This window comes from Virgibacillus oceani (assembly GCF_014638995.1).
GTDB classification, from domain to species: Bacteria; Bacillota; Bacilli; order Bacillales; family Amphibacillaceae; genus Virgibacillus_E; species Virgibacillus_E oceani.
Map to the genome: position 1 here is coordinate 1 of NZ_BMFR01000007.1, position 115,343 is coordinate 115,343.

Here is a 115,343-nt window from a genome sequence, read left to right on the forward strand (position 1 = left end):
ACACTTTTCCAGCCCGGAGCGATTCCGGACGGCGACCCGAGAATATTACGTCGCAGTTTACGTCAACTACGTATTAAGACCTTATTGTTAAAAAGTAATGTTTTAACCTTCCTATCCTGTAATTTGTACTTCTTTTGTGCAAATGATTTTGTTATGTACCAGTCCCCTGTTTTATATAAATCGCAAAGGAAAGCATGCTAAACATCATCTGCAAGGGCAATAGTACTACTTTCATAGAACGTGCATTCGTATCAAACTTTTGATAAACTAGAAGTAAAGGTGGTGTTCAAATGCAAGATAAAGTTTCCTTCATTCATGCAGCAGATTTACACTTGGACAGCCCGTTCAAGGGATTGGCACGTATTCCAGAGCATATTTTTAAAGAAGTTCAGGAAAGTACATTTGCCGCATTGGAAAGATTGGTTGAAACGGCCATTCAAAAGCAGGTAGATTTTGTTCTCCTTGCCGGAGACCTGTTTGATAATGAAAGACAAAGTCTCAAGGCACAAATACGACTGCGAAAAGCCTTTGAGAAATTAAACGAATACAATATTGCAGTGTATTTGTCTTATGGAAATCACGACTATATAAAGGGAAATATCCATCCAATTGATTATCCAGAAAACGTATTTATTTTTCATGAAGAAACGATAAAACATTATACATATAAACGAGATGGCCGGAATCTTGCATCTATTTACGGATTTAGTTATGAGACTCGCGCCATCCTAACAAACAAAGCAAAAGAATTTAAGATAGCTGACGAAACGATACCATTTCATATTGCGATGCTTCATGGAAGTATCGCAAGCAATACGAAACATGACGTCTATGCACCGTTTAAATTAACTGATTTAACACAACAGCATTTCGATTATTGGGCACTTGGGCATATTCATCAACGGGAAATAGTATCGGAAAACCCTCCAGTAGTATATCCCGGAAACACCCAAGGAAGGCATCGTAAAGAATCTGGAGAAAAAGGCTGTTATCATGTCACATTGGAAGGGAATACAGCCAATTTAACGTTCATTCCGTTACAGGCAATTACGTTTCACTCATTGGCTGTAAATATATCAGCATGCGACTATCCACACCAGCTGGAAAGGCTTATTGAAAGGGCTGTACACGAACACCAGGAAATAAATTCTTCCCATCTCCTTTCAATAAAATTAACAACGGCGAACCAGGAGCATAAACGGTGGGTTACAGAAGGGATGCTGGACGATATCATCGATTTAATAAATGAATCAGCAGTTCGTCAAACAAAATGGTATTACATTTTTCAAATAAAAGCGGAACATAGACAATCCGTATCAGATAGGGAACTGTACAAGGGTGATCATTTTATTGGTGAACTGCTGCGCTATACTGAAGAGGTATCTATTCATCCATTTATTACCGATTTATATCACCATAAACAGGCTAGAAAATATATGAAAGCTACATCTAATGATGAAGAACAATCCATTAAAAATGAGGCTCAGCAATTACTGATTCATGAACTTCTGGAGATTGAGGGTGAATAGGGATGAAATTAATGCAAGCTACGATATATGGTTTTGGGAAATGGACTGATTATACCATTGATTTTTCAACGAATTCCTTCCTATGCATCTATGGTGAAAATGAATCTGGCAAATCGACACTTCAGCAATTTATTTTGTTTGTCCTATTCGGCCTTCCACCGAAAAAACGGTCATTCTTTAAACCAAAAACAAGTGGAAAAATGGGCGGCAGATTAACACTGTTTGATGAAAATGTTGGCGAATTTACAATTGAACGCACTGATGATAGCAGAAATGGGGCCGCGAAATGCTTTCTGCCAAATGGAAGTGAGTATGAAGAAGAATGGTTAAGAGAACGTCTGCATGGAATGACACATAAAACGTATTTATCGATTTTTTCATTTTCTGCAAACGATTTAAGCCCGTTACATGATATGAATGAAGATGAGCTTGGAGAAGTATTGCTTGGCATAGGGTTAACAGGCTCGAAAAATATATATTCTATTGAGAAACAAATTGATACAAAAATAGGGGAATTGTTCAAACCATACGGAAAAAAGCCAATCATTAACCAGCAACTGGACTCATTGGACGAGCTGTATCGAAAACTAACAGTTTATAAGGAAGAAGAGTCTTCCTATCGATCGAAGAAAGACTTGATGCATTCCTGCGCAAAAGATATTCAAACAGCAAGGGAGACCATACAAAAAGAAAACAAGACATTACTATCCATTGAAAGGCAGCAGCAAGCACTTCCGCTTATTCATGATTACCTGCATTGCACGAAGCAATTAGCTGGTTACCCTGCTGAATTGACGTTTCCTGAGGATGGATTGATTCGATTTCAAGCATTAAAAGAAAAAATGCTGCCAATGCAGAGTGAGTTATCGGTTATTGAAGATAATCTAAAAAGGTATCAAGAGAAACAAGCAAAACTTAAAGAGGAACTTTATGATGAAGACATCTATCAGCAGGCAGAGGAAATAGTACAATCCAAACAAAGCTGCATAGAGAATGAAAATAGGATGGAACAGCTAGGCGAAGAATTGAAAAAAGCAGAGATACACATAGACAATGAACTAAATAGCCTAAATCTGGGTTTATCTCCAGATGATTTAGCCACTGTTTCATTTCCATTCCATATAGAGAATACGTGGAATCAGCTTCATAGCGATTATGGTCAATTGCAGCTGGAAAAAGAGCAGCGTCAACAAGAAGAAAGCACTTTGTCCAATCAAAGGGATTACCTTATTCATCAGCAGCAAGAATTAAATGCAAGTATATTACCAAGGCAGCGCATTGCTGAATTAAATGAAACAATTTACGAATATAAACAGCAAGCATCCTTAAACAAGTTAAAAGAGGATTCCTTCAAACAGCATGAAAATTGGCAGAAAATGAAACTGCAAAAAAACAGAACAAGTACTAATATATTAATTGGAAGTATTATTGCAGCTGTTATTAGTGGAGGTTTAGCGTTTTTATTGGATTCGGCGATATTTTATAGTTTAATGGCTATTCTAGTAGTAGCGGGAGCTGTTCAGTGGGTCATTGGCAAGCAATCGATTAACAATATGGAACAAATGCTGTTAAGCCATCAGGAGACAGCTAAAATTCCAATAACAAAAGAGGCATTTACGGAAGCAGAAAATTTAATTGCAATTCATTCAAAGCAGATAAAAGAACGTGATTCCGTCGAGGATCAACTGAAGGATATAGATCGTAAGCTTCTGCAATTGGACGAACGGAATAATCTACTGGAACACAAGCAAAATCGATTAATGCAAATAATAAACGATCAATATGAAGAATATCCATTTTTAAGCAATGTGGACCTGCAATTTTGGCCCAAACTTTATCATACGTTAAAGCATTTGCTGCAAAAATACGATAATAAAATCGCAATACAGAAGCAACGGGACAAGCTTGACAAGGATCAGTCACAAATTAAAAATACGCTTTATATGTTTTTCCATGAACGAAATTGGGAATCGACTACCAAGACAATTGTAGAGCAATTTAGTCTATTAGAGGACTTCCTCCAGCATTTCAGTAAAACCTGTACATTAGACGATCAGTATGAGAAGTGGTGTGCAGGAGCAATGGAGCAATCTCTAATACTGAAACAAAAAATAAGCATCTACGAAAAAGAAACAAACTTATTATTTGATGGTGCTTTAGTAAAAACGGAGGAAGCCTTTTTTCAAAAAGCGAAGCAATCAGCTGAAAAGCGTAAACTTGATGAAAAAGCAAATGAACGATTGGGACAGATTTTAACTATCTTTAAAAAAGAAGAGTGGAATGAATTAGCTGGGCGAAATATCGATGCAAGACAGCTCGAATTGAAACATAAAGAACATGTTGCTTCCATAAAAGAATTGGAAAAGGAACTTGATGAAAAACGGCAAATGCTGGCAGATGCGAATGCTGATTTAGCTAAAATGGAATCAACCGAAATATATTCCGAAACGGTACATCGGTACAACATGGAACAAGAAAGCTTACATCATTTGGCAAGAGAGTGGGCAATATTAAAAACGGCAAAGGAACTGCTGATTGAAACAAAACGAAAATTTCGGGACAAATACCTTTCTAAAGTAATCGATAAAACATCGCACTATTTCGCTTTACTTACCAACTATGCGTATAAGCGTACCTTTGCGCCGGCAGATGGACAGGTATTTCAAGTCTTGGGACAGGATGATATTAAGTATTCGGTTAAAGAACTTTCTCAAGGTACAAAGGATCAGTTGTATATTGCCTTAAGACTGGCTATAAGTGAGGTAATGAGCAAAAATCACCATATGCCGTTTATTATTGACGACGCATTTGTCCATTTCGATGCTTCCAGAACAAAGCAGATTATGAAAATACTGACTGAAATTGCAGAGCACCAGCAGGTAATTCTCTTTACATGTAAAAAAGATATAGTTGAAACAGAAAATAAAGAAGGAATTGTTTTCTTAGAAAATACTGTTCGCATTAATTAGCGTTTAATGGTAAACTATTTGCAGATAAATGTTGAATATATGCAGGTGGAGGGACTTCCATTGCCAGAGGAAAATGTTACAAAAGACTGGGAAAAATATGAAGAAACAATCGAAAAGTTTATACAGGTAATCGCTAAAAATATGAATCTTTATGGAATTACATCGTCTGTTGGCCGCTTATATGGTGTCCTATATTTTTCAGATCAGCCAATGACATTAGACGATATGAGAGATGCGCTTGTCATGAGTAAAACGAGTATGTCGACTGGTGTTCGTGCATTATCAGATATGAAAATGGTCGAATCAACCTTTAAAAAGGGAATCCGGAAAGATTTGTATCAATCTGAGGAGGATTGGTACAAATCATTTACTTCATTATTTGGCAATCGTTGGCGTCAGCACACTGAGACAAATATTGAAGAAGCGGATGAAGCTATAGAGGAATTGGAAACCCTGCTTTCCTGCACAGAGGATGAGGAATTGAAGGATAAAATTGTAAGAGACATTGACCGGCTTCATTACGCTCAGAATTACTATAAATGGCTAATGAAATTTATTCGCGTAATGGAAACTGGTGAAATTTTTAATTATATTCCTAAAAATAAAGATTAACGAATAGCGGATAAAGATTGACGTGAAAGAAATGGCATCATAGCAATTAACATGTTGTATGACCAGTCCTTTTAGTCAGTCTTTTTTGTAAGATAAGCAAGAGTAAAATAAAGGGTTTATGAAATTAAAGCTGCGTCATGATTCGGCATAGAAACTAGCAATTTTACTCTGATAAGTTAACAATAGTCGTATCAAGCTATGTTATCTTTATCTTATTGCGAAGGGTTCGTTTCTAAGTGTTTATACAGGTGTTTGCTTTAGTTTTATAGGGGGGAGATCCATATGAGAAAAGGTATTGGATATGCTAATATAGGGGATTCATTTGATGATTTTATCTTAATAAAAGAAGCTGCAAGGGGAGTAGCTAGCAATGGAAAGGCATTTTTAACATTAATCTTGCGTGATGCGACGGGTGAAATTGAAGCTAAATTATGGGACATAAAAAAGGAAGATGAGGAAGTTTTTTTGCCTGAAAAAATTGTCAGGCTCACTGGCGAAATAAATCAATTCAGGGGAAAAGCCCAGCTTAAAATATTTACGATTAGACCTGCCCAGCCAACAGATGGTGTACATGTCGCTGATTTTGTTGAAAAAGCACCCGTTGAAAAAGATATATTAATAGAAAAGCTCACAGAGGCGATATTTGAAATGAAAAATCCAGCCATGCAGCGTATCGTTAGAGCTTTTATTAAAAAATATCAGGATGCACTTTTAACCTATCCAGCGGCATCAAAAAATCATCATGAATATGTTTCGGGATTGGCCCATCATGTTGTGAGTATGCTAGGTATAGCAAAAGAATTATATACTCTATATCCACAGATTAATAAAGATCTGCTTTATGCAGGAATTATCCTTCATGATCTCGGAAAACTTAAAGAATTATCTGGGGTTGTTACAACTTCATATACGATAGAAGGAAAATTACTAGGTCATATTCCAATAATGGTTGAAGAAATTGGAATCATGGCTAAAGAATTGCAAATTGAAGGGGAAGAGGTATTGATTTTACAGCACCTTGTGTTAAGTCATCACGGTAAAGCGGAGTGGGGAAGTCCGAAGCCCCCGTTAATTCGCGAGGCAGAACTGCTGCATCTTATTGATTTGATAGATGCTAAGATGAATATGTTAAACCGTGCATTGGATAAAGTGAAGCCAGGTGAATTTACGGAGCGGTTGTTTGCAATGGATAACCGGCAATTTTATAAACCGCTTTTTGAAGAAAAATAAGCTGAGGTTATTTTTTCAGACTTTTGGACATATACATGTGTTAGATGGATGGACAAGGGGGACTGAAATATGATTGTTGGAGTGCCTTGGTGGGTCTTTATGATGATTCTTTTTATATTTTTGAGCGGATACATGGCATACAGAGCAATTCGCGCTGAAAGGAAATTGGAACAGCAGTTTATTGAACGTGAAGGAAATATTTTCATGGAGCGTATTGAAGAGGAACGAAAACATAAAGAAACTAAAAAACAAGTATCAAATTAAACGAGGATGTCCTATAATGGGACACCCTCGTTTATTGCGATTACTTTTCTTCTTTAGAATCCTCTTTTTCAAATAGACCTTCAAAGTCGTCATCTTTTGGATCTATCTTAGCATCATCAAGAAGTGACTGAATTTTAGCCTGTGCCTTTTGCGGATCTATTTTTTGATTTAGGATTTGACGGCGAATATCTTCTTTCATATCTTCAAATTTGCCGATATCTTCTTCTTTGTCACGCTTGTCCGTTACTTTAATGATGTGGTAGCCAAATTCTGATTTTACCGGGTCACTGATTTTCCCTACTTCTAGATTATATGCAGCATCTTCAAAAGCAGGGTCCATTTTGCCAGCAGAGAAAAATCCTAATTTACCGCCTTCTTCAGCAGTTGCGGTATCAGTGGAATATTCTTTCGCTAATTTAGCAAAATCGCCACCTTCATCAAGTTTCTTTTTAACCTCTTTAGCTGTTTTTTCATCTTCAACTAAAATATGCTGTGCTTCAATTTCTTGCTTCATTCGATCATACCGTTGCTTAATCTCTTTGTCTGTAATTTCAATGTCCTCAGAGATTGCTGCTTCCTGCAAAAGACTAATTCGTACTAAATCACGATAGGCATCTTCATCTTTAATACCTTGCTGCTGCAATGCCATTTCGAATTGTTCACCTAATTGGTCTTTTGTCTTTTGAACTTCTTTGTCAACTTCTTTGTCAGTAACCTCATATTTATCATCTAATACTTCAGCTGTTACCATTTCTTGTATAACAGCATCTCCATAACGGTCTTTTAATTCTTGATAAAACTCATCTTTTGTTATATTTCCAGCATTTGTTTCCACTACTACTTCTGAATCGTCACCAGAGCTGCATGCTGATAAGCTCAATACTCCTGCTGTCAATGTTACAGCGATTGCTACTTTTTTCATTTATGAACACTCCTAACATGATAGTTGCCCAAACATTAAACTACCTGAATAATATAACATATTTTTGTACAAAAAAAATAGTCCGGACTCTAAATTTTCTATTTTATGGTGTCATTTACATGATTATCTTGTGTTAACTTACTACATTTAATACCTTAACATAAGAAGAAACAAGTAAAATAATTACCATTATATTTATCATTCTAAACGTTCGCGATTGTTTATGGTTATTCATTTCCATCTTTAAGCAAAATCGTTGTGTTAGTGAGTTAAAGATCAGCAGGATGAATAGAGCGTAAAAGAGAAATGGAATTAACATACGAAAACCTCCTTAACAAGCTTAACACAGTATTATCAAAAACTCTTATATAGATAATATCATATTTATAACTCTACCAAAGTATAGAGCCTGTGAACAGTATTTTTTTAAACAAAGACTTTTTTCCGTAAATATTGCTGCTTTTATTTTGCAGATTCCGTAAAGTGCGACGTAATGCGGTAGACTACCGTTCTGGAAATACACTAATGTGATATTTTATAACTTCATACTTTATGGGGATGAGGAAATAAAAAAAGCATATTCATTCCTACTAGCAGCCCGTATACACGGAAAGCGGAGTGTATACGGGCTGCGGGGTCAAAGAGCAACATAAAATGCAAAATTTACGTCGCATTATATGTAAATTTTGTAATAAACAATTTTTTATAAAAACAGCAAAAAAAAGAATCTGCGTGTTTGCAGATTCTTCTATTAAACTAGTTAATTTTGAGCTTTTACCAATATATCAAAACCGCCTTTACCATTTTCAATAAACGCTTTTTTCGGTGCCTTTACAATATGAATAACATATAAAAAGTCCATAAATGAAAATCCAATATGAATAGATGTAAATAATAGAATATAAACATAAAAGTCCTGAAACAAGTAGCTTGCAATCAATCCCGGCACTGTGATAAATAATGTCGGTGCTAAAGCAACCAAAAGTGATACTGGTTTAGATAAATAAGCATTTGGATAGTAAGTGAAGCTTGGCTTTATTTTATTTTTTAATCTATAGTTAAATTTAGATCGTTTTTTCAACATAATAAGTGGTAAAATATGCATAAACGTATGAATTACCGGCAGCAAAATAAGTGCTGCAGTAAAAGGAAATATTCCAAACTCGTTTACATTTGTTGAACCATGTATAATAGAAAAAGGCACGTAAAGGAAGACAAAGGTCATTAGGCCACTCAAAAATGAACTAATATAAATACGATTCATTCCAAATTCTTTGTTTATGTTTATAGATTTCCAGCAGTTCATAATTAATCCCCCTTACGTAAATTCCTTGATGTTTTTCTTATCAATCCTTCAAGAATAATAGTACGTTTCAGGGTAAAAAGCAATAGTTTTTTTATTTATTTTTTTATCTTTTTTTAGCCCCGTTATGGCGGGTATTCAGATTGTCGATATAATACATAGTATAGATAGTATAAAAGGGGGAGGGTCGGCACTTTGAGTATGTTAAATAATGACGATACATTATCCTTTCATTTACAATTAATTACAAGATTAATTGATATAGATCAGTATCCATTTATAAAATTAGTCATTGAAAAAAACATTACCCGAAAGGAATACGATGAACTTTTCCAGTTATTACAGAAGCTTGACTTGCAATATAAAATTCAAAAAGAGGAAGGGTTCCTGGATTTCACGTCATTATTAGTTCATTTTGCCGGAATGCTTAATGAAAAGCTGGTACCGGATATGACTATTTATGCATTAAAAAAAGAGGGATATTTCCCCTCGTTGATGAATATGTTTATTGAATTAATTAAACAGAATAATAATCATAAAGAAGACTGGTAGAACATTTTCTGTTAGTCTTCTTTCATATCCCGGAACGATTGCTCCACCTCGTGGTGAAAATCTATAATATTGTTTAAACGTTTTTTTAGGAGTGTCAGTTTCTCATTATCTTCGTATTCGTTCTGTTGTAATTTATTTTCAATTTCCTCTAATGAATCCAGCTGATGGTTTGTTGCATCGATCCATTTATTAATATAGGTGGGCATAAAAGATTTAAAAAGCTGCATGTTTGCCTGATATAAATCCTTCCTTACTCCTTTTTTCCACACACGTGTCACCAGATTAAATTCAACTAAACTCCGGACACTGGTACTCATCGATGTTTTACTTTTCCCCAATGCTTCACTCATTTCGTCTAATGTATAGGCTTTTTCATTTAGGTAAAGAAAGGCAAATAACCGAGCCTCTAATGGAGTTAAATCAAACATTTCAATCGTTTTCGCAAATTCAAGAATAATTTTGTTTGTAATAGTTTCATTCTGATGTTCGTTCATACAATCCCCCTAAGAGCCTTGCTATATAAAGGTTACATTAAAAATGAAAATAATAAAAATAGATAACTGCACAGGAATATGGAGCAAATTAAAGGAAATTAAAGCATACGCCCATTAAAATTCGTACAGAATAAACTGTACGAATAATATATACAAAATTGGTGGTATTTAATGTTTGAATTGTACATATAAAACGTTATATAGTAGTAAGAGTGAAAGCGATCGGATCTGATGAGAGACTATCGAACTATAAATCTAGTTTGATATCGAAAGCATGACATTAATCTAAGAAAAAAGTAGTAAGACAAATAGCATGCTTCATTAGAAATCGAATCAAGTTATTAAAGAGGTGAAAGTTATGCCCGTTATAGAGGTTAAAAATTTATCGAAGGTGTTTGGCAAAAACCCGAAGCAGGCCTTAAAACGCTTGGATGAAGGAATGTCCAAGGATGCCATCCTCAAAGAAACAGGGAATACAGTAGGGGTAAATCGTGCGTCTTTCTCTGTCGAGGAAGGCGAAATATTTGTAATTATGGGATTGTCCGGAAGTGGTAAATCAACGCTAGTTCGGCTGATTAACCGACTCATTGAACCGACGGAAGGTCATGTATTGATTGATGGGGAAGATCTTGCCGCAATGGATAAGAAATCTTTGCGCCAGGTTCGCAGGGAAAAATTAAGTATGGTTTTTCAGAAATTTGCATTGTTTCCACAGCGAACCATATTAGAGAATGCAGAATATGGATTGGAAATTCAAAACGTTGCCAAAGATGTCCGAAAGAAAAAGGCACAGGAAGCACTCGAAATGGTTGGACTAGGAGGCTATTTACACCAAAAGCCGGGCCAACTATCTGGAGGAATGCAGCAGCGGGTTGGTCTAGCTCGTGCATTGGCAAATGATCCAGAAGTACTATTAATGGACGAAGCTTTTTCCGCACTAGATCCATTAATACGGAAAGAGATGCAGGATGAGTTGATCGATTTACAAGCAGGTATGAAGAAAACAATTTTATTCATTACGCATGATCTTGATGAGGCGTTACGGATTGGCGACCGGATTGCATTAATGAAGGATGGTTCAATTGTGCAAATTGGTACACCTGAGGAAATCTTAGTTAATCCTGCCAATGATTATGTAGAAAAGTTTGTTGAGGACGTTGACCGTTCAAAAGTTCTATCTGCACAAAATATTATGAAACGTCCAGAAACCATTAATATTGAAAAACATGGACCGCGTGTTGCATTAGAGAGAATGAGAGAAGAAGGTCTATCCAGTATTTTTGTAGTGGATAGCAAACGTAACCTAAAAGGGTATGTGACAGCGGATGATGCATCTGAAGCAAGAAAAAAAGATATTCGCGACATCCATGAAATTTTGAAAAATGATATACCGCGAGTTGAAAAGGATACGGCAATGAATGAAATTTTTGATGTGATTTATGATTCACCTATTCCAGTAGCCGTTATCGAAAATGACAAGCTGGTGGGCATCATTGTTCGAGGTGCTGTTATTGCGGCGCTTGCTGGGGAAGGCGAGGTGAAACTAGATGCTTAATACCGTTTTGGATTTCGTTCCAGAGATTCCAATAGCAGAAAATACAAAGAAATTCACAGATTGGCTGACAGACACATTTGCATTCTTGTTTGATCCAATTAAAGAAAACCTAGAAAGCTTTATGGAGTTTACTGCTGACAATTTAATTTTGATACCACCTGTAATTGTTATTTTGTTAGTAGCTGTCCTCGCTTTCTTTATTTCTGGTAAAAAATTTGGATTAGCTGCCTTTTCAATTGTTGGACTTTGGCTAATATACAATCAAGGTTTTTGGGACCATTTAATGAACACATTTACATTGGTATTAATCTCAAGTTTATTGTCCGTCATCATTGGAGTTCCGGTTGGTATTTTAATGTCTAAAAGCAAAACAGCTGAAGCAATTATTACGCCAATTTTGGACTTTATGCAGACAATGCCAGCATTTGTTTATTTGATTCCGGCCGTTGCATTTTTCGGTATCGGAATGGTTCCAGGTGTGTTCGCATCGCTAATCTTCGCAACACCGCCAACCGTACGTTTTACCAACCTAGGTATTCGTCAGGTTTCCAAGGAATTAGTTGAAGCATCTGAAGCATTTGGCAGTACAGGTTCACAAAAATTGTTTAAGGTTGAATTGCCAATGGCTAAGGCAACCATTATGGCTGGTATAAACCAAACAGTTATGCTCGCACTGTCCATGGTAGTTATTGCTTCCATGATTGGGGCGCCAGGTCTTGGTACAGAGGTTCTGTCTGCACTTCAACGTGCACAGGTAGGTACCGGATTTGTTGCGGGTGTAGGAATTGTTATACTTGCGATTATTATAGATCGATTCACACAAACAGTGAACACGAAAAATAAATAAGTGTTTATGAAGCTGGTATCTTTTCACATGAAAAGTTTCCATATATAAAAAATTAGTAAAAAGGGGAGTTTTATAGTTATGTTTAAATTTAACTGGAAACGTCTCGGTATTGCTGCCGGACTTTCATTATCATTAGTTGCAGCAGGCTGCAGCTCTGATGAAGGATCATCAGGTGAGGGTTCTTCTGATAGTGATTCAGAAGCATCTAAAGAAATTGAATTATCATATGTAGAATGGGATACGGAGGTTGCATCAACAAATGTAATCGCCAAAGTTCTGGAGGACCAAGGATTTGATGTTGAAGTAACACCGCTTGATAATGCGGTAATGTGGGAATCTGTTGCAACTGGAGAAACAGATGGAATGGTTGCTGCATGGTTACCAGGTACACATGGAGATCTTTACGAACAATATAAAGATAAAGTAGTCGATTTAGGTACAAACCTTGAAGGAGCTAAAATTGGTTTAGTGGTTCCTAAATACATGGATGTAAATTCAATTGAAGATTTAGATTCACAAGCAGATCAAACAATTACAGGTATTGAGCCTGGTGCAGGGGTTGTTAAAGCCGCCGAATCTGCAGTTGAAGAGTACAGTAACTTAGATGGTTGGACAGTACAAACATCTTCAAGTGGTGCAATGGCAACAGCATTAGGCGAAGCTGTTGAAAATGAAGAGCCAATTATCGTTACAGGCTGGTCTCCACACTGGAAATTCCAAAAATATGATCTTAAATATTTAGAAGATCCAAAAGGTTCATTTGGTGAGGCAGAAGAAATTAAAACAATGGTACGTCAAGGTCTAGAAGAAGATATGCCAAAAGCTTATAAAATTTTAGATCAATTCCATTGGGAGCCTGCTGACATCGAAGCTGTAATGTTAGAAATCCAAAATGGTACAGATCCTGAAGAAGCTGCAGCTGCTTGGGTTGAAGAAAATTCAGACAAAGTATCAGAATGGACTAAAGGTGTAGAATAAGCAATAAATTTAAATTAATGAAGCTGATACAAATGTATCAGCTTCTGTTTTAAAAAGGAGTTTTACAACATGTTAATGAACAAACCATGGAAGCGTTTCTCACTACTTTTTGGAATTATGCTTATGATCTTTGCCGCTGGATGTGGATCGGATGATACGGATCAAAAGTCTGGTGATGAAACTTCAAACTACAGTGAAGCGGTTGACTATACGATTGCAGGTATTGAACCAGGTGCGGGAATTACGGTTACAACAGAAAAAGCAATAGAAGAATATGATAGTTTAAATGGATGGACACTTGAACAGTCTTCAACCGCTGCAATGGTCACACAATTATCAGAGGCTATCGAGAATGAAGAACCTATTGTTGTTACAGGATGGAATCCACACTGGATGTTTGCGAAATACCCCGATCTTAAATATCTCGAAGATCCAAAAGGTGTTTATGGTAAGACAGAAGTAATTAAGACATTGGCACGTAAAGGATTAAAGGAAGAAAAACCAAATGCATATAAAATACTTGATCAGTTCCACTGGGAAGTAGAAGATATGGAAGGAATTATGTACAAATCCCAAGAAAGTGGGAAAGATATTGCAGAAGTGGCAAAAAAATGGGTTGAAGAACATCCAGATGCTGTCGCAGAATGGACTAAAGGTGTTGATGACGTTGATGGTGTTGAAGTTGAACTTGTATCAACTCCATGGGACTCTGAACGTGCATCATCTAGTGTTGTCGCAGAGGTATTAAAATCAAAAGGATTTAATGTAAAGGTTACCCCGGTTGATGTTGCTGTTGTATTTAAAGCAATCGCAAATGGTGATGGTGATGCAACATTGGCTGCATGGATGCCCGTAACGCATAAAGAATTTTATGACAAATTTAAAGATCAGTTCGACGATTTAGGTGAAAATTTAAAAGGTGCTAAAATAGGATTGGCCGTACCGAAATATATGGACATTGATTCCATTGAAGATTTACAAGCAAAATAAAAGTAAAAAAAGATTCCTCTATATGGAGGAATCTTTTTTTACTTTCTCTTCAAGATCTTTCAGGCTTGATTCAATTTGCTCTAAGTATTTTTCAATATTTTTTTGATGTGGCTCTACTGAGTTTCTCCAATCTTGCACAGATGTTTTCATTTCCTGTGTCAAGTCTTTAATTAATGCTGCACCTTCTTTTGATGTTTCAGCAATTTGGTTTTTCAGGCGCATACCATCTCTTTTTAAATTTTCAAGCATATGCTTCCATTCAACACCTTGCTCTTTTGCCCGGATTCTTAATTCTTTGCCGGACGCTGGTGTACTCAATAATGTTGCAGTGGCACTAACAACTCCACCAACAACAAATCCTAATAATAATGATTTACCTTTAGTCATAATCATGTCACTCCTTTCACTTACTTACCTGTTATAATTATCTTTTCCTTATCAAACTTCTATGAAACATCATTTCGGATAATATATAACAGTGTATTTTCATTATAAGAGATTTTAGGGTTAAAGTGTACGAAAAACAGTTTTCTTAAAAAATCCTCTGACAATATTGTGCCAGAGGATTTATATTAAGTGAAGTGATTATGAAATTGGAAGTGGCTGTGTTCGTTTGAAAATACGCTGTACAATTGGATAGATGATTGCCATGAATAGTGTATTTAATGCAGCAGCAGGCAATACAACTGTTAAGAATAACGCCAGAAATGCGCCATCCATTAACCCAACAATGTACAATGCTGAACCTAAAAATATGGATCCACTAATAATTGTTCCAATTGCAGCTAATACGGGTGCACTGACTTTACCGGGTATTCTGTCCTTAACAAATAAAAACAGTCCAAAAAATAGTAATGCAGTAATTGGCTTATCAATCATGTTGGCAATTTGTCCTCCAGGGGCTTGTGTAGTTAATGCTGAAATGATTCCTGTAGCAATTGCTAAGACAACAACATATTTTGTTTTTGGAACTAGCATAATCCCCAAGAACATCATTGACAATAACATATCAGGTTTTACTCCGTATATTATTGGCGGGACCACAGTGTGCAGGACAGCACCTATTCCTACTAATAAAGACAAAACCACTAAAATCCTTGTATTCATTTGTATCTCTCCTCGTCTCGGCTAAGCTATTTTTCTGCGCATCCCAGCTGTACACTCATTGTCAGCTGCGGAAACTTATCGCTATTATACCAAAAAACAGGATAAATAAAAAGTACTAATTTCTACCCCGCATTAACGGGCAGTAATACCCCCACTTCATGGTTTGGGGGGAGGTAACTGCCCGTTAATGTCCAATTCTGTACAACTACCAATCAGTGGGGAAAAAAGAATCTCCAATGATTGAAGCTTCACTTTATAAACATTCTATTATTTAATTCCTTCATTAATTTCTTTGGCAATTTGCTGCAAATCCTCTGTTGAATAGTTGTCTTGGTGGGTTGTCCATCCTAAGTCATAGCCATCACCTTCACCATAACGAGGGATGATATGAATATGTAGGTGAAAAACTGATTGTTCGGCAGGTGCTTCGTTATTATTTAATAAATTCATTCCAATTGGCTGATATACTTCTTTAATGGCTTTTGCTATTTTCGGAACGCGTGCGAACAATTCTTTGGCAACATCTGATGGTGTTTCATAGATGTTTTTTGTATGTGTTTTCGGAATGACTAACGTATGTCCTTTCGTTACCTGGCTAAGGTCAAGGAATGCGTATACATGCTCATCCTCATAAACTTTTGCTGAAGGTAGTTCACCATTAATGATTTTACAAAAAATACAATCTTCATGCCCCATTGAAATCACTCCTTAGCTTATTTGTTCTTATTGTATATATGTTTAAAGAGAAAAGTAAAGCTAAAAACTACATAGACTTAGGTTATAGTTTCTGTAGACTGCGACATAAATGCTTGTGGTGATTTTGCATCATTTTGGACGCTCGTTGGTCCTGCAGCCCGTATACACTACGCTTTCCGTGGGAGGCTGAGGCCGTGCCCTAAGGTGCGCATCCGCCCGCAGCGATCCCGGACGGCGACCCGAGAATATTACGTTGCAGTTTACGTCAACTGTACAAACACAAACAGGACTAGCCCGTTGTGGACTAGCCTGCTTTAAGAAGAACGAGGAAGACGATAACTTCTAACGTTGGGGACTTTTAGTAATTCAACGTTAAATTGCAATCCTGCTACTTAACTGTTTGATTACAAAAACCTTTTTGTCAGCATCTCAGTATAAAACTGGGATGTGTCCTGGCAAAAGGGTTTTATCATTAGATTACCGTTCACTAACACCTCATTTTGTGTTTAATACACGAAATTTATATTAGAGTATCTTTCGCTAACACCTCATTTTGTGTTTTTTATACACGAAATTTCATTAGTTACTCGATCGCTAACACCTCATTTGTGTTTGACACGAAATTCTGTAGTGGTACATCCCCGCTCTTCAATAGTTATTGTGAACCGAAAGCCGACATTTATACATACATGATGGTAATAAAATATGAGTAATTGCATGGATAGCTACTTTATGATTCATACACTGTAAAAACGCATTACTTTCGGAATGACAGCCAAAAAATCGATTCCATTTTCGCCATATTTAACTGCCCACAATGCCGACATTTATTTGTGAAACATTCTCAAAAAAAATGTCAGTAAAAGTCTAACGGTATGCTTTGGCTTTGTCCTAGAATAATGGTAAAATTTTAATCTAAGGAATGTTTTAGGAGGAGACCTAAGTGAACCCTTTGTTACATATTGAAAATCTTCATGGTGGATATACACATAAGAATGTACTGCACGGTATTTCGTTTGATGTTTTTCCAAAGGAGATTGTTGGACTGATTGGTTTAAATGGAGCAGGGAAAAGTACAACAATTAAACATATTATCGGTTTAATGCAGGCGAAAAAAGGAACTGTTTCTGTAAACGGGAAAACTTTTGCAGAAAACAAACAGGTATATCGAAGTCAAATGGCATATATTCCAGAAATGCCAATATTGTACGATGAACTTACCCTATATGAACATCTTCGTTTAACGGCAATGGCCTATGATATACCCGAGGATGTTTTTGAGAAAAGATTGCAGCCGCTATTAAAGGAATTCCGCATGGAAAAAAAGCTGAAGTGGTTTCCGGTTCATTTTTCAAAAGGAATGCGTCAAAAGGTTATGATTATGTGCGCATTTTTGATCGAACCACCGTTATATATTGTCGATGAACCATTCGTTGGACTAGACCCATTAGGGATACAATCATACCTCCAATTAATGGATGAAATGAAGGAAAATGGATCCGGTGTATTAATGTCCACACATATTTTAGCAACTGCAGAGCGTTATTGTGACCGTTTTGTAATACTGCACGATGGCAAGATACGTGCAATTGGAACATTGCCTGAATTACAAACAGAATTCGACATGCCGGATGCGACTCTGGATGACCTGTATGTACAGCTGACAAAGGAAGAGAGCCATGTTTGATTCCAATGCCCTTTTTAAAAGGCGTTTTTCAGAGCATCTAAAAGAGACTAGCCGTTACTTGCGCTATATTTTTAACGGACATATTGCTTTTGCAATGCTGTTTTTTGTATCTGCCCTTGCCTATTATTATCAGGATTGGCTCACAAAGCTTCCAGAGGGTTTTCCAACAGATTGGGTTATGGGGATAGCACTCGGATTATTAGTCAGCTATAGCCCGGTACGTACATTGTTAAAGGAGCCTGATCTAGTTTTTTTAATAACTGCAGAGCATAAAATGGGTGCGTATTTTCGTAATGCATTGATTTATAGCTTTGTCATTCAGTTGTATTTAATACTGCTGCTGGTTGCGGCGTTTGGTCCACTGTACTTCGCCTCATATCCTGAGCGTGATGGCAATGTTTATTTAGTTACAGTTATAATCGTTCTTATTTTTAAGGTTTGGAATTTAATTGCAAATTGGTGGATGCTTAAGGTTAGAGAGCCAAGTGTAAGGAAAATTGATCAGTTTGCACGTATCCTATTAAACATAGCGACATTCTTTTTCATAATAAATGGTAACATGCTGCTGGCAGGAATCACGACAGCATTGTTTATTTTTGTGTTTTTGTACGATTTGAGTGTGTCAAGGAAGCAGGCAGGCATTGTCTGGGACTTGCTTGTGGAAAAGGAACGTAACAGAATGCAGGCATTTTATCGGATTGCGAATATGTTTACAGATGTGCCACATCTCAAAAATCGTGTTAAAAGGCGGCAATGGCTTGTTTCACTCATTAATCGGATACCGTTTCAACGGAAATTTACGTTTGACTATTTGTTCCGTATTACCTTTATTCGCAGTGGGGACTACTTTGGGATGTACGTCCGTCTCATCGTAATCGGTGGATTATTTATCTATTTCATTCCAAACAGCTGGATCAAAATTATGTTTGCGTTGTTGTTTTTGTATATGAGTATTTTTCAAATGATGACCTTGTACCAGCATCACCGAACCGTAATCTGGCTGGATTTGTATCCGGTAGAGCTGAAACGTCGACAGCAAGCTGTATTAAAATGGCTGTATCAATTAGGATTTATTCAGACGGTTATTTATGCTTGCATTTTCCTGTTGTTTGCTGATTTTACGGGTCTTGGTGTTACATTAGTAGGCGGGCTGTTATTTAATTATGTATTTATCAATGGCTACGTAAAACAGAAGATGGCATAAAAATGAGCCTGACAAAAGTGTTTAAACAAAATAAAATCCAAACATAGTTGGTGCACACATACCGCTTCGGAAATACACTACGCTTTCCGCGGGTGGCTGCTCTGAGCCTACTCCGAGCTATTGCTCTACGTAGTCTCACCTAGGCTTTTCATCCTGCAGGAGTCTCCGTGTATTTCCTTCGCTAGTATGGTGAATTTTTTCGGCTTTAGATTAAACAATTTAGTTAAGTTCCAGGCTCATTTGTTTAGTGCTGTTCTTGATAGTTAAAATAGGCTGAAATTAGCGTCTTTGCTGCGATTGGCAGGGCGCGTTCATCAATATTAAACTTTGGGTGGTGGTGGGGGAAAGGATTACTCTCCGTTTTTGCACCAGTAAAGAAGTAGGCGCCTGGTCGTTCCATCATATAATAGGCAAAGTCTTCCCCGCCCATAACTGGTAAGACTTCTTCTCTTTTTGTTATTTCCGGAATCTGTTTACTTGCTTCAAGAACTAATTCAGCCTCGTCAGCGTGATTAACGAGCGGGGGGTACCCTTTTTCATAATTCAGTGTGTAGCTTGCATCGTTTGCGACACAGACACCATCAATGATTTTATCAATTTCGGAAATGATTTGTTCCTGAATATCCGTGTTAAGATAACGGACCGTGCCAACCAATTTTGCTTTATCCGCAATAATATTAAATGCATTTCCAGCTTCAAAAATACCAACTGTGACAACACCGGTACCTAATGGGTCCAATCTGCGGGATACAATCTGCTGAAGCTGTGAAATGACTTGGGCGCCAATGACGATTGCATCATTTGTCTCATGTGGATAGCCGCCATGACCACCTTTGCCTTGAATTGTTACTTCAAAACGATCCGCACCAGCCATAAATGCACTTTTTGAAGTTTGCAAAACCCCAAGAGGTGTTGTTGCCCATAAGTGTGTTCCGAAAACAGCATCCACACCGTCTAACGCACCTGCTTCGATCATTGGCTTGGCCCCGCCTGGAGCATATTCCTCGGCATGCTGATGTAAAAAGACGATTGTGCCGGGCAGTTCTTGTTGAAATGACAGAACTGCTTTTGCTAGAGCTAATAATGCAGCGGTATGTCCGTCGTGGCCACATGCATGCATCACACCATCGACCGTTGATTTATACGGTATATCATTTTCTTCTTGAATCGGCAATGCATCGAAATCAGCTCGCAATGCGATAGTTTTGCCAGGTTTTCCGCCTTTTATTGTAGCTATGACACCATTTCCGCCAATATTTGCTTGATAGGGGATCCCTAGTTTTTCATAAAAGTCTCCAATATACTTAGCGGTTTCTGTTTCCTGAAAGGAGAGTTCTGGATGCTGGTGCAAGTACCTGCGTGTTTCCACCATTTCCGGATATAGATCATCAATTGCTTTATGTATTTTGTCTAACATCGGCAAATCCTCCTGTGTATAATTTTCTTATGATTATAACATTTTTAGCTAGTTAAGTCAGAAGGAAGGAGAATAAAATTGATAAAAACGCAAATCGGAAATATCAACCGCAAAGAAAAGAAAAGGACAACTAATATAAGCTGTCCTTTTAAAGGGGGGCAATATATATTAAGTTAATCTCGGGTCAGCGAGTAATCGTTCAACCTCTTCCTTATGGTGTGTTTCATCGGAAATTAAATCTTCTAATTTAACAACAAGCTCTGTATAGCCTAGTTCCTCAGCCTGTTTTTTTCGTTGTTCATAACGTTTAATCGTATCACTTTCTGCTTTTAATGTTGCTTCTAGTAAAGCTTTTACTTCGGTTGGCTGTTCAACATCAGCAGATTTTGTTGTCGGTGTGCCGCCAAGTGTTTTAATTTTTTCGGATAGGTACAAGGCATGTCCAAGTTCATCGTTAATTTCACTTTCGAAAAATGGTTTTAGTGCAGAACGATATAAACCCGACACAACTGACGCACTATACGTATACTGGATAGCGGCTCCGTATTCGTGTGCTAAATCTTCATTTAATCCATCTATCAATTGTTGTAATTCGTCACTCATCGATTATCCCAACCTTTTATATAGTTTTATCTACATCATTACGATACCCCATTAAACGTTTTTTAAAACCTGTTTTAAACCAGACGGAAGTCTCAGTCTTAAGGCGGAGGAAGAAACAATCTTCAGGTCGTTATTTTATGTTGCCCTTTTTATTAGTATAAAGGTAAGATATAACGAGAGGGGCATTATTTATGGAAGCAGCACAGTCTAATACGGTAAATGAAGCAAAGGTTCCTGTCTTTAAAAATCGCAATTTTCTCTTTTTAATTATTGCAGCACTATTTTCTTCACCAGGTTATTACGTTTATTTAATCGGGGCTGAATGGTTAATGCTATCAATTACTGAAAACCGCTTTTATTTCGGTATGCTGTTTCTCGCAGCATCTATTCCAAGATTGTTATTATTAACCGCAGGCGGATTAATTGCTGATCGTTTTAATCGAAGAACAATACTTTTTCTGTCTGATCTATCAAGAGCGCTTTTAATTATTGTTTTGCTCTTTTTCATTTTGACCGACTCAGTAACAGCCGTTCATTTAATCGTATTGGCTATGTTGTTTGGCATTTCGGATGCGTTTAGTTATCCAGCTATGAATTCCATGACACCAATGATCTTAGCGGAAGATCAACTGCAGCGTGGTAATTCACTTATCCAAATGACAGCACAAATCAGCCCGATTTTAGGCCCAGCAGTTGGTGGCAGTTTGATTGCATTTCTAGGGTTTGAAGGTGTTTTTACAGTAGCATTTATCATGCTGCTTTTATCTTCTTTAGCAGTTTTGTTCATACGGCTGCCAGACCAGCCTGTCGCAAATGAGAAAAAAACACCATGGGAGGACCTAAAGGAAGGATTCAGCTATGCCAGGAAAAATGAGCTGGTCATCGCGGTTGTCATCTTAGGATTCTTTTTAAATTTCTTTATATCAGGTCCTCTATCCATTGGATTGCCAATAATTATAAAAGACATATTTCAAGGCAGTGCTCTAAATTTAGCATCTGTAGAAATATCTATGGGAATAGGTGCACTTGCTGGAGCAATTGTACTGGCGTCAATCAGGTTAAAAAAGCAGGGACTTGTACTTTTGATAAGTTTAATACTGTTGGGAATCTTTTATGCATCAATTGGGATGTCAGCGAATTTATTGTTGGTGGTAATGCTTGTAGCAACAATGGGATTTCTAATTCAATTGGTCAATATTCCATTGATGACGATGCTTCAGCAAACTACTGAGAAAAGAATGCTGGGCAGAATGATGAGTTTTCTGATGACTGTTTCGACAGGACTTGTTCCTGTATCATATGTCGTTACCTCTTTATTATTAGCCATGGGGGTTGGCATCCAAGTAATCATAATGGTGGGCGGTATTATTGTTACATTGATTGCGGCTATTAATTTTAGGAACAAACATATTTTAAGCTTCAAGGAGCAGAAAGGGTGAGTGACATGATACGAAACCTTGTGGCACTATTATTTATCGTTGCCGGGGCAGTACTGGTTCTGGCGAATTTTGACATTATCTACTTTGACGCTTCCGATGCATGGAATTTGCTGCTGCCATTAATTTTTATTGTATTTGGATTAAAGTGGTTTGCGGATGATATTAGAAAACGACGGGGAAGCTGGGTAGGCGGATCGTTTTTAGTCGTTTTTGGTGTATTATTACTACTTGGATATTTTGGCATCATCCATTTCAGCTTTTCCGATGTATTTAAATTATGGCCACTATTAATTATTTATATTGGTTTTAGCATTATTGGTAAATCTGGGCGCGGGTTCAACATTGTTTTCATGTCAGATGGTAAAAAAAGCAAGGAATTTACAAGCAAGAAAAAGAGAAATCGTTTTTCAATAGGTGATTATGAATATAAAAACCCCAATTGGAAAGTAGAGCCTATGGATTTATTTAATGCTGCGGGAAATTATTATATCGATTTCACAAAGGCATTCATTCCAGAAAAAGAAATTCCGATCACCATTAACAGCTGGGCAGGCGATGTTCAAATTCTGATGCCGGAAAATCTCGCATTTCGGATAGATGCATCCGTAAAAGCGGGAGAGATCAATATACTTGGCAGAACGGATGATGGTGTCAATCAGCACATGTATTATTCTTCAACGGATTATGAAAGTGCAGTAAGGAAATTAGATATAAGGCTGAAATTAAAAGCTGGCTCCATCCGTGTGGATAAGGTGTAAGGGGGAGAAAGAATGTTCAAACGTTTTAGCAGTATACGTTTCAGCTATATTCGTTCCCATTTAAATGGACTATTTTTAACAACTGTTACCTTGTTATCAATCCTATTAACTATCTATGTGTTAATAGAACCAGCATGGATAAACGTTACAAGCATTTTTGTGTTTTTACTATTATACATTGTGCTGGCTTTAATTTTATCATTTTACGTTGGATTTAAATCAAGTGGTGATATGAAGGAACGGCTAGACTATTTATCTGTTTTAATCACACAATTTGCAAACGGTAATTACAGCTCGCGTGTTTATTTTAATGAAGACGATGAGATTACCAGAATAGGCAACGAATTAAATGAGTTAGGTGAAAAATTGCAAAACCAGGTTAAATCGTTACAGAGGATGGCTGATGAAAAATCAGATTTCGCGAAATCAGCACATAAAGCAGCGGTTATTGAGGAAAGGCAGCGATTGGCACGTGACCTCCATGATGCCGTGAGTCAGCAGCTATTTGCACTGACCATGATGTCTGAAGCGGCAGTTAAGCAAATGGACAAGAAACCCGAACTGGCAAAAGAACAAATGCAAGAGGTGGCGATGGTCGCATTAAAAGCACAAACAGAAATGCGGGCACTTTTGCTGCATCTTCGCCCAGTACATTTATCTGGTGAACCATTAGCGGTCGGCATTCGGAATTTGATTGATGAATTAAAACAAAGAAGCTCTCTGGAATTCTTATTAACGGTTGATGATGATTTAAACCTCTCTGAAACAACAGAGGAGCATGTTTTTCGCATTATACAAGAGTCGTTATCTAATACATTACGTCACGCTAATGCAACTGAAGTTAAATTGCAGCTAGGACAGCGTACAAATGAATTGTTTTTACATATTAGTGATAATGGCAATGGATTTGCTATCGGCCAAGATGCAGACCGGAAAACATCGTATGGCTTAAAGACAATGAAGGAACGAAGCGAGGAATTAGGTGGAACATTTTCAGTTCGATCAAATGTAGGGGAAGGCACTTATATTGATATACGAATACCTAGTTAAAAAGGGGGAGAATGGATGATTAAGGTTGTAGTTGTCGATGATCATGAAATTGTTCGAAAAGGGATTATTGCCTATTTACGAACAGATGATGAATTGGAAGTGGTGGGGGAAGCTGGCAGTGGAAATGATGGCATGAAGCTTGTTATGGATAAAGTACCTGATGTTGTGCTAATGGATTTAATGATGGAAAACGGGACGGGAATTGATGCAACAGCTGAAATCATGCGTACATTGCCAGACTGCAAAATTATCATTCTAACAAGCTATTACGATGATGAACAGGTTTTCCCCGCGATTGAAGCTGGTGCATTCAGTTATATTTTGAAAACATCCTCAGCGGAAGAAATTACAGATGCAATTAAAAAAGCGGCATGTGGTGAAAATGTTATCGAGGCAAAGGTTGCTGGAAAAATGATGTCCAAATACAGAACGGCACAGAAAAAAGCACATGACGACTTAACGGATAGAGAACTTGAAGTGTTAATTTGTATTGGAAATGGAATGACGAATCAGGAAATAAGTGAAAAGCTGTACATTGGCATTAAAACGGTCAAAACACACGTTAGCAATATATTAAGTAAGCTTGAGGTGAATGATAGAACGCAGGCGGCTGTTTATGTGCATCGAAATAAATTAATTCAATAAATTGTAACAATTGATACATACTTGAGGATTCCGGGGATCTTCTTTTTTGTTTTTTTAATTACGCACTTGTATAATACCAATGTATATTAAATTTGAGGAGTTTACATATGAAAAATTCCAATTCGAGTGAGACAATTCTGCTGATCATATGGGCACAGGCATTAATAGCACTTCTTGGCAGCTTATTTTTCTCAGAAATTATGGGGTATATACCATGTGAATTATGCTGGTTCCAGCGTATTTTGATGTATCCATTAGTTATCATCTATGGTGCTGCAGCGATTAAAAAGGACCTATCAATTGCCTTGCCAGGATTAATTTTGAGTGGTATAGGCATGCTTGTTTCAGCATATCATTATTTAATTCAGAAATTACCAGCATTACACGAAACAGGCGGATCCTGTGGAATTATTCCTTGTAATACAGAATACGTGAATTATTTAGGCTTTATCACAATTCCGTTTCTAGCTGGTGTTGCGTTTATTGTAATTTTTGTACTGCATATTGTTTTACTGAAACAACAAAGGGGGAAATAATCGATGCAAAAGAAGCTATTTATCATCCTTGCTGTGATTGTCGTTCTGTTTATAGCATTGTATTTTGTTATGGATTATAAAAATGACAAAGCAGTCGAGGAAAGTAATAATCCATATGGTACAAATGATTTGGAGCAGTCGACAATTGATCAATTAGACGATCCATTGTATCAGAACATCATTTTACCAGATGAATTAGAAAAGAAATTAGATGATAATGAGGATGTTGTTGTATATTTCTTCAGTCCGGAATGTATACACTGTCAAAATACAACACCTTACTTGGTACCAATAGCAGATGAATTAGATGTTGACATGAAAAAGTTTAATTTGCTGGAGTTTGAAAAAGGCTGGAGAACGTATGGTATTGAAGCAACGCCAACACTTGTATATTATGAAGATGGTGAGGAAGTGGACCGAATTACTGGATCACAACCTGAAGATATGTTTAGGGCGTTTTTTAATGAATATGTTGTAGAAGGTAAATAAGATGATAAAGCTAGCTGCCTTAGGGTAGCTAGCTTTTTGTAGCAAAATCTGCAATCGCCCTTTAATCTTGATCAATCATTGTATAGGTTGTCACAAATGGTTTATCTGCAAAAAATGCTGGTGGCTTTGTTGGGCCATGCTGATGCTGTTTCTGAAATGTATCGGAGTTTTTCCAGCTTTCAAAATCCGTCTCTGAAGCCCATTGCGTAAACACTACATATGTATTTCCTTTTTTAGGTTTTAATAGACGAAATGCCTGAAAGCCTGGCATCTTATCAATTTCTCCTGCTCGCTGCTTAAAGCGGTCCTCAAAAGCCGCAGTTCCATCGTCCGTTACCGCAATATTGTTCATCACAACATATCCACTAGTTTTTATACTCCCGCTTTCCTGTAAAACAAGATACTCTCTTCCGGCAGTGAAAATGTTTTTTTTATAATTTTCATAATAGGCTAATGCACTGCCGCCACCAGCCATATAATAAAAGGCGATTTGCGGATATTTATCTTGCAGTTTGGACAAAAATTCATACGTTCCATTAGTCATGTATGCCTTCACAATCATCTCTCCCTCAGAAAAATGTTTATCGTTATTTATACCCTCTTTACATTTTATTAATCTTTATGTTTTTATAATTATTATTAATTAATATTGAGTATTATTCTTTCAGATTGTTGAAATTTGTCGTATACTATACGGTGTGATTGGAAAAATCAATCATGTATTTGAGGTGAAATATGGACAAAAAGAAAAACAAATTTGAACAACTGAAATCAATTCCATCTAAGGTTAAATGGTATTTACTGGCTGCTGCTTTTATAATATTTTTCGGATTGATTGGTTATTTCATTATAGTATTCGGTGGGAATTTGATCGTTAATGAGGAAGATTTAATCCTTGATGCAAAAACAACAATTGAAACATTGGACGGCGAAGTCATTGCTTCATTATATCATGAAAATAGAACCCCTATCGATATTAATGATATTCCCGAGCATGTAAAAAATGCATTCGTTGCAATTGAAGATAGGCGTTATTATGATCATGCTGGTGTAGATTTCAAGTCGGTAACGCGTGCAGTATTTAAAGATATTGTTGCAATGAAAAAGGTTGAGGGTGCCAGTACAATCACGCAGCAGGTGGCTAAAAATCTTTTTCTTCATAATGATAAAACCTGGATGCGCAAGACGAAAGAAGTAATGGCCGCAATTTACCTTGAACGTGAATTTTCCAAAGATAAGATTTTAGGGTTATACGTGAATGGGATCTATTTTGGAAAGGGTGTATATGGAATTGAAGCGGCGTCTCAGTTATTTTTTTCAAAGTCGGCTAAAAACTTATCCTTATCGGAAGGTGCAATGTTAGCGGGACTTGCTCAAGCTCCAAATGGATATTCACCAATCCATCATCCGGACAGAGCCTTGACAAGAAGAAATACGGTATTGAAGGCAATGGATGCTGCTGGAATGATTTCAACTGAAAAACGTGTAAAGGAACAGGGTAAAACGCTAGGGTTGCACGTTAAGGAAAAAACACCCAATCCCTGGGCAGATAGCTATATTGATCTTGTCATGAAAGAAGCAGCAAGCGTTCATCAATTGTCGATTGATGAATTAAAACGCGGCGGCTATCGAATTGTGGTAAATATGAATGATATTGCCCAACAAATTGCCTATGAAAAGTTCAAAAACGAGGACTATTTCCCAGGAAATACGACAGGAGTAGAGGGTGCTTTTGTCATGATGGACCAGAAAAATGGTTCGATTATTGCGGCTATTGGAGGTCGGGATTACAGTTTAGGTGACTTAAATCGTGTAACGGTAAAACGTCAGCCTGGCTCTGCCATGAAGCCAATAGCGGTATATGGTCCCGCGATGATGAAGGACAACTATCAGCCCTATACAATTTTACCAGATCAAAAAATGGATATTAATGGGTATACTGCGACAAATGTTGACAATGACTATGCAGGAGCCGTTTCCATATATGACGCTTTAGTAAAGTCGAAAAATGCGCCATCGGTTTGGCTGCTTGACGAAATTGGAATACCCTATGCAAAGGAATATTTAAACAGAATGAATATTACAATTCCGGATAATGGTCTGGCTATTGCGCTAGGTGGTTTGTCAAAAGGTTTAACCCCTTTAAAGATGATGGAGAGTTATCGTGTGTTTGCACATTCTGGAAAAGCGGTAAATTCCCATACAATTAACCGTATATATGATCAGGACGGTGAAATAATGTTTCAAAATGAAATTTCTGAAACAAATGTATTCTCCCCGCAGGTTGCCTGGAATATGACGGAAATTTTGCAAGCAAATGTTGATTATGGGACAGCAGAAAGCGGCGAATATGAAAAAGCGTTGGCTGGGAAAACTGGTTCTACCCAGCACCCTTTTGTAGATGGACAGTATAAGGATGCATGGTTTGTAGGGTATACACCAGAATTTGTTAGTGCATTATGGATGGGATATGACAGATCGGACAAAAATCATTACTTAACAGCTGGGAGTAAATATCCAACAATGCTCACAAAAGCTATCTTAACCGAATTGGACAAACGAAAATCGCTTGCATCGGCTTTTACTAAACCAGAGAATGTTGACGCCTTGGCAAAACCGATTAAATTGCCGGAACAGACTGAACTATCTGCAAGCTATACATTTGGGGGTATTTCCTTAGTGAAGGGGAAGCTGACCTGGTCCGGTTCCGCTGATGATCGTGTCGTTTATCATGTATACCGGGAGAAAGAAGGAATCGATAAACGGATTGGTGAGGTAGAGAGTGATAATGAATTTATTGTCGATGATATTTCAATATTTCAGACAGAGGATTATTATGTTGTGCCATATAATCCTTTAACGAAAATCGAAGGAAAACGCTCAAATTCAGTAGAGTTATCCTTTTAAAATAAGACAAATTCATGACAATCAAAGGGGTTTGCTATACAGTAAGGAAGGAAATCGCTATAGTAAATGTAGAGTAGGTAAAAAGGGTGAAAAAAATGTCGAAACAGATAAATGATACGATTATTAGAGCGTATTACGGTGAAAAAACGGATTATACGCCCGCATGGTTCATGAGGCAGGCGGGCAGGTCACAGAAGGAATATCGGGAACTAAAGAAAAAGTATTCCTTATTTGAAATAACACACCATCCAGAACTATGTGCATATGTTACACGTTTGCCTGTAGAACATTATGGTGTCGATGCGGCAATTTTGTATAAAGATATCATGTCACCACTTCCAGCAATTGGAATTGATGTAGAGATCAAGAAAAATATTGGTCCGGTTATTCACAACCCGATCAGAAATTTTCAGGATGTAGAGAAGCTGGGCAAAATCAACCCGGAAGCGGATGTACCATATGTATTGGATACGATCAGACTATTGACAGAGGAACAATTAAGTGTTCCTTTAATTGGATTTAGTGGGGCGCCATTTACATTAGCAAGTTATATGATTGAAGGTGGACCTTCAAAAAATTACAACAAAACGAAGGCTTTCATGTACAAGGAATCTGAACTTTGGTTTGCATTAATGGACAAACTTGCTGACATGGTTATCACTTATGTGAAAGCGCAAATTAAAGCTGGCGCTAAAGCTATCCAAATTTTTGATTCATGGGTAGGGGCTCTTAATGCTGCGGATTATCGGACATACCTTAAGCCTGTCATGAATCGCATTTTCCAGGAACTAAAAGAGGAGAATGTACCATTAATTTTATTTGGGATAGGTGCAAGACATTTATTGCTTGAATGGAATGACCTGCCAGTCGATGTAATTGGCTTGGATTGGCGGACATCCATTACAGAAGCAAGACAAATGGGTGTTACGAAAGTATTGCAGGGAAATCTGGATCCGGCAATTTTATTATCTAATTGGGAAACAATCGAAAAACGTACAAAAGGTATTTTGGATGAAGGTATGCAGGAAAATGGCTATGTGTTCAATTTGGGACATGGTGTGACGCCCGATATCACACCAGCAACACTTAAGAAATTAACGGAGCTTATTCATAATTATTCACAGAAATAAGAGGTGCTGAAAATGGAACGAAAAAAAATGGGATTACTCGTAATGGCATACGGAACGCCTTACAAAGAGGAAGACATTGAACGATATTATACGCATATACGTCATGGCAGAAAACCAACCGATGAAATGCTTCAAGATTTAAAGGATAGATATAAAGCTATTGGCGGAATCTCCCCATTGGCAAAAATCACAGAAGATCAAGCAAAAGCACTGGAAACCAATTTGAACAATATGCAGCAGGATTATGAATTTAAAGTCTACATTGGTTTGAAACATATCGAACCTTTCATTGAAGATGCCGTTGAACAAATGGCGAACGATGGAATTGAAGAAGCTGTTTCCATTGTATTAGCCCCGCATTATTCAACATTCAGTGTGAAATCATACAACACACGAGCGCAGGAGGAATCCGCTAAGCATGGCAGACCAAACATTATTTCAGTGGAAAGCTGGTATGATGAGCCGGGATTTATCGACTTTTGGGCAGAGCAAATTAACATTGTTTACAACAAAATGTCCGAGGCTGAAAAAGAAAAAGCTGTGTTAGTTGTATCTGCTCACAGCCTGCCAGAGAAAATTTTGCAAAATGGCGATCCATATCCAGATCAATTAAAAGAAACTGCCAAACTAATTTCTGAGAAAACAGGAATTACAAATTATGAAATCGGCTGGCAGAGTGAAGGAAACACACCTGATCCATGGCTTGGACCAGATGTACAGGATTTAACACGCGAACTATATCAACAAAAGGGATATCGTTCGTTCGTATATGCACCTGTCGGATTTATTGCTCATCATCTCGAAGTTTTATATGACAATGATTACGAATGTAAAGTTGTTTGTGATGAATTGGGAGCTAACTATTATCGCCCGGAAATGCCAAACGTGAATCCAAGGTTTATTCATACATTAGCTGAAGTAGTTTTGAAAAAAGTTAGAAGTGAAGCGTAATGAATGAGAAAAAACAAATTGTGATAGTAGGTGGCGGTATTACTGGTTTAACCGCTGCTTATTATTTACAGAAAGAAATTAAAGCGCATCAGCTTCCATATAATGTGAAACTGGTGGAGGCAAGTGAACGGTTAGGTGGTAAAATCAAAACGTTTAAAAAGGATGGTTTTACAATCGAAAGAGGACCAGATTCATTTTTGTCACGGAAGCGGCCTGCGGTTAAGCTTGCGGAAGAACTAGGCATGACCGGGGAACTTGTAAGAAATGGTACTGGCCAGTCATATATTATGGTACAAGGCAAGCTTCATAAAATGCCAAGTGGCTCTTTTATGGGGATTCCTACACAAGTTCGCCCATTTCTTTTTTCCGGAATTTTTTCCGGGAAAGGAAAACTGCGTGCAGGGTTAGATTTTGTACTTCCTAAAGGAAAGGAACAAACAGATCAATCATTGGGGCAGTTTTTCAGGCGCAGGTTTGGGAATGAGTTAGTTGAAAACCTAATTGAACCTTTATTGTCGGGGATTTATGCTGGTGATATTGATGATATGAGTCTGATGGCAACATTCCCTAACTTTTATCAATTAGAACAAGAGCATCGCAGTCTTGTTAAAGGCTTGCAAAATACAATGCCTAAACCTAAAAAATCCAAAGGTAAAAAGCCAGGCATGTTTTTCTCATTTAAGGATGGACTTGAATCGATGGTCGACCGGCTAGCTGATGAATTGGAGGAACACACCATTACATTAAACGCCGCAGTCGATCATGTGGAGAAGAAGGAACACGGCTATCATTTGCTGCTTAGTAATGGTGAAGTCAAAAAAGCTGACACAGTCATTATGGCAACACCACATTACACGCTGCCGAAAATGTTCAGCCAGTATGATTTCTTTAAGCGTTTTAAAGATATACCAGCTACTTCAGTTGCAAATGTTGCCTTAGCATTTGATAAATCAGCCATCGATCAGGATATTGACGGGACTGGGTATGTTGTATCAAGAAATAGTGATTTTCGGATTACGGCTTGCACGTGGACACATAAGAAGTGGCCGAATTCAACACCAGATGGAAAAGTGCTGCTGCGTTGTTATGTGGGGCGTCCATCTGACCAGGAAGTAGTTGATCTATCGGACCAGGAAATTATCGATATCGTTTTAAACGATTTAAATAAAACAATGAATATTAATGGAGAACCAGAGTTCAGTGTCATTACACGCTGGAAAAATGCGATGCCGCAATATACGGTTGGTCATAAAGAACGAATTGGCGAAGTCCGTAATATGGTGAATGAACAGCTCCCGGGTGTATTTTTAACTGGAAGCTCTTATGAAGGTATTGGTGTTCCGGACTGTATTGAACAGGGTGAGAAGGCAGTTGCGGACGTATTGACATTCCTGCAAGGCTGAAATAGGGGCTATAGCACTATTTAGTGTTATGGCTTTTTATTTAGTTTAGTACAAGTGATGATTTCTGTTCGTGTTCATGGGAATAGCTGAAGCGTATCCGTATCTGCCAGCACGCGGTTTTGGCAGCTGGTCGCACAATTCTTTTAAGGACTTCGCAATTCTAACCATTATACACACGACCCTAACAGTAAAAGAGGCTGTTCCTTATGGAATAGCCTCTTTTACCTATCAGTCGTAGCTTTTTTCCAATTCATCCACAAGTCTGCCAACATATGCAACAGCCGTTTTTATCGCATCAGGTTTTGACATGTCAACACCTGCTTGTTTGATTAGGTCAAGCGGTTTCATTGTACCGCCTGCTTTTAATACGGAAAGCCATCGGTCAACTGCTGTTTTTCCCTCTTCCTGAATTTTTTGTGCGACAGCGGTAGAGACCGTCAATCCAGCAGAGTAAGTGTATGGATAGAGTCCCATGTAGTAATGTGGTTGACGCATCCAGGTAAGTCCAGCACCTTCATCGAATACAACAGTGTCGCCCCAGAAGTTTTCTAAGGCTTCTCGTTTTTGTTCACTTAATACATTTGCTGTTAGCGGTGTACCTGCTTCAGCCAGTTCATAGACCCTTCGCTGAAACTCACCTTCTAATAAATGAGTTACGAAATTGTGATAGTACGTTCCTAATAATTGGCTGATTACCCAGCGTTTCATCCGTTTGTTATCTGTTTTTTCTATTAAGTGATTGGCTAACAGTAATTCGTTTAATGTTGATGGCGCTTCAACAAAATAAGTTGATGGACGTGTATTAACGAGTGATTGATTTTTGCCGGCAAGATAAAAATGTCCAGCGTGGCCTAACTCGTGTGCTAATACGAATGCGCCTCTCATTGTATCTGTCCATGTAATAAGAATGTATGGATGGACCCCGTAAGGACTAGAACAAAATGCACCTGTTGATTTTCCAACATTATCTGCCAGATCAACCCAGCGTTCTGTTACACCCTTTTTCATAATTTCGGTATATTCCGGCCCCATAACTTGCAGTACATCTAAAATGGTTGACGATGCGTCCTCATAAGTTGTTTTCGGATTGAATTCCGGATCCATTGGTGCTTTTAAATCACAAAAGCGTAATTCGTCCAAGCCAAGATCCTTTTATTTCAGCTTAGCAAATTTCCTCATATGAGGGGCAAGCTCCTTCTGGATAATATTTAGTTGATTGTGATACATTTCTGTCGTGACTTGCTGTGATTGCAGGAGCATGTCTGTAACGGAATCATAGGAACGCAAACGAGATATCGTAACCTGTTTAGTAACTTCTGTTGCATAAGCTGCAGCATACGTGTTTTTATAATGATCAAGCGTACTGATGAATGAATCATATGCTTTTCTGCGAAGGTCAGTATTGGCAGTGATTTCAAAGCGATCCTCGTAAAGTGCGGCAGACATCGGATGTTCATTGCCTTCTTCATCTTGAATCGAAGGAAAATCCATATCGGATGATTTGCTGCGCTGATAAATCATGTACGGTGCATCATGAACCTCACTTAAAGCTGCCAATGTTTCTTCAATTTCGGGTGACAGCGTATACGGTTTTTTCTCCAATACGTCTTCAAGCATCTTCTGATAGGTTTGCAAGCTCGGTTTTTCTTGTGAAAATTGCTGGATTGTTTCATTTGATAATGTTAATAATTCCGATTCAACAAAAGAAAGCTTCGCCCCGATATTGGCTAATGCTGCAGAGACTTTTGCGGAATCTCCTTGATTTTTTGGATCTGCTCCATCAGCACTCGCTTTTAAACTTGCATATGTAGCCGCTTTAATTAACCTTTTTTCATAGTTTTCCAGCTTAACCAAACAATTTAGCAGTGTATCGGCATCTGTACCTAATTTGCCTTTGTAGTCTGTAATCTGATCAACATCGGCTTGTACAGCAGCCAATTCATCCTCCCATTCCTGGTCAGAAGTAAATAAATCATTTAAATTCCACGTTTGTTCTTCTGGCACCTCCGAACGGTTCCATCGTTTTGCCTGTGTAATTGCAGTCATTATGTTACCCCTTTCAAAAAATATTTCGAAACTCTAAGTAATAGTATAATATAAAAGTAGGTGGAATGGTATGATTTTTCAGACAGAAGTATAAAAAATAAGAGGCTGGGACAAAAGTGTTTTAACCAAAATAAAATCCGAACATAGTTGGTGCATACATACCGCTGCGGAAATACACTACGCTTTCCGCGGGCTGCCCTGAGCCTACTCTCAGCTAGGCTTTTCATCCCGCAGGAGTCTCCGTGTATTTCCTTCTGTAGTATGGTGAAATGTTCGGCTTTGGATTAAACAATTTAGTTATGTCCCAGCTTCTTGAAAAATGTTATAGTACAGTACTAATACTTATTTTGGGTTATACTAAATATTACCGTGCAGGATGATCACATTCGTCACATAAATTACCATAGCAATCTGCTTTTTCGTTCATGTCTTGACCACATTGATGACATTTCTTTTTTGGCAAATTCTTAAAAAACTCAACAACGCTAATCATGTGTAACATCCTCCTTTGTTATAGTAACTGTATTGTATTATAACAGTATGCAGGGTGTCAATAGTGTGTTACAACAAATTTTGGATGAGGTGATGAAAATGAAATTAACCATAATAGGATTCTGGGGAGGTTACCCAGCCTTGGATAGTGCTACATCGGCATATTTAGTTGAAAAAGATGGATTTTCGTTATTGATCGATGTCGGAAGCGGTTCACTTTCGAAATTACAAAAATATAGACATATCATGGATCTTAATGCAGTTGTTCTATCACATTATCACCATGATCATGTTGCGGACATTGGTGTTTTGCAATATGCGTGGCTCGTAAATATGTATGTGCAGGGAAAAAAAGATATTTTGCCGATTTATGGTCATACAGAAGATAAAGAAGGGTTTGCATCATTAACACATGAATGTACAGAGGGAATTGCTTACAATCCAGGTGAACAGCTTGAAGTGGGGCCATTTTCAATTACGTTCTTTAAGACAAAACATCCAGTTCCATGCTATGGGATGAGAATTTCAGATGGAAACAGTTCAATTGTTTATACTGCTGACACCGCGCATATGGATAGTTGGAGTGAGTTTGCAAAAGATGCTGATCTGCTGATTACCGATTGTAATTTTTATGCCGATCAAGACGGAAAGAGTGCCGGTCATATGACAAGTAAAGAAGGAGCTATGATTGCCGCTGAAGCAGGGGTTGGTGAGCTTATCCTGAGTCATTTGCCGCAATATGGTGATAATTTCCAGCTGGTAGAAGAGGCAGGGAATTATTTCGATGGTGATATTGTACTAGCAAAAGAAGGATTGGTGTGGGAAAAATAATGTGTGAGCGGTCTCGACTGTATCTTTTGATTGCCTAGTAAATTTGGATTACAATATAATTTAGGCATACATATTAGGGGAGGTCAAATACATTGAAATTTATTGATAATAAAGGGATAACAGATCCTAGCATAAACCTGGCACTGGAGGAGTACGTTTTACAAAACTTCGGTGAGAACGATACATATTTATTATTTTATATTAACAAACCATCGATCATCATCGGCCGCAATCAGAATACAATAGAAGAAATTAATACAAATTATGTTGATGAAAATGGTATTAAGGTTGTTCGTCGTTTGTCTGGCGGGGGAGCAGTTTATCATGATGAGGGAAATCTGAACTTCAGTTTTATTACAAAAGATGATGGAGACAGCTTCCACAACTTTGCGAAATTTACCCAGCCTGTAGTTGAAGCGTTGAACAAGCTTGGTGTTCCAGCAGAACTTAAGGGCAGGAATGATCTGACTGCGGGAGGACGCAAAATTTCCGGGAACGCACAATTTTCCACAAAAGGCCGCATGTTCAGTCATGGTACATTGATGCTTGATTCAGAAATAGAAAATGTTGTATCAGCATTAAATGTAAAAATGGAGAAAATCCAATCAAAAGGAATTAAATCGATTCGCAGCCGTGTAGCTAACATATCGGAATTTCTAGAAGAAAAAATTACCATGGATGAATTTAAAGAACTAATTCTTCGTTATATTTTCGATGTGGAGGATGTGAAAGATGTACCTCAATATGAGTTGACGGAAAAGGATTGGGAAAACGTTCATAAAATTTCCAAAGAGCGTTATCAAAATTGGGATTGGAACTACGGAAAATCTCCATCATTTAATATTCAGGAGTCCCATAAATTTGATGCTGGTCTTGTTGATGTTCGCCTGGATGTTAAAAAAGGAATCATTGAAAACTGCAAAATTTATGGTGATTTCTTCGGTGTCGGTGACGTTGCTGTAATAGAGGACAAGCTAGCTGGTGTCCGACATGAGCGTAAAGCTATTGAAGAAGCACTTGCTGATGTTAATGTACCGCATTATCTTGGTAAAATTTCCAAGGATGATTTTATTAATTTGCTGTATTAATAGTTGATCAGACCTCTCTTTCATTGTGATGGTGGGGTCTTTTTGTATGGTAATGAAAGCAGCAGAGGTACTGGCCGTCAATAAATTAACAATCAAATACACTTGAAAAATAATTATCTGTATTTTATAATTAATATGAATTTAATGCATAAATGAATGATTATTCATTCATTTTATCGAGGAGGCTTAGAAGTGAATTTAAGTGATCAATTGTCAATTACAGCTAGAAACCACCCCAATAAAACAGCACTTGTATTTCAGGATCAAAAGACAAGCTATTTGGAATTGGAGGGAGCGGTAACAAGGTTTGCATCTCAATTACGTAAATTAGGTTATCAAAAAGGGGATCATATTGCTTTGGCAGTCGGCAATAGTCCCTATTATGTGATTGGGTTGTATGGTGCACTCAGACTGGGTGCTGTTGTTATTCCGATTAATCCGCTGTATACGGCACACGAGTTAACGTATATTTTAAAAAATGGTGACGTGAAAGCAGTTATTACAATGGATGTATTACTGGAAAAATTCGAAGCGATAGCAGGTAATCTTCCTGGTGTACAACATTACATATCGTGTGAATCCAGTGCGGGCATATCCCTTGAAAACCATTCACTATACGCTAAATTGAAATCGTTTACAAATTTACTTCAAGAAGGAACGTTAATGTATGAAAAAACAAAGCTTGATGATGAGGATACGGCATTAATTTTATACACATCAGGAACAACTGGTCAGCCTAAAGGTGCTATGCTTTCACACAGGAATTTATTTTCTAATGCTAAGGATGTAGCTGATTATTTGACCATAAATGGAGACGATAGCGTAATTGCGGCTCTGCCAATGTTTCATGTATTTTGCCTAACAGTTGCATTAAACGCTCCATTAATGAATGGGGGGACCGTACTAATTATGCCGAAGTTCTCGCCGCAGGATGTATTTCGTATCGCCTATGATTATGAAGCTACGATTTTTGCTGGTGTGCCCACCATGTACAATTACCTGCTGCAAAGTGCTTCTGGTAGGAAAGCAGATCTTGGCACAATTCGATTATGTATTTCTGGAGGAGCAGCTATGCCTGTTGCACTGTTGAAAAGTTTCGAAAAGACATTTGGTGTAATGGTATCAGAGGGGTATGGGTTATCAGAGGCATCTCCAGTTACATGTTTTAATCCATTAGATCGTCCAAGAAAGCCAGGATCAATCGGCCGTAACATTATTCATGTTGAAAATAAGGTTGTCGACGAATTTGGTGAAGAGGTGGCAGTCGGTGAGGTTGGCGAATTAGTTGTTAAAGGGTCTAATGTAATGAAAGGGTATTATAAAATGCCTGAGGAAACTGCAGTTGCATTAAGGGACGGGTGGCTGTATACCGGGGATATGGCACGTATGGATGATGAAGGCTACTTCTATGTCGTTGATCGTAAAAAGGATATGATAATTGTTGGCGGATACAATGTATACCCTCGCGAGGTGGAAGAAGTACTGTATATACATCCTGATATTTTAGAAGCAGCTGTTATCGGCATTCCGGATACCGGCACTGGTGAGGCTGTAATGTGTTATGTTGTATCAAGCAGCACAACATTAACAGAAAAAGAGCTTATCGAATTTTGTATAGGCCATTTGGCTAACTACAAAGTTCCGTCTAAATTTGAATTTTTGGACGAGCTCCCAAAAAATACAACCGGAAAAATATTACGGAAAAATCTTAAAGAAAGGGTTGAACAATAGAATACAAGCATGGAGGTGTGCCAGGGCATAAGTAATTTTCCCCCGGCACACTTTTCATATGTATGAACCCTTATTTAGGTTGGCAAACTAATGTAAAAGGGGTGATTATGTATGAAAAAAAATAACCATGAACCGGAATTAGCAACATATACAATTTTGAATCCTGATTTTTATGCGTCAGAAGGTCAATGGAATGCAGAACAAAAAGATGATGAAAATCACGAAAACAGCGATGCCATGACAAAATCAGAGTAATATCTGCTATTTTTTGTGAATATATTGTGAACTTTTCTAAAAAATTACATTTTTGTGTTACTTTTTGACTATAAATTTGGTAAATTATATAGTAAGCCTCTTTCTTTTTCATTTAACATGGAAAGGATGACCAATAATGATGAAAGATTTTTATTCTCCATCATATGAAATTACCCCCCTTACTTTGGCAGTCATTGCGATGCCAAACAAAAAAGGGAATTTTAGTACATGTATATTTGAGGATCAAGAGGAAGTTAAAGTAGAGCACATCCCAACTAAAATTATAGATATTGCTTGCAAGTTCTTTGGGGCAAGTCTCAAAGGCAGGCAAGAAGGAACCCGCGATATTTGCGGTATTACACACAAAGCACCCATTTGCATTGATCCAGCCAGTGGCATGTATTACTTTCCCACTACCTCACCGACAAGCTCGAAATGCTCTTGGATTGCACATTCCCATATTGAGACAATTCACAATGCCACTAATCAATGTACAGAAGTAATTTTTAAAAATGGTAAAAGTATCATCCTGGAAGTTTCATTTGGTTCGATGTTGAATCAGGTGCAGCGAACGGCGCAATTTCGTTATTTATTGGATAATCGTATTAAGTATTTGCGGAAGCAAACGGTTGATATGGTTGCAGAGCCCTATACATAAGCTCTTGAACGATTGCTTCAACTTTTTTTCTGATAGCAGGATTAAAATAATTTCTTTTTTCTTCACGGCCTTGGCAAAGGAAAAGAAAAGAAGAAAAGGAATCATTTTTGTGTAATGTAACGACTTTTATATTTTTTTTCTGCATATTCTGGCGCAATTTTTTACGTTCATTTGCTGCTTGGGAAATCATTTTTTCTAAAAGCTCCATGTATGGCTCCTTAATTTTAAAGGCGCCTTTTTGGATATGCTGTATGTCTTGTTGAATGACAACCATCGCCATTGAAAGAAATAAAAAGCGTGAACCTATTTTTAATTCTTCATCACTAAGATAACGCAAGATAACCCCTCCATACGAACGTGTGTTCCTTGAACCTATTATATGATAAATTAGGCTAAAAATACACAGAAAAAGTATGGAAATTGTAAACAATGATGAGAAAGAGGCTATATTAACCGAATTTTACTATTAAAATTTAATTGTTTACATTAAAATGAAAATAGTTAAACTAATTAATATGGTAAATTATGAAGCTGTTTCATGTGTGAGGGGAATTAACTAAATGTATGTATTCAACATCTTAGCGGATTGGAAGATTATGATAGAGCAAGACAGACTGGACGATTATATTCAGCACCTTCTGAATGACTATGAAAAATTAGGACCGCTTCCAGGTGTGCTGCTGCCTTTTTTGGAGGCATTTCTGCCGTTTCTGCCACTGGTTGTATTTGTATTTGCCAATTCAGCTGCATATGGTTTATTAGAAGGGTTTCTGTTATCCTGGCTTGGATCAAGTCTCGGTGCGATCATCGTTTTTATGATTATTCGAAAGCTTGGTGATAAACGTATATTTAAGGCGATTCGTAAGAACAAACAGGTACATAAAGTGACACAATGGCTTGAGAGACATGGATTTGGACCGTTGTTTCTGTTAATGTGTTTTCCATTTTCACCATCGTCTGTGATTAATGTCGTGGCAGGGCTATCGAAAATTAGTCTGCAGCAATTTACGCTGGCTGTAATTATGGGGAAGTCGGTAATGATATTTACAATGGCATATGTTGGTGCAAGTATTGCCTCTTTCGCGGAGAAGCCTGTTAGGACAATTATAGTAGCTGTTTGTATAACATTGTTTTGGATATTCGGGAAATTTATTGAGAAAAAGTTACAACAAAAGTCGAAGCTGAACGATGCTTCTGACGGAAATCAGGATTAAGACAAACTCAAACGGGGTATGCTGAAGATAGAACAGTAACCCTTGGAGGAAAGTCCTGATGAAAAAAGTTAATTATCGTAAACTAATTTCAATTGTTATATTTGCGGTGGCGTTGGCAATTGTTTTTCGAACAGTATTGTTTGCTAGTTATGTAGTAGATGGTGAGTCGATGGAGCCAACACTATACGATGGCAATTTACTTATGGTAAACAAAGTCATTTATGATTTAAAGGATGTTGATCGATTCGATGTCATTGTATTTCATGCCAATAAAAAAGAAGATTATGTGAAAAGGGTAATTGGACTTCCTGGCGATGAAATAATCTATAATGATGATAAGCTTTATATAAACAGAGAATATGTTGAGGAGGATTTTCTCGACCATTTCAAAAAAGCGAGTAAGACACCGCCATTAACAGATGATTTTACATTAAAAGGCGTGACCGGATCAGCGGTTGTACCTGAAGGGAAATTATTTGTTATGGGTGATAATCGTGAAAATAGTTTAGATAGCAGATCATTTGGTTTTATTTCGGTTGATCAGCTTGTTGGAAAGGTAGATATAAAATATTGGCCACTTACTCAAGCACAGTTAAGCTTTGGCAATTAGGCAAAATCGGTACATTAAAGCTTCTTTCTTTGATAAAATAGGAAGAAGCTTTATTTTTATGATGCTTATTGTCTTTTTATAAAACTTTACCGTGAATCTGTGTTTTTTAACCTCGTAGTTTCCGCAAAATGCGACGTAATGCGGTAGACTACCGTTCTGGAAATACACTAATGTGATATTTTATAACTTCATACTTTATGGGGATGAGGAAATAAAAAAAGCATATTCATTCCTGCTAGCAGCCCGTATACACGGAGACTCCTGTGGGAGATGAGGCATCGGTGAGACCCCGGAGCGACGAGCAAAACATCCACCGAATAAGCTACGAGTTGTGAGGAGTGCAGCATCACCGAAAATGCTTGCAACACGACGAACACCCAGCGTGAGGAGGCTCATCAGCCGCCCGCGGAAAGCGGAGTGTATACGGGCTGCGGGGTCAAAGAGCAACATAAAATGCAAAATTTACGTCTCATTTTACGTCTTATGTTTATCAATAGGAAATCAAAAGCATTTTCGGATAGAAGCGGTTTGAAATATACGTAGTTTTTTCGATAGGCATTTCGGTTAAAATGAAAATTTTACTAGGGGGATGAAAATGGGAATACGTTTTTTACTTGGGAAAGCTGGAACAGGAAAAAGCGGGAGAATACTTGATGAAATTAAAGAAAAATTATCCGCTAATCCACAAGGACCCCCAATATTTTATATCGTTCCAGATCAAATGACCTTTCAACAGGAATACGCGTTATTTAGCGATGAATCAGTTAAGGGCAGTATCCGTACGCAAATTTTTAGCTTTTCACGTCTAGCATGGCGGATTTTACAGGAAACTGGCGGCGGAACAAAGCAATTTATCAGCTCAATCGGTGTCCAAATGATGCTCAGAAAAATCATTGAAGAAAAAGAATCAGACTGGCTCATGTTTCAAAAAGCGATGGAAAAGCAAGGATTCCTTGAACAGCTGGAGAACATGATTACAGAATTTAAACGCTATCGTATAACACCGGAAATGCTCTCTTCAGAAATTGAGCATATGAACCAATTTGTCCATAAAGAATCAGGTGAAGGTGCATTAACGAATAAATTAAAGGATTTATCCTATATCTATGAAAAGCTGGATTTTGCACTAAAAGATAACTATATTGACAGTGAAGATCAATTGCAATTACTTGCTGAAAAAATCAAGGATGCAACATTATTAAACAATGCAGAAATATATCTGGATGGGTTTCATCGTTTTACACCACAAGAACTTAAGGTAGTAGAGGAGTTATTGAAAAAATGTAAACAGGTGACGGTTGCGCTGACAGTAGATGACCCAGAACCCGTTGCGTTGAACGAGCTTGATTTATTTTATCAAACAAAAGAAACTTTCCATGTGCTGCGGAACCTAGCGTTGGAAAACAATATAACGATTAAAGATACAGATATTTTAGATCCTATTAATGGCAGGTTTAAAGACCGAGCCCATTTCGCCCATTTAGAGAAGTATTTTGATGTGCGTCCAGCCCCTGTATTTGAAGGGGATGTACCGATAAAAATTGCCGAAGCGGTTCATCCGCGTGCCGAGGTGGAAGGTGCTGCGCAGGAAATTATCCGATTAGTCCGTGAGGGGAAGTACCGTTTTAGAGATATGGCGGTATTTATTCGGCAGACGGACAGCTATCATGATTTGATCGATACTATCTTTCGTGATTACGATATTCCCGTTTTTATTGATGAAAAACGTACAATGCTTAATCATTCACTGATTGAGCTGATTCGATCTGCATTGGATATGCTTGAAGGCAATTGGAGGTATGATGCTGTTTTCCGCGTATTGAAAACTGGATTTATCCCGTCAACAGATTCCGATTATCCATTAACAAATGATGCTATCGATGAATTGGAAAATTACGTCTTAGAATACGGAATTCGTTCGCGTAATCGCTGGATGAGCGAAAAAAACTGGATTTTTAGGAGATTTCGCGGTTTTGATCAAGCAGCACAGACCGATTCGGAAAAACAAGCAGAGCAGCGTATCAATGCCTATCGGAAACAGGTTGTACAAGCATTGCAGCCCTTTGATGAACAACTTAGGAGCGTTCATACAATTGAAGAAAGATGCAGGGTGCTTTACGAATGGCTAGAGAATCTGGATGTGGCTGAACGTCTCGAAAAAATGCGGGAAGTATATGATAGTGAGGGGCAAATTGAAAAAGGACGCGAGCAGGAGCAAGTCTGGAACGCTGTTATTCAGCTGCTTGACGAAATGGTGGAAATAGCCGGAAACGAACCGATTGACCTGTCAACGTTCCGCCAGACAATGGATGCAGGGTTTGAATCGTTGAAGTTCTCCCATGTTCCGCCAAGCATTGATCACGTTATAGTTGGTACGATTGATCGATCAAGAATTAGTGGAATGAAATGCGGATTTTTACTTGGGGTAAATGATGGTGCCTGGCCAATGAAGCCACCGTCTGATGGAATGATCAATGAACGGGAACGAGAGATATTAGCAGGACATGGAATGCAATTAGCTGATAGCAGTAAACGGAAGCTGCTTGATGATTGGTTTTACATGTATGTTGCCTTTACGGCGGCAAAGGATCGTCTTTGGATTAGCTTTCCATTAAGTGATGAAGAGGGAAAGTCGAAAATGCCGTCACAACTCATTAAGAGGATCGAGGATTTATTTCCAGCATGCTCAGATCATTTACTATTGCAGGATCCTGATGAATTAACAGACGCAGATCGTTTTATTACAACGCCAGTAAAAACACGGTCCGCACTAACGGCACAACTCGCTCGCAATAGAAAGGGGTATCCAGTTCAGCCAATTTGGTGGCATGTATTAAATTGGTATATGACCAATCATGCGAAATTTGGCACAACGTATACGATTTTACAAAGCTTGTACTATCGAAATAAACCTATTAATCTATCTAAGGAAACAACTGAGCAGCTGTATCCCAAACAAGTGAAAACCAGTGTATCGCGGCTGGAAATGTACCACCGATGTTCGTATCAGCATTTCGCGAAATATAGTTTAGGTTTGGAAGAACGTAAAACGTATAAGTTAGACGCGCCAGACATTGGACAGCTTTTCCATGAAGCATTGAAAAAAATTACCGAGTGGATTCAAGCGGATGGAAAGGATTTTGCACAGCTGAATAAACGCGATACAGACAACTATGCACACAAGGCCGTAGCAGATTTGGCGCCTATTTTACAGCACCAGATCCTACACAGTTCCAATCGTTACAAATATATTCAGCAGAAGCTGCAGGAAGTGATTGCCAGGGCGGCATATGTGTTAAGTGAACAAGCGAGACAGAGCAGCTTTTCTCCAGTTGGATTGGAGCTTGGATTTGGAGAAAATCAAACACTATCACCAGTAACATTGCCTTTGCCGAATGGATTTGAACTAATGCTGCGCGGGCGGATTGACCGTGTCGATAAAGCATTTAATGAAGAAAGTTTGTACTTACGGATCATTGATTATAAATCCAGTGCAAGAGGATTAAATCTTGTTGAAGTTTATTACGGTTTGGCACTTCAGATGCTTGCATATTTAGACGTGGTCTTATCCCAATCTGAACAATGGCTTGGTGTGAAAGCAACACCAGCTGGGGTATTGTATTTCCATGTGCATAACCCAATGATTTCCGCAAAACAAAGCATGACGGATCATGATATTGATCTTGAGATTTTTAAAAAATATAAAATGCAAGGGCTGCTGCTTTCGGATGAGGAAATCGTTAAAATGATGGACACATCACTCGCTTCGGGGTCAAGTCAAATTGTTCCTGCAGGTGTTAAGAAAAATGGCGGTTTTTACAGTCATTCGAATGTAGCGGACGATGACACCTTTTCAAGGATGCAAGGACATATTCATCAGTTAATGGTGAATGCCGGTATCGATATGACTTCAGGCGGCGTGCATTTAAATCCTTATCAGCATAAGCAAAAAAACGCATGTACATTTTGTCCGTTTCATTCTGTATGTCAATTTGATCCAATTTTAGAGGAAAATAATTTCCGTAAACTTGCAGATATGAAGGATGAGGAAATATTAGGAAAACTCCTGAGCGGGGAGGAAATGTAATGGTTAACTGGACAAAGGAACAAGCAGAAGCGATTTATACAGATGGCAGTGATGTACTTGTTGCTGCAGCTGCAGGCTCGGGGAAGACTGCGGTATTAGTTGAACGTATTATTCAAAAATTACTTAATAAAGATCATCCTGTTGACATCGATACATTGCTAGTTGTTACGTTTACGAACGCGGCAGCACAGGAAATGCGGAATCGAGTAGGATTAGCATTGGAGAAAGCATTAGCTGAAGACCCAGCTTCCGCACATTTGAAAAAACAATTATCGTTACTGCAACGAGCATCGATTTCAACATTGCATTCGTTCTGCCTGGATGTTGTAAAACAATATGCCTATTTACTGGATATTGATCCGGGATTCAGAATTGCCAATGATATGGAAACGGATTTGATTAAGCAGGAAGTAATTGATGACTTGTTTGAAGAATGGTATGGCAAAGAACAAGGGGAAGAACAGGAGCGATTCTTTGCTGTCGTTGATCGTTTTTCCAATGATCGCAGCGATGTTGATGTAGAGAACTTAGTACTTGATCTGTACACATTTGCCGTGCAAAACCCATGGCCGGAAGAGTGGCTGGACAAGCTAGCAAATGTTTATGATATTCCAGAAAATTGGACAGAAGCAGAACTGCCATGGCTATCGATTATTAAGCGTGAAGTGAAAAGCCAATTTGAAGCGGTGAAAGAAGAAATAGCACTGGCATTAGATTTAACTCGGGAAAGTGATGGACCATACCATTACGCGGATACAATTGATTCTGATGCGGAAAATCTCCAAAATGCTATGGCACACATAAGATCATGGGATGAATTGCAGGCATTTATGGCAACAAGTTCTTTCGCAAAATTATCATCAAAAAAAATAGACTGTTCGGATGAGAAGAAGGCGAAGGTAAAAGCATTAAGGGAAAGCTATAAAAGTCGCTGGAACGATATGAAAAAAGGATGGTTTACAAGAGATTTAGCGAGTCACATAGAGGATATGCGGGAACTGGCTCCTGTTATTAAACAGCTCACTGAAATTGTGAAAGAGTTTAAAGCACGATTTACCGATCAAAAAAGAGAGAAGGCAATTGTTGACTTTTCCGACTTGGAACACTATTGTTTACAGCTTCTAATCGATACGTCATCGACAGCGGATTCACCAGTTCCTTCAGACGTGGCACTGCATTACAAGAAGCAATTTACGGAGCTGCTTGTGGATGAATATCAGGATACAAACCTTGTTCAGGAAACCATTCTACGTTTAATTAGTGATCAGACTGGCCCAGGAAATATGTTCATGGTTGGTGACGTGAAACAAAGTATTTATCGTTTCCGCCATGCAGAGCCGTCCTTGTTTATCCAGAAATACAAACGATTCGCACTGGAGGAACACCAGGCGAAACGAATTGATTTAGCAAGTAACTTTCGCAGCAGGGAACAGGTGTTAATTGGTGCTAACTATATTTTTAGGCAAATTCTTGATGAAGATCTAGGTGAAATTAATTATGACAAAGATGCTGAGCTAATCTATGCCAATAGTATGTATGATTCGCATAACTTATTAGATGCAAAGCCTGAGCTAGTGATTATCGATCGTGAGGCACCTGAGGAAAGTGAAGATGTACAAGCCGAGGATGAAAACTATCAGGATCTGGAAAAAGCCCAAATTGAGGCACGTGCGTATGCAGAAAAAATAAAAAACTGGATTGGTCAAAATGATAATTCCCCGCTGCAGGTAGTGGATAAAGTAACGCAAACACAGCGGGATGTACAATACCGGGATGTCGTCATATTACTTCGATCTATGACATGGGCGCCTGCTATTGTAGATGAACTGAAAAAACAAGGGATACCCGTTTATGCGGAACTGTCGACTGGTTATTTTGAAGCAATTGAAGTCAAGGTTATGATGAGTTTTCTTAAAATTATAGATAATCCGAGGCAGGACATCCCGCTAGCATCGGTGCTGCGTTCACCTATAGTGGGTATGAATGAAGAAGAACTTGCACAAATTAGGCTAACCGACAAACGAAATACGTATTTCGATGCATTGAAAAAATTTAGTGCGCACAATACAAATGAAACAGCGAGCAAGGTAACGAAATTCCTGAAACATTTTGATCGTTTTCGTCTTTCCTCAAGGCAGGGTGCATTGTCTGATTTAATTTGGCAAATTTACCGGGAAACCGGGTATTATGATTTTGTCGGCGGGATGCCAGGTGGACGTCAGCGCCAGGCAAACTTGCGAGCACTATACGACCGTGCCAGGGGGTATGAAGCAACTTCATTTCGTGGATTGTTCCGTTTCCTCCGATTTATTGAACGAATGGAAGAACGTGGGGAAGACCTTGGTGCAGCACGGGCGCTGAGTGAACAAGAGGATGTTGTCCGAATTATGACGATCCATAAAAGTAAGGGACTTGAATTTCCGGTTGTTATTTTAGGAGCGATGGATAAGCAATTTAATTTACAGGATTTAAATCAACGGTATTTACTGCATAAAGACCTTGGTTTTGCCAGCAAATATATTGATCCAATCAAACGAATCACATACCCAACATTGCTTTTCCATGCATTCCGTGAAGAAAAATTGCGAGAACTCTTAGCGGAGGAAATGCGTGTCTTGTATGTTGCTCTGACAAGGGCCAAAGAAAAATTAGTCATGGTCGGCAATGTTGCATCGTTCGAAAAGAAACGGGAGAAATGGCAAACAATGGTTGACCATTCCGAATGGATACTGCCTGCCCATTTCCGCATTAAATCGAAATCATATTTAGATTGGGTAGGACCAGCATTGATCAGACACCAGTCAAATGAAGCTTTGCGAACGGGGGAAACAGGGGATACTGTACTGGACGAGATTAAACTGGATCCTTCTGAATGGAACGTTACAATTGTACACGGCAGTCAATATGCAAACCTTGATGAAGTAACAGCGGAGGCAGATGCTGATTTAAAAGAAAATATCATCAATTGGCAGCCTATTAAGTTAGACGACTTAGTGCTTGAGAATGAAGTTGATGCAAGGCTTTCCTATCAATATCCATTTCAGCAAGCCGCAGTGTCACGTGCGAAACAATCCGTTACTGAAATTAAACGGCAGCGTGAACTAAAAGATGAATATAGTGCAGATCAGCTTGTTCAGCCCTTTCAGGCACCAATCGTAAAACGGCCGCAATTCATGCAAAAAGAAAAGAAAATATCAGCGGCTGAACGCGGAACGGCAATGCATACTGTCATGCAGCATATTCCATTGACAAAACCGTTGAACAATACGGAAATTCAGGAATTTGTTGAGAAACTTGTTGAGCAGGAGATACTTACTCGACCTGAAGCGGACATTATTGATGTAGAGGCAATTGAACAATTCTTCACAACGGAGATAGGGCAGAGTTTGATAAATGCACAAGCAATTTATCGTGAAGTACCATTCAGCATTACATTGCCAGCTGATCAGGTATATGCCTCATGGACAAGTGATACCGCTGAACAGGTATTGGTTCAAGGGGTTATCGACTGTCTGATCCCGAAAGATGATGGCTGGATAATCCTGGACTATAAAACAGATTCGATTGCTGGAGTGGTTACGGAAGAGGTTAGGGTGAAACTTGCCAAACGATATGAAACACAAATAAACCTGTATCGGCACGCGGTAGAAAGCATTTGGCATCAACCAGTAAAAGAAACATACCTTTATTTCTTTACCAAACAATTAGTTGTACCAGTTTATTAAATCGTATATTTTATTGCAAACTGTTTAAAATGCTTAATTTATTTATGTTGTAATTTACGTCATTAGTATCTAAAATAAATAGCATTACATCGAATTTAACACTTTGTGACGAATTTATTGCATTTTATAATTGTTATATATTATAGAGCAAATCCTTATTGGATAAGGGTTTGCTCTATTTTTTATGCCCTGGATAAACATATTGAAAAATAAGGTGTAAGTAAAATCACAGCTCCTTGTGATTTAGTTCACTACCGTTAACTTGCATCGGCACTATGATAGAAGTGAAATTACAAAAGGAGGTTTTGTAAATGGCAGCAGCAAACAAAAATAGTCCTAAGAAACATACAGATAATGAAAATGAAAGCTCATTAAGGGGAACGATTGTATCGGTTGGGTTTGTTGGTGCAGTCATCGTGATCATGTGGGCAGCTATTTTCGGATTGTACATGTCAAGAATTTAGGGGGAGCGTAAATGCATCGCTTAGAAGAAATGTGGATTGCAATAAGTACCGGTATATTAATTATTTTTATGGTTGTCGTTGGCTATCAAACATTTGCACTCGGTATGGGGCCTCCAAGCAATAAGGAAACAATTGACCCTCAAAAGGTGGATCAAACCGAACCATTTGACGAGCCAGGTATATCAAAAATTGGTGATAATGAATATGAAGTTGTCATGACATTACAGGCATTCGGATTTACTCCAAATAATATAGAGGTTCCAGCCGGGGCAAAAGTGAATTTCATCATGACATCAAAGGATGTTACACATGGGTTCCAAATTGCGGGAACGAATATTAATGCAATGGTTATGCCTGGTCATATTCAAAAGATATCACATACGTTTGATAAACCGGGTGAATATTTGGTGTTGTGTAATGAATATTGCGGAACAGGGCATCAGCTTATGTCCACGACAATTACCGTTAAGTAAAGGAGGGTACTGAAAAATGAAGCAAACACAAGCATTAAATTTGCAGCAGAAAACAATAAAAGCATTGGGTGTAAACACTAGTGATGCTAAAGTATCATTGTCCTATTTGTCAGTGGCTTTTCTGACATTGCTCATAGGGGGGATTTTGGGGCTGGTACAAGGCTTAGAACGGGCTGGGTTAATGGAATTGCCGCCATGGATAAACTACTATCAAGTCTTAACTGCACATGGAATTTTACTGTTATTAGTATTTTCTACTACGTTTACAATAGGTTACCAATACGCAAATCTTTCACACGCATTAGGAGGGCTGCTTCCAAAGGTCAGAAAGTTTGCGTGGACTGGATTCATTCTTATGGTCATTGGTGTAGTACTGGCAGTTACAATGGTTGTATTGAATGAAGCATCGGTATTATACACGTTCTATCCTCCGCTTGCAGCACACCCGGTATTTTACATTGGTTTGGTATTTGTAGTATTGGGGATATTTGCCTGTTGTATCGGAGTTTTCATTAATTACCGTCATTGGAGAAAAAACCATCCAGGACAGACAACTCCATTACTGGCATTTTTCGCAATGGGTGTATTTGTTTTATGGTTTTTCGCAAGTATCGGTGTAACGGTCGAGGTTTTAACCTTGATTCCATGGTCGATGGGAATCGTGGAGACGACAAATGTCATGGTCGGGCGGACGTTGTTTTGGTGGTTCGGACATTCATTGGTAAACATCTGGTACCTTGTCGCTACTTCAGCATGGTATGTAATAGTACCTAAAATTATCGGAGGAAGGCATTTTAATGAAAAATTAATTCGTTTAGTTGTTATTTTACTCGTCATTTTAAACATTCCAGGCGGATTTCATCATCAAATCATAGACCCTGGCATCTCGGAGTCTATTAAATTCTTGCACGTATTTATGAGTCTTTCGATTGCAGTTCCATCTCTAATGACAGCATTTGCCATGTTTGCAGTGCTTGAACGTGCTGGGAGAAGAAAAGGCGGAAAAGGATTGCTTGGCTGGATTGGTAAATTGCCATGGGGCGATGTTCGCTTCCTTGCACCAATGATTGCGATGATCGCCTTTATACCTGGTGGTGCTGGCGGAATTGTCAATACAAGCAATCAGATGAATCAGGTTATCCATAATACGTTATGGGTTGTCGGTCATTTTCATGTAACGGTCGGCATGTCGGTTGTGATGACATTTTTCGGGATTTGTTATTGGCTTATTCCATATTTAGCTAAACGTAAGCTTACACCACAAATGAATAGGCTTGGTGTAATTCAAACCATTATCTGGACGGTGGGCATGATTCTTATGGCAGGATCACAGCATTTGGCGGGGCTTCTAGGTGATCCACGCCGTACCTCTTATACAACGTATGGTGATCATCCAACAGCGTTAAGCTGGGTTCCATATGAATATGTTATGGGTATTGGAGCAACATTGCTGCTATTAGGCGTTATTATTCAGGTTTATGCCGTTATAAACATGATGTTCTTTGCGCCAAAAGGAAAAACTGCATTTCCAGTTTCTGAACCAGAGGATGGCGCACCTTCTGCACCAATGTGGACAGAGCGCTGGGGACTGTGGGTTGTATTACTGCTGATGGTTGTCGCAATGGCATATGTCGTACCTATAGTAGATATGATTGTTAATGCACCTCCAGGATCACCGCCAATTAGGACCTGGTAGATGGAATTTGGAGGTAAGATGATTCTTGCCTCCGATTTCTGGATCTTACTACTGTAAAGGATGTGGTCATGATGAAGAAGCACCACAACGCGATTGCAATTATAGTGGTATTACTTTTCGGCACTGTATTGTTTTATATAGGGACAGATGGGTTTCGTGCATTTACCGCAGAAAGCGCTAGAACGTATAAACTGCTGCAGGATAAACCGGTGTTCCCATCTGTAACATTGGAAGATAGCCAAAACAGGTCTTACACATTTAAGGAATTTGCTGATGGTAAATATGTATTTCTGACATTCATGTATACGAGCTGTACGACGGTATGTCCGCAATTGGAAATGAATATGGCTCAAGTATACGCCTTAATTCCAGACAGCTATATTGGAAAAGATATTGTTTTTCTAAGTATTAGCTTTGACCCTGAGAGAGACGATCCAAAGACATTGGCAAAATATCGAACGTATTTTGGGAGTGACGGTGAAACATGGCGCATGGCTCGCATTACTAATAAAGAAGAATTGAAAGAACTGCTGGATAGGCTGGGTGTAGTTGTTATTCCGGATGGGAATGGTAATTTTACACATAATTCAGCATTTTATTTGATAGGCAAACAAGGGCATTTGCTCGAAATGATGGATTTCACGAACATTGACGAAGCCGCAAGTACTGTTGCAGCAATTCTTAATGAAGAAGCGGGGGAATAAGCCATGAAACAATTCCTGTATGGTTTGGTATTATATCTTTTCTTACTTTTACCCCCTGTTGCGGCGCTGCTGGAATCTATTATGATTATTCATATGCATATGCAGATGCCACTTTTGATATTATCCGGATTTCTGATGGCACGTTTAATTCAATTAAAGTTTCCAGATTTTTTTAGGAAATGGAACAGTAACGGTGTGCCGGGAATCATGCTTTTTTCCATTATTTTAGTGTATTGGATGATTCCGCGAACAATGGATGAGGCGCTTACGATAGAGGCATCCGAACTATTTAAATTTATCAGTCTGCCATTTCTCGCGGGAGTGCCTTTGCGTGACAGCTGGAAAAAAATCAGTTCAGCCGGCAAAAATAGTGTATTTATCATTTTTATCATTCTATTTAGCTTAATGGGCTGGCTCTATATTGCAGCGGATGAGCAGATCTGCAATAATTACCTGCGAGTCGATCAAATAACACTTGGCTGGGGGTACGTAACAATGGCAGTGTGCATGGCCATCTACGTTATACAATTGATTTTTGGTGATCATTCGGAATATAAATAAAATAATGCAATAAAAATAGGGACAAGGTATAACTAAAACGTTGGCTCAAAAGACGAACGATTACAGTATAGAATGGTTAGAACGTTACTTTTTCAACTAGATTCTTAATTCGTAGTTGACGTAAACTGCGACGTAAGGAATAATTCATATTCCGATAAATTAAAACTAGCTTGAGAATATTATAAAATAACCGACAATATCATATGTAGTGCATTATAATCTCATTGCAATGATGAGTAGAACGAAATAGAAAAATCATTTACCCTCATACTAGCAGCCCGTATACACGGAGACTCCTGTGGGAGATGAGGCATCGGTGAGACCCCGGAGTGCGTCAGCACGAGGAGGCTCATCAGCCGCCCACGGAAAGCGTAGTGTATACGGGCTGCGGGACCAAAGAGCGTCCAAAATGATGCAAAATCACCACAAGTATTTACGTCGCAGTCTACGGATAATTCGCCATAGGGATTACGAATACCATAAAGAAAATCCGAACTAATACAAATTCTAATGGAAGAATTCATAGTTCGGATTTTCCTTTGACTAAAATACATATTTCAAACTATTTTTCTTTGAGAATACATAATTTTTGGTTAACCTGTATCAAGCGTTTGCAGTTACATTCTGATCGTTTACATCGGGATCAATCGGGTTAGTCGAGCTTAATCCGTTATTTGTGCAAATAAAGTCGCCGGTATTCAACGATCCTGATCCAGCGCTGGTTTTGGAGGTGCTTTTTGGAGATAAATAAAAGGAGTCTCCAAAGTTTACCACCCCGCCGCCAATGCTATTAATTTTTAATGGTCCAACAATAGATGGCATCTTTACACCTTCTTAAATAATTTATTTCTTAATAGGATATGACCTGAGTTATTGGTTTGTGTGGGATTTGTCTTCATCATTATAAGTTTCATTTTCATTTTCATTATCATCTTCGTTATCACTATCTTCTCTTAATACACGAAAATGCTTCAACCGGGCCTCAGCATATATTTTTTCAATACTGCCGACCTGGCAGATTGATGAGCTGCTTAAACCGGTAAATGCTGCTAGCTCAACATTAATAGCTGGTTCATGATGATGAATCCTTTGTTGTACAGGAGGTTTCTGTTTTGGCCATTTTGCTTTTCTAGAAAATATATCATAGTTCCTAAATTGTACTTGATCGTTCTGAGCGAAAATGGCACCCTCTTTTTGTACGGCAATACCACGGGATTTTGGGCCTGCATAATACGTATCACCGATAGAAAAGATAGAGCTGAATGCCACTGAAGTTGCTTTCATGTAATTAACATTTACGTTTCGTTTATCCATCAAATCCTCCTAAGTGTCTCTAGAAGCTATACTGCTTAAGGGGCTAAAGGAACAATATTACCGATTGTAAATGCCTCCGGTGGCGTATCAAAAAATGATGATAGAACAATTTCGTCATTATCTCCTATTAGAAAAATGGATGATGCGGCAATGTTATCAATACCTACATTCCCTACGTTTAAACCCCAATTATGAACCTCTATATTCATTGTTCTTCTCCTTTGTGATCATTTTTTTGCATGTATTTTAACAGGGACTGATAAATTTCATTCTTTACCTGATCCGTTATATAGGCTTGCAGCGATTCATCAGAATTAATCCCCCGTTTATTTTTTGCTTCTTGTTCGTAAAAGGCAATTCGGTGGGGAAGCTGTTTTTCAATATCGTTTAACAGCATCGATTGAAATCCATTGTCAATTGGCTTATTGTACTGAATTGCTAAGTCACGGATCATGGGAGGTCCATTCTGTTGTAAATGCTGACTTAAATTAGATACTAACTGCTGTTTCATCGGTGGTTGATAGTTAGGCTGTGTTCCTTTTGGAATCCCTATATCCCCTATATTTGCTAGATCACTTGGCGAAAGACCTATATGAAGTGTCCCGTCTAAGTTTTCTATTTTTAACTGATCGAAATGGTACTCAATTTTTTCAATTGTATTTGAATTTTTTTCGCGTACGTCCTGTTCTAGTTGAGTTACTCTTGTTTTCAGCTTGTTTATTTCATCATCCTGTTTTTGAATATACTGGTGGAGATCATAGACATAATTGGTCCATTCATTTCCATTCATAAAAAGAGTCCCCCTTCGTACTAGGCAAAGACCTATGAGTAGTTTATGTGTATATGAAAAAATGGTGCTATCCGATTCAGACTGGAGCTAACGGGACAATGGGGGGTGGCAGATGTTCGATTGGTTCAGCTTCTTCCGCCGGCTCCGTGTAGCCCCCTGTATTATATATATCCGATTGGGCCTGGATACTGCCTGTGCTGCCAATTTGCAGGACAGAAGAGTTGGTTATCGCGCCGATTTTGATCATATAAATGCTAATGGATTGATGTATGGTAATATTCATGATTTTCACTCCGTTAGGTTACTGGCTGGTCAATTTTATCTTTGTCATAAACATACGTATTCGAATTTTCAAGTTCAATATGAATTCCGTCACCTGTATTAAAGGAACCACCGCCAGCGTATGTTTTCGCAGAACTGTCAGGGCACATAGAATAGACATCGCCAATATTGAAAATGCTTGATGATGCAACTGTGATAACTTTTACTGCCCCTACTTTTGCCGGCATAACAATTCCTCCCTCATTTGTAGTTTATGTGAAAAGACTATTTTGTTGAGGGGATAGAAGGAAAAATACAAGCCGCCATAGAATTTAATAATAAAGAAGGACGTATGAAGGACGTGAAATGTAATGGATAAGGCATTACCACTTGGAGAATCTGAACGCTTATCATGGATTGATGCAGCACGGGGTTTTGCCATATTCGGGATTTTTATCGTGAATATCGGCATCTTTTCCGCACCGTATTTTTTTCATGGCGGGGCAGAAGATGCGTGGACAGAACCGATTGATCAGTATACGCTGATCGTTAAAGATATTTTCTTTCAAGCAAGTTTTTATACACTGTTTTCGATCCTATTCGGATTTGGCTTTCAACTAATGAAGGAACGACTGGAGTTAAAAAACATAGGTGTTCATCCATTTATGTTCAGAAGACTATTTATCTTAATTTGCTTTGGGTTCATTCATGCGTTTTTCATTTGGAGCGGGGATATTTTATTATCCTATGGCATAATTGGATTATTTTTAATAGCATTCCTATACCGTTCCGATAAGACATTATTAGTATGGGCTTTTCTGCTGTTAGGCGGGATTGTTACGTACATTTCCAGGTTTTTGTATGATGTTCGCTATTATTTGCAGGATTATGATGTTGCCGCTATTTATCTTGCAAAAGCCCATTATCAGCGTGGGGATCTGTCAATTATTTTAAAACAAAACGCTAATGACTGGTTTTATGCAAATAGCTTTTTCTCAAGTTTCCTTTCGCTGACTACATTACTGCCTTTATTTCTTATTGGAATGTACATCGCACGAAAGCGCTGGTTACATAAACCTGTTTTGAATAAACGTTTATTGAAAATAGGCTGGACAGTCAGTTTAATTGTTTTTGTGTGTTTAAAAATGGGACCATATTTATACGGGAATCCGGACTGGTTTTACTTTATTCAAGACAATGTTGGTGGAGCTGCTTCAGCATTGTTTTATTTGTTCTCGATTACATTGCTTTCGACTAGTCGGCTTGGGAACAAAATTTTAAAACTGTTCACCTATGTTGGGCGCATGTCATTGACGAATTATATCGCACAATCGGTCGTCAGTTTCTTTTTGTTTTACGGTGTAGGATTTGGGTGGTATGGCCAGATTACTCCTTTTATGAGCATCGGTATAGTAGTTCTTATTTTTATTGTACAGATTTTTCTTAGCAAATGGTGGCTTTCGCAATTTCGCTTTGGTCCATTGGAATGGATTTGGCGGAGTCTCACTTACTTGAATATACAGCCAATACGCAGAAGAGGAGCCTGAAATCATGGTGGACAAGGAATTCCAGGGTAAGGGTACTTTTTAATTGTGGGCCTTTTGTGCATATTAAGTCATGGTGTCTTAGGTGTTTGAATTAACCAGCATTGATCACACGATTTAAAAATGAACAAATGACACCGCTTCATACGCGGTGCCATTGTCTGTGATATTATTTTTTTAACACTGCTTTAATATGGTCAATAGCCCAATCCAGGTCATCTTTCTCAATAACTAATGGAGGCGCAAAACGAATCACATTTTCGTGTGTTTCTTTGCATAATAATCCACGTTCTTTTAATGCTTCACAATATGGACGTGCTGCTTCAGTAAGCTCCACACCAATGAATAATCCTTTGCCGCGAACTTCTTTGATTGCTGGATTATCGATTTTCCTTAATTCATCCATCATATAGTTTCCAAGCTCAAGTGAACGATCAGCTAAATTCTCCTCTTCTAATACCTCTAAAGAAGCAACCGATACAGCACATGCCAATGGATTCCCCCCGAATGTTGACCCGTGTGATCCCGGGTTAAATACGCCAAGAATGTCTTTATTAGCTACGATACAGGATATTGGCATAACACCGCCGCCTAGTGCTTTCCCTAAAATTAAAATGTCAGGAGTTACGTCCTCCCAGTCGCAAGCGAACATCTTTCCAGTTCTGGCAAGCCCCGCTTGAATTTCATCGGCGATATAAAGTACATTATTTTCTTTACATATGTCATACGCCTCTTTCAAAAATCCTTCAGGAGGCATAACGATCCCGGCTTCACCTTGGATCGGTTCAAATAAAAAGCCGGCAGTGTTTTCGGTGATGGCTGCTTTTAATGCGTCGATATCACCATATGGGATTAATTTAATTCCTGGCAGCATTGGTCCGAATCCGCGTTGGTATTCAGCTTCTGATGATAACGAAACCGCTGTCATTGTTCTGCCATGGAAATTCCCTTCACATGCAATAATTTCTGCCTTATTTTCTGCCACACCTTTTACATCGTATGCCCATCTTCTAGCGGCTTTAAAGGCAGTTTCAACCGCTTCAGCACCAGTATTCATTGGTAATGCTGCTTCCTTGTTAGTTAATTTACAAATTTTTTCATACCACGGTCCAAGCTGATCATTATGAAAGGCGCGTGAAGTTAGTGTTACGGCATCGGCTTGTTTTTTTAATGCATCAATAATTTTGGGGTGGCGATGGCCTTGGTTAACTGCGGAATATGCACTTAACATATCCATGTAGCGGTTGCCTTCAGGGTCCTCTACCCAAACACCTTCTGCTTTCGCTATAACAACAGGAAGCGGATGATAATTTTTCGCACCATACTCCTGTGTTTGATCAATAATTTGCTGACTGTTTTGTGACATAGTATCCCTCCGAAAATCAATAAAATTTGAGTTGAAAAATGCAATATACATTTATTATAACAGTTTTTAGTTCGTTTTACTTCCCATACTCAGTGTTCATATAATTTTCATATGAATTCTATGCAGGACATGGTATTATAGCGTTAGTATACAAAAGAAAACTTAAGCATTGTATAAGCTAGGAATGAGATAGGAGGAGCTATTCGATGAATACACATTTACACATAACTGCGTGGGCGCTTGCATTTATCTTATTTATTGTCGTTGTTATTTTACATAAGCAAGGTAAAGCAAAAGGCGCTAAAATTGTACAAATGATATTACGCCTGGATTATTTATTGATTTTATATTCAGGTGGTTCATTGCTTGCAAATTATTTTGGTGCAAGCCCAATGATGGGAGAGGCCATTTTTAAAGGTCTTGCAGGTATCTGGGCAATCTTCGCAATGGAAATGATCAGTATCAAAATGGGAAGAAATGAAGCAACAAAAGGCTGGTGGATCCAGTTAGTAATTGCGGTGCTGCTAACATTGATTCTAGGTTTTGGCCGGTTGCCGCTTGGGTTATTACTGTTCAAGTAAACAGCTAAAAACAGCGCAACATTTAATCAACAGGAATGAACAAATTAACACATACAAATAATGCAACATAGCAATCAACGTACACCAAACCAAAGGGATTTTAAAAAACAGGCTTCTGATCAAATCGATCAGAAGCCTGTTTTTTTGCAATCTATCTTATTTAACTAACGTATCTACTACTGCATCAATTGTTTTTTCTGAAGCAATAAGACCTTTATTCGTCCAAAAGCTAGGGTCGTTCATGATATATACATGGTCGTTCTTGGCAGCAGGTATACTTTGCCATACCTTACTATTCTTCAGTGTTTCAATTCCTTGTTCACCTTCAAGAGCAAGCAAGAAAATATGATCAGCCTTCAGTTCAGATAGTTTTTCCATGGAAAGGGCATTCCATTGTGTTAAGTCCGCTTCACCTAAGCTTTTCACAAATTCCGGCTGGTTGATGCCGAGCTCGGAATAAAGTACCTCCGCACTATGGCGATTTTGTTCAAATAAGTAAAACTGATCTCCAGCAACCCAGATTGCTGCAATTGTTTCATCACCTATTGATTCACTAAGTTTTTTCTTAGCATTGGCAACTTTTTCATCATAGCTTGTTAACACTTCTTCGGCTTTTTCTTCTTTTCCTAGCATTTTACCAAATAATTCAACCTGTTTGCGCCAGTTGTCTGTTACTTCTTCCGTCATAACGTAAGTAGCATCTGCAATTTTTTGATAATCTTCTACAGATCCTTCATAGCTGTCAAGATTACTTTCTAGAATAATTAATTCCGGTGTTTTTTCAAGAACCTTTTCAAGTGGAAGATTCCATTCGATTGATGGCACATCCTCTAGCTGCGGTTCTAAATAATCCTGAACACTGGTACCGATTGCCCATTTCGCAACTGGGGTTACACCAAGTGCCAGCAATGCATCTTCATGATAGGGGGCAAGGACACGTTCCACATCTGCTGGAATGGTTACTTCTCCCATTTTGCTATCGATTGTGACTTCTGAATTGCCGCCACTTTCCGCTTTTTCATCTGAATACCCTGACTTCGTATCATCATTTCCACAAGCTGAAACGATAAGTGCTAAAACGAAAAGTATGGCTATCATTATAAAACGTGATTTAGTTTTCATATGTACTTCTCCTTTTGTAAAATTCCTTTATCAATGGTAATGATAATCATTTTCAGTTGAAGTGTCAATATATTTTCAAAAAATCCCCTAAATGTGGCAAGTTAAATTAGAAAAGATTGCAGTGAGTCCTATTTACCATTATAATTTTAAATGATAATCATTCTTAATCAATTGGACTACATAATGAAACATATAGAGTAGTTGCTAGTCAGGGGAATATCATGATATCTTACATTAATCATTCAAGGATACTTAAATTACTCATTAATGGTATCGCAATTATAGCATTACTTTTTTCAATTGCCTTGTCCGTTTCATATGGTGCCGTTGAAATAAAACTATCGACCGTTTGGCAGGCGATTGTTTCGTTTGATCCCGACCTGTCCACACATCAGGTGATTCAGGAATTACGGTTGCCAAGAGCGTTTGCGGCTGCACTAGTAGGCGCATTTTTAGCTGTTTCCGGTGCTATTATGCAAGGGATGACTCGAAATCCATTAGCTTCACCATCCATTATGGGGGTTACGGATGGTGCGGCCTTCACATTAGTAATTATGCTTGCTTTTTTTCCAGGTGTATCAAATTTAGGATTAACATTTGCTTCATTTGTCGGTGCAGGGATTGCTGTCGTTCTGGTTTTTATGGTAGGTTCCTTTTCGACCAGTGGATTAACACCAGCAAAACTTGCGCTCGCAGGTGTTGCAATAGGAACAATGCTTAGTTCCATTTCCTCTGTCATTTCCTTGCATTTTCAGCTGGAAAAAGACATGAGCTTCTGGTTTGCAGGCGGATTATCCGGGACAAATTGGACGTCCGTTTATATTCTGCTTATTACTGGCGGGGCCGGGATGCTCCTGGCTCTGATTATTTCCCGGTCCATAACAGTGCTTAGCCTTGGTGAAGATGTGTCAACAGGACTTGGGCAAAATAATCTTCTCATTAAGGCACTTGGAATAATTACCGTACTCATTTTAACAGGTGCTGCTGTTTCCATTGCGGGTACGGTTGGATTTGTTGGACTTATCATTCCACATATTACACGATTTATTATGGGAACGGATTATCGCTGGATTGTCCCGTCGTCCGCGCTATTGGGTGCACTATTATTAGTTCTGTCAGATGTTGTTGCGAGATTGGTTAATGCGCCATTTGAAACGCCTGTTGGTGCAATTACTTCTTTAATTGGTGTACCATTCTTCCTGTATTTAGCACGTGGCAGTGGAGGTGGTAAATGATGAGCAAACAGCATGGAATTAAACGATATGTTTCGATCATTTTTCTGCTAATTGTGGCTATCATTATGATGTTTTTTGTTAGTTTGAGTACTGGCGCTATTCCGATCTCGCCAATCGACGTAGTGAAAACAATCTTCCAATTTGGTACAGAAAAGCAGGAGTTAATTGTATTCGATTTCCGATTACCGGGTATTGTGCTTGCTTTATTAATCGGAGCAGGTCTTGCGGTGTCTGGGGTAATTTTACAGGGGGTAACGCAAAATGACCTTGCAGACCCTGGGATCTTAGGAATAAATACAGGAGCAGGTCTTGCAGTCGTATTGTTTATCTATTTCTTCCAGGACACACTTTCCATGACAAGCACTATATCGGCGTTCATCATGCCATTATTTGCTTTAATAGGCGCAATAGTTGCAGCAGCTCTTATCTATACACTGGCATGGAAAGATGGTGTTAATCCAATCCGATTAATATTGGTTGGGATCGGGGTTAATGCAGGGTTTAGTGCAGCACTTATCATTTTTCAGCTGAAAATGGACCCACAGGATTTCAGGCAGGCGACGGTATGGCTAGCTGGGGATATATGGAGTGCAAACTGGGGTTTTGTTTTAGCGCTGTTACCTTGGATTTTGATTTTAATTCCATATACCTTGCATAAGGCGCATAGTTTAAATGTGCTAAATCTAGGTGATGATGTAGCAGCTGGATTAGGGTCAAAGGTTGAACGTGAACGCAGAATGCTCTTATTGTTAGCAGTGGCGATTGCTGGAGCATGTGTTGCTGCAGGTGGTGGAATAGCATTTCTAGGCTTAGTCGTTCCGCATATTGCACGGAGAATTGTAGGTCCGACTCATCAACGAATTATTCCAATTTCGACACTCATCGGTGCATTATTGCTCATTTCAGCAGACGTTATTGGAAAAAACATACTTGCGCCGAGCGAAATCCCAGTTGGTATTGTTGTTGCCATTTTAAGTACACCGTATTTTGTGTACTTATTGATGAAGACGAAATAGAAAGGCTGATTATATATGGACAAGCAATTAGAACTGTATGACGTTACAATCGTTGGCGGGGGACCAGTTGGATTGTTTACCGCGTTTTACAGTGGAATGCGGGAAATGAAAACGAAAATAATAGAATACCTGCCATTTTTAGGCGGGAAGGTCTCGTATTTTTACCCCGAGAAGATGATTCGTGACGTTGGAGGAATTCCCTCGGTTTCCGGTGATGAATTTACCGAGCAGTTAATTGAGCAGGCGAAGACATTTGATCCAACAGTAGTGTTAGGAAGGCAAGTGACAACACTTCAGCAATTAGACAATGGAAATTTTATTATACGGACAAATGACGGAGAAGAGCATTATAGCCGAACGATTATTTTAGCAACAGGATTTGGAAGTTTAAAAACGACCAAGTTAGATATTCCGGGAGCCGATAACTATGAAAACGGTAATCTGCATTATACTGTGCGCAATCTTGAACAGTTTAGCGGGAAAAGGGTAGTTATCTCCGGTGGCGGTAATTCTGCGATTGATTGGGCAAATGAACTGGAATCGATTGCTGAGGAGGTAACTCTGATTTATCGGAAAAACACGTTTTCCGGAATAGAAAGCAATATATCGAAAATGAAAAATTCATCTGTCAACGTGATTACACCATACAAAATTGTGAATCTGGCAGGAGAAAGGGAAAATATATCTAGTGTGCTAATTGAAAATACAGAAGCAAATGATCAAAAAACAATTTCCCTTGATCATCTAATTGTCAACCATGGTTTTGCGATCGATCTTGGTGATATTGCTGAATGGGGATGTGACATGATTGACGGAACAATAAAGGTTGACAGTACGATGCAAACTTCGATACCGGGGATTTTTGCGGTAGGGGACATTGCAAACTACCAAAACAAGCTCCATTTAATCGCCGGTGGATTTAATGAAGGACCAATAGCAATAAACAGTGCTAAGCTGCATATAGCACCAAATGAGGAATTAAAGGCATTATTTTCTACAAATATGGAAACCTTTCAGGAAAATAGCTAAACCTTTTGCAGGTTTAGCTTAATTTATGAAGTATTTTCAACAATATTACGGAGATCATTGACTAATAGATAGAAACGGTAATAATAGACAGAGATGAATAAAAATCTGGAGGAACATGTATGAAGAAGCTTGTAACACTTGTGCTAATAATTTTCCTGCTGCTCGGCTCCGCAACATCAATACACGCTGAGGAAGCAGATGGGGTGAAAGAACAGGTCATCTATTCAATTTTTGTTGACCGATTTAACAATATTGATCGCTCTCGTGATAAACAGGTTGATATTGACGATCCAAATGCTTACCACGGAGGAGACATTCAAGGGATTATTGATAAGTTGGATTACATAAAAGAACTAGGGTTTACGACAATATCCCTATCCTCCATTATGGAAAACTCCCCAAACGGGTATCATGGTTATTGGATTGAGGACTTTTTTAAAGTAGAAGAAGAATTCGGTACATTAGAAGATGTTAGAAAGTTAGTCAATGAGGCACATGAGAAGGGTATAAAGGTTATCCTTGAATTCGTGCCAAATTACGTATCAGAAGACCATCCATTTGCAGACGATTCTAGTAAAACTAAATCCAATACCACTACAGACGCTTTGTGGCTGGATGGTGCTGTTACCCTAAATCAGGAAAATGAAGATGTAAAGAAAATGCTGTTGGAAGCAGCAGATTTTTGGTTGAACGAAACAGATATTGATGGGTTTCAGCTGCATGCAATTGAGCAATCCTCCATAACGTTTTTAAAAGAATTTGTTAATCATGTAAAAGAAGTGAAACCAACTATTTATTTGACCGGGACTGTATTAAATCCTGACAAACTAACAGAGGAATATTTAGATGCTGGTATTCCATTAGTCGAATATGCACCACTGCAAGAAGCAATGGTCAACGTATTAACGAATGTTGGTACGCCACCTTCAGATATTTATAAAAAGTGGGAAGAAAGCGGGAAACGAACGGGCCTGGTCTATATTGACAATAAATTTACAGATCGATTTACTAGAAAGATTGTGGAAAGTGGGCAAAATCCGTTAACAACCTGGAAGCTGGCATTGGCTTATCTGTATACGACTCCAGGTGTACCGCTAATTTATCAGGGGTCGGAAATACCGATGGATGGGGATACACAGGAAGAAGTTCAGCAATTAGTGCAATTCAATAATAGTGATCCGGATTTACACGATTTTTTCAATAAAATTGCTGCAATCCGTACGCAATTTCCTGTGCTGTCCCATGGCAAATTTGAACTTGTGGATTCTAATGGTGCAATGAGTGTATTTAAGCGCTATGATGACAATGAAACAATGTTTATAGCCATCAATAATGATGTTAAAACCAGGTCGGTTCTAGTAGAAGATGTCCCTGAAGGAATGCAGCTAACCGGTTTAATTGGTGATGACATTGTTCGCAAAAATGATGATGAGAAGTATAAAATCGGTGTCGATAGGGAATCGGTTGAAATATATATTACTGAGAAGGATACTGGTCTAAATTGGGTGTATATAGGCATGATAGTAGGTGTATTTTTAATCTTTGTTTTGTTTATTATCATGTTGAGCCTGAAACAGCGGAGAAGAGATCAAAAGCCTTTGTGATAAATGTTTTATGAATTTAAAAAGAAACATCCTATTCACACGTGCAGTAAAATCGCGTGTGATTTTTTTGTTGGAAATACATATAAAGTTCTACGTTTAATAATTTGAGACACACTGGAAAGAAATTTTGCTGCATATCGTTGGAGGAGGCGCTGAAGTTTCGCCCATTATAAAAGGAACTGCGATTCACAGCCCCTTTCGTATTGGTACATATAAGGGGATTCACCCATTCACAATCATCCCGCCATTTACATGAATCATCTGTCCGGTGATATAGCTAGCATCCTCACTTGCCAAATAGACGTAAGCCGGACCTAATTCACTGGGGTTCCCATATCGTTTCATTGGTGTATTTCCCCCAAATTCATCGACCTTTTCCTTGGTAAAGGTTGATGGTATTAGCGGAGTCCATATCGGTCCAGGTGCCACAGCATTTACCCGAATTCCTTGAGAAACTAAAGATTGTGATAAAGAACGGGTAAAGCTTGTTATAGCGCCCTTAGTTGCTGAATAATCAATCAGGTCTTTATTACCTTGATATGCTGTAATGGAAGACGTATTAATAATTGAGCTGCCTTCCAGTAAATTCGGCAATACAGCCTTTGTCATATAAAATGCCCCAAAAATATTTGTCCGAAAAGTTTTCTCAAGCTGATCATTTGAAATATCCATAAAATCTGCTTGCGGGTGTTGTTCAGCCGCGTTATTAACAAGAATATCGATTTTACCAAATTGATCGATTGTTTGGGTGATGGCGGATTCACAAAAAGCCTGGTTGCCAATGTCACCGTCAATTAATAAACATGTTCTGCCTTCCTGTTCAACTATTCGCTTTGTCTCATTAGCGTCATCATGTTCATCTAAATAGACAATGACAATATCAGCACCTTCCTTAGCATAATGAACACTGATTGCTCGTCCTATTCCACTATCTCCACCGGTTATAATCGCGACTTTGTTTTTTAATTTATTGTTTCCCTGGTAATTTTCCTTGATAAACTCTGGCTCTGGGGTCATTTTTGATTCTATTCCAGGCTGTCTCTGCTGTTTCTGTGACGGTGGGGTTTGTTTTTGATTTTCTTGTGTCATCGAAAGTAACCTCCTATTTGTGTATATAATTATCCATTCCCTTATTAGTACGATTCAATCTTTTTACATACAAAAAATTAGGGGGCTGAACATGACTAAAACGATTGGCTCGATAGATAAACGATGACGGGAAAGGGACGATAATTTTTTAACGCTAAGGATGTTAATACGTACTTGACGTAAACTGCGACGTAATATTCTCGGGTCGCCGTCCGGGATCGCTGCGGGCGGATGCGCACCTTAGGGCACGGCCTCAGTCTCCTCGAGAAACCCACTCTTTGGTGTCTTCGGACTCGTGCTTTTCTGAGCAGGAGTCACCGCCCGCAGCGATGCCGGACTAGTGAAGTGGAATTAATATATATCGGTACTTGCATAGATTATAATTATTAAATATAAAGTATCTATAATCTTTAAGAAATCATGATTACGTTATAAATACACTTACTAGCAGCCCGTATACACGGAGACTCCTGTGGGAGATGAGGCATCGGTGAGACCCCGGAGTGCGTCAGCACGAGGAGGCTCATCAGCCGCCCACGGAAAGCGTAGTGTATACGGGCTGCGGAATCGAAGAACATCATAAAATGTAATACTTATGTCGCAGTCTACGGATAATTATTAGTAAGCAATACGAAAAATCAAAGCAGAAAATCCGAACTGATAAAAAGAATTCATAGTTCGGATTTCTCTTTGACTACACGTTCCAGCTGCTTACCAACTAATACATATACTCATGTGAGGATCTTGCACCTTGTTTGTCTAAATAGTTATATATTTCTCTGTAAGCAAGTAAATCAATTTCACCAGCTATGTACTTGTTTTGATAAAAGTCGAGAAGCTGGTTGATAGATTCGAATTTTCGTTTGCGGTCATGCTCATAGGCTTTGATTAATTCGGTTAGCTGCATGGACTATCTCCCTCCTATATTTCCTGAAAAACTTGTACCAAAAGCTCGTTTTTCTGAAATATATGAGGCAGTTTGCTAGTTTATGCTAACCGATTCGTTTTTCCTCGTAATGATGAATGAAATCCATATGATTGCAATACTAATGACCATTAGGACACTTGCCCCCAGCAAGCCATGGGATATAAACGGAATGGAGCTGAATCCGCACCACTGAGCAAATCCATTTCCGAACAAAAATAATTCATTTAAAGCAAATCCGATAAAAAAGATTAGGAATCCTGCCTGCATTAGATGGTTACGCATATTAATAATCCCAATTAATTGAAACTGCGTTAAAATAAATGTGCTGACGAACCCTAGCAATGAAAAATGCAGGTAGCCAATGATCACACTTCTTGTCTCATACACAAGACTTGCCATTGTTGGGGAAATTAACCCAAGTTCCATTGTGCTTTTAACAATTAATAAGAAAAAAGTGATCCATAGACATATAACCGTTACATCATGAAATTTCCTATATAAACGTACCCAAATTCCTTTAAATGCAATGATGACACCAAATACGCCAATCCATTGACCGATACCGCCAATTGTTGCAAGTACCTGGCTATGACCTCCTAATTCAACCCAAAGCACGGATAAATAGTACCCGGGAAATAATGATAGGAAATAGATCCAAAATCCAGCTATCAGCAGAGAATGGTTAAATACAATTTGCTTTTGGTGCAGGACAATGATAAATAAGCCGATTAAAAATAAATACAGCCAGCCATTGTATTGGAAATGCAAATAAAAGTAAATGGCCATATCAAACACATAGCTGTCCCGAAGTCCATTTGCTGCAATTACACCAAGTGAAAACGGTCCAATCGAAGAGATGACTAATGCCAGTAAAGAGCCATTAATAAAATATTTACCTGGTTTTGGTATACCTAATTGTCCGTTTAATTCCCGGTAAATAAACAGTGCCGCCCAATATTCTACTAAAATGTGCAGGCTTGACATAATAATTGAGTATAGTCCGTATCCTTGATATACAAACGCACCAAACATTAAAAATGACGTTACAAATAGTGCGATTGCAACGACTTTCGCTTGTTTCTTTTGTCTAATTGTTTTCCAAAAGATAGATAAGAAAATAATGAAAGCTCCTAAAAAGGCCCAGCCTAAAATAGCTAAATGTGAATGACCATGCATGACGTTTGTATAGGGAAGCGATGTATCAGGGTTAAACGGGTAAAACCGCATCCACAATCCTGATATCGCTGTAATCGCAAATAATAAAAATGTAAAATGAACAAAAAGCCGTGGCATCGGTTTGATACCTCCTTAATTCCAACTATCTATTATTTTCGTAAAATGGGACAAAAGATGCAAGCGGAAAAGACATAATGTCAAAAAAATATAACATTTATATGACAGATTGGAGAAAATTATTGTGTCTATATGGTATTCTGGAATATGAATTACTTTTTTGAATCTTTTAAAAGGGAGTGATTTTATATGAGTTTAAATATTAATTTTAATTTCATTGAAAACAGGTTCACGGAAGTGATACTAAAAAAATAATAGTGTGGAGGGATCCTATTGCAGACATTGTTTCGCTACAATTGGATGGTAAGAGAAGAATGGTATCATTGGTGTGAGCAGGTAGAGGAGGATGAACTTCTTTATATCCGAACAGGTGGAGTAGGTGGGATTTTAAATACTCTGTTTCACATTGCTGATGTTGAATGGAGCTGTTTTCGTGTTCTTCAAGGGAAGGATGATTTTCAGGAAAGCTTTGAGTCATATCGCAGCCTGAAAAAAGTCAGAGCGTTAGATGCTGCATTTCGACCAGAAGTGGAAGAATTTGTTCATAATTGGAACAATAGTATGGAGAATCGTGTCTTGGAAGATCGTTTGCCAGATGGAGGAATTCAAACTTACGCATGGGGCGAGGTAATGCGACATGTAATTGCCCACGAAATTCATCATATTGGACAGTTGTCTGTCTGGGCCAGGGAAATCGGGAAAAAGCCGGTTTCAGCTAACTTAATTAGACGAGGACTTTTTACTATTTCAAACAGGTAATGTTTTGTGTAAGGAGAGAAAGAGAACGTATGGCTGAAATAAATCAGGCACATGCGTCTCTTTCTTTTCCAATAAAATAAATGTATTCGCAGATAAAAGAAATGAATCCCACGCGAGCACCGCACCTTCAACATGACTTACCAAAAGTCACCTGTTCACAAAAAAAGCTACCCCAGTAGTACTGGACTAGCCTAATCAGAATTTACTTATATTCATCATTCAAGAAAAATAATGCAATAGTCCCTGGGCCAGCATGCGCTCCGATTGCCGACCCTACCATTTCAATTACGATTTCTTTCGGATTAAATTTTTCTTTAATCACTTCAGCTAGTTTTTCCGCTCTTTCGATATCATCTCCGTGGCTGATTCCGATAACCTGATTTTTAAAATCGGTACCACGTTCTTCCATGATTTCAACGATTCGCCCCAATAATTTTTTGGAACCTCTAATTTTTTCAAGCGGAACTAATTTTCCATCATCAACATGGAGTATTGGTTTAATTTTTAAAAGGGAACCAACGAATGCAGCTGTTTTACTGACACGCCCACCTCGATACAAATATTCAAGATCATCTACCGTAAAAATATGCTCCATATGCTTAGCGTGGTATGTAGCCATTTCAATTATTTCATCAACACCTGCACCCGATTTTGCTAGTTGTGCTGCACGAAGTACTACCAGACCATATCCAATAGATGCACACTTCGTATCGATTACATGGATAGGAGCGTCCGGGTATTTTTCCTTCACTTCCTGCTCCATCATCTTCCCTGTTTGGTAGGTGCCAGACAATTCAGAAGAAAATGCAATATAGATTAAGGGTTGATTTGCTTCGGCGTAAGATGTAAAAATAGTTTTAAAGGTTTGTGGAGATACTTGTGATGTCTTAGGACTTTTTCCTTCCCGCATTGCGTCATACACCGATTTTGGTGATATTGTTTTTCCATCTTCATATTCTTTTTCATCTAAATGTACCGTTAATGATACCATTTCAATGTCAAATTCGTTATAATGTTTTGTTGACAGATCAGATGCTGAATCTGCAAGAATTTTTACGCTCATTAGTTACACCTTCATTCCTATAATAAACTTGTATTTCTTTAAGTTTATAGCTATAACGATGGTTAGTCAAAGATATTTAAATAATATTAAAAAAAGTATAACAATGTATTGGACAGCTGTCAGATGCATGCTGGCTATATAAGGAGGGTTGTCATGTTTTTGTTTGAAGCAAAGCGAATTATTATCGTAGTATTTGGTGCTTTATTAAATGCGATTTCCTTGAACTTCTTTTTAATTGGCGCCAATGTTTACGCTAGTGGATTTACTGGTGCCGCTCAGCTGATTTCCAGTGTGTTTAATGACTTTGTGGGAATTGGGATAAGTACTGGTATTCTATTATTCATTCTAAATATCCCTGTTGCCATTTTGGGATGGTTTAAGGTTGGAAAAGGGTTTACAGTATACAGTGCTATATCTGTTGCATGTACTACTATATTTCTTGAAGTACTGCCGATTATTCACATTTCAGAAGACATTATATTGAATGCCGTATTTGGCGGGGTAATTGGGGGTACTGGTGTTGGGATTACATTGAAACTGGGTGCATCAACAGGTGGTATGGATATTGTCGCGATGGTACTGTCACGGATGAAAGACAGACCGATTGGTACGTATTTTTTATTGCTGAATGCAGTGATTATTGCGATGGCAGGTATTCTCTATGAGCCTGAAAATGCATTGTATACATTGTTAACACTGTATGTAACGACACGCGTGATTGATGCGATACATACTCGTCACGAAAAAGTTACAGCTATGATCATTACACACAAAGCGGACGAATTGCAAAAGGCAATCCATAACAAAATGGTGCGTGGTATTACTATATTACCTGCAAAAGGTGCGTATACACGGGAAGATAAAAACATGATGTATCTTGTCGTTACACGATATGAGCTATACGATCTTGAGAAAATTATTTCTGAAATAGATCCAAATGCTTTTACGAACATTGTTCAAACAACAGGCATTTTCGGTTTTTTCAGACGTGATGGCTAAACATTTCAGCAGAGGGGCAAAAAGCTATGAAAAAATTTCTTGTCGTATTTTTTGCAATGCTATTGGTTGCTTGTGGAAATCAGGATAATGAAGACAACACAAATTCAGAACAGAAAAGTCAGGAATCAAGCACGGAAACACCATCAGATGAAAATGTATCAGTGAAATTCAGAAACCTTGACATTACTACACCAGAGAAACAAATTGCCGTTAAAGGACAGGCTGCAGCAACAAATGATGTGTTCTATTTTAAGCTTTTGTACGGTGAGGAAGTTGCAGTTGATGAAAGTGAAGTTAAATTAGATACGAATGCAAGCGGGTGGGGGAGCTTTGAGTTAAAAATTGATATCCCTAAGAATGATCAAACAAAAGATCAAATACCCGTTCTAACATTTTATGTAAAAGATGAGTCAGGAAAAATGGTTAATCCAAACTATGTTCCAGTTGATTTAGCACAATAAAAAGACAGCAGAAATGCTGTCTTTTTTTAATACCCATATTTTGCAAATACATCTTGTACTTTTGGTGACAATGCATCCCATTCCGCGTCAAATTGTTTGTTTACCGTAATGAAATTCTGATATCCGAAAACGTTATCGACACCTTCAAGCTGCAAGAGATCATTTAAAATTGCATATTCGCTCGTGTCTCCAGGTTTTACTGAAATACTATTTGTGCCTTCAAAAATAAGTTTATCTGTAGTAAATTTAAGTGCATTTGGATTCGGTGTAGCTTCAGCACGTACTCCCATTTGTAATCCCTCCTAATAATACCTATCTAATTACATATTAGCAGAAATAGGACAAGGAAAAAAGAAATATATTAAGCTTTTTCAGATGAAGAAATTTATAATGATTTCGGTCACGGAAGAAATAAGAAACAATCATAATAAAAACACCTTCGCCTATCTTGGCGAAGGTGTTTCCGCTTGCCTTACGCAAAACCGTTTCATCACATTGTAAAGAATTGGAAATCACTTGAGCAAGCCATTGGTTGCGGATGTTAACTCAATTGGTTTTTAGACTTGAGTTGTTGTTCAAGCTGCTGCAATTGCTGTTGTTCTTCGGGAGAGCAATTTGTATAGGCAGCTTGGATGGCATTTTGTGCTGCTTGCTTATCTTGAGCGTTTGAAGCTCCTGTTGTGTTTGTTAAGCGGTTGACGGCATCTTTAGCTTGTTGAAATAAATTATTCGCCATTTAAAACCCTCCTACAGTGTGGTTATCTGCTTCCTCATGTTTTCGTTCAGCATCGGAAAAGCGTGATCGGTAAGGAAACCGTTCAGCATGCTGTTTAACTGAATCAGCACCTTGTTGAGTAAATCGTTTTGATTTGCTCTTTTTACCCACAACTGATTCCTCCCAACAAAATAAGAAGTGAACGCTTTGACGTTCACTTATAGTATGGTTTATTCGTAATTTTATATGGTAGGAAAATGTCGGTAAGTTTTTAAACAGCTTTCATTTGCAGGTTCAAATATTTTTCCAAAAATGCACCGATTCCGTCCTGCTCATTAGAATCTGTAACGTGATTGGCAATGGATTTAAGTTCATCAATAGCATTTCCCATTGCAACACCTACTCCAGCATAATCAATCATTTCAAAATCATTATCCTCATCCCCAAATGCAATAATTCGTTCTTTAGGGATATTATAATAATAAGCGATCTTTTCTAAACCAACAGCTTTATTCATCCCTTTTTTAACGATTTCAATAATATTCCACGGAGCACCCCATTTGCGATGTTCAATCAATTCTGCATGATAATCGTCAAGGTGGCTTCTCAATTCATGGATATGATCTTCTTTTGGGTGGATTAATAAGGATGTAGGATCGTTTTTCAGCTCATTTTTTAAACTGCCAATCTTAAATGGCGGATCGTTTTGTGTTGTGTGAAAAATTTCAATGATTTTTTCATCGTATTGATCCAGGTATACATCGTCCTTAACCTCTGCTAATATATTGTGGACATTCAACTGATAGCAAGCATCAATAATTTTTAAAGCAGTTCGTTTGGGCATTGGACTGTGCAGCATATCCCATTTGTCATCCTTAGGGTGATGGATCAGCGCCCCGTTAAAGTTGACCATTGGCGTATCAAGACCAAGTTCCTGATAATAATTAATACTTGCACGATGCGGTCTGCCTGTTGATATAACAACAATGTGACCTTCTTCGATTGCTTTTAATACGGTTTGCTTCGTTCGTGCGCTAATTACTTTTTTGTCTGTTAAAAGTGTTCCATCTAAATCCAAAGCAATTAAATGTTGTTTATTTTCCATAAGTTTCACCTCGTATTACCCTAGTTTATAAGTGATTCTGGATAAAGTAAAGTATTATTAGAGTGGAAAAATGTTATGTTGAGGTTAAGTTTTGTAAAATGGAATTAATATAGAAACAATGGAAACACATGACCCAGGATATAAAGATAGTTTAGAGAAAAGCAGCAATAACCTTTAATCATAATCATTCATGTTAGTTGCATTACATACCTATAAAATACTATGATTAAGTATATATATTTTGACGAGAGGATCTTGATCATGATAGGGGTATACCATAGAAAATTTAATGATATTCCGGCTTTGGTTGTTGTTGATTCAGAAAAAGAAAAAGAGGCATTACCTGTTGTTGCATATTCCCATGGTTTCACAAGTGCAAAGGAGCACAATTTACCGCTCGCCTATTTGCTGGCGGAAAAAGGGTACCGGGTCGTTTTGCCTGATAGTAAATATCATGGGGAACGGGAAGTGGACATTTCCGCTATTAAGAAACAGATCTCCTTTTGGGACATTGTTATGCTGAATGTTCATGAATTAAAAGAAATAAAAGATATTCTCGATCAGGAAGGACTTGTTTTAGATGAACGTTTTGGTTTAGCGGGAACAAGTATGGGAGGAATTACAACCTCTGCTGCCTTGACACAGTACCCGTGGATTAAAGCTGCTGCAGTTCTTATGGGCTCGCCTAAGATTACTACTTATGCGAAAACATTAGTTGACAGCTTTAGGAAATTGGGAGATTTACCAGTTACCGAAGAAATGATTGATCAATTATTTGAAGATCTTAAGAAATACGACTTATCCAGACAAGCGGATAAACTCAGTAATCGCCCGCTTCTTTTTTGGCACGGTGAGAATGATTCAGTTGTACCATTTGATCATTCGTACACATTTTATGATCAAGCGAAGCAGCTATATAACAATCAGGACAATATTAAATTCCTTAAAGAATCAAATCGGGATCATAAAGTAAGTCGCTATGCTATTCTAGAAACGGTTCGTTGGTTTGATACACATTTGTAGATTGAATTAGAACTATTAGCCTGCAAGTAACATGATATGTGAGATAAATCACTTGAAAAGTAAGCGAAATATGTTTAAATAGGACTAGAAACAATTAGGGAGGAATAAATCATGGATGAGGCGTTAAAAGAAAATATGATGGGCGCACTTGAAAACGTTATTGACCCCGAATTAGGCATTGATATCGTTAATCTTGGACTTGTATATGATGTTGATTTAAACGATGAGGGTGTTTGTAATGTTACAATGACACTCACCGCAATGGGCTGCCCGCTCGCAGCACATATTGAACAAGATGTGAGACGTGCGCTTTCAGATATTCCTGAAATAAAAGAAATAAATGTTGAAATTGTATGGAATCCGCCTTGGGGTAAAGAAAGAATGTCCCGTTATGCCAAAATCGCATTAGGTATTCCTGATTGATCATTCGAAATTTTCAAGGTTGATTCATTCAATATGGATCGGCCTTTTTTCGTATTAAAAAAATATGAGGTATGTAAATGAAAATATGTCAAATTGTCGGGTATAAAAATTCTGGGAAAACAACGGTTATGAAAGAGGTTATTCGTTATTTTTCATCTAGGGGCTACAAAATTGGTTCGTTAAAGCATCATGGTCATGGCGGGGAACCTGAATTAATGAAGGATACAGACAGTTACCAGCATTTTGCAGCTGGTACGATGGCAAGCGGTGTCCAGGGGGAACATGTATCACAGCTGATACTGAACAATACTGAATTTGAAACATTAATCAGCATATATAAAATGCTGCCAATTGACATTCTATTTATTGAAGGCTATAAAAAGGCGGATTATCCTAAAATTGTATTACTAAAAAACGAAGAAGAATTATCGCTTTTGGACGAGCTTTCGAATATAATCGCAGTAGGGTCCTGGGATGAACAAATTTTAAGAAATGTATCCCATCCAGCATTCAGCATTGCAAATATTGGATCCTATTTACCACAGCTAGCGGATTACATAACGGAATGAAGGTGTTTAAATGGGGAAAAACTATTGGATTACCGATAAGCCAATTCAGGTAAATGATTGCATAGCAAAAGTAATACGTCCAAAAGCAGGGGCGATTGATACTTTTATTGGAACGGTTCGTGAATTTACGAAGGGTAAACGTACATTGTATCTGGAATATCAGGCATATGCTGAAATGGCGGAGAAAAAGCTTGCACAGATTGGTGATGAGATTAATGAAAAATGGCAAGACACAGAAACGGCAATTGTCCACCGTATAGGAAGATTGGAAATATCTGATATTGCCGTTGTAATTGCAGTGTCAACACCACACCGCAATGATGCTTTTGAAGCGAGCAGATATGCAATTGAACGAATTAAGGAAATTGTTCCAATCTGGAAGAAAGAGCATTGGGAAGATGGAACAAAATGGATAGGTGACCAAAAAGAGAAGACATCCTATCAAGAAAAGTTACCAACGGAGGAGGAAATGAGCGATGATTGATGTACTGTTTTTTGCAGAATTACAGGAAACGGTTGGAAATGAGAAAGTAAGTATGGAAGCAGATGGTATGACAGTCAAGGCACTGAAAGAAAAACTGTCTGCAGCCTATGACCTTAGCCTTGATCACGCCATGATTGCAATAAATCAAGAATACGCCGCTGAGGATGCAATGATAACAAACGGGGATGTAGTTGCGTTTATTCCACCAGTAAGCGGCGGATGAGAAATTTAATTTAGTTTAATTTCGATCGCCGTCCGGGGTCACCAAGGGCGGAAGCGCCGAACTCGAGTGTAAATCGTGACCCCTCGGAAAGCGAAGTGTATCCGTGTTTGAGAAGCATCAAAATAGTTTACGGAAAATACGGTGCAAATGGCAATAAAATTTACGAGAAGAGCCCATTTATTAATAGAAGGTGTAAGCCTATGAACCCTGTATTACGTCCTATACGAAAGGTTTATCAATTTTTCGCTGATAGCCCCTTTGGAGCGGGTACCATTATTGCGCATCGCTTTAAAGTTAATCATTTGCTTGGAAGAGGAAGTTTTGGGATTGCCTATAATTGCATTGATTTAAATACATCAAAACATTATGTCTTAAAACAGCTTCGTCCAAGCAAACGTAACAACGAGAAGGATATAGAGCTGTTTTACAATGAAGCATCCATTCTTCGCAAACTAAACCATATGGCCATTCCGAATGCACATGGGCAATTTACATATAAAGGTAACTATTTTTATATAATGGATTTTATTGAGGGATACAATGCTGAGGATATCCTGTTCGAAAAAAGGTGTCAGTTTGATGAAATGAAATCACTGCTGTTATTCCGGAAACTTGTAGAAATTGTTGATTACCTGCACAATCAAAGGATCTGTCATGGAGACCTCCGTATTCCCAATGTTATATTGCAAGGGAATGCTCTTTTCCTGATTGACTTTGGCTTGGCGATAGATTTAGATTCAAATACAGGATTTCGCCAAACCAAACAGGGTAGGATGGAAACGGGGAAGGAACTAATGAAACAGGATTATTTTGATTTAGGAGATTTATTATTATTTCTGTTATATTCCTCATATCCTAAGAAAAGCAAAAAAGCTCTTCCATGGACAGAAGAACTTTCGCTTCATCCCTTAACTGCACAAATGCTTCGCAGGCTGCTCGGTATTGACAGGGAGTATTTGGACACTAAACAAATTCTTAGTGATATTGATGGTATTCTTATGGAAAAAACATACGAAACATAGATGTACGCTCAAACTGAAGGCAGTTAACTGCTGCTTCTATAACCTTTTCGCTTATAACGATGGCTTCCACTGTATGGATAGTTGTGTTTGCGTCGACTGCTGCTTCCGCTTCTGCTGTAATGATATTTTCTACGACCACTGCTGCTCCGGGAATACTGCTTTATCTGTTTGAACAATTTTTTAAACTTACTCATGATAAATAACTCCTTTCTCATTTCTATTATTTAGTTGGTTATACATTAGCATACCTGTTCATAAGAATCACGGTTTTTGTATGATAGGCAAATCAATCATTTTTTGGATGGATGTACCGGGAGAAGAAATGCTTGAATAGGCTAAATATATGATGGAAGGAGGTTAATGATGTCTTCTTACAATTCTTATACACCTGGTTGGGGGTATTATCCCGAGGAAAGAAATAGAAATGGTAATTTTGGTGAAAATCAGGGCCAGAGAAACATAGGGGCAAACGAAACAAATTCTGGAAAACAAAGTCAAATGGGGCCAAAATCGAACGGAATGGGACATAACCCTACTTTACAAAATAATACCACTCAAAAAAATGGCAATCTGCATGGTTACCAGCCATTTGCCTATTCGAATAATTTGTATAATGGTACGGGATCAGAGATGGATTATTTAATTCGCATGATGCGTAATCTAAACGAACAATTAGATACACTGACACAATTAATGGCACAAAATAATCAATTGCTTCAAACAATGCATGATCAGGAAGATACAAAGTGCGTTCAAGGCAGTGGTGGAGGAGCGGTAATTGTAAGAATGTGATGGATTAGAGGGATAAAAGCAGAAGGGAGCTTGAGAAATTAAGCTCCTCTATCATCCTATTCCTAGCATATCCTTCGCATGATCAGACATGTTTGCCGGTGACCAGGCTGGCTCCCACACAATATTAACGTCAATTTCGCCAATTCCATCCATTTGACCAACACGATATTTTACGCCATTGGAAATGGTATCATGCATTGGACAGCCTGGTGTGGTTAATGTCATGGTTATGGTTACATTGTTGTCATCATCAATTTGGATACCGTAAATAAGTCCCAAATCCATAATATTTACACCAAGTTCAGGATCGATAACCTCATATAAAGCTGCCTCAATCTGTGTTTGTAACGTCATTAGAACAGTCTCCTTTCGTTAAACGAATAAAACCCGAATAATGGAAATCGTGTAAACGAGCGATATCAGCGATAATAGACTCTGAAAAATAAAAACTGCCATTTCAATATGAACAATTCCTCCAATTGCAAGACCTGCGACGCCGATGATGAACAAACTAAACAAAACGAGACTAAGTTTTTCATTAATCATGTCTTTTAAAAGCGGAACTCTTTCCTTTCCAACTCTGTCCGAGTATTTGTATGTCCACCATAGAACTGGAACAATTTTGTATAAATAGCCTAAAATACTAAAAATTATCCATCCCATAATGTACAGAAATATGAGCCAGCTCCAAATGATGGGGTCATGAATCCCTAATAATCTAAAAATCACAGCCAATACATGTATAGAAAAACCAATCCATATGGCAAATAGTGCAAAAGAAAACGGCTTATCCAGCTTTTTTTTGAACCGTTTTTTCAGAATGTCTGCAATATCTAAGACAAACAGGCCATATCCAATTAATAACAACAGCCAGCCTATCGTTTGGAGCGTATTATTTTCCAGCCAAAATGAACTGATTAATACAATTAAACCAGTGATGTACGAAAAAAATGAGGCTTTTGCCCATTTCATTGAATAGCCGTGTGACAGGCTGAACATTGGAACAAGTTTGTATGAAAATCCAAAAATTAATAATGTAAACCAGCCTGCGACACCTAATACGATATGGGAAAGTACTAGTTTCGTATGGCTGGCAATTCCGCCTAAAGCAATATTCCAAGCAAGCAGAAATCCTGCGGCGATGGTTAAGGAAAGGCAAATGATTGCACCAGCGACAAACAAGGTCATTTTGTTCTTCTTTTCTTGTTTAAAGATAGTAATCGTCATTTGAATAATAAACATCATAACACCGATGACAGCAATAATCCCTCCGTAAATGGCACTGTCAGGCTTTATACCAAGCAAAATAGCAAATCCCGTTATGCCAATAGCGGTGAAGTAAAACTGAGCGAAACCAAACGTCTGATTCCAAATCGGTGTTAAAAAGGCAACCGGAACAAGCTGGTACATTGCTCCCATCGCTACCATTAACGCAAATCCCAGCAGCAGAAAATGTGCACCCATCCATATATCAGGCATGCGCATTTGCCCAGCTACCAAAAGATCATGGTGAAGAAGGAATATCAATTGTGCTGCAGCAAATGCAATTAAAGCATATACGATAAACGCAAGTGGCAGCTTAATGTTTGTATCTATTTTCATGTTCGCACCAGGCATCATCTTAATCACCAATTTTCGTTATTGAAATTTTAAAGCTGCCATCCTCCTGAGCTTCGGTTTCATGCAAATAGCCGCGTTCATCAAGCTCTTCATATAAAAACATAGGTCTGCGATCATTAATAATGGCAAGCTTTTCTCCGTTTTTCATTTTATCCAGTGCTTTTAATGTGCGCATCATTGGCTGTGGCGGTTCAAGCCCGCGATTGTCAATTATCATTTTAACGATTCCTCCTTTTTGAAGTAGGTTACCTTCCAATGCTTTCGTTCCATCTTTTCTGTTTTGTGTTCAAAGCCTCTGCGTTTCAAAACCGCGTGTAATGGAACGGGATTAAATGGGGCATGTAATACGAAAACCTGTCCGTCTTTTACCTCTTTTACAGCGGCCATGATTTTATCAAATGGCTCTTTTTTCAATCTTAAATCCTCGCGCACATCCAGTTCGACAATACTATGTTCAGGATGCATTGTATCACCTCCGTTTAGAATTTCTCTTTATAGTATTATGATAATCATTTTCAATTAGAAAGACAGTGACGTGCATCACATTCTGCTAACTATAAAAATGAACGTATTGTCACAATTCAAATGGAACATTAGGAGTGAGCATTCAAAGGTATAAAAATATTCCTTATCCATACATTTGTATTACAGTAAATGCATAGCCAAAAACCTAGGGGGATAATTTCTATGGAAGATATAACGGTGATCCTTATTCATTATGAAGAGCAATCAATGCTATCAAAAGCTTTGTCTTCCTTGAAAAAAATCAGTTCAAGAATAAAATCGGTGCTTGTGCTGCATGACGAAAAGACAGTATTGCATATAAATAACCACATGGATTTTGATGCTAAACTGTCATTTATCAAAACAGGAGTAGGAGGGACTGGTGGGGCACTGAACGAAACCATTGGGGAGTTGTCTGCCTCATTTGTCTTATTTTTGCAGGATACGGATTACTTATCACCATTGCTAAACAATGCCTCGCTTGTAATGCCGCAATCCATTTCCGTATTACGGACCGGCTTACATCATCGAAATAGTGTTAGTCATTTTCCTGTTCTAGTCAGAACGTCCATGCTGAAGAAACATAAATTTCTTTCCAAAAATCAGCTCCCATTTCAGGAAGCACTATTGCCTGCATGGCTGTCAACTATAGACCAATCCCAACAGCAAATGGCGGGGAATTTGCTGAAACAGGCAAGAAAGAACAGCTCCGTAGATACGATTGAAAAGTTCCAGTTTATGCAAAAATACCAATTGCCCAAAACAAATTTGAATACACCAACTATTTCTGTTGTAATAGCGATTTATAATATGGAAAAATATGTAGAAACGGCAATTGCCTCATGCCTGCTGCAAGCGGAACAATTTGATGAAATTTTAATCATGGATGATGGATCCACTGATAGCTCCTATAAGCAACTCGCAAAATGGGGGGATGGAAAACAAGTAAAGACATTTCATAAAAAAAACGAGGGTAAGGCAAAGGCACTGAATGAATTATTGCCACATGTAACATCAGATTTTATTTTGGAGCTTGATGGAGATGATTGGCTTGATTACGATGCCTGTTCCATGATAAAAAGGCATGCGGCAGGACTTGCGGATACGATTTCTGTTTTATATGGGAATTTCAGAAGGTGGAAGCAATTACCTAATGATATTCTGTACAAGGGAGTAACAAATGGAAAGGCTGTTAACGGAAAAGCTGATTTATTGCATTATCGATTTCCACTTGGACCCCGAATATACCGAACATCACTATTGAAAGAAGCGGGAGGGTTTCCAGTAATTGATTTTGAAAATGGCCGGCTGTTTGAGGATGTAAGCGTCCTTTTTCAGTTGTTAAAAAGATCCCAATTCCAATATAAGGATTTTACCATTTATAATGTACGGGAACATAAACAAAGCATTACAAAAACAAATGATGCGAAGTGGAGCTTATTTCTGAAAAAATTAACAGAGTAATGGAAACAATTATCCATTACTCGCTAAATAGTCATTAATTGTCGTAATAATATAGTCCTGCTGCTGAAAAGACATCATTGGGTATATAGGAAGTGCCAGTATTCTAGTTGCGATTCTTTCGGTTACTGGAAAGTCACCCTGTTTATAAGCAAGATTATTGAAAGCTTTTTGCAGATGAAGGGGAATGGGGTAATAAATGCTTGAGGCAATTCCATTTTTCTCGAGTACTTCCATTAGTTCATTTCGCTTAGTTATTTCAATACAGTATTGGTGAAAGGTATGTTCCCGATTTTCTGAAATTGGAGGGGTTTTGACATGCTCATTGAGGTTCTCCGTATATCGTTTGGCAATTTCATTTCTACTGTGTAAAAAAATGTCCAAATAGTATAGTTTGACAAGCAGAATTGCTGCTTGAAACTCATCCAGTCTGCTATTCAATCCTATTAAAGAATGTTCGTATTTTCTATCACTGCCATGGTTTCTTAACTTTTCGACCTTTTTATAGATGTCTGTTTGATTTGTTGTAATAAATCCCGCGTCACCAAATGCACCAAGATTTTTGGAAGGGAAGAAGGAAAAGCAGCCAATATTGCCAATTGCGCCAACTCTTTTGCCATTATACTCCGTTCCAATCGCCTGGCAGGCATCCTCGATTATTTTTAAGTCATGCTTAGCCGCAATTTCTAATATTTCATTCATGTTTGCCGCTTGGCCGTACAGATGGACTACGATGATTGCTTTTGTATTTTCTGTAATCACTTCTTCTATTTTGCTGGGATCGATCGTATACGTTTCTTCCTCAATATCAACGAAAATAGGTTTTGCTCCCACTAATGCAATTGCTTCTGCGGTTGCAAAAAAGGTAAATGGTGTCGTGATTACTTCATCGCCTGGACCAATGTCAAGTGCTCTTAGGGCTAAATGAAGGGCATCTGTCCCATTGGCAACCCCTAGACCATGCGCTGCACCAACGTAATCGGCGACCGCTCTTTCAAGCTCAATACCCTTTTTTCCAAGTACATATTGTCCGCTGTCCAATACTTCTGTTACCATTTCCAAAATAGGGGTTCTGAGTAACTGTAATTCTTCTGTTAAATCAACCATTGGTATTTTTTTGTTATTCAGCATTTTGTTTTACATACCACCCTTTACGTTAATTTCCAATACCCAGATATTTCATTCCAAGGTTTGTAATTTCTCTCCTATTCAACCTATTTCTGCCGTCGAATACGAGCTCACAATTACTGAATGCTGTAAAATCCAAGCTGCTATATTGCTGGTGATAGGCTTGGAGGATAATCACATCTATTTCCGCTGCAAATTCATCATTTAATGCTAGTGATCTTGCACCGTAATTCCTAATCTCTTTTTCAGTAAAATGAGGGTCATGAACAAATAGATTTGCCCGTTTCTTTCGTAATTGTTCCAGAAGCAGGAAGGTTGTTGATTTAGTAGGTTCCTTTACATTTTCCCGGTAGGATAATCCTAGAATAAGCACATTTTTGTTTTCTAACGAATCTATTTCTTCCTCCATTTTGGAAATAGAGTAGGAAGCCATTTGATCATTTATTTCTCTGGACATTGTAGTTAAGCCTGGCTTTAGCCCCTTATTGATGAAAAAATAGGGGTAGATTGGAATGCAATGTCCGCCTACTCCAATGCCGGGTGCGTGTATATGTGAATAGGGCTGGCTATTGCTTGCATCGATTACTTCAGACATATTGACCCCTTTGGCATCAGCGAATTGTGCAAGTTCATTTGCCAGTGCAATATTTACATCCCGATAGACGCATTCAGCGACCTTGGAAAATTCCGCTGTTTCCAACGAACTTACTTCTATCAATTGGCAGTTCAAGGCATTAGTATAAAACTCAGCAGCTAGCCGAAGACTTTTTTCATTAATTCCCCCGATAACCTTTGGATAGGTTTGAAGATCTAAAAGAATGCGATTGGAGTAGACTCTTTCGGGACTATATGCAAGATAGATATCCTCACCCAAACGCAGCCCGGAAATTTCTTCTATTTTATTCCCGAATCTATTTCTTGTATCTCCAGGTGGAAGTGTCGTTTCAAAAATGACTAATGTGTCTTTTCTAATGCCCTTTGCTATTTCCTGAACGGCAGCATCAATAAAGTGATAATCAACATGGTTTTGATCATCAACTAATACTGGCACAATAACAACGATTACATTGGATTTTCTAACAGCATCAGCAGTTATAGTTGTTGCTGATAGTGATTTATTGTTGTGGGCATCAGCGACCAATTGATCCAGTCCCGGTTCATTGTTGATGTGGGATTTTCCGTTGTTGATGGAAGTGACAACTTCTTTGTTAATATCCGATCCGTAAACAGTATATCCATTGTTGGCAAAAACAGCAGCCAAGGTCAGACCTATTTTTCCTAGTCCAACTACAGCTACAGAAGTGTTTTGTTGTTCATTCAATAGTTTAACCTCACTTCTTTCGTTAAGACGATTATTCATAATTTATGGTATTAAAAAATGTTAGAAATGATTGGACGAATGGTAGATTTCTTGCGGAATGGAAGATGATAAATTTTTGTGGATAAAAAATGTTGTTTAAAGTGATTAGAGTATATTTATCCCTTTAATATGATTCATTGCGGCATTTGTTATAGACTGTTGTATATTTCTATATACTTCTTAGCTGCAGCTGGTGCATCATGATAGAGTTTTACATATTTCCTCCCTTTTTTTCCAAGTTCATTTCGTTTAAGCGGATTCGCAATAAGACTCTTTAAAACTTCAACAATCGTGTCAGGATTAGCGTTTACGATAGGTAATTCTTTAGGATACTTTGCAACTAAATCATCACGTATATAACAGATTACCGGTTTTCCTAATGCCATTGCTTCTGAGCTAACGAAACCATACGCCCCGATTCGTAATTGATCAATGACGATATCCGATTTCGCCAAAAGATTTTTAGCTTCCTGGTTTGGAAGACCTTCGATTAATTTGAAGCGAAAGGCTAATCCAGAACGCTTTAATTCTTGAACGGCATTTAAGATAAACTCTGTCCCTTTGATATATCGCGATGAAGGAGCGTGTACGATGAGCGGAGAATTATTTTTTGTTTGGGAGAATTGAGGATTAAACTGCTGAACATCGATCGTGTGAGGGATGACATGGACATACTTATATGAATTGGAAATATAACCTTCCAATTCATAATCCTGAACTATAGCATGGTCCATGTATTTTGATAAAATGGATACATTATGGTTTATTTTTTCATCTGTCCATTCCGGTTTTGTCCGGACATATGGATTATTTTTTCTGGCAACAGAAGGAATACGAATGTCTGATCCGTGATGGTGGACAATCATTTTCTTTCCAGCTTGTTTTAAAATCTCTAAGTCTTTTTTGTCTGGGAAAAATGTATCGCCAAAATGAAAATGAAAAATGTCATATTGCTTGATGGATTCTTGTAAAAACTCCTTCCTTTTCGCTTCTTTTTCTTGAACTGGCAGTGTATTAAGCCTTAAGCAAATATCAGGCTTAAATTTAAACGGATGTTCATCAAAATGGCATGAAGTTGCCTCGACCCCTTTTAACCGAAGAGCTTTACACAATTCAATCATTGGTGAACCATAGGATATGTGCAGTACTCGCAATTCTATCTGTCCTTTCTTTCAGGCTGTTTTTCATAACGAATGTTTTTAAATGCTATTCCTTATTTAAACTGCGTGTGTTTAGCGCTTAGGGCAGTTCAGCACCTTAAGGGTATACTAATGAATTCCACAAATTCGTATAGTGTTGTTCTGCAGTGCTCCACAGGTAATAATGCATTTTGTATGAATTACAATAATCGATACGAAATGGGCCTTATTTTTACAATTGTTCATAAATACCGAATAACTTCTTTTCCATATGCTCCCAACTGTACTGAGATTCCATTACACTTCTGGCATTGCTGCTGGCTGCCCGAATTTTATTGCGATTGGAATGCAGTGAAATTAAAGCGTCCGCATAGTCCGTTGCAGTAGCTTGAAATTTTTTTATAACAAACCCGCAGTTATGCATCTCAATGAATTTTTCCATATCTGTACATTGATTGACTAAAACAGGAACCCCATTATTTAAATAACTGAAAAATTTATTCGGCATGGCAAACCGATTATTTAGAGAATGGACTGGATTCATGTCTATCCATCCTAAATCAACATCTTTCATAACATCAGGAATGGAAGCAAAGTTTACCCAACCAGTATATTCTACTTTTGACTTCAAGTGTTCGGGTATTTTAAACGTTACATCGTTATCTGTATGCTTACCCCCTCCGATGATTTTTATTTTCAAATCTATTGTTTTATTACACACTTCAGCTATATTGATAAGTTTTGGAAAGCTTCCTCTTTTTTTATTTAAGATTCCTTCGAATGCAAGGACAAGTCCGGTGTTATTTGCTTGATTCGGTATATATTCAGGAGCTAATGGAGGGGAATTGTAAAGTACTTCAATTGGTGGAGGGGTCCCAATTGAGTGAAACCATGATTTAATTGATTCTGATACTGTTATGATGTAGTCCGTTTCCTGCAGCATATTTTTTAGCATTTTCTGTGTTGCTTCTTTTGTTTTACTGGACTGAACGGCTAACGGATCGGGATACAATTCATGGCTATCATAGATAATCTTACTCGATTTCCCTTTTGCGGCTAAAGTGCGTTTAATGCCTATACCGGAATATAATGAGAAGAATTCGTGACAATGATAGATATCTGCTTCCTGGGCTATGCCTAATTTTGTCAGCGGGTCAGTAAAACGGTGGGTACCTTTAGACTGTATTGTATAATGGAGACTTTTCAATTGTTTTTCAAGATACACCTGCTCATATGTAATAATTTTTATTCCCTCATGCATAAATGTTTTGAATGTAAATTTATCTTTAAAGGGACTTCCATCAATATCGAATAAGAAACCATTTTTTCGCGGAACAATCATTGTTATGTTATACCCATTTTTTAATAGACTCTTTGCCTCTTTTTTAAATATTCTAGCGTCTAAAAAAGGATGTTCAGATACTAAAAAACAAACATTTTTACTCATCTTTCTCCTCCCAGGCTTATGAGCACTTGGCTAAATTTCTTTCATAGCCTCTTTTTAGAATCCATAGTACTAACGTATTAACAGCTATTTTGTTTTATACATACAAATATAAATAAATATGCATCTATGTAAAGGTATTTTATAAATTTTGTTGTTTCTTACTATGCAGTAAAAAGCCTATGCATATTTGTATGGTGAGATTCTTTAAAAATAGGACTGGTTACCTGAAATACGGGAGGAGACAATGTGAATTTAAATCTAAAGGGAAAAAAGGTTTTAATTACGGGTGGATCAAGGGGGATTGGTAAGGGAATCGCAAGTGCATTTGTTGAGGAAGGCGCAAAGGTTGGAATTGCTGCAAGAGACAGTAGTGAACTTTTGCAAACTAAGGATGAGTTGGGTACACAAATCTATCAAAAAGATCTTTCAAATTATGATAATCGAGAAAAATTGATAGAAGAATTTACAAATCAATTTAATGGTATTGACATTCTTGTTAATAACATGGGTGCAAGTCATGGGAATTTGGTTATAAATACACCTCCAAGTAAATTTTCAGAAGCATTAGAACTAAATTTCGTTGCTGCTGTTCATTTAAGTCAGCTGGCAGCCAGACACATGATGGATCGTGGCAGTGGAGTCATCATCAATATTGCATCTATTTATGGCAAAGAGGCAGGGGGAGCACCATCGTATAACGCTTCAAAGGCTGCATTAATTAGTTTTACAAAGTCTTTCAGTTCAGAGGCGATAAAGGATAATGTTCGAGTGGTTGGGATTGCCCCAGGAGCTGTTTATCATCCAAATAAAGTCTGGAAACGCAGGTTGGAACTTGATCCGGATTTTTTGGATAATTATGCTAGTAAACGAATACCAGGAGGGCGGCTAGGAACCCCAGGGGAAATTGGAAATGTTGCGGTATTTTTAGCTTCTGAAAAAGCATCATGGATCGTCGGGACAACTGTAACGGTGGATGGCGGGCAATCAAGAATGAATTTTTAACTCACATTTAATAAAATGCAGAAAGGAATGGACATAGATTGAAACGTCAATCAATTAAGAATAGTACTATTTTAGTTGTCGGTGGTGCTGGATTTATAGGCAGTCACATGGTAGACAGTCTATTAACCGAAGGGGCTAAACAGGTTATCATTTTGGATAATCTTTTTATAGGAAAAAAAGAGAACGTGGCTCAAGCTTTAGAAAAGGGCGCAATCATGCTTGTGGATGATGCCGAGAACATGGAAATTCTGGAACACATTATGGAAAAATATGGCGTGGACATTGTGTTTAATTGTGCAACTAAGCCATTAAATTACTCCTTTGTCAATCCTTCCAACGCTTTTTTGACAAATGTGCTCGTTTTAAAAAATTTAATGGAACTTCAACGAAAAAAGGCTTTTCAAACATTATGTCACTTCTCATCATCTGAAGCATATGGTTCTGCACAATACCAGCCAATGGATGAAGAACACCCCCTAGTTCCTTTAACAACCTATGCTGCAGGAAAGGCATCAGCTGATTTAATGCTGCAATCGTATGTGAAAATGTTTGAATTAGATGCCTTTATTGTTCGTCCATTTAATAACTATGGACCGAGACAAAACTTCGAGGGGGAGTTAGCTGGTGTAATTCCGCTTACAATAAAAAAGATTCTTGATGGAAATGCTCCATTAATCCATGGAGATGGTAGGCAAACTAGAGATTTTATTTACGTAGAGGATACGACAAATATGGTTTTGAAGGTATTTCCAATAATTCCTGCTGGAGAGTGTGTTAATATTACAACCGATCAGCAGACATCGATTACAACGGTTGTCGAAACAATAATGGATGTGATGAAATTTAAGGGAACGGTTCTTAAAAGGGCTGCTCGGAAGGCTGATGTACTAAGTCATAGAGGTTCGATGAAAAAACTTCAGAAAATGGTTGGCCATCCACAAAGAACTTCATTTAAAGAGGGGATAACCAATACAGTTAATTGGGTAGAAGAAGTCGTGTCAGAAAGGGAAAAAGAATGAAGATCTTAACAGTTCTTGGCGCAAGACCCCAATTTATCAAAGCTTCTATGATCTCGAAAATATTAAAAAGGACTAAACATGTAAGTGAAGTTATCGTACACACAGGTCAGCATTATGATGATAATATGTCAACTGTTTTTTTTGAACAGCTAAAGCTTCCTAAACCCGATTTTTATCTCGGAATTGGCTCTGGATCACATGGAGAACAAACAGGGAAAATGCTAGCAGCGTTAGAGAAGGTTATGATTTCCGTTAAACCGGACATTGTTTTAGTATATGGGGATACAAACTCTACTTTGGCAGGAAGTCTATCGGCAGCTAAGCTTCATATCCCAATAGCCCATGTGGAATCTGGGCTGCGCAGTTTTAATAAAGATATGCCTGAGGAAATTAATCGCATCATGACAGACCATCTCTCCAATTGGTTATTTTGTCCATCACAAGCCGCGGTTGAAAATTTAAAAACAGAAGGAATTGCGGAAAATGTATATTTGACAGGAGATATTATGTACGATTCCGTTCTATATTTTAGATCTCAAGCGGCACAACAATCGACCATTCTTCAAAAATTATCATTATCGAAAAAATCCTATACACTTGCAACTATTCATCGTGCAGAAAACACAGATGAACCTGAGCGATTACAATCGATTCTTACAGCTCTTCGTAAAGTTAAATCGGATATCCTCCTTCCATTACACCCCAGAACGAAAAGTAAAATAGATCAGTTTAAATTAACTGATTTACTTTCTTCATCCAATATCAAACTAGTTGAACCTTTAAATTACCTTGATATGCTAGCTGTTACCTCGCAGGCGAAATTGATTTTAACTGACTCTGGGGGATTACAAAAAGAGGCATATATGTTTCACATTCCCTGTATTACACTTAGAGACGAAACAGAATGGATTGAAACTGTTAAAACAGGTTGGAATAAAGTAATAGGCTCTAATACACAAGAAATACTAGATGCTATAAAGAATGTTACGAAACCTAAGGAATCCCCCCTTATTTTTGGGGATGGAAATGCCGGGGAAAAAATCGTTGACACGCTAGTGAATGATTTTATGTAAGGCTATGCTAAATATCAAAAGTAAAATGAGGTGTGTAAAATCCCACCTCATTTTAATATTGGTTTGAAACATAAAATCGAACTATCTGGTCCATGGATTAAGAGTGGTAAGGTGTGGGCAAGTTTTCCTTCCTATTTTACTGCACCTTTTAAATACCCCTTCCATCTTATTAATGTTTCATTTATTTTTGGGTCTTTTTCGATTGAATTTAAAGCAGCAAGCAAATGAATGTGTCCAATATGATAACCCCAAGTTGCTACATTGGGAAAACCTCCGTTTGTTGTATAATGCGTAAGGTCATAAGCCGTTCGGTTACCTAAATCATACAATGGAAGCATCCGTTTTAATGAAGTGATTCCTTCATCATATAGCCATTTTGTTTTTTTGTCCCCCGTTGTTTTAAATAAATCGTATAATCCAATCAAGGCGAACATGAAGCCATTTAAAATATAGCTTGACGGGTTTGTGGGGCATTCCTCATAGAAAAGAAACTTGTTTTCAAATTTTGCAAGCACGCCATTGTTAGTTGATGCCGTTTGGAAGAGTTTTTTTGCTTTCAATGCACAATTGCTATATATATTATTACCAGTTAGATTAGAGGCGCGGGATAGCACTGACATCGCCATTCCTAATCCTATGGCTGAATACCAAGGCTTTCTCAGTTTGTTCAGTCTGCCAGGGTAAAAGTCATGATCAAACTGATAAGCCCATCCACCAAAGGAATCCTGGTGATTTAAAAACCAATTTGCTGTTGTTAGGAATTTACTTTTGCTGGAAGCATCATTGTTTTTCAAATAAAGACTATAGTGCTGTAACCCATATTGCGCAATGGTAGATGGATTGAAATATTCACCATGCGAATAAATTGTTTTAGGAATTCCGTTTTTTGTAAAGGTTACTTTCCAGTTTTCAACCCTGTTTTTATCATAATGCAGATAGTTTCCTTTATAGTCATAGTACGGAATTTCGGATACTTTTGCGTTGGTTGTGTTAATTTTTAACGTTTTCTCATTTTCATTCCATATGGTGTCGGAATTATATCCCTTTGTAATAAGAGAAAGCGGAACAAATAATTCATCTTCAATTTTTATTCCAACACCTTCAAACCGGTCATGCATGATTACTTTAATATTATCTTTTGATTCCAAAAGGTTTCACCTCATTAGTATTTAAGCTGTTTTTAAAAGATTGTTGTTCTTACATAAAAGACGTAAAATGCGACGTAATATTCTCGGGTCGCCGTCCGGGATCGCTGCGGGCGGATGCACACCTTAGGACACGGCCTCAGCCTCCTCGAGAAAACCACTCTTTGGTGTCTTCGGACTCGTGCTTTTCTGAGCAGGAGTCACCGCCCGCAGCGATGCCGGACTAGTAAAGTGGAATTAATATATATCGGTACTTGCATAGATTGTAATTATTAAATATAACGTATCTATAATATCTTTAAGAAATCATGATTACGTTATAAATACAATTACTAGCAGCCCGTATACACGGAGACTCCTGTGGGAGATGAGGCATCGGTGATACCCCGGAGCGCGTCAGCGTGAGGAGGCTCATCAGCCGCCCACGGAAAGCGTAGTGTATACGGGCTGCGGGACCAAAGAGCGTCCAAAATGATGCAAAATCACCACAAGCATTTATGTCGCAGTTTGCGGAAACTACGTAGTAAAAAGTTATTGTGGGGTACGGTTCATTTTGAGATGTTCAATACAGAAGGGAGATTGTTCTAGTGTTTTAGAGTTGATCATAAACCTGGAATAAACGTTGTTCCATCTTTTCCCACGAATATAAATTTTCCATTGCTTTACGACCGTTTTCACTCATTAATTTAAATTGGTTTTTATCCTTAAGAATATTTTTTATCGCAGCCGCATACTCTTCAGCGGATACATTTGTTTTATCAATAACCACACCGCATTTGTGTGTTTGAATAAATTTTTCAATGTCATGGGATTTGTTTGCTAGGACAGGTATACCATTATTTAGATAGCTGAAGAATTTATTTGGCATTGCGTAATTGCGATTAAGTGAGTGTTCCAGGTTATCCATGTCAACCCAACCTATATCAACATCCTTCAAATGTGCTGGCAGTGTATTATAATCGACCCATCCAGTTAATTTTATAGTATTCCGAAGATGTGCCGGTATAGAAAATGAATTGCCAAACCGGCTTCCTCCAATAACTTTGAATCGAAATTCGAGGCTTTTGGAGCATATCTCAGCAATGTCAATAATCTTTTCTTTACACCCTTTTTTATCATCAAAGTTTCCTTCATAACCAATCATAATCCCATTGTTATGAAATGTTTTAGGCTGGTAATTTTTTGCGAGGGGAGGGGAATTATAAATCACTTCAACAGGTAATTCTGGCATTTGAGATAAATACCATCCTTTAATCGAATCCGAAACCGTGATGACATAATCAGTTTCTTTAAGCATGGTAAGGAGCTTTTGCTTTAGTAAATGTCTTCTTTCTTCGGAATAACGCGGGTCTAAGGGATCGGGGGTTAATTCATGACTATCGTAGATTAATTTCACATCTTTATTTTTCTGCTTTTTCATTAATCGTTTTATCCCAACTCCAGCAAAAAGGGAAAGGTACTCATGCGTATGATATATATCTGCATCCTCCTCGATAGCTAATCTGGTTAAAGGATTTTTAAAACCTTGTTTTTCCCAAGTGCTTTCATCATTTACTACCTTGTTTAAATGATTTTTGCACGTTTCCCAGTTGTAGGTAATAAATTTAATTCCTTCATGGGTAAAAACCTTATTTCGGAATTGACTTTTATAAGGGGTACCGTCAATATTGAACAAGTTGCCATTTATTCGTGGAACAATCATTGTTACGTGGTATCCTGTTTTTTGTAAACTTTTTGCTTCTTTGCTAAATATTCTTGCGTCCATAAATGGATGGTGCGCAACTACCATGCAAACCTTTTTATTTCGCACAATCATCTTTCCTTTCCTTGGCTGTATTTGCTGCAAAATCACCTACTTTTTCAGCCGGTTTGCTGGATTCCCCGCTACAACTATATTATCTCCCGTGCTTTTTGTAACTACTGAACCTGCACCTATAATGGTATTTGTCCCAATTGTAATCGAAGGCAATAGTGATGCATTATTACCTATCTTGGCTCCTGTTTTAATATAAGGACCTTTTAACGAATAAGGCTCTGCTCCCATATACTTATCATTGGACATCGATACACAAGGACCAATAAAGACATTATCCTCCAGTGTCGTGTCTCCTGTTACATATGCATTAGTCTGAATCGTACAGTTTTTGCCTATGTTTGTGTTTAATTCAACGACAGCAGCCCTGCCGATGATAGACTCTTCACCGATAGAAACATTTTCGCGAATGCTGGCATGGTCGCCAATAAATACATTTTCTCTTATTGCAGATCCAGCGTAGATAGATACCAAATGGCCAATTCTTGCGCCTGATAGAATATGGAGTTCTTTGCTATTCTCCTGAATTTTTCGCATCCGCTGATTTACGCTTGGTTTTATGCCAAGAACACAATTACAGCCAATTGTTACGTTGTCTCCAATGATCGTTCCTTCCAGTATCGTTGTCTGATGCCCGATGACAACATTCTCCCCAATCTTTACATTCCTTTCAATGACGACATGCTCTCCTACCTTTGCACTTTCCGGTATAGCAGACAAGCCATCAGCCTCCTTTATCTTGGATTATACGTTCAATTCTATTAATAAGCTGTTCTGCCCGCTTTTTAATAGAATGTCTGTGCCGAACAAATTCATAACCTTGTTCTGCGATGTTTTGCCGTTCTTGGTTATTTGCTAAATAGTAATCAGCTTTTTCTATGAAATTGTCTTCATTAATCGGTACGAAATGCTTATATGGTATAAAACCAAGATCCTCCAGTTCCTGAAACGTTGGCGCAATCAGCAAGGTTTTGCAGGCAAGCACTTCGAAATATTTTATGACCGGATACTGGAAAACGGATGGACAGGTGAACACAATTTTAGCCCGGTTTAATTCCATTGCATATTTCTGTCCGATGAAATAGTCATTTTCCTTAGGCTTGCTGAAATTCCTGTAGCCAGGATGTTTGTGGTAAACAAAATTGGGATTCGTTTCGTATGCTTTCACTATTTTTTGTCTTAATGGATATACGTCACTGACAGCTCCAGTTAATAACAGGTCAATGTCTTTGTGGATATGATAATCGCGAAATATATCTGTTTCAGCAAAATGAGGGAACCATTCCATTCTAGCAATGTATTCCGGGTAAACCTCGACAAATTTGTCCCTCACAATCGTAAATAGATATTGGATATTATGTTTTGCAATATAATTTCTTCTAAGGTTTACAAAACGATGTACATCATTTATAAATAGTCCAGTTGGAATGCCTGTATGCGCAAGTCCTTTAATCAACGGTGCCATCTGAAGACCCAGGTCATTTAATAGTAAAATAAAGTCTGGCTTTTCCGGAAGCTGCCTCAGGATGGAATCAATATGCCCGGGCTTTCTCCAAAAAAGCACATTCGCTTTTTTCGCTAATTCCTGTTCAAGGTAATAATACATTTTGTGGACAAAGTTCGATGTATCGTCGGCAATAAATAATATCGTTAGCATTTATTTATCTCCTTTCATTTTGTAAATCTAGTATTTGTTCCTAGTATAAGTGCCAAATTTATCATATTCGGTATGAGCGTCCATCTCACTTAGCAGCTTACGCATAGGATATGAAATGAGTAGTAATTAAGTGAGGAGATAATTTATGAAAGTTGGTGTAATTGGAACAGGAAATATGGGAGAAAATCATGTGCGGACATATCTATCATTACAAGACAAATGCCAGTTGATAGGTATATACGATAATGATAAAGAGAGAGCACAGAAAATAGCCAAGAAATACAATGTCAAACAATTTCATTCGATGTCCGACCTGCTTAAAGCGATTGATGCCGCAAGTATTGCTGTACCTACAGAGTTTCATTATGAAATTGGCGTAAATTGTGTTAATCATAAGGTACACATGTTAATGGAAAAACCCATTACAAGCACAGTTGCTCAGGCGGAAAATTTACTTGATAAAGCCAATAATGCAGGGGTTAAACTGCAGGTAGGACACATTGAACTGTTTAATCCGTTCATTCAGTATCTTGGTAAGGAATTGGCGGACCAAACTATCATTGGAATTGAATTTCATAGGATGAGTCCTTTTGATGAACGAATGAAGCATGTTGATGTAGTGAATGACTTAATGATTCATGACATTTATATTTTACAGAAGCTGCTTGATGATAAAGATTTGGATTTTTGTGCAATGGGAAAAACTGTTGAGAAAACACCGGAGCATGCCGTCGTTATTTCCAGGTCCAAGCAAGGGATTATCGCACAGCTGACAGCCAGTTTTAAATCAAAAAGTAAAGTAAGAACGATTCAGGTAGTTACAGAGGATGCATTTATTGAGGCAGACATACTGGAACGAAAAATCAAAAAAACGGGTTCCGGTATGGTACAGATGATCGAGATTGATGAAACGGTACAACCACTACATGCTCAGTTACTGGATTTTATTGATTGCATTCAATTCAATAGGACACCGACTGTTTCTGGAGAGGATGGAATAAAAGCATTACAGATCACAAATAAAATCAGTGACATCATACGAAAGATGGATTAGTGGGACAAAGGGTCTGACCCCTTGTCCCATGACCCCTTGTCCCCTAATTGTCATGAAAAAATACTCTGACTGTGTATCAGAGTATTTTTTCAGGTTGGGGAGTAAGCAGCAGTTAAGCTGTTTGGGGAAAACGAATGAAGTTTATGGAGTCTAGTGAGAGATAGATTTTTGTATTTCCATAACCTGTATTAATATCAATAACCAGAACTAACTCTGCCGTAACAGTTGAGAGAATTCCTTCTACCAGGTTGCTATCTGTAGCTACCTCTACACTTGATCCAATCCGTGTTGCGAGTTCAGCTGCAAATGTGTTTGCAAACATTTATATCCCTCCTGTTTCACTGACGAGTTCAATTTTATCGATTCGAACAAGCACTTGCTCACCAGTTGCTTCAATAATGACGATATAATCTTTTTTTACAAGCAATAGTGTTCCAGTCACTGTACCGAATGGTGTTGTAACCTGCACTTGTTCATTAACTAGACTCAATAACAGCTCACGCATTGTTCTAGGAGTTCCAGGGGGGGGATTTGTCCCATTTCCAGAGTTCCCCGCCCCGCCTATATCAACACCGAAATCGACGTCTAATCCTGGTAAATCTACTGAGAAATCAACATTTGCTCCACTCGTTGTTCCTAAGTTTTGTGAAAGTTGGTTCAGCCATCCTAATAAGGCTCTCTGACTATCTGTTAGTGCCAACTATATTCACCCTTTCTATAATATTTCTCTATTCACTATATGCGTTTATATCTCACCTGTATGGTACATATAATTCATTCATAGATAATTCCACCAATATCATAGATTTTCCTAAATAGACTATAATCTAGCACATATATAATGATTGCGAATACGCTATACAAAAGTATTTTATGGAGGTGTATTTAGATTGGCTAATAGCAACAGCAATTTCCCAAATCAGCTTGTAGATATGCTTGTGGATTCAACACTAAAAAAACATGGTGTCTCGTTGGATGGAACTAAGATTGATGCTCAACAAAAGGAACAATTGAGAAATTTGGTCGATTCCCTTAAAAATAGTGTCAGTGATTTATCACAGCAAAGTATGGCGAAAAAGGAGAATAAAGAAAAGAACGATAAATAGTTATCTAACTAGAATGAATTTATTTAGGGTCATTCCCCCTCTGTAAACAAACGAAAAATCCCGGATAAAGCTGAAGCTTTTCTGGGATTTATGCTTTTTTAGTATAAACGTTTACAAGATTACGTTATCTTTTCTATAAAAATAGGTGTTTTATAGTAGACAATCACCCTTACTATTTTGCTTACCATACATAAGATATTTTAAACGCAAAGAAGGAGGAAAAAAATACTATGCCAAAACCTAAACCTGGCCAAAGTAGAACTGTAGTGGTAGAAAGACAATGTAAGCCCAATAAACCTGACAACTGTCCGAAAGAATGGTGTGCCTTGGATGGAGCATGCAATCACCCAATGGATCCAACAGTGGAACAGGGTGCAAATTCAAAATTAAGCAATGTACAGCATTCGTTTGAATCAATTGTCGTTAAAGATTCATGTGATGTGGAAGTATCATCAAATGACACACAGGCTGCCGTCAATGTTCAGGTAGCTCTTCAGGTTGCCATTGCCCTAGTAATCAGCATTTCCATAGCAGATAGTAATACAGCAAACGAAATAACCCAGGAATTAAATGCTAAATTACAAACTAGTCAAGTGAATAGTCAGCAGGTTTATATTCAAAACTCACGCGGTGTAAATATCACCACTACGGATACGGATATTGCGGTTAATATCCAACTATTGCTGCAAGTATTAATTGCATTGGTTCTTCGACTAGACATTTTATAGAGGTAACTTATTTTAAAAGAACAATGGAGCAGTGAGTTTATTTTATTAAGTAGAAAGGCCATATCCAATTGGGATTGGTCTTTTTTGCTAATTTAGAATAATTGCTGATTAAATACAAATGATAGGAACACGAGAGGAGGAAAATGGATAAATGCTGCAAATGATTATCCGAATATGTTTAGTAGTTATATCATGGTCTTCTCTATTATTATTACCCAAAAAAGTGATAAATAAATTTTTGCCTGTTTCTATATTTACATCGGCATTAGTATTGATCGTATGTGCGCTTTCATTAAAGTATAAATTTTGGGTAGTAAAAGGAAAGCTTGCAACGCAGGTTTTTCATGATCTTAGTTTTGTTTTTGGACCATTTTTTGCAGGGACAATATGGATCTTTCATCTTACCTTTGGCAGGTTTACCCGTTACATATTGATAAATGTCTTTATGAATGCAGCCTTGGCCGTACCGTTAAGCAAGGTATTCGAGAAATTAAAAGTGTCTAAGCTCAAAAACTTTAAGTCATATCATCTGTTTTTTACGTACATGACCTATGCACTGATTATATACGGTTACCAGTATTTAGTGCATCGTTCCAAAGAAGGATCAAAAGCGGAACAGTCCGTATAAAAAGAATACAATTTGATTCTTGAATGAACATGAAAAAATAGCAGGAGATAGTTTCCCATCCCTGCTATTTTTATTCAAATTTCCATGATTGCAGTATATTTAAGCTTTTTTCCTGTTAAAAAATTTCGTCCTTCATTCCCTCTTTATCAATTATGTAATAGCCGTAGCTGTCATTCCATATGAGGTTTTGCTTTTTCAATTGTGTCAGCGTGCGACTGATTGTTTCACGGCTGGTTCCGATCATATTTGCAAGTTCCCGGTTTGTAAATTGGGTGGCGATTCTAATTTGATTATCTTTCGTTTTTATCCCATAATCCTTACCAAGACGTAATAGAAGCATAATGATTTGCTCGTACGTATTGTGTAAAATTTTCTCCTCCAGCCGTTGTTGCAGATCGACCAGTTTATCCCCTAATACGCGAAATAATTTCACGCAAATTTCCGGGTGTGTATACAGAAAATCCTCAAATAAACGAATTGGTATATAAATTAGAACAGCATCCTCCAATATGGATGCGTGAGCCGGATAATTATCCTGTCTGAAAAAACCGGCGTGCGGAAACATATCGTCCGGCTGCAGGATATTGACAATTTGTTCTTTTCCATTTAAATCACTCTTGTATATTTTTACCTTGCCCTGGTGTATAAAGTAAACATTTGTAAGTGGATCACCCTGCATGAAGATATGTGTTCCATGGCGGTACATTCGGAATTTTGCCAAGTCAACAATCGGTTCCATTTCATAGTCAGTTAAATCCTTAAATAATGGGACCTTCTGCAGCAGTTCCTTAATCGATTGTGAATTCATCCAAAAAAAGCTCCTTCCACGTCAAAATAGAAGTGCATTATAGTATTCCATTATATTTTAACATGATATACCCCCTGGATATTTACGAATTTGTGAACAGTTTTCGTAAGCGTGATAAAAATCATAGTTTAATGATGTTCCCGGTCACATCTTTTATTCAATGGACCATTTATGATTAGGGGGAATTAAATTATAACGCTATAAAATAAGGAGGCTGCACAATGAATAAAACGGATTACGCAATTAAAATACACGCACCGGAGATTGAACCGAGGTATCGCCACCAAAAAATTTTTGAGATGTTTGATGAATTGGAAGCGGGGCAATTTATGGAGCTATCAAACGACCATGACCCAAAGCCGCTTCATTATCAAATGATGATAGAACGAGGCGAGAATGCATTTTCATGGGATTATACGGAAGAGGGTCCATCACTTTGGCGGGTGGCAATAGGTAAAAAATAATACATTCGCATAATGGTGTCTAAGCAAAGCTTCTTAATTATGGATAGACTCTTGAATTCATTTTCAAGAGTCTTATCTGATTTTTTGGTGTGAAAAATGTCATATCCAATTATTATATAAATCGATACAATTACATCCGTAACGTTATTCAAACTAATTTTTAGGAGTGGTATCATGTTTCCACAGGACTATAATGAAAATCCGTTTATTGTAATTTGGGAATTAACCCGCGCTTGTGCTTTAAAATGCCTGCATTGCCGTGCAGAAGCACAATATCATCGTGATCCGCGTGAATTGACGTTTGAGGAAGGCAAAAAATTGATTGATGACATATATGAAATGAACAATCCAATGCTGGTTTTTACCGGAGGAGATCCTTTAGAACGTCCAGATGTTTTTGAAATTGCACAATATGCAATACAAAAAGGTGTGCGTGTATCCATGACACCATCTGCGACCCCTAATGTGACGAAGGCTGCCATGCAAAAGGCGAAGGATATTGGACTGGCACGGTGGGCTTTTAGCATTGACGGGCATTGTGCAGAAGTCCATGACCATTTCAGAGGAACATCTGGTTCGTTTGATTTAACAATGAATGCAATTAAATATTTACACGAATTAGAAATGCCCCTACAGATTAATACGGTAATTTCCAAATATAATGCAGATTATTTGGATGAAATGGCAGAAATGGTTGAACGCTTAAACTGTGTATTATGGAGCGTGTTTTTCCTTGTTCCGACCGGTCGGGGAAAAGAATCAGATATGATTTCACCAGTTGAGCATGAACGTGTATTACGGTGGTTATATGATTTATCGAAACGTGTTCCATTTGATATTAAAACAACTGCAGCACAGCATTACCGCCGCGTCGTTATCCAGAACAAAATACGGGAGCAAAAAAGCATTAGTGACAAGGAGCATATTTTCTATGAAGATGCCCTAATGAGCGGTAAGACGGGACAGATTGATGGTTTGGGCCGTGCGCCAAAAGGTGTGAACGATGGAAATGGGTTTGTTTTCATTTCACATACTGGTGATGTTTTCCCAAGTGGTCTCCTGCCGATTAAAGCAGGGAACGTAAGGCAAACGCCGCTTGCTAAGATTTATCGTGATTCGGAAGTCTTTCAAAATTTACGGAATCCGGATAAATATAAAGGTAAATGCGGTGTATGTGAATTCCGTTTTGTATGCGGCGGATCCAGATCAAGAGCCTATAATGTAACAGGAGACTATATGGAAAGTGAACCATACTGCGTTTATATCCCAAAAGCAATGCGCGTGAAGAAAAAGAAGGCTAATAGTAAATAAAAATTGTATTGCAAGCGGGAGGATTAATATCGGCAGGAGAGTCAGAACATCGGCGGTAGAAGGAGAATATCGGCAGGAGAGTCAGAACATCGGCGGTAGAAGGAGAATATCGGCAGGAGAGTCAGAATATCGCCAGGAGAAGCAGAATATCGCCAGGAAAGTCAGAACATCGGCAGAACAAGCAGAACATCAGCGGTAGAGTCCAAACATTGCCCCGTAAACTGAAACACCTTCCAGGGACAAGCTCTGGAAGGGTATTTCGGTTTCTAATGTATACTGCACAGTACAACAGGGCAGTTTTCACAATTTATTTCATCTCTTAGGTGCTGCAGGTCATGGATAATAATATTTCCTTTTTTTGTGGACAGAATGTTATTTCGTTTTAATTCATTTAACATGCGGTTAACACTTTCGCGGGATGTCCCGCCGAAATTCGCTAGTTGCTGATTAGTCAGTATGATATCAATAAAAATATCGCCGTTTTCCAGCTTTTTGCCATAGCTGTTGGAGAGGCGAATTAACGTAGAGTACAGTGCCCCTTTTTTGCCATGTAAGACAAGGTCCCGAAATCTCGTTTGATCTCTGCGGTAATACTCATTCATAATTTTCATGAACTCGATGGCCAAGCCGCTGTTATTAATCAGTTCTTCTTCTAATTCTGATTTTTTAATTACGGCAACTTCACCATCTTCCATAATCTTTGCATTTAATATGTATTTTACATTTTCCGAGTATAGGGAAAGTTCACCGACAATATCATCTTTATTGCATATTCGTAAAGATAGCTCGCGTCCGTCGGGAGAAAGCTTGCCAATCTGAATTCTTCCAGATTTAATGATATACAATTCATCCGCAATTTCACCCTCAGAAAATAAAAATGTATCCTTTTTAATTGGCTTTATATGATCAACCGAATCTAACAAACTCCTTAATTGATCGGACATCTTAGGTCTAAGAGGCATAGTCAATAAACCACCTTTAAAAGTTTTGCATCATGTAAGTTATCGTTTACCTGCCTTTAGCGGTAAAAAAAGCAGTGGTTCAAAACTACTGCCCTACAAGAAGAGTATAACAAGAATTCCCGCGATAAAACAATAATACGAAAAGTATTTTAAATTACCATTAGCCATGATATTGATAAACCACTTTAGAGCGAAATACGAGGCGATGATGGATGCCATAAATGCCAGTAAATACGGAATCATCAACACATCAAAGTTCTTGTCGTTTACAATATCGGAGGCAGACATAACAGTAATGCCAAGGCTGACAGGGATATAAAGCAGGAATGAAAAACGAAGTGCTGTTTCGCGTTTCATCCCAAGCAGCATAGCAGCGACAATTGTAGCACCTGAACGACTTATGCCAGGAATTAATGCAACGGCTTGTGCCAGTCCAACAATAATAGCATCTTTAAGTGATATCTCCCGATCGTTCTTATTACCCCGCAGGTTTCGAATGATCCATAAGGCAAAACCAGTTATAAGGAGTGTCACCCCGACAATCGCAACCGTACTGAGTTTACTTGAGATATAATCTTCAAACAATAAGCCAATGACCCCAGTTGGTATTGTTGCAATCACCAAATACATCATAAATTGAAAATCAGCTTTTGCAGCTTCATCCTTAGCGAAAATGAAACGGAAGAAATTAGTGACGAGGCGGATAATATCCTTGCGATAAATAACCAATACCGCAAGCAGTGAACCAAAATTAACAAGAATCTCAAATGAAAGTCCTTTAATTTCGATGTTAAACAGTTCACGTAAAATGACTAAATGTCCGCTTGAAGAGATTGGAATTGGTTCCGTGAATCCCTGAAATAAACCTAAAATAATATATTTTACTAATAGCCAAAACTCTGTAATATTCTCCATTGCTATACCCCCGGACAGTTTCTATTTTGTTGCTTTTGTTAAAATTGCTGCAGCAGATTGCGGTCGATATCCAATATCCGATTTCGATTCTCTTCTATTTGTTGAAAACTGAGTCACCAACCCAAATCTGGTTGAATAGTCTAGTTGGTGAGGAGGTATAAAAATGAAAATGAATCAGAATTATCACCATATATACGAAATGTGTAAGGATCATATGCATGCTTATGTGCTTGCTGAAATGAATGATGGTTCGAGAATAGATGGTATCGTTACCGGGTTAGACGATGAATATGTCTATCTTGCCGTTCCTTTAGAGCAGCATGAACTTCAGCAACAGGCGAATTTTAATCATGATCAAGACAATCGTCAATTTGGGTTTCCGGGGTATGGATTTGGATACCCGGGATTTGGATATGGGTTCGGATATCCGCCAAGACGATTTAGGAGGCTCATTTTGCCATTGGCTGCCCTGACTGCACTAAGTGTATTGCCATGGTACTAATGAAGGTCACCCGCTAACATAGTAAGGGTCTGTCCGCAACACATTAACTGTTATAAGTTAGTGTATTAGAGACAGACCCCATAAAAGCATCATGTTTATTCTTTTTCCTGCTTAACGACACCTTCACCTAAAATATACACAGCTATAGCCATGATAATAGCTAATGTTACCGTAGACATGATATCGAAATCAGTACCGCCCATACTTGTCAGTACATAAGATATAACGCCGCTAATTAACAACGCCCAAATTAAAGTCCAAATGAACCGCATCTATAACACCTCATTTTTATTACATTCTTAAGTCTAGTTTACCAAAACAGTACAAAAAATAAAAGTATTTCTTAACTATGGGGAATAGTATAGTAATAAAGAGGGAAGGGGATACAAATGGCATATGTTGTAACGAATTGCTTTGACTGGATAGGCTATCATCTTGTTAATCATTTGCTGAATCAGGGTCAAAATGTCATTGGGTTTGACGAAATTTCATCTGATAAAAAAGAGACATTATCATTATTTTTTGGCAGAAACGAATTATTTACATTAAATCCAAGCAAACGAAATAAACAGGGAGATGACATAGCAATTTCGGTTGATGTTCAAACTTCAGGTCACTCGGAACGGACCATTCAATTACGTTTTGATAAACCGGAGGAAAAACGGAAAACAAACATTGTATCAATTAAATTGCCATTATTATTTGGAGAATGGATGGAAATGAATGATGATGGTTTTTATGACAAAAATGATTTCGTCCGATTTGACTCAGAACGATTTCTGACAGAGGCTATTTATATAAAAGATTTCATCTATTGTGTGATGCAATTCACTAAATCCGCTTATTTGCCAGAGTTAATAGAGATAAAGTCATTCAGGGAGAAAGAAATGAATGATGCTGATCAGGAAACCTCCATCTATGTTCGTGACAAAAAGCCCATAACGGAGAACCTAAAAATAGTTCAAGCGCATTACGCAAAATTTAGAAAACTTTACGGTGTAATATAAATGTAACGTTATATAGCATTTACGTAAAACTGGTAAAACGATACAATATAAGAAATAACTGTTGTCATATCAATGTTCAGGGTTAGGAGTGCACATGTTGAAAAAGCTATTCATCCTATCTTTATTGGCATTTGGATTCATTCTACTATCAGGCTGCGGCAGCTATTTTGAAAAGGATAACATTCAAAAAGTAGGAATGCTTGTTGAGGACTCAATTCATGATCAAGCATGGGGCAAAAAAGGGTACAAGGGCCTATTGTCGATTAGTGAAGAATTTGATGTTGATGTATATTTTAAAGAAGGTATTAAAACACAGCAAGATGTTACAGATGCGGTGGACGAGTTTGTAAATAATGGGGTAAATCTCATATTTGGCCATAGCAACACATATGGGAAATTTTTTGTGGATATTGCACAAGCGTATCCAGATGTACAATTTGTATATTTTAATGGCGGATATTCGGCCGAAAATGTTACGAGCTTAAATTTTAATTCCCATGCAATGGGTTTTTTCGGCGGAATGGTTGCTGGGGCAATGACGACAACGAATCAGGTTGGGATTATTGCAGCATACGAATGGCAGCCGGAAATTGAAGGATTTTATGAAGGGGTAAAATATCGAAACCCATCTGCGGAGGTACATATTCAGTATGTGAATAACTGGAGCGACAAAGGTACCGCAATGAAAATGTATCAAGCAATGCTCGAAAACGACATGGATGTTATCTATCCAGCTGGAGATTCCTATAGTGTGGACATTATTAAACAGGCAAACAAGGATGGCATCTATGCAATTGGTTATGTTTCTGATCAATCAGATATAGCTGAATCGACTGTATTAACAAGTACTGTTCAGCATGTTGATAAATTGTACGAGCTCGTCGCGGAAAAATTTAATGAAAAAGAGTTAAAGGGTGACATACTAACTTTTGATTTTCAGGATGACGTCATAACGTTAGGCAACTACAGTCCGGAAGTTCCTGAAGATCTCCAGGATGAAATTAATGAAGCAATTGACGACTACATTGACACGGGGTTATTACCAAACGAATTGGAAAAATAACAGGTGCAATGAACGCACATAATACTGATGTAAGTGTATTGCTTTTATTTATTTTTCTTGCAACGGGGGTAATAATGCATTAAAATTAGTACCAAGTCATAAGAATTGATATAAACAATAGTCCATAAGGGGATGACAATATGAGCGTAGGTATTTTAGGAACAGGTCACTATGTCCCATCCAATGTGGTTACCAATAAAGATATGGAAAAGATAGTGGAGACAAGTGATGAATGGATCAGAACAAGAACGGGCATTGAAGAGCGCAGAATTGCTGGTGATGATGTAGATACATCCGATATGGCATTCTTTGCAGCACAGGATGCGTTAAAAGAAGCGAATATAAAGGCAGAAGAGTTGGATTTAATCTTAGTAGCTACCGTTACGCCTGATTCACCATTCCCATCTGTAGCATGCCGGATACAAGATCGCTTGGGAGCAGAAAACGCTGCAGCGATGGATATTGGTGCAGCGTGCTCTGGATTTATGTATGGCGTAATTACTGCCAAACAATTTATTGACACGAATGCATACAAGCATATTTTAGTTGTTGGCGTTGAAAAGCTTTCCAAAATTACCGATTGGAAGGATCGCAATACTTGTGTACTTTTCGGTGATGGAGCTGGGGCCGCAGTTGTTGGCAAAGTTTCTGAAGGGAAAGGGATTCTTTCGTTTGAATTGGGAGCAAATGGTGCTGGCGGTAAACATTTATACCAGGATGATAAACAGCATCTTATCCAAAATGGCCGCGAAGTTTTCAAATTCGCTGTTAGACAAATGCCTAAATCGGCAGTCAGTGTCATTGAGAAGATTGGATTAAATAAAGATGAAGTGGATTATCTCATCCCCCACCAAGCCAATATTCGAATTATGGATGCGGCACGGGAACGATTAGGGATTTCTGAGGGAAAAATGGCAAAATCAATAACCAAGTACGGAAATACTTCCGCAGCATCTATTCCAATTGCTTTATCAGAAGATGTTAAAAATGGTAAAATTAAAGATAATGATTTACTCGTGTTAGTCGGCTTTGGCGGCGGTTTAACATGGGGTGCGGTTGCGTTGCGCTGGGGAAAATAAAGTCTACAGATAAGATAAGATGATTAGGAGGAGTACCAATGGAAGCAAGAAGAGTTGTTGTCACTGGTCTTGGGGCAGTTTCTCCATTAGGAAATGATGTCCAGTCGACATGGAGTAACATTGTAGCTGGCAATTCAGGAATCGACTTTGTAACAAAGGTGAACAAAGATGACTATCCTGCTAAAGTCGCAGCAGAAGTAAAAGATTTTGATCCAACAAACTATATGGACAAAAAAGATGCAAGAAAAATGGATCCGTTCACACAGTATGCAGTTGCAGCTGCAAAAATGGCTGTTGAAGATGCCAACCTTACGATTAATGAGGATATTGCTAATCGTGTAGGTGTCTGGATCGGTTCTGGAATTGGCGGAATGCAAACGTGGGAGGACCAGCATACGAAATTATTGGAAAAAGGTCCGCGTAAAGTAAGTCCGTTCTTTGTACCAATGATGATACCTGACATGGCTGCTGGCCAAGTATCCATCCAGTTAGGTGCAAAAGGAATTAATTCATGTTCGACAACTGCCTGTGCGTCTGGGGCTAACTCAATTGGTGACGCGTTTAAAGTAATCCAGCGCGGCGGGGCAGACTACATGATTACTGGTGGAACAGAGGCACCAATTTCGAATATGGCTTTTGCAGGATTCAGTTCTGCTAAAGCATTGTCATTAAACGAAGATCCATCAAAAGCAAGCAGACCATTCGATTTGAACCGTGATGGCTTTGTTATGGGTGAAGGTTCGGGAATTTTAATTTTGGAAACACTGGAATCTGCACAAAAACGCGGCGCTAAAATTTATGGGGAAATCGTTGGTTATGGTGCTACTGGAGATGCCTATCATATTACAGCACCAGCATTAGACGGTGAAGGTGCGGCTAGAGCCATGCAGCAGGCGTTAAACGATGCGGAAATGACTGCAGCAGATGTTGATTACATTAACGCCCATGGTACAAGTACAAACCTAAATGATAAATTTGAAACACAAGCGATAAAAACAGTCTTTCAGGATTATGCGCGAGGTGTTGCGATTTCATCAACAAAATCGATGACTGGACATTTGCTTGGTGCAGCGGGCGGAATTGAGTCTGTGATCGCATTAAAGTCAATTGAAGATAGTATTATTCCAGCCACGACTAACTATGAAACTCCGGATCCTGAATGTGATCTGGATTACGTACCAAATGAAGCCCGTAAACAAGAAGTAAATGTCGTCATGAGTAATTCACTCGGATTCGGCGGGCACAATGTTTCATTGATATTTAAAAAGTTTAACTAAATGACGCAGAAGGCTATTTCAATAAGGCATGATGACCTTGGATGGGATAGCCTTTTTGTGTGCGTTGTTTTAGGAGTTATGGTTGATTTAATGATAAGTGTCCAAAATGAGCGGTTGATTTACGATTCGGATGAAAAAATATAACCCAATAAACAATTGAATAAAACGCAATTTTACTTGAATCCCTCAAATTAAACATGTATCCACTCTTGTCCGCATAAAATGAAAAAAAGGCTTGGACAAGCACGGGGTGGATGGATAATGTTTTCTATATTTTTATTTTTGCTTGGATTTGGACTGGCAGTGACCGGCGGGGTTACGCTTATTGCATATACAAACTTTTTGCCGGCAGGGTTGAGCTGGGGGGATTATCTGGTTTTTATTATGGCACGGCCAGAGTGTTACTTTTTGCCAATCGGTTTTGTGATTATGGCAGTTGCGCTATATAGTTACCCAAACAACTCTTAAATTAGGCTTCACTTAGAATAATTTTTTTAATGATGGTCATAATGTATTTTAAATGATTTCATTCAAAAAAAGTGAGGGTTGTATATGTTATATTTACACGATGTTTGGGTGAATTGGTTTGAAGGGGAAGAGAACGGGTACAACGTGTGTTTTTTTCATGAGTGGCGTAAAGATGATGGAATTGAACTGTTAGATCAGGTTCCGCTGCTTTACATAAACAAAGGATTGTATAATTATATTGAAAATGATATGCATGATTTGCCTAAACCAATGCTTGATGCCATTTATAAACGTGCATATGTCAGAAAAGGGCAGGAACGAACTGTTTTAGATTATGCTTGTGTTGTAACAGACGGAACAGATATCATTGCAATTGATACGATTGGATACCAAATCCCAATTCGCAAGAGCAGATTGATTCCAAGGCAGGAACAGCTCGTATTCGATATGATTGATGGAACCAAACCGCAATCATTTAAATTTGATGAAAGTATGATGAAAAAAGAATACCATATGCTATCCATGCCACCGGATCTCGTTTTCGGATTAACGCGAAGAGAACGCCAATTAAAGCAGCTGCTCATGATGGCACTTGATCAACTACATACAACGAATAACCTGGAGGAATTACGCTATTGGCTAACGGAATGGAACCCAAAGGAATATCCGTATATCCGGTATATGGATGAGGAAAAGGTATGGCAGGCATTATATCACGGGGTAAAAAATGGCTGGAGCAAAGCACATGAGGATTTATGCGGGAAGTTAATCAAGGGCCAGCCATTCCTTGAAAAAATGTGGGAGCTTGAGAATACACAAGACCATAATACGTCTAAACTAAAAAAATAAATCAGTGAGGCCAAGTCACCTCACTGATTTATTTTTTACGTTTTACCCTGCCAAGTCCCATTGCTTTTTTAGCTTTGGCCAATGTTTTGTTAGCTGTAAGCGCTGCTTTTTCTGCACCATTATCAAGTATATGGTCTAACGTTTCTGACTCAATTAGTTCATTATAGCGTTCTTGGATTGGCGCTAATACATCAATTACGGCATTGGCAACGCCCTGCTTGAATTCACCGTAGCCTTTCCCTTCATATCTAGCTTCAATAGTTTCAATAGTTTCCCCGGTACAGCTTGCGTAAATTGTTAACAGGTTGGACACGCCAGCTTTGTTTTCTTTATCGAATGTAACAACACCTTCCGAATCCGTAACAGCACTCTTAATTTTCTTTTCAATTTTTTTCGGCTCATCCAACATGGAAATATATGCTTTTTCGTTTTGATCGGATTTGCTCATTTTTTTAGTAGGCTCTTGAAGGGACATGATTCGCGCGCCAACTTTTGGAATGCTGATTTCTGGTATTGTAAAGATGTCGTTGTATTTATTATTAAACCGTTGTGCTAAATCCCTTGTCAGTTCAAGATGCTGCTTCTGATCTTCGCCAACTGGGACGAGATCCGTATTGTATAGTAAAATATCTGCAACCATTAATGGCGGATATGTTAATAATGCCGCTGACACTCCATCTTTACCAGCGGATTTATCCTTAAATTGTGTCATCCGCTCTAATTCACCTATATAGCTGACACATTGAATTAACCAACCTAATTGTGTGTGTGCAGGCACTTCTGACTGAATGAACAAGGTAGATTTTTCCGGATCAATTCCAGCTGCTAAATACAAAGCAGCCAGTGAGCGAATATTTTTTCTTAATTCTAAACGATCTTGCGGAACCGTAATCGCATGTTCATCAACGATACAAAAATAGCAATTATGATCTTCTTGCAGGTCAACAAATTGTTTCATTGCGCCTAAATAATTTCCGATGGTTAACGTTCCACTTGGCTGAATTCCTGAAAATATTGTTTTCATTCGTATCACTCCGTTTATATTATTAACTTCTTAAGGCATTAAAAAAAGCCCATTTATCCCATCAAAAGGGACGAATGAACCGCGGTGCCACCCTTGTTATCTTACGGCTTTTGTAAGATCACTTAATTATCGATCAGCTCTAAAGTCCAATTCCAATCTACCTTGATGCTTGTTTCCAGCTGCCACAAGCTCTCTATAAATCAGCGGGTAATTGTACTGCGCCTTTTTCATTGCTTTGATATTGAGTTTTTTATTATTATATAAAGTTTGGTGTTGAAATGCAAGAATGAAAACTTTATAAAAGTTTCAACCCAATGTGATGAAAGAGCAATAAAACGGAAAAAAGTTCAACCATTGCGAGAATTTTTGAGTGGGTTAAGGAAATTTTTTGGTGCAGAACTTGATTAATAGCATACATACAAAGAATAGATTCAACGGAATACAGCTAAAATTAATGCCTATTTGATTATTATAGTGAATAAGGGTAGTGATATTTTATCCTATTTTTACAGTGGAATTTATCTTTTTTCACCTGTCCTAAAATTTTTTTACTTCTTCTAATCGCTGGGTACAAAGGTTTCTTATCAATTCGTATAGAGTAAAAGTACAGGGTTGACAATATACCATCAGGGGTATATTATTGTTGCATAGTGCTTTTATAAGAGGGGAGATTGGTGATTCTGGTTATTGTCATTCTCCCGCTTGTTTTGTTCCTCTAGCAGATGCATATGCGAGTCTACATTAGTAAAGTGGAATCCTATTGTAATGAATCTACAGTACTTTTTGACACTAGATATTACTGTACCACTTTATCGAGGTATGATAAAGCATGCTTCCTGTATTCCACTTGCGTACCTGAATTGCATCAAATAATATGGAAATATAGAGAAAAATTTAAGTCTATGTATTTTGCGTAAAAGAACATCATGCTATTGGATATAAACTAGATAAAGAACAGTGAAAGGAGTGTAACGCATGAGATATGACCCTAAAATTAAAAATAGAATGAAACGTGTTGAAGGACAGGTTAGAGGTTTATTAAAAATGATGGAAGAAGAAAAAAATTGCCGTGATGTTGTTACTCAAATGTCAGCTGTTAGAAGTGCTTTAGACCGAACAGCGGCGTTAATTGTCAGTACGAATCTTGAGCAATGTATCCGTGAAGAAAAGGAAAACGGTCAAAATTCCGAGGAATTAATAAAGGAAGCTGTTAATTTACTTGTTAGAAGCAGATAAGAAGGTTAGGTTGACAAAAAGTTTATTAGCATTTACCATAGCAAGCGGGTTAAGCAATTAGCCCAATTTTTTAAAACAATTTATATACCCCTACAGGTATAGGTATATTCAAAAGACTTTTTTTTGTTATTTTTATACCCTTGTTGGTAAGTAGGCTGCAAAAGGAAAATATAAAAGTGAAAAATTTGGAGGGAATATTAATATTAATGAAGGAAATTACAGCAAAAGAATTAGAAAAGAAATTAATAGATGGTGAAAAAGTAAGTATTATTGACGTTCGGGAAGACGAAGAGGTAGCACAAGGGAAAATACCCGGTGCTCGTCATATCCCACTTGGCCAATTAACTGATCATCTTGATGAAATAGACAAAAATCAGCATCATTATATGGTTTGTCGTTCTGGTGGCCGAAGCGGAAGTGCGTGTTCATTCTTAAGTAAGCATGGCTATGATGTTATCAATATGGCTGGGGGCATGTTGGATTGGGAAGGTGAAATAGAGAAATAAAGGAGGATTTTAATGAGCATTACAGTAAATGAAACGCTAGATGCAAGGGGCTTAGCATGTCCAATGCCGATTGTTAAAACCAAAAAAGCAATTACGAACTTACAACCCGGTCAGGTTATTGAAGTTCAAGCGACCGATAAAGGTTCAGCTGCAGATATCAAGGCATGGGCAAGCAGCACCGGGCATCAGTATCTTGGGACAATAGAAAAAGAAAATGTGCTAAAACATTATATACGAAAAGCAACGGATGAGGAAACAAAGGTAGAGACGAAACATGAAGAAATTATAAATTTGGAAGAACTGCGCAGCAAAATAAACGGGGATGAATCTATCATCATACTTGATGTTCGGGAATCTGCTGAATTCACATTTGGCCATATAGATGGTGCAGTAAATATACCTCTTGGGGAATTAGATCAAAGGTTTTCAGAAATTGATAAAGATAAAGAAATTAATGTCATTTGCCGTACAGGCAATCGTAGTGATTTAGCTGCACAAAAATTAACTGAAAAGGGCTTTAAAAATGTAAAAAATGTATTACCCGGTATGAGTAAATGGGAAGGCCCAACTGAAAAAGTAATTAAAAACTATTAAACACATTTGGAGGAATTTAAAATGGCAAACACAAAAGTAGCGATTATTGCGGCAAACGGAACTTTATTTGATGCGTATAAGGTATTTAACCTAGCAACGGCGGCAGCAGCGTCTGATGCAGAGGTAGGAATTTTCTTTACGTTTGAAGGATTGAATTTAATTCACAAGGAAGCACACAAAAATCTTCCGCTACCAGTAGGGAAAGAACATTTCGGAGAAGGATTTAAACAAGCAAATGTTCCATCTATTGAGGAACTAGCAGGTATTGCTCAGGAATTGGGAATTAGACTAATTGGGTGTCAAATGACAATGGATGTCATGAACTTGGAGAAAGATGCCTTTATTGATGGAATTGAAGTAGGCGGTGCTGCTACATTTATGGAATATGCAAAAGATGCTGATATCACATTATCATTTTAATTTGGAGGGGAATCGATGTCTAACGCAATATCAACAAAAGAATTGGCTAAAAAGATTATTAATCACGAAGATACGTTAATTTTAGATGTTCGCAATACAGATGAATTCGATAATTGGAAAATTGAGGGGGAGAAGGTTGAAATTCTTAATGAACCGTACTTCAACTTACTAGATGGTATTGCCCTTGTAGCAGACAAGTTACAAAAAGAACAGGAAATCATTGTCGTTTGTGCACAAGGCGGTTCATCCGAAATGATAGCTGACTTTCTTGAGGAAGCTGGTTTTACCAATGTATATAGCCTAGAAGGTGGAATGAAAGCATGGAGTGAACACTTAGAACCTGTAAAAATTGGGGATTTGAGTGACGGAGGAAGTCTATATCAATTTGTTCGTCTTGGTAAAGGTTGCCTTTCCTACTTTATTGTATCGAATGGAGAGGCGGCAATTGTGGATGCTAACCGTATGATCGATATTTATGAGGACTTTTCAAAGGAACAAGGTGTTCAAATCAAACATGTCATTGACACTCATTTACATGCTGATCATATCTCTGGTGGACGCAAATTAGCAGAGAAGGTAGGCGGAGAGTATTACTTGCCGCCGAAAGACGCTACAGAGGTGATGTTTGATTATACACCGCTTGAAGATGGTAAGGACATTATCGTAGGGAATACTTCTGTACAAGTTCAACCCGTATACTCGCCGGGACATACTAATGGAAGTACATCATTTATTGTGGATGATACGTATTTGTTGACCGGCGATATTCTTTTTGTTAAGTCGATCGGTCGCCCGGACTTGGCTGGATTGGCAGATGATTGGGTGGGGGACCTACGTAATACACTCTATTCTCGATATAAAGAGTTATCTGAGGATTTAATCGTGCTACCTGCCCATTATTCATTTGCAGAAGAACTGGGTAAGGGTGGTAAAGTATCGGCTCGATTAGGCGATCTTTACGGAAGAAATTCAGGTTTGCAAGTAGATAATGAAAATGAATTTAGAAAAATGGTAACCGAAAATCTCCCGCCACAACCAAATGCATATGAAGATATTCGTAAAATAAATATGGGAAAAATCACACCTGATATAGATAAACAAAAAGAAATGGAAACAGGCCCCAACCGTTGTGCGGTTGAAGGATAATTAGAGGAGGAGAAATAATGGAGGTAAACAAAGTTATAGATGCAAAAGGATTGGCATGTCCAATGCCAATCGTTAAAACAAAAAAAGTAATGGATGAATTAAATTCTGGTGACATACTAGAGGTTCATGCGACAGACAAAGGTGCCAAAAGTGATCTTTCTGCATGGGCGAAATCTGGCGGTCATGAAATTTTAAAAAATACGGAAGAAGGCGATGTACTCAAGTTTTGGATAAAAAAAGCATAAAGGTGACCCATTTGCTATGGGTTCCCTCTTGTTAAGGGGGGCTATTCTATGGAAATTAGTTTTGTTTATATTATTTCTATTTTTTTAATTGGTTTTATTGGATCATTTATATCCGGAATGCTTGGGATTGGCGGAGCAATTATTAATTATCCAATGTTGTTATATATCCCTGCTGTCTTAGGAATTGCAAATTTTAGTGCATATGAAATTTCGGGTATCACGGCTATTCAAGTGCTGTTTGCAACAATAGGTGGTGTTTGGGCGTATCGAAAAGGTGGATATTTAAATAAATGCCTAATTGGCTATATGGGGATAAGTGTATTAATCGGTAGTTTTGCAGGTGGGTTATTTTCCTCGTATATGTCTGAAGAGAGCGTAAACTTGGTATATGGCGTATTGGCATTACTTGCTGTAATCATGATGTTCATGCCTAAAAAGGGAAGCGATGAAATCCCTTTTGATACCGTGAATTTTAATAGATGGATTGCAACTTCACTTGCACTAATTGTTGGAATTGGTGCGGGCATTGTAGGTGCTGGTGGAGCATTTCTGTTAGTTCCTATTATGCTGATTGTGTTGAAGATACCTACAAGAATAACAATTGCTTCGTCTTTGGCCATTACATTTATCTCGTCTATCGGTGCAACATCAAGTAAACTATTGACAGGGCAAGTGTTATTTATACCCGCTGCAATAATGATTGTTGCGAGTTTACTTGCATCTTCATTGGGTGCAAACATTGGGAAAAAGATAAATACGAAGGTGCTGCAATTGATTTTGTCAGTCTTAATTTTAGTAACGACAATAAAAATTTGGGTTGATATCTTCATGTAATATGACTTGGTAGGAGGAGAAATTACTTTGGGAATGATACAGTGGATAATCCTGATAGGAATTGTCGCATTCGTAATACGAAAATTCATGCCTGTTAAAGGTGTATCGCAAGCAACAGTACTTGAAGCGAAAAAGAAGTTTAATGACAAAAATGTTCAATTTATCGATGTGCGGACACCCCAGGAATATCAAGCAAATCACAGGAAACCATTTAAAAATATTCCGCTATCACAATTAACACAACAAACTAACAAACTTAATAAAAATAAAGAAGTGGTCGTTATTTGCCAAAGTGGAATGCGGAGTATGAAAGCAGCTAAAATTTTAAAAAAACATGGATTTGAAAGTGTAACCAATGTTAAAGGTGGTATGAGTTCCTGGGTATAAGATAGGGAAAGAATGATATTATAGCAGGAAGAGATAGTAATTATGAGAAAAGGAGCTGCAAATATGACGGATAAACGATTTAATCCTGAAAAAGCACAATCACTCATGCGAGCAGAACGTAAAAAAGCATTGCCGCCAGATGAGATCACGGAACATTTGAATTTGCAATCAGGTGATACTGTTGCTGATCTTGGAGCTGGAAATGGCTATTTTACAATTCCAATTGCAAAGAAGGCGGAGAAAGTATATGCGGTTGATATTGAGCCGAAAATGCTGGAAATGCTACGGGAAAATGCAGGCGAAGAAAATCTGGATAACATTCATTATATGGAAAGTGATTTAAATCATATTAAATTGGAGGATGAATCCGTAAATAAGATTATCATTGCTTTTGTGATGCATGAGGTTCCGGATGTTGACAGAACACTTTCTGAAATAAAACGCATTTTGAAACCAGGCGGACAGCTGCTTTTGCTTGACTGGGAAGCCATTGAAACGGAATCAGGACCGCCGCTCGATCACCGCATATCTTCAACCGAAGCAAACAGGATATTGGAAAGATACAGCTTTGATACAGAATCTATTCCATTGAACCCAGCAAACTATGCTGTGAGAGCAACACCAAAATAAATAGGTACTGATACCGAGAA

The 115,343-nt window shown here is 38.1% G+C and carries 127 protein-coding genes, 1 pseudogene and 1 other annotated feature; of the genes and pseudogenes, 79 read left to right on the forward strand and 49 right to left on the reverse strand.

The annotated features are described in order from the left end of the window. Positions 1-290 precede the first annotated feature (290 nt). The 5 genes from IEV74_RS09815 (at position 291) to IEV74_RS09835 (ending at position 6,604) form a co-directional block, all read left to right on the forward strand. Positions 291-1,529, forward strand: coding sequence for a metallophosphoesterase family protein (locus IEV74_RS09815; RefSeq protein WP_188455213.1), 1,239 nt, complete (start codon positions 291-293; stop codon positions 1,527-1,529). A gap of 2 nt (positions 1,530-1,531) precedes the next feature. After that, entirely contained in the window at positions 1,532-4,498 is a 2,967-nt protein-coding gene (locus tag IEV74_RS09820) for an ATP-binding protein (RefSeq protein WP_188455214.1), read from the forward strand. Positions 4,499-4,558: 60 nt separating this feature from the next. Continuing rightward, positions 4,559-5,110 (forward strand): GbsR/MarR family transcriptional regulator, encoded by a 552-nt coding sequence (locus IEV74_RS09825; RefSeq protein ID WP_229683119.1) that lies wholly within the window; start codon positions 4,559-4,561, stop codon positions 5,108-5,110. A 282-nt stretch (positions 5,111-5,392) separates the two neighbouring features. Then, positions 5,393-6,340: a 3'-5' exoribonuclease YhaM gene (gene yhaM, locus IEV74_RS09830; protein WP_188455215.1), complete on the forward strand. Its 948-nt coding sequence runs from the start codon at positions 5,393-5,395 to the stop codon at positions 6,338-6,340. 69 nt (positions 6,341-6,409) lie between these two features. Next, positions 6,410-6,604, forward strand: a complete 195-nt coding sequence (locus IEV74_RS09835) for a sporulation YhaL family protein (RefSeq protein WP_188455216.1) — start codon at positions 6,410-6,412, stop codon at positions 6,602-6,604. Positions 6,605-6,644: 40 nt separating this feature from the next. Here IEV74_RS09835 and IEV74_RS09840 read toward each other — a convergent pair whose 3' ends face one another. The 3 genes from IEV74_RS09840 to IEV74_RS09850 all read right to left on the reverse strand — a co-directional run bounded on the left by IEV74_RS09840 (position 6,645) and on the right by IEV74_RS09850 (position 8,832). Then, a complete protein-coding gene (locus tag IEV74_RS09840; protein WP_188455217.1) occupies positions 6,645-7,526 on the reverse strand; it encodes a peptidylprolyl isomerase in 882 nt (293 codons plus the stop codon). A gap of 133 nt (positions 7,527-7,659) precedes the next feature. Next, positions 7,660-7,845, reverse strand: a complete 186-nt coding sequence (locus IEV74_RS09845) for a hypothetical protein (RefSeq protein WP_188455218.1) — start codon at positions 7,843-7,845, stop codon at positions 7,660-7,662. A 441-nt stretch (positions 7,846-8,286) separates the two neighbouring features. Next, positions 8,287-8,832, reverse strand: coding sequence for a DUF3267 domain-containing protein (locus IEV74_RS09850; protein ID WP_188455219.1), 546 nt, complete (start codon positions 8,830-8,832; stop codon positions 8,287-8,289). 198 nt (positions 8,833-9,030) lie between these two features. Between IEV74_RS09850 and IEV74_RS09855 the strand changes: the two genes are divergently transcribed. Then, positions 9,031-9,381, forward strand: coding sequence for a DUF1878 family protein (locus IEV74_RS09855; RefSeq protein WP_188455383.1), 351 nt, complete (start codon positions 9,031-9,033; stop codon positions 9,379-9,381). An 11-nt stretch (positions 9,382-9,392) separates the two neighbouring features. Here the strand turns inward: IEV74_RS09855 and IEV74_RS09860 are convergent, their stop codons facing one another. Next, entirely contained in the window at positions 9,393-9,875 is a 483-nt protein-coding gene (locus IEV74_RS09860; protein WP_188455220.1) for a GbsR/MarR family transcriptional regulator, read from the reverse strand. 358 nt (positions 9,876-10,233) lie between these two features. Between IEV74_RS09860 and IEV74_RS09865 the strand changes: the two genes are divergently transcribed. The 4 genes from IEV74_RS09865 (at position 10,234) to IEV74_RS09880 (ending at position 14,245) form a co-directional block, all read left to right on the forward strand. After that, the gene (locus tag IEV74_RS09865; RefSeq protein ID WP_188455221.1) at positions 10,234-11,430 is read left to right on the forward strand and encodes a quaternary amine ABC transporter ATP-binding protein; all 1,197 of its coding nucleotides are present in this window, start codon (positions 10,234-10,236) and stop codon (positions 11,428-11,430) included. Continuing rightward, complete coding sequence (locus IEV74_RS09870; RefSeq protein ID WP_308418990.1) at positions 11,423-12,277, forward strand: ABC transporter permease; 855 nt, start codon at positions 11,423-11,425, stop codon at positions 12,275-12,277. The genes IEV74_RS09865 and IEV74_RS09870 overlap by 8 nt, the downstream gene beginning before the upstream one ends. Before the next feature lie 78 nt (positions 12,278-12,355). Further along, the gene (locus IEV74_RS09875; protein WP_188455222.1) at positions 12,356-13,255 is read left to right on the forward strand and encodes a glycine betaine ABC transporter substrate-binding protein; all 900 of its coding nucleotides are present in this window, start codon (positions 12,356-12,358) and stop codon (positions 13,253-13,255) included. Positions 13,256-13,330: 75 nt separating this feature from the next. Beyond that, positions 13,331-14,245, forward strand: coding sequence for a glycine betaine ABC transporter substrate-binding protein (locus tag IEV74_RS09880; RefSeq protein WP_188455385.1), 915 nt, complete (start codon positions 13,331-13,333; stop codon positions 14,243-14,245). An 18-nt stretch (positions 14,246-14,263) separates the two neighbouring features. Here the strand turns inward: IEV74_RS09880 and IEV74_RS09885 are convergent, their stop codons facing one another. The 3 genes from IEV74_RS09885 to IEV74_RS09895 all read right to left on the reverse strand — a co-directional run bounded on the left by IEV74_RS09885 (position 14,264) and on the right by IEV74_RS09895 (position 16,048). Beyond that, the gene (locus IEV74_RS09885) at positions 14,264-14,632 is read right to left on the reverse strand and encodes a YtxH domain-containing protein (protein ID WP_188455223.1); all 369 of its coding nucleotides are present in this window, start codon (positions 14,630-14,632) and stop codon (positions 14,264-14,266) included. Between the two features lie 198 nt (positions 14,633-14,830). Further along, positions 14,831-15,352 carry a tryptophan transporter gene (locus tag IEV74_RS09890; RefSeq protein ID WP_188455224.1) on the reverse strand — a complete coding sequence of 174 codons (522 nt, stop codon included), beginning with the start codon at positions 15,350-15,352 and terminating at the stop codon, positions 14,831-14,833. Positions 15,353-15,619: 267 nt separating this feature from the next. Then, the gene (locus IEV74_RS09895) at positions 15,620-16,048 is read right to left on the reverse strand and encodes an HIT family protein (RefSeq protein ID WP_188455225.1); all 429 of its coding nucleotides are present in this window, start codon (positions 16,046-16,048) and stop codon (positions 15,620-15,622) included. Positions 16,049-16,991: 943 nt separating this feature from the next. Here IEV74_RS09895 and IEV74_RS09900 point away from each other — a divergent pair. Beyond that, positions 16,992-17,735: an ABC transporter ATP-binding protein gene (locus IEV74_RS09900; RefSeq protein WP_188455226.1), complete on the forward strand. Its 744-nt coding sequence runs from the start codon at positions 16,992-16,994 to the stop codon at positions 17,733-17,735. Next, complete coding sequence (locus IEV74_RS09905) at positions 17,728-18,939, forward strand: ABC transporter permease (RefSeq protein WP_188455227.1); 1,212 nt, start codon at positions 17,728-17,730, stop codon at positions 18,937-18,939. Before IEV74_RS09900 ends, IEV74_RS09905 begins: the two co-directional genes overlap by 8 nt. Positions 18,940-19,183: 244 nt before the next feature. Here IEV74_RS09905 and IEV74_RS09910 read toward each other — a convergent pair whose 3' ends face one another. Both IEV74_RS09910 and IEV74_RS09915 read right to left on the reverse strand, forming a co-directional pair. After that, positions 19,184-20,356: an amidohydrolase gene (locus tag IEV74_RS09910; protein WP_188455228.1), complete on the reverse strand. Its 1,173-nt coding sequence runs from the start codon at positions 20,354-20,356 to the stop codon at positions 19,184-19,186. Between the two features lie 168 nt (positions 20,357-20,524). Beyond that, positions 20,525-20,959 carry a ferritin-like domain-containing protein gene (locus IEV74_RS09915; protein WP_188455229.1) on the reverse strand — a complete coding sequence of 145 codons (435 nt, stop codon included), beginning with the start codon at positions 20,957-20,959 and terminating at the stop codon, positions 20,525-20,527. A gap of 191 nt (positions 20,960-21,150) precedes the next feature. Between IEV74_RS09915 and IEV74_RS09920 the strand changes: the two genes are divergently transcribed. The 6 genes from IEV74_RS09920 to IEV74_RS09945 all read left to right on the forward strand — a co-directional run bounded on the left by IEV74_RS09920 (position 21,151) and on the right by IEV74_RS09945 (position 25,876). After that, complete coding sequence (locus IEV74_RS09920) at positions 21,151-22,398, forward strand: MFS transporter (protein WP_188455230.1); 1,248 nt, start codon at positions 21,151-21,153, stop codon at positions 22,396-22,398. A gap of 5 nt (positions 22,399-22,403) precedes the next feature. Continuing rightward, entirely contained in the window at positions 22,404-23,156 is a 753-nt protein-coding gene (liaF, locus tag IEV74_RS09925; protein WP_188455231.1) for a cell wall-active antibiotics response protein LiaF, read from the forward strand. A 12-nt stretch (positions 23,157-23,168) separates the two neighbouring features. Further along, positions 23,169-24,206 carry a sensor histidine kinase gene (locus IEV74_RS09930; protein ID WP_188455232.1) on the forward strand — a complete coding sequence of 346 codons (1,038 nt, stop codon included), beginning with the start codon at positions 23,169-23,171 and terminating at the stop codon, positions 24,204-24,206. Positions 24,207-24,221: 15 nt separating this feature from the next. Further along, positions 24,222-24,851 carry a response regulator transcription factor gene (locus IEV74_RS09935; RefSeq protein WP_188455233.1) on the forward strand — a complete coding sequence of 210 codons (630 nt, stop codon included), beginning with the start codon at positions 24,222-24,224 and terminating at the stop codon, positions 24,849-24,851. A gap of 107 nt (positions 24,852-24,958) precedes the next feature. Then, on the forward strand, positions 24,959-25,387 hold the full coding sequence (locus IEV74_RS09940) for a disulfide oxidoreductase (RefSeq protein WP_188455234.1): 429 nt from the start codon (positions 24,959-24,961) through the stop codon (positions 25,385-25,387). Between the two features lie 3 nt (positions 25,388-25,390). Continuing rightward, a complete protein-coding gene (locus IEV74_RS09945; protein WP_188455235.1) occupies positions 25,391-25,876 on the forward strand; it encodes a thioredoxin family protein in 486 nt (161 codons plus the stop codon). A 61-nt stretch (positions 25,877-25,937) separates the two neighbouring features. Here IEV74_RS09945 and IEV74_RS09950 read toward each other — a convergent pair whose 3' ends face one another. Beyond that, on the reverse strand, positions 25,938-26,438 hold the full coding sequence (locus IEV74_RS09950) for an antibiotic biosynthesis monooxygenase family protein (protein ID WP_229683120.1): 501 nt from the start codon (positions 26,436-26,438) through the stop codon (positions 25,938-25,940). Positions 26,439-26,611: 173 nt separating this feature from the next. Here IEV74_RS09950 and IEV74_RS09955 point away from each other — a divergent pair, with 173 nt between their 5' ends. The 5 genes from IEV74_RS09955 to IEV74_RS09975 all read left to right on the forward strand — a co-directional run bounded on the left by IEV74_RS09955 (position 26,612) and on the right by IEV74_RS09975 (position 32,505). After that, positions 26,612-28,783, forward strand: coding sequence for a transglycosylase domain-containing protein (locus tag IEV74_RS09955; protein WP_188455237.1), 2,172 nt, complete (start codon positions 26,612-26,614; stop codon positions 28,781-28,783). A gap of 95 nt (positions 28,784-28,878) precedes the next feature. After that, entirely contained in the window at positions 28,879-29,913 is a 1,035-nt protein-coding gene (gene hemE, locus IEV74_RS09960) for a uroporphyrinogen decarboxylase (RefSeq protein ID WP_188455238.1), read from the forward strand. A 12-nt stretch (positions 29,914-29,925) separates the two neighbouring features. Beyond that, entirely contained in the window at positions 29,926-30,864 is a 939-nt protein-coding gene (gene hemH / locus IEV74_RS09965) for a ferrochelatase (RefSeq protein ID WP_188455239.1), read from the forward strand. After that, positions 30,864-32,267: a protoporphyrinogen oxidase gene (gene hemY / locus IEV74_RS09970; protein WP_188455240.1), complete on the forward strand. Its 1,404-nt coding sequence runs from the start codon at positions 30,864-30,866 to the stop codon at positions 32,265-32,267. The genes hemH and hemY overlap by 1 nt, the downstream gene beginning before the upstream one ends. Positions 32,268-32,343: 76 nt before the next feature. Next, complete coding sequence (locus tag IEV74_RS09975; protein ID WP_188455241.1) at positions 32,344-32,505, forward strand: hypothetical protein; 162 nt, start codon at positions 32,344-32,346, stop codon at positions 32,503-32,505. Here the strand turns inward: IEV74_RS09975 and pepF are convergent. Then, positions 32,496-34,313: pseudogene (gene pepF, locus IEV74_RS09980) on the reverse strand (oligoendopeptidase F). The gene IEV74_RS09975 and the pseudogene pepF overlap by 10 nt on opposite strands. A gap of 364 nt (positions 34,314-34,677) precedes the next feature. Further along, positions 34,678-34,806 (reverse strand): protein YhfH, encoded by a 129-nt coding sequence (gene yhfH / locus IEV74_RS09985; RefSeq protein ID WP_188455242.1) that lies wholly within the window; start codon positions 34,804-34,806, stop codon positions 34,678-34,680. Between the two features lie 98 nt (positions 34,807-34,904). Between yhfH and IEV74_RS09990 the strand changes: the two genes are divergently transcribed. From IEV74_RS09990 to IEV74_RS10010, 5 genes are all read left to right on the forward strand, one after another. Continuing rightward, a complete protein-coding gene (locus tag IEV74_RS09990) occupies positions 34,905-35,636 on the forward strand; it encodes an MBL fold metallo-hydrolase (protein WP_188455386.1) in 732 nt (243 codons plus the stop codon). Positions 35,637-35,728: 92 nt separating this feature from the next. Further along, on the forward strand, positions 35,729-36,724 hold the full coding sequence (lplA, locus tag IEV74_RS09995) for a lipoate--protein ligase (RefSeq protein WP_188455243.1): 996 nt from the start codon (positions 35,729-35,731) through the stop codon (positions 36,722-36,724). Between the two features lie 192 nt (positions 36,725-36,916). Then, positions 36,917-38,455, forward strand: coding sequence for a fatty acid--CoA ligase family protein (locus IEV74_RS10000; RefSeq protein WP_229683121.1), 1,539 nt, complete (start codon positions 36,917-36,919; stop codon positions 38,453-38,455). Positions 38,456-38,566: 111 nt separating this feature from the next. Continuing rightward, the gene (locus IEV74_RS10005; protein WP_188455245.1) at positions 38,567-38,710 is read left to right on the forward strand and encodes a hypothetical protein; all 144 of its coding nucleotides are present in this window, start codon (positions 38,567-38,569) and stop codon (positions 38,708-38,710) included. A gap of 136 nt (positions 38,711-38,846) precedes the next feature. Then, on the forward strand, positions 38,847-39,368 hold the full coding sequence (locus IEV74_RS10010; RefSeq protein ID WP_188455246.1) for a competence protein ComK: 522 nt from the start codon (positions 38,847-38,849) through the stop codon (positions 39,366-39,368). Here the strand turns inward: IEV74_RS10010 and IEV74_RS10015 are convergent. Beyond that, the gene (locus tag IEV74_RS10015) at positions 39,316-39,705 is read right to left on the reverse strand and encodes a YhjD family protein (RefSeq protein ID WP_188455247.1); all 390 of its coding nucleotides are present in this window, start codon (positions 39,703-39,705) and stop codon (positions 39,316-39,318) included. The genes IEV74_RS10010 and IEV74_RS10015 overlap by 53 nt on opposite strands. A 223-nt stretch (positions 39,706-39,928) precedes the next feature. Between IEV74_RS10015 and IEV74_RS10020 the strand changes: the two genes are divergently transcribed. The 9 genes from IEV74_RS10020 (at position 39,929) to IEV74_RS10060 (ending at position 52,902) form a co-directional block, all read left to right on the forward strand. Further along, a complete protein-coding gene (locus tag IEV74_RS10020; protein WP_188455248.1) occupies positions 39,929-40,582 on the forward strand; it encodes a TVP38/TMEM64 family protein in 654 nt (217 codons plus the stop codon). Positions 40,583-40,640: 58 nt separating this feature from the next. Beyond that, positions 40,641-41,192: a signal peptidase I gene (gene lepB / locus IEV74_RS10025; protein WP_188455249.1), complete on the forward strand. Its 552-nt coding sequence runs from the start codon at positions 40,641-40,643 to the stop codon at positions 41,190-41,192. A 595-nt stretch (positions 41,193-41,787) separates the two neighbouring features. Beyond that, positions 41,788-45,279, forward strand: a complete 3,492-nt coding sequence (gene addB, locus IEV74_RS10030; RefSeq protein ID WP_188455250.1) for a helicase-exonuclease AddAB subunit AddB — start codon at positions 41,788-41,790, stop codon at positions 45,277-45,279. Next, positions 45,279-49,004: a helicase-exonuclease AddAB subunit AddA gene (addA, locus tag IEV74_RS10035; RefSeq protein WP_188455251.1), complete on the forward strand. Its 3,726-nt coding sequence runs from the start codon at positions 45,279-45,281 to the stop codon at positions 49,002-49,004. The genes addB and addA overlap by 1 nt, the downstream gene beginning before the upstream one ends. A gap of 311 nt (positions 49,005-49,315) precedes the next feature. Beyond that, positions 49,316-49,468: a cytochrome c oxidase subunit 2A gene (locus IEV74_RS10040; protein WP_188455252.1), complete on the forward strand. Its 153-nt coding sequence runs from the start codon at positions 49,316-49,318 to the stop codon at positions 49,466-49,468. 11 nt (positions 49,469-49,479) lie between these two features. After that, complete coding sequence (locus tag IEV74_RS10045) at positions 49,480-49,941, forward strand: cytochrome c oxidase subunit II (protein ID WP_188455253.1); 462 nt, start codon at positions 49,480-49,482, stop codon at positions 49,939-49,941. Between the two features lie 16 nt (positions 49,942-49,957). Then, entirely contained in the window at positions 49,958-51,637 is a 1,680-nt protein-coding gene (locus tag IEV74_RS10050) for a cbb3-type cytochrome c oxidase subunit I (RefSeq protein WP_188455254.1), read from the forward strand. 68 nt (positions 51,638-51,705) lie between these two features. Further along, a complete protein-coding gene (locus tag IEV74_RS10055) occupies positions 51,706-52,341 on the forward strand; it encodes an SCO family protein (protein ID WP_188455255.1) in 636 nt (211 codons plus the stop codon). Between the two features lie 3 nt (positions 52,342-52,344). Next, positions 52,345-52,902, forward strand: a complete 558-nt coding sequence (locus IEV74_RS10060) for a hypothetical protein (RefSeq protein WP_188455256.1) — start codon at positions 52,345-52,347, stop codon at positions 52,900-52,902. Positions 52,903-53,505: 603 nt separating this feature from the next. On the opposite strand, the gene IEV74_RS10065 is transcribed toward IEV74_RS10060, so the two are convergent. The 6 genes from IEV74_RS10065 to IEV74_RS10090 all read right to left on the reverse strand — a co-directional run bounded on the left by IEV74_RS10065 (position 53,506) and on the right by IEV74_RS10090 (position 55,515). Beyond that, positions 53,506-53,724: a spore germination protein gene (locus IEV74_RS10065; RefSeq protein ID WP_188455257.1), complete on the reverse strand. Its 219-nt coding sequence runs from the start codon at positions 53,722-53,724 to the stop codon at positions 53,506-53,508. Between the two features lie 48 nt (positions 53,725-53,772). Beyond that, a complete protein-coding gene (locus tag IEV74_RS10070) occupies positions 53,773-54,216 on the reverse strand; it encodes a spore germination protein GerPE (RefSeq protein ID WP_188455258.1) in 444 nt (147 codons plus the stop codon). Positions 54,217-54,251: 35 nt separating this feature from the next. Further along, positions 54,252-54,425, reverse strand: coding sequence for a spore germination protein GerPD (locus IEV74_RS10075; RefSeq protein ID WP_188455259.1), 174 nt, complete (start codon positions 54,423-54,425; stop codon positions 54,252-54,254). Next, positions 54,422-55,006 (reverse strand): spore germination protein GerPC, encoded by a 585-nt coding sequence (gene gerPC, locus IEV74_RS10080; protein ID WP_188455260.1) that lies wholly within the window; start codon positions 55,004-55,006, stop codon positions 54,422-54,424. Before gerPC ends, IEV74_RS10075 begins: the two co-directional genes overlap by 4 nt. A 76-nt stretch (positions 55,007-55,082) precedes the next feature. Further along, positions 55,083-55,289 (reverse strand): spore germination protein GerPB, encoded by a 207-nt coding sequence (locus tag IEV74_RS10085; RefSeq protein ID WP_188455261.1) that lies wholly within the window; start codon positions 55,287-55,289, stop codon positions 55,083-55,085. A 13-nt stretch (positions 55,290-55,302) separates the two neighbouring features. Beyond that, the gene (locus tag IEV74_RS10090) at positions 55,303-55,515 is read right to left on the reverse strand and encodes a spore germination protein (protein WP_188455262.1); all 213 of its coding nucleotides are present in this window, start codon (positions 55,513-55,515) and stop codon (positions 55,303-55,305) included. 123 nt (positions 55,516-55,638) lie between these two features. Between IEV74_RS10090 and IEV74_RS10095 the strand changes: the two genes are divergently transcribed. Next, positions 55,639-56,814 (forward strand): DUF418 domain-containing protein, encoded by a 1,176-nt coding sequence (locus IEV74_RS10095; RefSeq protein ID WP_188455263.1) that lies wholly within the window; start codon positions 55,639-55,641, stop codon positions 56,812-56,814. A 166-nt stretch (positions 56,815-56,980) separates the two neighbouring features. On the opposite strand, the gene IEV74_RS10100 is transcribed toward IEV74_RS10095, so the two are convergent. Then, on the reverse strand, positions 56,981-58,177 hold the full coding sequence (locus IEV74_RS10100; RefSeq protein ID WP_188455264.1) for an ornithine--oxo-acid transaminase: 1,197 nt from the start codon (positions 58,175-58,177) through the stop codon (positions 56,981-56,983). 206 nt (positions 58,178-58,383) lie between these two features. On the opposite strand from IEV74_RS10100, the gene IEV74_RS10105 reads away from it, so the two are divergent. Further along, entirely contained in the window at positions 58,384-58,758 is a 375-nt protein-coding gene (locus tag IEV74_RS10105; protein ID WP_188455265.1) for a YisL family protein, read from the forward strand. 156 nt (positions 58,759-58,914) lie between these two features. On the opposite strand, the gene IEV74_RS10110 is transcribed toward IEV74_RS10105, so the two are convergent. Beyond that, positions 58,915-59,880, reverse strand: a complete 966-nt coding sequence (locus tag IEV74_RS10110) for an ABC transporter substrate-binding protein (protein ID WP_188455266.1) — start codon at positions 59,878-59,880, stop codon at positions 58,915-58,917. A gap of 221 nt (positions 59,881-60,101) precedes the next feature. Between IEV74_RS10110 and IEV74_RS10115 the strand changes: the two genes are divergently transcribed. The 4 genes from IEV74_RS10115 to IEV74_RS10130 all read left to right on the forward strand — a co-directional run bounded on the left by IEV74_RS10115 (position 60,102) and on the right by IEV74_RS10130 (position 64,764). Continuing rightward, on the forward strand, positions 60,102-61,115 hold the full coding sequence (locus tag IEV74_RS10115) for a FecCD family ABC transporter permease (RefSeq protein WP_188455267.1): 1,014 nt from the start codon (positions 60,102-60,104) through the stop codon (positions 61,113-61,115). Beyond that, positions 61,115-62,131, forward strand: a complete 1,017-nt coding sequence (locus tag IEV74_RS10120; protein ID WP_188455268.1) for a FecCD family ABC transporter permease — start codon at positions 61,115-61,117, stop codon at positions 62,129-62,131. The genes IEV74_RS10115 and IEV74_RS10120 overlap by 1 nt, the downstream gene beginning before the upstream one ends. A 15-nt stretch (positions 62,132-62,146) precedes the next feature. Further along, positions 62,147-63,160, forward strand: coding sequence for an NAD(P)/FAD-dependent oxidoreductase (locus IEV74_RS10125; RefSeq protein ID WP_188455269.1), 1,014 nt, complete (start codon positions 62,147-62,149; stop codon positions 63,158-63,160). A 119-nt stretch (positions 63,161-63,279) separates the two neighbouring features. Further along, entirely contained in the window at positions 63,280-64,764 is a 1,485-nt protein-coding gene (locus IEV74_RS10130; RefSeq protein ID WP_188455270.1) for an alpha-amylase family glycosyl hydrolase, read from the forward strand. A gap of 222 nt (positions 64,765-64,986) precedes the next feature. Here IEV74_RS10130 and IEV74_RS10135 read toward each other — a convergent pair whose 3' ends face one another. The 3 genes from IEV74_RS10135 to IEV74_RS10145 form a co-directional block, all read right to left on the reverse strand. Beyond that, a complete protein-coding gene (locus IEV74_RS10135; protein WP_188455271.1) occupies positions 64,987-65,853 on the reverse strand; it encodes an SDR family oxidoreductase in 867 nt (288 codons plus the stop codon). A gap of 718 nt (positions 65,854-66,571) precedes the next feature. After that, positions 66,572-66,760: a YppF family protein gene (yppF, locus tag IEV74_RS10140; RefSeq protein WP_188455272.1), complete on the reverse strand. Its 189-nt coding sequence runs from the start codon at positions 66,758-66,760 to the stop codon at positions 66,572-66,574. A gap of 75 nt (positions 66,761-66,835) precedes the next feature. Continuing rightward, positions 66,836-68,074: a hypothetical protein gene (locus IEV74_RS10145; RefSeq protein ID WP_188455273.1), complete on the reverse strand. Its 1,239-nt coding sequence runs from the start codon at positions 68,072-68,074 to the stop codon at positions 66,836-66,838. Positions 68,075-68,347: 273 nt separating this feature from the next. Here IEV74_RS10145 and IEV74_RS10150 point away from each other — a divergent pair, with 273 nt between their 5' ends. Then, complete coding sequence (locus IEV74_RS10150; protein ID WP_188455274.1) at positions 68,348-68,833, forward strand: DinB family protein; 486 nt, start codon at positions 68,348-68,350, stop codon at positions 68,831-68,833. Between the two features lie 202 nt (positions 68,834-69,035). On the opposite strand, the gene fakB is transcribed toward IEV74_RS10150, so the two are convergent. After that, complete coding sequence (fakB, locus tag IEV74_RS10155) at positions 69,036-69,896, reverse strand: DegV family protein (RefSeq protein WP_188455275.1); 861 nt, start codon at positions 69,894-69,896, stop codon at positions 69,036-69,038. 153 nt (positions 69,897-70,049) lie between these two features. On the opposite strand from fakB, the gene IEV74_RS10160 reads away from it, so the two are divergent. Both IEV74_RS10160 and IEV74_RS10165 read left to right on the forward strand, forming a co-directional pair. Next, the gene (locus tag IEV74_RS10160; RefSeq protein WP_188455276.1) at positions 70,050-70,895 is read left to right on the forward strand and encodes a YitT family protein; all 846 of its coding nucleotides are present in this window, start codon (positions 70,050-70,052) and stop codon (positions 70,893-70,895) included. A gap of 26 nt (positions 70,896-70,921) precedes the next feature. After that, positions 70,922-71,356, forward strand: coding sequence for a hypothetical protein (locus tag IEV74_RS10165; RefSeq protein WP_188455277.1), 435 nt, complete (start codon positions 70,922-70,924; stop codon positions 71,354-71,356). 26 nt (positions 71,357-71,382) lie between these two features. Here the strand turns inward: IEV74_RS10165 and IEV74_RS10170 are convergent, their stop codons facing one another. From IEV74_RS10170 to IEV74_RS10185, 4 genes are all read right to left on the reverse strand, one after another. Next, positions 71,383-71,646, reverse strand: a complete 264-nt coding sequence (locus IEV74_RS10170; protein WP_188455278.1) for a NifU N-terminal domain-containing protein — start codon at positions 71,644-71,646, stop codon at positions 71,383-71,385. Positions 71,647-71,897: 251 nt separating this feature from the next. Next, positions 71,898-72,092, reverse strand: coding sequence for a DUF3813 family protein (locus IEV74_RS10175; RefSeq protein WP_188455279.1), 195 nt, complete (start codon positions 72,090-72,092; stop codon positions 71,898-71,900). Next, entirely contained in the window at positions 72,093-72,242 is a 150-nt protein-coding gene (locus IEV74_RS10180; RefSeq protein ID WP_188455280.1) for a hypothetical protein, read from the reverse strand. A 100-nt stretch (positions 72,243-72,342) separates the two neighbouring features. Continuing rightward, complete coding sequence (locus IEV74_RS10185) at positions 72,343-73,176, reverse strand: Cof-type HAD-IIB family hydrolase (RefSeq protein WP_188455281.1); 834 nt, start codon at positions 73,174-73,176, stop codon at positions 72,343-72,345. 261 nt (positions 73,177-73,437) lie between these two features. On the opposite strand from IEV74_RS10185, the gene IEV74_RS10190 reads away from it, so the two are divergent. The 6 genes from IEV74_RS10190 to IEV74_RS10215 all read left to right on the forward strand — a co-directional run bounded on the left by IEV74_RS10190 (position 73,438) and on the right by IEV74_RS10215 (position 76,920). After that, the gene (locus tag IEV74_RS10190) at positions 73,438-74,199 is read left to right on the forward strand and encodes a prolyl oligopeptidase family serine peptidase (protein ID WP_188455282.1); all 762 of its coding nucleotides are present in this window, start codon (positions 73,438-73,440) and stop codon (positions 74,197-74,199) included. Positions 74,200-74,310: 111 nt separating this feature from the next. After that, the gene (locus IEV74_RS10195; protein ID WP_188455283.1) at positions 74,311-74,622 is read left to right on the forward strand and encodes a metal-sulfur cluster assembly factor; all 312 of its coding nucleotides are present in this window, start codon (positions 74,311-74,313) and stop codon (positions 74,620-74,622) included. A 77-nt stretch (positions 74,623-74,699) separates the two neighbouring features. After that, the gene (gene mobB, locus IEV74_RS10200) at positions 74,700-75,191 is read left to right on the forward strand and encodes a molybdopterin-guanine dinucleotide biosynthesis protein B (RefSeq protein WP_188455284.1); all 492 of its coding nucleotides are present in this window, start codon (positions 74,700-74,702) and stop codon (positions 75,189-75,191) included. 10 nt (positions 75,192-75,201) lie between these two features. Then, positions 75,202-75,675 carry a molybdenum cofactor biosynthesis protein MoaE gene (locus IEV74_RS10205; RefSeq protein ID WP_188455285.1) on the forward strand — a complete coding sequence of 158 codons (474 nt, stop codon included), beginning with the start codon at positions 75,202-75,204 and terminating at the stop codon, positions 75,673-75,675. After that, positions 75,668-75,898, forward strand: a complete 231-nt coding sequence (moaD, locus tag IEV74_RS10210; protein ID WP_188455286.1) for a molybdopterin converting factor subunit 1 — start codon at positions 75,668-75,670, stop codon at positions 75,896-75,898. The genes IEV74_RS10205 and moaD overlap by 8 nt, the downstream gene beginning before the upstream one ends. A 200-nt stretch (positions 75,899-76,098) precedes the next feature. Beyond that, entirely contained in the window at positions 76,099-76,920 is an 822-nt protein-coding gene (locus IEV74_RS10215; RefSeq protein WP_188455287.1) for a serine/threonine protein kinase, read from the forward strand. On the opposite strand, the gene IEV74_RS10220 is transcribed toward IEV74_RS10215, so the two are convergent. Next, a complete protein-coding gene (locus IEV74_RS10220; RefSeq protein WP_188455288.1) occupies positions 76,895-77,059 on the reverse strand; it encodes a hypothetical protein in 165 nt (54 codons plus the stop codon). The two genes, IEV74_RS10215 and IEV74_RS10220, sit on opposite strands and share 26 nt — an antisense overlap. 224 nt (positions 77,060-77,283) lie before the next feature. Between IEV74_RS10220 and IEV74_RS10225 the strand changes: the two genes are divergently transcribed. Further along, positions 77,284-77,712: a hypothetical protein gene (locus IEV74_RS10225; RefSeq protein ID WP_188455289.1), complete on the forward strand. Its 429-nt coding sequence runs from the start codon at positions 77,284-77,286 to the stop codon at positions 77,710-77,712. 51 nt (positions 77,713-77,763) lie between these two features. Here the strand turns inward: IEV74_RS10225 and IEV74_RS10230 are convergent, their stop codons facing one another. From IEV74_RS10230 to IEV74_RS10245, 4 genes are read right to left on the reverse strand one after another with little or no spacing between them, the layout of a single operon-like run. Further along, complete coding sequence (locus tag IEV74_RS10230; RefSeq protein ID WP_188455290.1) at positions 77,764-78,066, reverse strand: metal-sulfur cluster assembly factor; 303 nt, start codon at positions 78,064-78,066, stop codon at positions 77,764-77,766. Between the two features lie 18 nt (positions 78,067-78,084). After that, a complete protein-coding gene (locus IEV74_RS10235; protein ID WP_373284330.1) occupies positions 78,085-79,332 on the reverse strand; it encodes a hypothetical protein in 1,248 nt (415 codons plus the stop codon). A 1-nt stretch (position 79,333) separates the two neighbouring features. Beyond that, positions 79,334-79,549: a DUF2249 domain-containing protein gene (locus IEV74_RS10240; RefSeq protein ID WP_188455292.1), complete on the reverse strand. Its 216-nt coding sequence runs from the start codon at positions 79,547-79,549 to the stop codon at positions 79,334-79,336. Further along, positions 79,546-79,797 carry a DUF2249 domain-containing protein gene (locus IEV74_RS10245; protein WP_188455293.1) on the reverse strand — a complete coding sequence of 84 codons (252 nt, stop codon included), beginning with the start codon at positions 79,795-79,797 and terminating at the stop codon, positions 79,546-79,548. The genes IEV74_RS10240 and IEV74_RS10245 overlap by 4 nt, the downstream gene beginning before the upstream one ends. Positions 79,798-80,019: 222 nt before the next feature. On the opposite strand from IEV74_RS10245, the gene IEV74_RS10250 reads away from it, so the two are divergent. Then, positions 80,020-81,300, forward strand: a complete 1,281-nt coding sequence (locus tag IEV74_RS10250; RefSeq protein ID WP_188455294.1) for a glycosyltransferase family 2 protein — start codon at positions 80,020-80,022, stop codon at positions 81,298-81,300. 9 nt (positions 81,301-81,309) lie between these two features. On the opposite strand, the gene IEV74_RS10255 is transcribed toward IEV74_RS10250, so the two are convergent. The 4 genes from IEV74_RS10255 to IEV74_RS10270 all read right to left on the reverse strand — a co-directional run bounded on the left by IEV74_RS10255 (position 81,310) and on the right by IEV74_RS10270 (position 86,371). Beyond that, positions 81,310-82,428 (reverse strand): DegT/DnrJ/EryC1/StrS family aminotransferase, encoded by a 1,119-nt coding sequence (locus IEV74_RS10255; RefSeq protein ID WP_188455295.1) that lies wholly within the window; start codon positions 82,426-82,428, stop codon positions 81,310-81,312. 25 nt (positions 82,429-82,453) lie between these two features. After that, positions 82,454-83,746, reverse strand: coding sequence for a nucleotide sugar dehydrogenase (locus IEV74_RS10260; protein ID WP_229683122.1), 1,293 nt, complete (start codon positions 83,744-83,746; stop codon positions 82,454-82,456). 188 nt (positions 83,747-83,934) lie between these two features. Continuing rightward, a complete protein-coding gene (locus IEV74_RS10265) occupies positions 83,935-84,906 on the reverse strand; it encodes a glycosyltransferase family 4 protein (protein ID WP_229683123.1) in 972 nt (323 codons plus the stop codon). A gap of 250 nt (positions 84,907-85,156) precedes the next feature. Further along, positions 85,157-86,371, reverse strand: coding sequence for a glycosyltransferase (locus tag IEV74_RS10270; protein ID WP_188455298.1), 1,215 nt, complete (start codon positions 86,369-86,371; stop codon positions 85,157-85,159). Between the two features lie 246 nt (positions 86,372-86,617). Here IEV74_RS10270 and IEV74_RS10275 point away from each other — a divergent pair, with 246 nt between their 5' ends. Genes IEV74_RS10275 through wecB form a run of 3 tightly spaced genes read left to right on the forward strand, consistent with a single transcriptional unit; the run spans position 86,618 to position 89,465 of the window. After that, a complete protein-coding gene (locus tag IEV74_RS10275) occupies positions 86,618-87,373 on the forward strand; it encodes an SDR family NAD(P)-dependent oxidoreductase (protein WP_188455299.1) in 756 nt (251 codons plus the stop codon). A 38-nt stretch (positions 87,374-87,411) separates the two neighbouring features. After that, on the forward strand, positions 87,412-88,392 hold the full coding sequence (locus IEV74_RS10280) for a dTDP-glucose 4,6-dehydratase (protein ID WP_188455300.1): 981 nt from the start codon (positions 87,412-87,414) through the stop codon (positions 88,390-88,392). Next, positions 88,389-89,465, forward strand: a complete 1,077-nt coding sequence (wecB, locus tag IEV74_RS10285; RefSeq protein WP_188455301.1) for a non-hydrolyzing UDP-N-acetylglucosamine 2-epimerase — start codon at positions 88,389-88,391, stop codon at positions 89,463-89,465. The genes IEV74_RS10280 and wecB overlap by 4 nt, the downstream gene beginning before the upstream one ends. A 131-nt stretch (positions 89,466-89,596) precedes the next feature. Here the strand turns inward: wecB and IEV74_RS10290 are convergent, their stop codons facing one another. The 4 genes from IEV74_RS10290 to IEV74_RS10305 form a co-directional block, all read right to left on the reverse strand. After that, the gene (locus IEV74_RS10290; RefSeq protein ID WP_188455302.1) at positions 89,597-90,613 is read right to left on the reverse strand and encodes a D-glucuronyl C5-epimerase family protein; all 1,017 of its coding nucleotides are present in this window, start codon (positions 90,611-90,613) and stop codon (positions 89,597-89,599) included. A 589-nt stretch (positions 90,614-91,202) separates the two neighbouring features. Beyond that, a complete protein-coding gene (locus tag IEV74_RS10295) occupies positions 91,203-92,420 on the reverse strand; it encodes a glycosyltransferase (RefSeq protein ID WP_229683124.1) in 1,218 nt (405 codons plus the stop codon). Between the two features lie 42 nt (positions 92,421-92,462). Continuing rightward, positions 92,463-93,143 (reverse strand): N-acetyltransferase, encoded by a 681-nt coding sequence (locus IEV74_RS10300; protein WP_188455303.1) that lies wholly within the window; start codon positions 93,141-93,143, stop codon positions 92,463-92,465. A gap of 4 nt (positions 93,144-93,147) precedes the next feature. Then, positions 93,148-94,080: a glycosyltransferase family protein gene (locus tag IEV74_RS10305; protein ID WP_188455304.1), complete on the reverse strand. Its 933-nt coding sequence runs from the start codon at positions 94,078-94,080 to the stop codon at positions 93,148-93,150. 145 nt (positions 94,081-94,225) lie between these two features. On the opposite strand from IEV74_RS10305, the gene IEV74_RS10310 reads away from it, so the two are divergent. Then, entirely contained in the window at positions 94,226-95,134 is a 909-nt protein-coding gene (locus tag IEV74_RS10310; RefSeq protein WP_188455305.1) for a Gfo/Idh/MocA family protein, read from the forward strand. Positions 95,135-95,246: 112 nt separating this feature from the next. On the opposite strand, the gene IEV74_RS10315 is transcribed toward IEV74_RS10310, so the two are convergent. Continuing rightward, entirely contained in the window at positions 95,247-95,456 is a 210-nt protein-coding gene (locus IEV74_RS10315) for a hypothetical protein (protein WP_188455306.1), read from the reverse strand. Then, on the reverse strand, positions 95,457-95,834 hold the full coding sequence (locus tag IEV74_RS10320) for a DUF2642 domain-containing protein (protein WP_188455307.1): 378 nt from the start codon (positions 95,832-95,834) through the stop codon (positions 95,457-95,459). 190 nt (positions 95,835-96,024) lie between these two features. On the opposite strand from IEV74_RS10320, the gene IEV74_RS10325 reads away from it, so the two are divergent. The 3 genes from IEV74_RS10325 (at position 96,025) to IEV74_RS10335 (ending at position 97,596) form a co-directional block, all read left to right on the forward strand. Then, positions 96,025-96,240, forward strand: coding sequence for a hypothetical protein (locus IEV74_RS10325; protein ID WP_188455308.1), 216 nt, complete (start codon positions 96,025-96,027; stop codon positions 96,238-96,240). A 230-nt stretch (positions 96,241-96,470) separates the two neighbouring features. Then, entirely contained in the window at positions 96,471-96,968 is a 498-nt protein-coding gene (locus IEV74_RS10330; RefSeq protein WP_229683125.1) for a spore coat protein, read from the forward strand. A gap of 151 nt (positions 96,969-97,119) precedes the next feature. Then, a complete protein-coding gene (locus tag IEV74_RS10335; RefSeq protein ID WP_188455309.1) occupies positions 97,120-97,596 on the forward strand; it encodes a hypothetical protein in 477 nt (158 codons plus the stop codon). Between the two features lie 115 nt (positions 97,597-97,711). Here IEV74_RS10335 and IEV74_RS10340 read toward each other — a convergent pair whose 3' ends face one another. After that, entirely contained in the window at positions 97,712-98,404 is a 693-nt protein-coding gene (locus IEV74_RS10340) for a Crp/Fnr family transcriptional regulator (protein ID WP_188455310.1), read from the reverse strand. A 221-nt stretch (positions 98,405-98,625) separates the two neighbouring features. Here IEV74_RS10340 and IEV74_RS10345 point away from each other — a divergent pair, with 221 nt between their 5' ends. Next, positions 98,626-98,868 carry a DUF2249 domain-containing protein gene (locus tag IEV74_RS10345; protein WP_188455311.1) on the forward strand — a complete coding sequence of 81 codons (243 nt, stop codon included), beginning with the start codon at positions 98,626-98,628 and terminating at the stop codon, positions 98,866-98,868. 174 nt (positions 98,869-99,042) lie between these two features. Further along, on the forward strand, positions 99,043-100,179 hold the full coding sequence (locus IEV74_RS10350; protein WP_188455312.1) for a TIGR04053 family radical SAM/SPASM domain-containing protein: 1,137 nt from the start codon (positions 99,043-99,045) through the stop codon (positions 100,177-100,179). A 266-nt stretch (positions 100,180-100,445) separates the two neighbouring features. On the opposite strand, the gene IEV74_RS10355 is transcribed toward IEV74_RS10350, so the two are convergent. Beyond that, positions 100,446-101,141: a Crp/Fnr family transcriptional regulator gene (locus IEV74_RS10355; protein WP_188455313.1), complete on the reverse strand. Its 696-nt coding sequence runs from the start codon at positions 101,139-101,141 to the stop codon at positions 100,446-100,448. Between the two features lie 93 nt (positions 101,142-101,234). Then, a complete protein-coding gene (locus IEV74_RS10360) occupies positions 101,235-102,047 on the reverse strand; it encodes an undecaprenyl-diphosphate phosphatase (protein ID WP_188455389.1) in 813 nt (270 codons plus the stop codon). 172 nt (positions 102,048-102,219) lie between these two features. On the opposite strand from IEV74_RS10360, the gene IEV74_RS10365 reads away from it, so the two are divergent. After that, a complete protein-coding gene (locus IEV74_RS10365) occupies positions 102,220-102,558 on the forward strand; it encodes a hypothetical protein (RefSeq protein ID WP_188455314.1) in 339 nt (112 codons plus the stop codon). A 95-nt stretch (positions 102,559-102,653) separates the two neighbouring features. Here the strand turns inward: IEV74_RS10365 and IEV74_RS10370 are convergent, their stop codons facing one another. Beyond that, positions 102,654-102,830, reverse strand: coding sequence for a DUF2929 family protein (locus tag IEV74_RS10370; RefSeq protein ID WP_188455315.1), 177 nt, complete (start codon positions 102,828-102,830; stop codon positions 102,654-102,656). A gap of 117 nt (positions 102,831-102,947) precedes the next feature. Here IEV74_RS10370 and IEV74_RS10375 point away from each other — a divergent pair, with 117 nt between their 5' ends. The 6 genes from IEV74_RS10375 to IEV74_RS10400 all read left to right on the forward strand — a co-directional run bounded on the left by IEV74_RS10375 (position 102,948) and on the right by IEV74_RS10400 (position 108,301). After that, on the forward strand, positions 102,948-103,565 hold the full coding sequence (locus IEV74_RS10375; protein WP_188455316.1) for a Rossmann-fold NAD(P)-binding domain-containing protein: 618 nt from the start codon (positions 102,948-102,950) through the stop codon (positions 103,563-103,565). Positions 103,566-103,659: 94 nt separating this feature from the next. Continuing rightward, positions 103,660-104,628, forward strand: a complete 969-nt coding sequence (locus IEV74_RS10380) for a BMP family ABC transporter substrate-binding protein (RefSeq protein WP_188455317.1) — start codon at positions 103,660-103,662, stop codon at positions 104,626-104,628. A gap of 140 nt (positions 104,629-104,768) precedes the next feature. Beyond that, the gene (locus IEV74_RS10385; RefSeq protein WP_188455318.1) at positions 104,769-105,707 is read left to right on the forward strand and encodes a beta-ketoacyl-ACP synthase III; all 939 of its coding nucleotides are present in this window, start codon (positions 104,769-104,771) and stop codon (positions 105,705-105,707) included. A 38-nt stretch (positions 105,708-105,745) separates the two neighbouring features. Further along, on the forward strand, positions 105,746-106,984 hold the full coding sequence (gene fabF / locus IEV74_RS10390) for a beta-ketoacyl-ACP synthase II (protein ID WP_188455319.1): 1,239 nt from the start codon (positions 105,746-105,748) through the stop codon (positions 106,982-106,984). 261 nt (positions 106,985-107,245) lie between these two features. Continuing rightward, the gene (locus IEV74_RS10395) at positions 107,246-107,452 is read left to right on the forward strand and encodes a YuzI family membrane protein (RefSeq protein ID WP_188455320.1); all 207 of its coding nucleotides are present in this window, start codon (positions 107,246-107,248) and stop codon (positions 107,450-107,452) included. A gap of 84 nt (positions 107,453-107,536) precedes the next feature. Next, positions 107,537-108,301, forward strand: a complete 765-nt coding sequence (locus IEV74_RS10400) for a YjbA family protein (protein ID WP_188455321.1) — start codon at positions 107,537-107,539, stop codon at positions 108,299-108,301. Positions 108,302-108,329: 28 nt separating this feature from the next. Here IEV74_RS10400 and trpS read toward each other — a convergent pair whose 3' ends face one another. Beyond that, on the reverse strand, positions 108,330-109,325 hold the full coding sequence (trpS, locus tag IEV74_RS10405; RefSeq protein ID WP_188455322.1) for a tryptophan--tRNA ligase: 996 nt from the start codon (positions 109,323-109,325) through the stop codon (positions 108,330-108,332). Between the two features lie 63 nt (positions 109,326-109,388). Then, positions 109,389-109,565 (reverse strand) — a binding site (T-box leader). A 735-nt stretch (positions 109,566-110,300) separates the two neighbouring features. Between trpS and IEV74_RS10410 the strand changes: the two genes are divergently transcribed. From IEV74_RS10410 to IEV74_RS10450, 9 genes are all read left to right on the forward strand, one after another. Further along, entirely contained in the window at positions 110,301-110,561 is a 261-nt protein-coding gene (locus IEV74_RS10410) for a metal-sensitive transcriptional regulator (protein ID WP_188455323.1), read from the forward strand. Positions 110,562-110,767: 206 nt separating this feature from the next. Beyond that, positions 110,768-111,067 carry a rhodanese-like domain-containing protein gene (locus IEV74_RS10415; RefSeq protein ID WP_188455390.1) on the forward strand — a complete coding sequence of 100 codons (300 nt, stop codon included), beginning with the start codon at positions 110,768-110,770 and terminating at the stop codon, positions 111,065-111,067. 12 nt (positions 111,068-111,079) lie between these two features. Further along, positions 111,080-111,661 (forward strand): sulfurtransferase TusA family protein, encoded by a 582-nt coding sequence (locus IEV74_RS10420; RefSeq protein WP_188455324.1) that lies wholly within the window; start codon positions 111,080-111,082, stop codon positions 111,659-111,661. Between the two features lie 21 nt (positions 111,662-111,682). Beyond that, positions 111,683-112,081, forward strand: a complete 399-nt coding sequence (locus IEV74_RS10425; protein ID WP_188455325.1) for a DsrE/DsrF/DrsH-like family protein — start codon at positions 111,683-111,685, stop codon at positions 112,079-112,081. Between the two features lie 15 nt (positions 112,082-112,096). After that, on the forward strand, positions 112,097-113,227 hold the full coding sequence (locus tag IEV74_RS10430; RefSeq protein ID WP_188455326.1) for an MBL fold metallo-hydrolase: 1,131 nt from the start codon (positions 112,097-112,099) through the stop codon (positions 113,225-113,227). Positions 113,228-113,244: 17 nt separating this feature from the next. Beyond that, positions 113,245-113,472 carry a sulfurtransferase TusA family protein gene (locus IEV74_RS10435; protein WP_188455327.1) on the forward strand — a complete coding sequence of 76 codons (228 nt, stop codon included), beginning with the start codon at positions 113,245-113,247 and terminating at the stop codon, positions 113,470-113,472. 48 nt (positions 113,473-113,520) lie between these two features. Next, entirely contained in the window at positions 113,521-114,306 is a 786-nt protein-coding gene (locus tag IEV74_RS10440; RefSeq protein ID WP_188455328.1) for a sulfite exporter TauE/SafE family protein, read from the forward strand. A 27-nt stretch (positions 114,307-114,333) separates the two neighbouring features. After that, entirely contained in the window at positions 114,334-114,693 is a 360-nt protein-coding gene (locus tag IEV74_RS10445; RefSeq protein WP_188455329.1) for a rhodanese-like domain-containing protein, read from the forward strand. Between the two features lie 63 nt (positions 114,694-114,756). Continuing rightward, positions 114,757-115,323: a class I SAM-dependent methyltransferase gene (locus IEV74_RS10450; RefSeq protein ID WP_188455330.1), complete on the forward strand. Its 567-nt coding sequence runs from the start codon at positions 114,757-114,759 to the stop codon at positions 115,321-115,323. The last annotated feature ends 20 nt before the right edge of the window (positions 115,324-115,343 follow it).

Bases quoted from the DNA above. Each gene is read 5' to 3' on its own strand.
- IEV74_RS09815 (WP_188455213.1), top strand. From the start codon at position 291: ATGCAAGATAAAGTTTCCTTCATTCATGCAGCAGATTTACACTTGGAC.
- IEV74_RS09820 (WP_188455214.1), top strand. From the start codon at position 1,532: ATGAAATTAATGCAAGCTACGATATATGGTTTTGGGAAATGGACTGAT.
- yhaM (WP_188455215.1), top strand. From the start codon at position 5,393: ATGAGAAAAGGTATTGGATATGCTAATATAGGGGATTCATTTGATGAT.
- IEV74_RS09835 (WP_188455216.1), top strand. From the start codon at position 6,410: ATGATTGTTGGAGTGCCTTGGTGGGTCTTTATGATGATTCTTTTTATA.
- IEV74_RS09840 (WP_188455217.1), bottom strand. From the start codon at position 7,526: ATGAAAAAAGTAGCAATCGCTGTAACATTGACAGCAGGAGTATTGAGC.
- IEV74_RS09845 (WP_188455218.1), bottom strand. From the start codon at position 7,845: ATGTTAATTCCATTTCTCTTTTACGCTCTATTCATCCTGCTGATCTTT.
- IEV74_RS09850 (WP_188455219.1), bottom strand. From the start codon at position 8,832: ATGAACTGCTGGAAATCTATAAACATAAACAAAGAATTTGGAATGAAT.
- IEV74_RS09855 (WP_188455383.1), top strand. From the start codon at position 9,031: ATGTTAAATAATGACGATACATTATCCTTTCATTTACAATTAATTACA.
- IEV74_RS09860 (WP_188455220.1), bottom strand. From the start codon at position 9,875: ATGAACGAACATCAGAATGAAACTATTACAAACAAAATTATTCTTGAA.
- IEV74_RS09865 (WP_188455221.1), top strand. From the start codon at position 10,234: ATGCCCGTTATAGAGGTTAAAAATTTATCGAAGGTGTTTGGCAAAAAC.
- IEV74_RS09870 (WP_308418990.1), top strand. From the start codon at position 11,423: ATGCTTAATACCGTTTTGGATTTCGTTCCAGAGATTCCAATAGCAGAA.
- IEV74_RS09875 (WP_188455222.1), top strand. From the start codon at position 12,356: ATGTTTAAATTTAACTGGAAACGTCTCGGTATTGCTGCCGGACTTTCA.
- IEV74_RS09880 (WP_188455385.1), top strand. From the start codon at position 13,331: ATGAACAAACCATGGAAGCGTTTCTCACTACTTTTTGGAATTATGCTT.
- IEV74_RS09885 (WP_188455223.1), bottom strand. From the start codon at position 14,632: ATGACTAAAGGTAAATCATTATTATTAGGATTTGTTGTTGGTGGAGTT.
- IEV74_RS09890 (WP_188455224.1), bottom strand. From the start codon at position 15,352: ATGAATACAAGGATTTTAGTGGTTTTGTCTTTATTAGTAGGAATAGGT.
- IEV74_RS09895 (WP_188455225.1), bottom strand. From the start codon at position 16,048: ATGGGGCATGAAGATTGTATTTTTTGTAAAATCATTAATGGTGAACTA.
- IEV74_RS09905 (WP_188455227.1), top strand. From the start codon at position 17,728: ATGTTTGATTCCAATGCCCTTTTTAAAAGGCGTTTTTCAGAGCATCTA.
- IEV74_RS09910 (WP_188455228.1), bottom strand. From the start codon at position 20,356: ATGTTAGACAAAATACATAAAGCAATTGATGATCTATATCCGGAAATG.
- IEV74_RS09915 (WP_188455229.1), bottom strand. From the start codon at position 20,959: ATGAGTGACGAATTACAACAATTGATAGATGGATTAAATGAAGATTTA.
- IEV74_RS09920 (WP_188455230.1), top strand. From the start codon at position 21,151: ATGGAAGCAGCACAGTCTAATACGGTAAATGAAGCAAAGGTTCCTGTC.
- liaF (WP_188455231.1), top strand. From the start codon at position 22,404: ATGATACGAAACCTTGTGGCACTATTATTTATCGTTGCCGGGGCAGTA.
- IEV74_RS09930 (WP_188455232.1), top strand. From the start codon at position 23,169: ATGTTCAAACGTTTTAGCAGTATACGTTTCAGCTATATTCGTTCCCAT.
- IEV74_RS09935 (WP_188455233.1), top strand. From the start codon at position 24,222: ATGATTAAGGTTGTAGTTGTCGATGATCATGAAATTGTTCGAAAAGGG.
- IEV74_RS09940 (WP_188455234.1), top strand. From the start codon at position 24,959: ATGAAAAATTCCAATTCGAGTGAGACAATTCTGCTGATCATATGGGCA.
- IEV74_RS09945 (WP_188455235.1), top strand. From the start codon at position 25,391: ATGCAAAAGAAGCTATTTATCATCCTTGCTGTGATTGTCGTTCTGTTT.
- IEV74_RS09950 (WP_229683120.1), bottom strand. From the start codon at position 26,438: ATGATTGTGAAGGCATACATGACTAATGGAACGTATGAATTTTTGTCC.
- IEV74_RS09955 (WP_188455237.1), top strand. From the start codon at position 26,612: ATGGACAAAAAGAAAAACAAATTTGAACAACTGAAATCAATTCCATCT.
- hemE (WP_188455238.1), top strand. From the start codon at position 28,879: ATGTCGAAACAGATAAATGATACGATTATTAGAGCGTATTACGGTGAA.
- hemH (WP_188455239.1), top strand. From the start codon at position 29,926: ATGGAACGAAAAAAAATGGGATTACTCGTAATGGCATACGGAACGCCT.
- hemY (WP_188455240.1), top strand. From the start codon at position 30,864: ATGAATGAGAAAAAACAAATTGTGATAGTAGGTGGCGGTATTACTGGT.
- IEV74_RS09975 (WP_188455241.1), top strand. From the start codon at position 32,344: ATGGGAATAGCTGAAGCGTATCCGTATCTGCCAGCACGCGGTTTTGGC.
- yhfH (WP_188455242.1), bottom strand. From the start codon at position 34,806: ATGATTAGCGTTGTTGAGTTTTTTAAGAATTTGCCAAAAAAGAAATGT.
- IEV74_RS09990 (WP_188455386.1), top strand. From the start codon at position 34,905: ATGAAATTAACCATAATAGGATTCTGGGGAGGTTACCCAGCCTTGGAT.
- IEV74_RS10005 (WP_188455245.1), top strand. From the start codon at position 38,567: ATGAAAAAAAATAACCATGAACCGGAATTAGCAACATATACAATTTTG.
- IEV74_RS10010 (WP_188455246.1), top strand. From the start codon at position 38,847: ATGATGAAAGATTTTTATTCTCCATCATATGAAATTACCCCCCTTACT.
- IEV74_RS10020 (WP_188455248.1), top strand. From the start codon at position 39,929: ATGTATGTATTCAACATCTTAGCGGATTGGAAGATTATGATAGAGCAA.
- lepB (WP_188455249.1), top strand. From the start codon at position 40,641: ATGAAAAAAGTTAATTATCGTAAACTAATTTCAATTGTTATATTTGCG.
- addB (WP_188455250.1), top strand. From the start codon at position 41,788: ATGGGAATACGTTTTTTACTTGGGAAAGCTGGAACAGGAAAAAGCGGG.
- addA (WP_188455251.1), top strand. From the start codon at position 45,279: ATGGTTAACTGGACAAAGGAACAAGCAGAAGCGATTTATACAGATGGC.
- IEV74_RS10040 (WP_188455252.1), top strand. From the start codon at position 49,316: ATGGCAGCAGCAAACAAAAATAGTCCTAAGAAACATACAGATAATGAA.
- IEV74_RS10045 (WP_188455253.1), top strand. From the start codon at position 49,480: ATGCATCGCTTAGAAGAAATGTGGATTGCAATAAGTACCGGTATATTA.
- IEV74_RS10050 (WP_188455254.1), top strand. From the start codon at position 49,958: ATGAAGCAAACACAAGCATTAAATTTGCAGCAGAAAACAATAAAAGCA.
- IEV74_RS10055 (WP_188455255.1), top strand. From the start codon at position 51,706: ATGATGAAGAAGCACCACAACGCGATTGCAATTATAGTGGTATTACTT.
- IEV74_RS10060 (WP_188455256.1), top strand. From the start codon at position 52,345: ATGAAACAATTCCTGTATGGTTTGGTATTATATCTTTTCTTACTTTTA.
- IEV74_RS10065 (WP_188455257.1), bottom strand. From the start codon at position 53,724: ATGCCATCTATTGTTGGACCATTAAAAATTAATAGCATTGGCGGCGGG.
- IEV74_RS10070 (WP_188455258.1), bottom strand. From the start codon at position 54,216: ATGGATAAACGAAACGTAAATGTTAATTACATGAAAGCAACTTCAGTG.
- IEV74_RS10075 (WP_188455259.1), bottom strand. From the start codon at position 54,425: ATGAATATAGAGGTTCATAATTGGGGTTTAAACGTAGGGAATGTAGGT.
- gerPC (WP_188455260.1), bottom strand. From the start codon at position 55,006: ATGAATGGAAATGAATGGACCAATTATGTCTATGATCTCCACCAGTAT.
- IEV74_RS10085 (WP_188455261.1), bottom strand. From the start codon at position 55,289: ATGAATATTACCATACATCAATCCATTAGCATTTATATGATCAAAATC.
- IEV74_RS10090 (WP_188455262.1), bottom strand. From the start codon at position 55,515: ATGCCGGCAAAAGTAGGGGCAGTAAAAGTTATCACAGTTGCATCATCA.
- IEV74_RS10095 (WP_188455263.1), top strand. From the start codon at position 55,639: ATGGATAAGGCATTACCACTTGGAGAATCTGAACGCTTATCATGGATT.
- IEV74_RS10100 (WP_188455264.1), bottom strand. From the start codon at position 58,177: ATGTCACAAAACAGTCAGCAAATTATTGATCAAACACAGGAGTATGGT.
- IEV74_RS10105 (WP_188455265.1), top strand. From the start codon at position 58,384: ATGAATACACATTTACACATAACTGCGTGGGCGCTTGCATTTATCTTA.
- IEV74_RS10110 (WP_188455266.1), bottom strand. From the start codon at position 59,880: ATGAAAACTAAATCACGTTTTATAATGATAGCCATACTTTTCGTTTTA.
- IEV74_RS10115 (WP_188455267.1), top strand. From the start codon at position 60,102: ATGATATCTTACATTAATCATTCAAGGATACTTAAATTACTCATTAAT.
- IEV74_RS10120 (WP_188455268.1), top strand. From the start codon at position 61,115: ATGAGCAAACAGCATGGAATTAAACGATATGTTTCGATCATTTTTCTG.
- IEV74_RS10125 (WP_188455269.1), top strand. From the start codon at position 62,147: ATGGACAAGCAATTAGAACTGTATGACGTTACAATCGTTGGCGGGGGA.
- IEV74_RS10130 (WP_188455270.1), top strand. From the start codon at position 63,280: ATGAAGAAGCTTGTAACACTTGTGCTAATAATTTTCCTGCTGCTCGGC.
- IEV74_RS10135 (WP_188455271.1), bottom strand. From the start codon at position 65,853: ATGACACAAGAAAATCAAAAACAAACCCCACCGTCACAGAAACAGCAG.
- yppF (WP_188455272.1), bottom strand. From the start codon at position 66,760: ATGCAGCTAACCGAATTAATCAAAGCCTATGAGCATGACCGCAAACGA.
- IEV74_RS10145 (WP_188455273.1), bottom strand. From the start codon at position 68,074: ATGCCACGGCTTTTTGTTCATTTTACATTTTTATTATTTGCGATTACA.
- fakB (WP_188455275.1), bottom strand. From the start codon at position 69,896: ATGAGCGTAAAAATTCTTGCAGATTCAGCATCTGATCTGTCAACAAAA.
- IEV74_RS10160 (WP_188455276.1), top strand. From the start codon at position 70,050: ATGTTTTTGTTTGAAGCAAAGCGAATTATTATCGTAGTATTTGGTGCT.
- IEV74_RS10165 (WP_188455277.1), top strand. From the start codon at position 70,922: ATGAAAAAATTTCTTGTCGTATTTTTTGCAATGCTATTGGTTGCTTGT.
- IEV74_RS10170 (WP_188455278.1), bottom strand. From the start codon at position 71,646: ATGGGAGTACGTGCTGAAGCTACACCGAATCCAAATGCACTTAAATTT.
- IEV74_RS10175 (WP_188455279.1), bottom strand. From the start codon at position 72,092: ATGGCGAATAATTTATTTCAACAAGCTAAAGATGCCGTCAACCGCTTA.
- IEV74_RS10185 (WP_188455281.1), bottom strand. From the start codon at position 73,176: ATGGAAAATAAACAACATTTAATTGCTTTGGATTTAGATGGAACACTT.
- IEV74_RS10190 (WP_188455282.1), top strand. From the start codon at position 73,438: ATGATAGGGGTATACCATAGAAAATTTAATGATATTCCGGCTTTGGTT.
- IEV74_RS10195 (WP_188455283.1), top strand. From the start codon at position 74,311: ATGGATGAGGCGTTAAAAGAAAATATGATGGGCGCACTTGAAAACGTT.
- mobB (WP_188455284.1), top strand. From the start codon at position 74,700: ATGAAAATATGTCAAATTGTCGGGTATAAAAATTCTGGGAAAACAACG.
- IEV74_RS10205 (WP_188455285.1), top strand. From the start codon at position 75,202: ATGGGGAAAAACTATTGGATTACCGATAAGCCAATTCAGGTAAATGAT.
- moaD (WP_188455286.1), top strand. From the start codon at position 75,668: ATGATTGATGTACTGTTTTTTGCAGAATTACAGGAAACGGTTGGAAAT.
- IEV74_RS10215 (WP_188455287.1), top strand. From the start codon at position 76,099: ATGAACCCTGTATTACGTCCTATACGAAAGGTTTATCAATTTTTCGCT.
- IEV74_RS10225 (WP_188455289.1), top strand. From the start codon at position 77,284: ATGTCTTCTTACAATTCTTATACACCTGGTTGGGGGTATTATCCCGAG.
- IEV74_RS10230 (WP_188455290.1), bottom strand. From the start codon at position 78,066: ATGACGTTACAAACACAGATTGAGGCAGCTTTATATGAGGTTATCGAT.
- IEV74_RS10235 (WP_373284330.1), bottom strand. From the start codon at position 79,332: ATGATGCCTGGTGCGAACATGAAAATAGATACAAACATTAAGCTGCCA.
- IEV74_RS10240 (WP_188455292.1), bottom strand. From the start codon at position 79,549: ATGATAATTGACAATCGCGGGCTTGAACCGCCACAGCCAATGATGCGC.
- IEV74_RS10245 (WP_188455293.1), bottom strand. From the start codon at position 79,797: ATGCATCCTGAACATAGTATTGTCGAACTGGATGTGCGCGAGGATTTA.
- IEV74_RS10250 (WP_188455294.1), top strand. From the start codon at position 80,020: ATGGAAGATATAACGGTGATCCTTATTCATTATGAAGAGCAATCAATG.
- IEV74_RS10255 (WP_188455295.1), bottom strand. From the start codon at position 82,428: ATGCTGAATAACAAAAAAATACCAATGGTTGATTTAACAGAAGAATTA.
- IEV74_RS10265 (WP_229683123.1), bottom strand. From the start codon at position 84,906: ATGATTGAATTGTGTAAAGCTCTTCGGTTAAAAGGGGTCGAGGCAACT.
- IEV74_RS10270 (WP_188455298.1), bottom strand. From the start codon at position 86,371: ATGAGTAAAAATGTTTGTTTTTTAGTATCTGAACATCCTTTTTTAGAC.
- wecB (WP_188455301.1), top strand. From the start codon at position 88,389: ATGAAGATCTTAACAGTTCTTGGCGCAAGACCCCAATTTATCAAAGCT.
- IEV74_RS10305 (WP_188455304.1), bottom strand. From the start codon at position 94,080: ATGCTAACGATATTATTTATTGCCGACGATACATCGAACTTTGTCCAC.
- IEV74_RS10310 (WP_188455305.1), top strand. From the start codon at position 94,226: ATGAAAGTTGGTGTAATTGGAACAGGAAATATGGGAGAAAATCATGTG.
- IEV74_RS10315 (WP_188455306.1), bottom strand. From the start codon at position 95,456: ATGTTTGCAAACACATTTGCAGCTGAACTCGCAACACGGATTGGATCA.
- IEV74_RS10330 (WP_229683125.1), top strand. From the start codon at position 96,471: ATGCCAAAACCTAAACCTGGCCAAAGTAGAACTGTAGTGGTAGAAAGA.
- IEV74_RS10335 (WP_188455309.1), top strand. From the start codon at position 97,120: ATGCTGCAAATGATTATCCGAATATGTTTAGTAGTTATATCATGGTCT.
- IEV74_RS10340 (WP_188455310.1), bottom strand. From the start codon at position 98,404: ATGAATTCACAATCGATTAAGGAACTGCTGCAGAAGGTCCCATTATTT.
- IEV74_RS10345 (WP_188455311.1), top strand. From the start codon at position 98,626: ATGAATAAAACGGATTACGCAATTAAAATACACGCACCGGAGATTGAA.
- IEV74_RS10350 (WP_188455312.1), top strand. From the start codon at position 99,043: ATGTTTCCACAGGACTATAATGAAAATCCGTTTATTGTAATTTGGGAA.
- IEV74_RS10355 (WP_188455313.1), bottom strand. From the start codon at position 101,141: ATGCCTCTTAGACCTAAGATGTCCGATCAATTAAGGAGTTTGTTAGAT.
- IEV74_RS10365 (WP_188455314.1), top strand. From the start codon at position 102,220: ATGAAAATGAATCAGAATTATCACCATATATACGAAATGTGTAAGGAT.
- IEV74_RS10370 (WP_188455315.1), bottom strand. From the start codon at position 102,830: ATGCGGTTCATTTGGACTTTAATTTGGGCGTTGTTAATTAGCGGCGTT.
- IEV74_RS10375 (WP_188455316.1), top strand. From the start codon at position 102,948: ATGGCATATGTTGTAACGAATTGCTTTGACTGGATAGGCTATCATCTT.
- IEV74_RS10380 (WP_188455317.1), top strand. From the start codon at position 103,660: ATGTTGAAAAAGCTATTCATCCTATCTTTATTGGCATTTGGATTCATT.
- IEV74_RS10385 (WP_188455318.1), top strand. From the start codon at position 104,769: ATGAGCGTAGGTATTTTAGGAACAGGTCACTATGTCCCATCCAATGTG.
- fabF (WP_188455319.1), top strand. From the start codon at position 105,746: ATGGAAGCAAGAAGAGTTGTTGTCACTGGTCTTGGGGCAGTTTCTCCA.
- IEV74_RS10395 (WP_188455320.1), top strand. From the start codon at position 107,246: ATGTTTTCTATATTTTTATTTTTGCTTGGATTTGGACTGGCAGTGACC.
- IEV74_RS10400 (WP_188455321.1), top strand. From the start codon at position 107,537: ATGTTATATTTACACGATGTTTGGGTGAATTGGTTTGAAGGGGAAGAG.
- trpS (WP_188455322.1), bottom strand. From the start codon at position 109,325: ATGAAAACAATATTTTCAGGAATTCAGCCAAGTGGAACGTTAACCATC.
- IEV74_RS10410 (WP_188455323.1), top strand. From the start codon at position 110,301: ATGAGATATGACCCTAAAATTAAAAATAGAATGAAACGTGTTGAAGGA.
- IEV74_RS10415 (WP_188455390.1), top strand. From the start codon at position 110,768: ATGAAGGAAATTACAGCAAAAGAATTAGAAAAGAAATTAATAGATGGT.
- IEV74_RS10420 (WP_188455324.1), top strand. From the start codon at position 111,080: ATGAGCATTACAGTAAATGAAACGCTAGATGCAAGGGGCTTAGCATGT.
- IEV74_RS10425 (WP_188455325.1), top strand. From the start codon at position 111,683: ATGGCAAACACAAAAGTAGCGATTATTGCGGCAAACGGAACTTTATTT.
- IEV74_RS10430 (WP_188455326.1), top strand. From the start codon at position 112,097: ATGTCTAACGCAATATCAACAAAAGAATTGGCTAAAAAGATTATTAAT.
- IEV74_RS10435 (WP_188455327.1), top strand. From the start codon at position 113,245: ATGGAGGTAAACAAAGTTATAGATGCAAAAGGATTGGCATGTCCAATG.
- IEV74_RS10440 (WP_188455328.1), top strand. From the start codon at position 113,521: ATGGAAATTAGTTTTGTTTATATTATTTCTATTTTTTTAATTGGTTTT.
- IEV74_RS10450 (WP_188455330.1), top strand. From the start codon at position 114,757: ATGACGGATAAACGATTTAATCCTGAAAAAGCACAATCACTCATGCGA.